The 112,087-nt window shown below is 71.1% G+C and carries 107 protein-coding genes (1 of these 107 cut by a window edge); 40 read left to right on the forward strand and 67 right to left on the reverse strand.

The window, feature by feature from the left end:
* Positions 1 to 535 precede the first annotated feature (535 nt).
* Positions 536 to 1,546 carry a tryptophan--tRNA ligase gene (trpS, locus tag AC068B_RS37090; protein WP_478675888.1) on the forward strand — a complete coding sequence of 337 codons (1,011 nt, stop codon included), beginning with the start codon at positions 536 to 538 and terminating at the stop codon, positions 1,544 to 1,546.
* A gap of 86 nt (positions 1,547 to 1,632) precedes the next feature.
* Here trpS and proC read toward each other — a convergent pair whose 3' ends face one another.
* From proC to AC068B_RS37115, 5 genes are all read right to left on the reverse strand, one after another.
* On the reverse strand, positions 1,633 to 2,457 hold the full coding sequence (proC, locus tag AC068B_RS37095) for a pyrroline-5-carboxylate reductase (protein ID WP_356266016.1): 825 nt from the start codon (positions 2,455 to 2,457) through the stop codon (positions 1,633 to 1,635).
* A gap of 127 nt (positions 2,458 to 2,584) precedes the next feature.
* A complete protein-coding gene (locus AC068B_RS37100) occupies positions 2,585 to 3,322 on the reverse strand; it encodes an ABC transporter permease (RefSeq protein WP_478675889.1) in 738 nt (245 codons plus the stop codon).
* On the reverse strand, positions 3,319 to 4,248 hold the full coding sequence (locus tag AC068B_RS37105) for an ABC transporter ATP-binding protein (protein ID WP_478675890.1): 930 nt from the start codon (positions 4,246 to 4,248) through the stop codon (positions 3,319 to 3,321). The genes AC068B_RS37100 and AC068B_RS37105 overlap by 4 nt, the downstream gene beginning before the upstream one ends.
* A 22-nt stretch (positions 4,249 to 4,270) precedes the next feature.
* Entirely contained in the window at positions 4,271 to 5,047 is a 777-nt protein-coding gene (locus AC068B_RS37110; RefSeq protein WP_478675891.1) for a class I SAM-dependent methyltransferase, read from the reverse strand.
* A gap of 86 nt (positions 5,048 to 5,133) precedes the next feature.
* The gene (locus tag AC068B_RS37115) at positions 5,134 to 5,658 is read right to left on the reverse strand and encodes an EamA/RhaT family transporter (RefSeq protein WP_478675892.1); all 525 of its coding nucleotides are present in this window, start codon (positions 5,656 to 5,658) and stop codon (positions 5,134 to 5,136) included.
* A gap of 173 nt (positions 5,659 to 5,831) precedes the next feature.
* Between AC068B_RS37115 and AC068B_RS37120 the strand changes: the two genes are divergently transcribed.
* Positions 5,832 to 8,087 (forward strand): serine/threonine-protein kinase, encoded by a 2,256-nt coding sequence (locus AC068B_RS37120; protein WP_478675893.1) that lies wholly within the window; start codon positions 5,832 to 5,834, stop codon positions 8,085 to 8,087.
* Positions 8,088 to 8,141: 54 nt separating this feature from the next.
* Here AC068B_RS37120 and AC068B_RS37125 read toward each other — a convergent pair whose 3' ends face one another.
* The 5 genes from AC068B_RS37125 to AC068B_RS37145 form a co-directional block, all read right to left on the reverse strand.
* Positions 8,142 to 8,441: an SH3 domain-containing protein gene (locus AC068B_RS37125; RefSeq protein ID WP_478675986.1), complete on the reverse strand. Its 300-nt coding sequence runs from the start codon at positions 8,439 to 8,441 to the stop codon at positions 8,142 to 8,144.
* A 118-nt stretch (positions 8,442 to 8,559) separates the two neighbouring features.
* Complete coding sequence (gene ilvD, locus AC068B_RS37130; RefSeq protein WP_478675894.1) at positions 8,560 to 10,413, reverse strand: dihydroxy-acid dehydratase; 1,854 nt, start codon at positions 10,411 to 10,413, stop codon at positions 8,560 to 8,562.
* Between the two features lie 216 nt (positions 10,414 to 10,629).
* Positions 10,630 to 11,274 carry a TetR/AcrR family transcriptional regulator gene (locus AC068B_RS37135; RefSeq protein WP_478675895.1) on the reverse strand — a complete coding sequence of 215 codons (645 nt, stop codon included), beginning with the start codon at positions 11,272 to 11,274 and terminating at the stop codon, positions 10,630 to 10,632.
* The gene (locus AC068B_RS37140; protein WP_478675896.1) at positions 11,271 to 12,095 is read right to left on the reverse strand and encodes a sugar phosphate isomerase/epimerase family protein; all 825 of its coding nucleotides are present in this window, start codon (positions 12,093 to 12,095) and stop codon (positions 11,271 to 11,273) included. The genes AC068B_RS37135 and AC068B_RS37140 overlap by 4 nt, the downstream gene beginning before the upstream one ends.
* 99 nt (positions 12,096 to 12,194) lie before the next feature.
* Entirely contained in the window at positions 12,195 to 13,127 is a 933-nt protein-coding gene (locus AC068B_RS37145; protein WP_478675897.1) for a Ppx/GppA family phosphatase, read from the reverse strand.
* Positions 13,128 to 13,198: 71 nt separating this feature from the next.
* On the opposite strand from AC068B_RS37145, the gene AC068B_RS37150 reads away from it, so the two are divergent.
* Positions 13,199 to 14,098 carry a DUF3109 family protein gene (locus AC068B_RS37150; protein ID WP_478675898.1) on the forward strand — a complete coding sequence of 300 codons (900 nt, stop codon included), beginning with the start codon at positions 13,199 to 13,201 and terminating at the stop codon, positions 14,096 to 14,098.
* A 214-nt stretch (positions 14,099 to 14,312) separates the two neighbouring features.
* Here the strand turns inward: AC068B_RS37150 and AC068B_RS37155 are convergent, their stop codons facing one another.
* Positions 14,313 to 16,136 carry a BACON domain-containing protein gene (locus AC068B_RS37155; protein ID WP_478675899.1) on the reverse strand — a complete coding sequence of 608 codons (1,824 nt, stop codon included), beginning with the start codon at positions 16,134 to 16,136 and terminating at the stop codon, positions 14,313 to 14,315.
* Between the two features lie 187 nt (positions 16,137 to 16,323).
* Here AC068B_RS37155 and radA point away from each other — a divergent pair, with 187 nt between their 5' ends.
* Positions 16,324 to 17,742 (forward strand): DNA repair protein RadA, encoded by a 1,419-nt coding sequence (radA, locus tag AC068B_RS37160; RefSeq protein WP_478675900.1) that lies wholly within the window; start codon positions 16,324 to 16,326, stop codon positions 17,740 to 17,742.
* A 78-nt stretch (positions 17,743 to 17,820) separates the two neighbouring features.
* Entirely contained in the window at positions 17,821 to 18,945 is a 1,125-nt protein-coding gene (disA, locus tag AC068B_RS37165; protein WP_055565640.1) for a DNA integrity scanning diadenylate cyclase DisA, read from the forward strand.
* Positions 18,946 to 18,999: 54 nt separating this feature from the next.
* Here disA and AC068B_RS37170 read toward each other — a convergent pair whose 3' ends face one another.
* A complete protein-coding gene (locus tag AC068B_RS37170; protein WP_478675901.1) occupies positions 19,000 to 19,806 on the reverse strand; it encodes a hypothetical protein in 807 nt (268 codons plus the stop codon).
* A gap of 173 nt (positions 19,807 to 19,979) precedes the next feature.
* Between AC068B_RS37170 and AC068B_RS37175 the strand changes: the two genes are divergently transcribed.
* Positions 19,980 to 20,717 (forward strand): phosphatase PAP2 family protein, encoded by a 738-nt coding sequence (locus AC068B_RS37175; protein ID WP_478675902.1) that lies wholly within the window; start codon positions 19,980 to 19,982, stop codon positions 20,715 to 20,717.
* Between the two features lie 16 nt (positions 20,718 to 20,733).
* Here the strand turns inward: AC068B_RS37175 and AC068B_RS37180 are convergent, their stop codons facing one another.
* Entirely contained in the window at positions 20,734 to 21,435 is a 702-nt protein-coding gene (locus AC068B_RS37180) for a response regulator (protein ID WP_478675903.1), read from the reverse strand.
* On the reverse strand, positions 21,432 to 23,099 hold the full coding sequence (locus tag AC068B_RS37185) for a sensor histidine kinase (protein ID WP_478675904.1): 1,668 nt from the start codon (positions 23,097 to 23,099) through the stop codon (positions 21,432 to 21,434). Before AC068B_RS37185 ends, AC068B_RS37180 begins: the two co-directional genes overlap by 4 nt.
* A gap of 182 nt (positions 23,100 to 23,281) precedes the next feature.
* On the opposite strand from AC068B_RS37185, the gene AC068B_RS37190 reads away from it, so the two are divergent.
* The 5 genes from AC068B_RS37190 (at position 23,282) to cseC (ending at position 27,957) form a co-directional block, all read left to right on the forward strand.
* Positions 23,282 to 24,217, forward strand: coding sequence for an HhH-GPD family protein (locus tag AC068B_RS37190; protein ID WP_478675905.1), 936 nt, complete (start codon positions 23,282 to 23,284; stop codon positions 24,215 to 24,217).
* A 269-nt stretch (positions 24,218 to 24,486) separates the two neighbouring features.
* Positions 24,487 to 25,026 carry a SigE family RNA polymerase sigma factor gene (locus AC068B_RS37195; RefSeq protein WP_055567865.1) on the forward strand — a complete coding sequence of 180 codons (540 nt, stop codon included), beginning with the start codon at positions 24,487 to 24,489 and terminating at the stop codon, positions 25,024 to 25,026.
* The gene (locus AC068B_RS37200) at positions 25,014 to 25,658 is read left to right on the forward strand and encodes a hypothetical protein (RefSeq protein WP_478675906.1); all 645 of its coding nucleotides are present in this window, start codon (positions 25,014 to 25,016) and stop codon (positions 25,656 to 25,658) included. The genes AC068B_RS37195 and AC068B_RS37200 overlap by 13 nt, the downstream gene beginning before the upstream one ends.
* Positions 25,659 to 25,783: 125 nt before the next feature.
* Positions 25,784 to 26,497 carry a two-component system response regulator CseB gene (gene cseB / locus AC068B_RS37205; protein WP_478675907.1) on the forward strand — a complete coding sequence of 238 codons (714 nt, stop codon included), beginning with the start codon at positions 25,784 to 25,786 and terminating at the stop codon, positions 26,495 to 26,497.
* 68 nt (positions 26,498 to 26,565) lie between these two features.
* The gene (gene cseC, locus AC068B_RS37210) at positions 26,566 to 27,957 is read left to right on the forward strand and encodes a two-component system sensor histidine kinase CseC (protein WP_478675908.1); all 1,392 of its coding nucleotides are present in this window, start codon (positions 26,566 to 26,568) and stop codon (positions 27,955 to 27,957) included.
* A gap of 89 nt (positions 27,958 to 28,046) precedes the next feature.
* On the opposite strand, the gene AC068B_RS37215 is transcribed toward cseC, so the two are convergent.
* Positions 28,047 to 29,678 carry an MDR family MFS transporter gene (locus tag AC068B_RS37215; RefSeq protein ID WP_478675909.1) on the reverse strand — a complete coding sequence of 544 codons (1,632 nt, stop codon included), beginning with the start codon at positions 29,676 to 29,678 and terminating at the stop codon, positions 28,047 to 28,049.
* 166 nt (positions 29,679 to 29,844) lie between these two features.
* On the opposite strand from AC068B_RS37215, the gene AC068B_RS37220 reads away from it, so the two are divergent.
* Entirely contained in the window at positions 29,845 to 30,438 is a 594-nt protein-coding gene (locus AC068B_RS37220; RefSeq protein ID WP_055567868.1) for a TetR/AcrR family transcriptional regulator, read from the forward strand.
* A gap of 37 nt (positions 30,439 to 30,475) precedes the next feature.
* On the opposite strand, the gene AC068B_RS37225 is transcribed toward AC068B_RS37220, so the two are convergent.
* Positions 30,476 to 31,132, reverse strand: coding sequence for a M23 family metallopeptidase (locus AC068B_RS37225; protein ID WP_478675910.1), 657 nt, complete (start codon positions 31,130 to 31,132; stop codon positions 30,476 to 30,478).
* A 513-nt stretch (positions 31,133 to 31,645) separates the two neighbouring features.
* On the opposite strand from AC068B_RS37225, the gene AC068B_RS37230 reads away from it, so the two are divergent.
* A complete protein-coding gene (locus AC068B_RS37230) occupies positions 31,646 to 34,780 on the forward strand; it encodes an NACHT domain-containing protein (protein WP_478675911.1) in 3,135 nt (1,044 codons plus the stop codon).
* Here the strand turns inward: AC068B_RS37230 and AC068B_RS37235 are convergent.
* Positions 34,770 to 35,165 (reverse strand): ATP-binding protein, encoded by a 396-nt coding sequence (locus AC068B_RS37235; RefSeq protein ID WP_478675912.1) that lies wholly within the window; start codon positions 35,163 to 35,165, stop codon positions 34,770 to 34,772. The genes AC068B_RS37230 and AC068B_RS37235 overlap by 11 nt on opposite strands.
* 314 nt (positions 35,166 to 35,479) lie before the next feature.
* Between AC068B_RS37235 and AC068B_RS37240 the strand changes: the two genes are divergently transcribed.
* Genes AC068B_RS37240 through AC068B_RS37260 form a run of 5 tightly spaced genes read left to right on the forward strand, consistent with a single transcriptional unit; the run spans position 35,480 to position 42,902 of the window.
* Positions 35,480 to 36,382 (forward strand): helix-turn-helix domain-containing protein, encoded by a 903-nt coding sequence (locus AC068B_RS37240; RefSeq protein WP_478675913.1) that lies wholly within the window; start codon positions 35,480 to 35,482, stop codon positions 36,380 to 36,382.
* The gene (locus AC068B_RS37245; protein WP_478675914.1) at positions 36,379 to 36,579 is read left to right on the forward strand and encodes a DUF397 domain-containing protein; all 201 of its coding nucleotides are present in this window, start codon (positions 36,379 to 36,381) and stop codon (positions 36,577 to 36,579) included. Before AC068B_RS37240 ends, AC068B_RS37245 begins: the two co-directional genes overlap by 4 nt.
* A 46-nt stretch (positions 36,580 to 36,625) precedes the next feature.
* Positions 36,626 to 37,714, forward strand: coding sequence for a PDDEXK nuclease domain-containing protein (locus AC068B_RS37250; RefSeq protein ID WP_478675915.1), 1,089 nt, complete (start codon positions 36,626 to 36,628; stop codon positions 37,712 to 37,714).
* Between the two features lie 39 nt (positions 37,715 to 37,753).
* Positions 37,754 to 40,294 carry an NACHT domain-containing protein gene (locus AC068B_RS37255; RefSeq protein WP_478675916.1) on the forward strand — a complete coding sequence of 847 codons (2,541 nt, stop codon included), beginning with the start codon at positions 37,754 to 37,756 and terminating at the stop codon, positions 40,292 to 40,294.
* 31 nt (positions 40,295 to 40,325) lie between these two features.
* The gene (locus tag AC068B_RS37260; protein ID WP_478675917.1) at positions 40,326 to 42,902 is read left to right on the forward strand and encodes an NACHT domain-containing protein; all 2,577 of its coding nucleotides are present in this window, start codon (positions 40,326 to 40,328) and stop codon (positions 42,900 to 42,902) included.
* 91 nt (positions 42,903 to 42,993) lie between these two features.
* On the opposite strand, the gene AC068B_RS37265 is transcribed toward AC068B_RS37260, so the two are convergent.
* A complete protein-coding gene (locus tag AC068B_RS37265) occupies positions 42,994 to 45,522 on the reverse strand; it encodes an ATP-dependent Clp protease ATP-binding subunit (RefSeq protein WP_478675918.1) in 2,529 nt (842 codons plus the stop codon).
* Between the two features lie 441 nt (positions 45,523 to 45,963).
* Between AC068B_RS37265 and AC068B_RS37270 the strand changes: the two genes are divergently transcribed.
* Complete coding sequence (locus AC068B_RS37270) at positions 45,964 to 46,554, forward strand: SCO3374 family protein (RefSeq protein WP_356266110.1); 591 nt, start codon at positions 45,964 to 45,966, stop codon at positions 46,552 to 46,554.
* Here the strand turns inward: AC068B_RS37270 and AC068B_RS37275 are convergent.
* The 11 genes from AC068B_RS37275 to AC068B_RS37325 form a co-directional block, all read right to left on the reverse strand.
* On the reverse strand, positions 46,533 to 46,871 hold the full coding sequence (locus tag AC068B_RS37275) for a histone-like nucleoid-structuring protein Lsr2 (protein WP_468566023.1): 339 nt from the start codon (positions 46,869 to 46,871) through the stop codon (positions 46,533 to 46,535). The genes AC068B_RS37270 and AC068B_RS37275 overlap by 22 nt on opposite strands.
* 233 nt (positions 46,872 to 47,104) lie before the next feature.
* Positions 47,105 to 47,656: an amino-acid N-acetyltransferase gene (locus AC068B_RS37280; RefSeq protein WP_356266116.1), complete on the reverse strand. Its 552-nt coding sequence runs from the start codon at positions 47,654 to 47,656 to the stop codon at positions 47,105 to 47,107.
* A gap of 10 nt (positions 47,657 to 47,666) precedes the next feature.
* A complete protein-coding gene (locus AC068B_RS37285; protein ID WP_356266119.1) occupies positions 47,667 to 48,065 on the reverse strand; it encodes a BlaI/MecI/CopY family transcriptional regulator in 399 nt (132 codons plus the stop codon).
* 197 nt (positions 48,066 to 48,262) lie between these two features.
* Positions 48,263 to 48,442 (reverse strand): hypothetical protein, encoded by a 180-nt coding sequence (locus AC068B_RS37290; protein ID WP_356266122.1) that lies wholly within the window; start codon positions 48,440 to 48,442, stop codon positions 48,263 to 48,265.
* 14 nt (positions 48,443 to 48,456) lie between these two features.
* Positions 48,457 to 49,089 (reverse strand): hypothetical protein, encoded by a 633-nt coding sequence (locus AC068B_RS37295; protein ID WP_478675987.1) that lies wholly within the window; start codon positions 49,087 to 49,089, stop codon positions 48,457 to 48,459.
* A 775-nt stretch (positions 49,090 to 49,864) separates the two neighbouring features.
* Complete coding sequence (locus tag AC068B_RS37300) at positions 49,865 to 50,074, reverse strand: hypothetical protein (protein WP_478675919.1); 210 nt, start codon at positions 50,072 to 50,074, stop codon at positions 49,865 to 49,867.
* Positions 50,075 to 50,170: 96 nt separating this feature from the next.
* A complete protein-coding gene (locus AC068B_RS37305; protein ID WP_478675920.1) occupies positions 50,171 to 50,977 on the reverse strand; it encodes a type III pantothenate kinase in 807 nt (268 codons plus the stop codon).
* Positions 50,977 to 51,975: a carboxylating nicotinate-nucleotide diphosphorylase gene (gene nadC, locus AC068B_RS37310; RefSeq protein ID WP_478675921.1), complete on the reverse strand. Its 999-nt coding sequence runs from the start codon at positions 51,973 to 51,975 to the stop codon at positions 50,977 to 50,979. Before nadC ends, AC068B_RS37305 begins: the two co-directional genes overlap by 1 nt.
* A 2-nt stretch (positions 51,976 to 51,977) precedes the next feature.
* Positions 51,978 to 53,693, reverse strand: a complete 1,716-nt coding sequence (locus tag AC068B_RS37315) for an L-aspartate oxidase (protein WP_478675922.1) — start codon at positions 53,691 to 53,693, stop codon at positions 51,978 to 51,980.
* 55 nt (positions 53,694 to 53,748) lie between these two features.
* Positions 53,749 to 54,762 carry a pantoate--beta-alanine ligase gene (gene panC, locus AC068B_RS37320; protein ID WP_478675923.1) on the reverse strand — a complete coding sequence of 338 codons (1,014 nt, stop codon included), beginning with the start codon at positions 54,760 to 54,762 and terminating at the stop codon, positions 53,749 to 53,751.
* Positions 54,759 to 55,706 (reverse strand): Rossmann-like and DUF2520 domain-containing protein, encoded by a 948-nt coding sequence (locus AC068B_RS37325; protein ID WP_478675924.1) that lies wholly within the window; start codon positions 55,704 to 55,706, stop codon positions 54,759 to 54,761. Before AC068B_RS37325 ends, panC begins: the two co-directional genes overlap by 4 nt.
* A gap of 147 nt (positions 55,707 to 55,853) precedes the next feature.
* On the opposite strand from AC068B_RS37325, the gene AC068B_RS37330 reads away from it, so the two are divergent.
* Complete coding sequence (locus AC068B_RS37330) at positions 55,854 to 57,035, forward strand: threonine aldolase family protein (RefSeq protein WP_478675925.1); 1,182 nt, start codon at positions 55,854 to 55,856, stop codon at positions 57,033 to 57,035.
* Here the strand turns inward: AC068B_RS37330 and AC068B_RS37335 are convergent.
* Complete coding sequence (locus AC068B_RS37335) at positions 56,992 to 57,219, reverse strand: hypothetical protein (RefSeq protein ID WP_478675926.1); 228 nt, start codon at positions 57,217 to 57,219, stop codon at positions 56,992 to 56,994. The genes AC068B_RS37330 and AC068B_RS37335 overlap by 44 nt on opposite strands.
* Positions 57,220 to 57,481: 262 nt before the next feature.
* On the opposite strand from AC068B_RS37335, the gene AC068B_RS37340 reads away from it, so the two are divergent.
* Positions 57,482 to 58,588, forward strand: coding sequence for a DUF5937 family protein (locus AC068B_RS37340; protein ID WP_478675927.1), 1,107 nt, complete (start codon positions 57,482 to 57,484; stop codon positions 58,586 to 58,588).
* Between the two features lie 8 nt (positions 58,589 to 58,596).
* Here AC068B_RS37340 and AC068B_RS37345 read toward each other — a convergent pair whose 3' ends face one another.
* Positions 58,597 to 59,271 (reverse strand): response regulator transcription factor, encoded by a 675-nt coding sequence (locus AC068B_RS37345; RefSeq protein WP_478675928.1) that lies wholly within the window; start codon positions 59,269 to 59,271, stop codon positions 58,597 to 58,599.
* A 51-nt stretch (positions 59,272 to 59,322) separates the two neighbouring features.
* On the reverse strand, positions 59,323 to 60,525 hold the full coding sequence (locus AC068B_RS37350) for a sensor histidine kinase (protein ID WP_468566047.1): 1,203 nt from the start codon (positions 60,523 to 60,525) through the stop codon (positions 59,323 to 59,325).
* A 106-nt stretch (positions 60,526 to 60,631) separates the two neighbouring features.
* Between AC068B_RS37350 and AC068B_RS37355 the strand changes: the two genes are divergently transcribed.
* Entirely contained in the window at positions 60,632 to 61,642 is a 1,011-nt protein-coding gene (locus AC068B_RS37355) for an SAM-dependent methyltransferase (RefSeq protein WP_478675929.1), read from the forward strand.
* A 4-nt stretch (positions 61,643 to 61,646) separates the two neighbouring features.
* Here the strand turns inward: AC068B_RS37355 and AC068B_RS37360 are convergent, their stop codons facing one another.
* Positions 61,647 to 62,810: an NADH-quinone oxidoreductase subunit D gene (locus tag AC068B_RS37360; protein WP_356266157.1), complete on the reverse strand. Its 1,164-nt coding sequence runs from the start codon at positions 62,808 to 62,810 to the stop codon at positions 61,647 to 61,649.
* Between the two features lie 73 nt (positions 62,811 to 62,883).
* Between AC068B_RS37360 and AC068B_RS37365 the strand changes: the two genes are divergently transcribed.
* Positions 62,884 to 63,393 carry a PH domain-containing protein gene (locus AC068B_RS37365; RefSeq protein WP_478675930.1) on the forward strand — a complete coding sequence of 170 codons (510 nt, stop codon included), beginning with the start codon at positions 62,884 to 62,886 and terminating at the stop codon, positions 63,391 to 63,393.
* 44 nt (positions 63,394 to 63,437) lie between these two features.
* The gene (locus tag AC068B_RS37370; RefSeq protein WP_478675988.1) at positions 63,438 to 64,727 is read left to right on the forward strand and encodes a PH domain-containing protein; all 1,290 of its coding nucleotides are present in this window, start codon (positions 63,438 to 63,440) and stop codon (positions 64,725 to 64,727) included.
* Between the two features lie 208 nt (positions 64,728 to 64,935).
* Here AC068B_RS37370 and AC068B_RS37375 read toward each other — a convergent pair whose 3' ends face one another.
* From AC068B_RS37375 to AC068B_RS37390, 4 genes are all read right to left on the reverse strand, one after another.
* Positions 64,936 to 66,084 (reverse strand): hypothetical protein, encoded by a 1,149-nt coding sequence (locus AC068B_RS37375; protein WP_478675931.1) that lies wholly within the window; start codon positions 66,082 to 66,084, stop codon positions 64,936 to 64,938.
* Between the two features lie 178 nt (positions 66,085 to 66,262).
* Positions 66,263 to 67,234, reverse strand: coding sequence for an ABC transporter substrate-binding protein (locus AC068B_RS37380; RefSeq protein ID WP_478675932.1), 972 nt, complete (start codon positions 67,232 to 67,234; stop codon positions 66,263 to 66,265).
* A 102-nt stretch (positions 67,235 to 67,336) separates the two neighbouring features.
* The gene (locus tag AC068B_RS37385) at positions 67,337 to 67,999 is read right to left on the reverse strand and encodes an ABC transporter permease (RefSeq protein WP_468566059.1); all 663 of its coding nucleotides are present in this window, start codon (positions 67,997 to 67,999) and stop codon (positions 67,337 to 67,339) included.
* Complete coding sequence (locus tag AC068B_RS37390) at positions 67,996 to 68,724, reverse strand: ABC transporter permease (RefSeq protein WP_478675933.1); 729 nt, start codon at positions 68,722 to 68,724, stop codon at positions 67,996 to 67,998. The genes AC068B_RS37385 and AC068B_RS37390 overlap by 4 nt, the downstream gene beginning before the upstream one ends.
* Positions 68,725 to 68,882: 158 nt before the next feature.
* Between AC068B_RS37390 and AC068B_RS37395 the strand changes: the two genes are divergently transcribed.
* Positions 68,883 to 70,040, forward strand: coding sequence for an ABC transporter ATP-binding protein (locus tag AC068B_RS37395; protein WP_478675934.1), 1,158 nt, complete (start codon positions 68,883 to 68,885; stop codon positions 70,038 to 70,040).
* A 35-nt stretch (positions 70,041 to 70,075) separates the two neighbouring features.
* On the opposite strand, the gene AC068B_RS37400 is transcribed toward AC068B_RS37395, so the two are convergent.
* Positions 70,076 to 71,194: an alpha/beta hydrolase gene (locus AC068B_RS37400; protein WP_478675935.1), complete on the reverse strand. Its 1,119-nt coding sequence runs from the start codon at positions 71,192 to 71,194 to the stop codon at positions 70,076 to 70,078.
* Positions 71,195 to 71,441: 247 nt separating this feature from the next.
* Between AC068B_RS37400 and AC068B_RS37405 the strand changes: the two genes are divergently transcribed.
* The 6 genes from AC068B_RS37405 (at position 71,442) to AC068B_RS37430 (ending at position 76,353) form a co-directional block, all read left to right on the forward strand.
* Positions 71,442 to 73,262, forward strand: coding sequence for a phosphatidylglycerol lysyltransferase domain-containing protein (locus tag AC068B_RS37405; protein ID WP_478675936.1), 1,821 nt, complete (start codon positions 71,442 to 71,444; stop codon positions 73,260 to 73,262).
* A 30-nt stretch (positions 73,263 to 73,292) separates the two neighbouring features.
* The gene (folP, locus tag AC068B_RS37410; RefSeq protein ID WP_478675937.1) at positions 73,293 to 74,165 is read left to right on the forward strand and encodes a dihydropteroate synthase; all 873 of its coding nucleotides are present in this window, start codon (positions 73,293 to 73,295) and stop codon (positions 74,163 to 74,165) included.
* Complete coding sequence (locus AC068B_RS37415) at positions 74,162 to 74,698, forward strand: nuclear transport factor 2 family protein (protein ID WP_478675938.1); 537 nt, start codon at positions 74,162 to 74,164, stop codon at positions 74,696 to 74,698. The genes folP and AC068B_RS37415 overlap by 4 nt, the downstream gene beginning before the upstream one ends.
* Positions 74,699 to 74,852: 154 nt before the next feature.
* Positions 74,853 to 75,212 (forward strand): dihydroneopterin aldolase, encoded by a 360-nt coding sequence (gene folB / locus AC068B_RS37420; RefSeq protein WP_478675939.1) that lies wholly within the window; start codon positions 74,853 to 74,855, stop codon positions 75,210 to 75,212.
* Positions 75,209 to 75,820 (forward strand): 2-amino-4-hydroxy-6-hydroxymethyldihydropteridine diphosphokinase, encoded by a 612-nt coding sequence (folK, locus tag AC068B_RS37425; protein ID WP_478675940.1) that lies wholly within the window; start codon positions 75,209 to 75,211, stop codon positions 75,818 to 75,820. The genes folB and folK overlap by 4 nt, the downstream gene beginning before the upstream one ends.
* Before the next feature lie 47 nt (positions 75,821 to 75,867).
* A complete protein-coding gene (locus AC068B_RS37430; protein WP_478675941.1) occupies positions 75,868 to 76,353 on the forward strand; it encodes a DUF3180 domain-containing protein in 486 nt (161 codons plus the stop codon).
* Positions 76,354 to 76,773: 420 nt separating this feature from the next.
* Here the strand turns inward: AC068B_RS37430 and AC068B_RS37435 are convergent, their stop codons facing one another.
* The 8 genes from AC068B_RS37435 to dacB all read right to left on the reverse strand — a co-directional run bounded on the left by AC068B_RS37435 (position 76,774) and on the right by dacB (position 87,056).
* On the reverse strand, positions 76,774 to 77,727 hold the full coding sequence (locus tag AC068B_RS37435) for a DUF389 domain-containing protein (RefSeq protein WP_478675942.1): 954 nt from the start codon (positions 77,725 to 77,727) through the stop codon (positions 76,774 to 76,776).
* A 304-nt stretch (positions 77,728 to 78,031) separates the two neighbouring features.
* Positions 78,032 to 78,958, reverse strand: coding sequence for an aldo/keto reductase (locus tag AC068B_RS37440; RefSeq protein ID WP_478675989.1), 927 nt, complete (start codon positions 78,956 to 78,958; stop codon positions 78,032 to 78,034).
* A gap of 174 nt (positions 78,959 to 79,132) precedes the next feature.
* Positions 79,133 to 79,738, reverse strand: coding sequence for a GTP cyclohydrolase I FolE (gene folE, locus AC068B_RS37445; protein ID WP_478675943.1), 606 nt, complete (start codon positions 79,736 to 79,738; stop codon positions 79,133 to 79,135).
* A 111-nt stretch (positions 79,739 to 79,849) separates the two neighbouring features.
* Entirely contained in the window at positions 79,850 to 81,874 is a 2,025-nt protein-coding gene (gene ftsH / locus AC068B_RS37450; protein ID WP_478675944.1) for an ATP-dependent zinc metalloprotease FtsH, read from the reverse strand.
* A gap of 185 nt (positions 81,875 to 82,059) precedes the next feature.
* Positions 82,060 to 82,620, reverse strand: coding sequence for a hypoxanthine phosphoribosyltransferase (gene hpt / locus AC068B_RS37455; protein WP_055565725.1), 561 nt, complete (start codon positions 82,618 to 82,620; stop codon positions 82,060 to 82,062).
* 54 nt (positions 82,621 to 82,674) lie between these two features.
* Positions 82,675 to 83,721 (reverse strand): tRNA lysidine(34) synthetase TilS, encoded by a 1,047-nt coding sequence (gene tilS, locus AC068B_RS37460; protein ID WP_478675945.1) that lies wholly within the window; start codon positions 83,719 to 83,721, stop codon positions 82,675 to 82,677.
* A 234-nt stretch (positions 83,722 to 83,955) separates the two neighbouring features.
* A complete protein-coding gene (locus tag AC068B_RS37465; protein WP_478675946.1) occupies positions 83,956 to 85,080 on the reverse strand; it encodes a zinc-dependent metalloprotease in 1,125 nt (374 codons plus the stop codon).
* Between the two features lie 473 nt (positions 85,081 to 85,553).
* Positions 85,554 to 87,056 carry a D-alanyl-D-alanine carboxypeptidase/D-alanyl-D-alanine endopeptidase gene (gene dacB / locus AC068B_RS37470; protein WP_478675990.1) on the reverse strand — a complete coding sequence of 501 codons (1,503 nt, stop codon included), beginning with the start codon at positions 87,054 to 87,056 and terminating at the stop codon, positions 85,554 to 85,556.
* A gap of 133 nt (positions 87,057 to 87,189) precedes the next feature.
* On the opposite strand from dacB, the gene AC068B_RS37475 reads away from it, so the two are divergent.
* On the forward strand, positions 87,190 to 87,681 hold the full coding sequence (locus tag AC068B_RS37475) for an inorganic diphosphatase (protein WP_055568469.1): 492 nt from the start codon (positions 87,190 to 87,192) through the stop codon (positions 87,679 to 87,681).
* Positions 87,682 to 87,799: 118 nt separating this feature from the next.
* On the forward strand, positions 87,800 to 89,473 hold the full coding sequence (locus AC068B_RS37480; protein ID WP_478675947.1) for a threonine/serine exporter family protein: 1,674 nt from the start codon (positions 87,800 to 87,802) through the stop codon (positions 89,471 to 89,473).
* Between the two features lie 24 nt (positions 89,474 to 89,497).
* Here AC068B_RS37480 and AC068B_RS37485 read toward each other — a convergent pair whose 3' ends face one another.
* The 8 genes from AC068B_RS37485 to AC068B_RS37520 all read right to left on the reverse strand — a co-directional run bounded on the left by AC068B_RS37485 (position 89,498) and on the right by AC068B_RS37520 (position 96,786).
* Positions 89,498 to 90,196 (reverse strand): DedA family protein, encoded by a 699-nt coding sequence (locus tag AC068B_RS37485; RefSeq protein ID WP_478675948.1) that lies wholly within the window; start codon positions 90,194 to 90,196, stop codon positions 89,498 to 89,500.
* Between the two features lie 146 nt (positions 90,197 to 90,342).
* Positions 90,343 to 91,101, reverse strand: a complete 759-nt coding sequence (locus AC068B_RS37490) for a MerR family transcriptional regulator (protein ID WP_478675949.1) — start codon at positions 91,099 to 91,101, stop codon at positions 90,343 to 90,345.
* Between the two features lie 101 nt (positions 91,102 to 91,202).
* Positions 91,203 to 91,982, reverse strand: a complete 780-nt coding sequence (locus AC068B_RS37495) for an ABC transporter permease (RefSeq protein WP_478675991.1) — start codon at positions 91,980 to 91,982, stop codon at positions 91,203 to 91,205.
* An 8-nt stretch (positions 91,983 to 91,990) separates the two neighbouring features.
* Positions 91,991 to 92,938 (reverse strand): ATP-binding cassette domain-containing protein, encoded by a 948-nt coding sequence (locus AC068B_RS37500; protein ID WP_478675950.1) that lies wholly within the window; start codon positions 92,936 to 92,938, stop codon positions 91,991 to 91,993.
* 102 nt (positions 92,939 to 93,040) lie between these two features.
* Complete coding sequence (locus AC068B_RS37505; protein WP_478675951.1) at positions 93,041 to 93,682, reverse strand: PadR family transcriptional regulator; 642 nt, start codon at positions 93,680 to 93,682, stop codon at positions 93,041 to 93,043.
* Positions 93,683 to 93,713: 31 nt separating this feature from the next.
* Positions 93,714 to 94,265 (reverse strand): DinB family protein, encoded by a 552-nt coding sequence (locus tag AC068B_RS37510; RefSeq protein ID WP_478675952.1) that lies wholly within the window; start codon positions 94,263 to 94,265, stop codon positions 93,714 to 93,716.
* Between the two features lie 125 nt (positions 94,266 to 94,390).
* Positions 94,391 to 95,848, reverse strand: coding sequence for an aldehyde dehydrogenase family protein (locus tag AC068B_RS37515; protein WP_468566097.1), 1,458 nt, complete (start codon positions 95,846 to 95,848; stop codon positions 94,391 to 94,393).
* A gap of 74 nt (positions 95,849 to 95,922) precedes the next feature.
* Positions 95,923 to 96,786, reverse strand: coding sequence for a helix-turn-helix domain-containing protein (locus AC068B_RS37520; RefSeq protein WP_468566098.1), 864 nt, complete (start codon positions 96,784 to 96,786; stop codon positions 95,923 to 95,925).
* A gap of 303 nt (positions 96,787 to 97,089) precedes the next feature.
* Between AC068B_RS37520 and AC068B_RS37525 the strand changes: the two genes are divergently transcribed.
* Positions 97,090 to 97,578 (forward strand): ATP-binding protein, encoded by a 489-nt coding sequence (locus AC068B_RS37525; RefSeq protein WP_356266225.1) that lies wholly within the window; start codon positions 97,090 to 97,092, stop codon positions 97,576 to 97,578.
* A 91-nt stretch (positions 97,579 to 97,669) separates the two neighbouring features.
* Here the strand turns inward: AC068B_RS37525 and AC068B_RS37530 are convergent, their stop codons facing one another.
* The 6 genes from AC068B_RS37530 to rpmG all read right to left on the reverse strand — a co-directional run bounded on the left by AC068B_RS37530 (position 97,670) and on the right by rpmG (position 100,543).
* Positions 97,670 to 97,909 carry a DUF397 domain-containing protein gene (locus AC068B_RS37530; protein ID WP_223775964.1) on the reverse strand — a complete coding sequence of 80 codons (240 nt, stop codon included), beginning with the start codon at positions 97,907 to 97,909 and terminating at the stop codon, positions 97,670 to 97,672.
* A 127-nt stretch (positions 97,910 to 98,036) separates the two neighbouring features.
* Positions 98,037 to 98,636, reverse strand: a complete 600-nt coding sequence (locus AC068B_RS37535; protein ID WP_478675953.1) for a metalloregulator ArsR/SmtB family transcription factor — start codon at positions 98,634 to 98,636, stop codon at positions 98,037 to 98,039.
* Between the two features lie 22 nt (positions 98,637 to 98,658).
* Positions 98,659 to 98,907, reverse strand: a complete 249-nt coding sequence (gene rpsR / locus AC068B_RS37540) for a 30S ribosomal protein S18 (protein ID WP_478675954.1) — start codon at positions 98,905 to 98,907, stop codon at positions 98,659 to 98,661.
* Positions 98,908 to 98,910: 3 nt separating this feature from the next.
* Entirely contained in the window at positions 98,911 to 100,116 is a 1,206-nt protein-coding gene (locus AC068B_RS37545) for a CobW family GTP-binding protein (protein ID WP_478675955.1), read from the reverse strand.
* A complete protein-coding gene (locus AC068B_RS37550) occupies positions 100,116 to 100,373 on the reverse strand; it encodes a type B 50S ribosomal protein L31 (protein ID WP_468566105.1) in 258 nt (85 codons plus the stop codon). The genes AC068B_RS37545 and AC068B_RS37550 overlap by 1 nt, the downstream gene beginning before the upstream one ends.
* Positions 100,374 to 100,378: 5 nt before the next feature.
* The gene (gene rpmG, locus AC068B_RS37555) at positions 100,379 to 100,543 is read right to left on the reverse strand and encodes a 50S ribosomal protein L33 (RefSeq protein WP_150217122.1); all 165 of its coding nucleotides are present in this window, start codon (positions 100,541 to 100,543) and stop codon (positions 100,379 to 100,381) included.
* 76 nt (positions 100,544 to 100,619) lie between these two features.
* On the opposite strand from rpmG, the gene rpmB reads away from it, so the two are divergent.
* The 3 genes from rpmB (at position 100,620) to AC068B_RS37570 (ending at position 101,780) form a co-directional block, all read left to right on the forward strand.
* Entirely contained in the window at positions 100,620 to 100,856 is a 237-nt protein-coding gene (gene rpmB, locus AC068B_RS37560) for a 50S ribosomal protein L28 (protein WP_478675956.1), read from the forward strand.
* Positions 100,856 to 101,161: a 30S ribosomal protein S14 gene (rpsN, locus tag AC068B_RS37565; protein WP_478675957.1), complete on the forward strand. Its 306-nt coding sequence runs from the start codon at positions 100,856 to 100,858 to the stop codon at positions 101,159 to 101,161. The genes rpmB and rpsN overlap by 1 nt, the downstream gene beginning before the upstream one ends.
* Before the next feature lie 100 nt (positions 101,162 to 101,261).
* Positions 101,262 to 101,780 carry a hypothetical protein gene (locus AC068B_RS37570; protein ID WP_478675958.1) on the forward strand — a complete coding sequence of 173 codons (519 nt, stop codon included), beginning with the start codon at positions 101,262 to 101,264 and terminating at the stop codon, positions 101,778 to 101,780.
* A gap of 49 nt (positions 101,781 to 101,829) precedes the next feature.
* Here the strand turns inward: AC068B_RS37570 and AC068B_RS37575 are convergent, their stop codons facing one another.
* The 5 genes from AC068B_RS37575 to AC068B_RS37595 are packed head-to-tail and all read right to left on the reverse strand — an operon-like array spanning position 101,830 to position 107,773.
* Positions 101,830 to 103,974, reverse strand: coding sequence for an FUSC family protein (locus AC068B_RS37575; RefSeq protein WP_478675959.1), 2,145 nt, complete (start codon positions 103,972 to 103,974; stop codon positions 101,830 to 101,832).
* Between the two features lie 55 nt (positions 103,975 to 104,029).
* A complete protein-coding gene (locus tag AC068B_RS37580) occupies positions 104,030 to 105,247 on the reverse strand; it encodes an ABC transporter permease (protein WP_478675960.1) in 1,218 nt (405 codons plus the stop codon).
* Positions 105,244 to 106,008, reverse strand: coding sequence for an ABC transporter ATP-binding protein (locus AC068B_RS37585; RefSeq protein ID WP_478675961.1), 765 nt, complete (start codon positions 106,006 to 106,008; stop codon positions 105,244 to 105,246). The genes AC068B_RS37580 and AC068B_RS37585 overlap by 4 nt, the downstream gene beginning before the upstream one ends.
* Positions 106,005 to 107,081 carry a peptidoglycan-binding protein gene (locus AC068B_RS37590; RefSeq protein WP_478675962.1) on the reverse strand — a complete coding sequence of 359 codons (1,077 nt, stop codon included), beginning with the start codon at positions 107,079 to 107,081 and terminating at the stop codon, positions 106,005 to 106,007. Before AC068B_RS37590 ends, AC068B_RS37585 begins: the two co-directional genes overlap by 4 nt.
* Entirely contained in the window at positions 107,081 to 107,773 is a 693-nt protein-coding gene (locus AC068B_RS37595) for a hypothetical protein (RefSeq protein WP_478675963.1), read from the reverse strand. Before AC068B_RS37595 ends, AC068B_RS37590 begins: the two co-directional genes overlap by 1 nt.
* A 154-nt stretch (positions 107,774 to 107,927) precedes the next feature.
* Here AC068B_RS37595 and AC068B_RS37600 point away from each other — a divergent pair, with 154 nt between their 5' ends.
* The 3 genes from AC068B_RS37600 to AC068B_RS37610 all read left to right on the forward strand — a co-directional run bounded on the left by AC068B_RS37600 (position 107,928) and on the right by AC068B_RS37610 (position 110,712).
* On the forward strand, positions 107,928 to 108,629 hold the full coding sequence (locus AC068B_RS37600; protein ID WP_468566120.1) for a response regulator: 702 nt from the start codon (positions 107,928 to 107,930) through the stop codon (positions 108,627 to 108,629).
* Complete coding sequence (locus AC068B_RS37605) at positions 108,626 to 110,128, forward strand: ATP-binding protein (RefSeq protein ID WP_478675964.1); 1,503 nt, start codon at positions 108,626 to 108,628, stop codon at positions 110,126 to 110,128. The genes AC068B_RS37600 and AC068B_RS37605 overlap by 4 nt, the downstream gene beginning before the upstream one ends.
* Positions 110,129 to 110,265: 137 nt before the next feature.
* Entirely contained in the window at positions 110,266 to 110,712 is a 447-nt protein-coding gene (locus tag AC068B_RS37610; protein ID WP_478675965.1) for a hypothetical protein, read from the forward strand.
* A 176-nt stretch (positions 110,713 to 110,888) separates the two neighbouring features.
* Here the strand turns inward: AC068B_RS37610 and AC068B_RS37615 are convergent, their stop codons facing one another.
* Positions 110,889 to 111,308, reverse strand: a complete 420-nt coding sequence (locus tag AC068B_RS37615; protein WP_478675966.1) for a hypothetical protein — start codon at positions 111,306 to 111,308, stop codon at positions 110,889 to 110,891.
* Positions 111,309 to 111,407: 99 nt separating this feature from the next.
* Positions 111,408 to 112,087, reverse strand: partial view of a DUF2786 domain-containing protein gene (locus tag AC068B_RS37620; RefSeq protein WP_478675967.1) — the 3' portion only. The gene runs 466 nt beyond the window's last position; 680 of the gene's 1,146 nt are visible here — the last part of the coding sequence; its start codon lies beyond the right edge, outside the window — the gene reads right to left on this strand; the stop codon is at positions 111,408 to 111,410.

Raw genomic sequence — 112,087 nt, forward strand, 5'->3', positions numbered from 1 at the left:
GCGTTTCCCTTTCCGGCGGTTCCGACTCTATCAGATCCTTTCGGGCCTGACTCCCAGTCGAAGTGGGTTTGTCTTTGCGGCTGTTGGGCCGTTCCAACGAGTGAGACTTTAGCGGAATCCCGGCTCCCGACCTAATCGGGGGCGTCCTTTCGAACGCCGATTCCTCATTTCGCAAACACACATGAAAACAAACCGAAGGCGAGACCCCGAAGGGCGCACGACGTCGATCGTTGTAATGGTTCTTGCGGAATGGCTGCCCGGGGACCGACCATGTGGTCGACGCTCACGTCGGGCAACTCGGAGAACACTACGTAGCCACGCCGGGGGTGTCAACTCCTGACGTCGGGCCCCCGGCGGGTCTACTCTGGGTGACGTGACTACACGTGCGTATGCCCAACTGTGGTGGGCCGCCTGACGGCGGCCGTACATACGCATGTACTCAACGGCCGCCGCCTCGGCGGCCGTTTCTCGTTCTCCCCCTGGGGGATCCGGAGCCCGGTCGCCGGGCCGGTGGTCCTGACCAGGAGGCGGAGAAATGACGAGGATCTTCAGCGGGATCAAGCCGACGGGGCACCTGACCCTGGGCAACTACCTGGGAGCCGTCCGGCAGTGGGCTGAGGTCGACCAGTACCGGGCCGACTCGCTGTTCAGCATCGTCGACCTGCACGCGCTGACCGTGGAGCACGATCCCGGACGGGTGCGCAGGCTCAGTCGGCAGGCGGCGACGCTGTTGCTCGCGTCGGGGATCGATCCCGAGCGGGCCACCGTCTTCATCCAGAGTCATGTGGACGAGCACGCCCGGCTCTCGTATCTGCTGGAGTGCGTCGCGACGGACGGCGAGATGCGGCGGATGATCCAGTACAAGGAGAAGTCCGTGCTCGAGCGGGCGCGGGGCGGGAGCGTGCGGCTGTCGCTCCTTACTTATCCCGTGCTGATGGCGGCGGACATCCTGGCGTACGACGCCGACGAGGTGCCGGTCGGCGAGGACCAGACCCAGCACGTCGAGCTGACGCGGGACCTGGCGGTGCGGTTCAACCAGCGGTACGGGCAGACCTTCGTCGTGCCGCGGGCCACGCCGCCCAAGGTGGCCGCGCGGGTCATGGACCTGCAGGACCCGACGTCGAAGATGGGCAAGTCCCACGGTGCCGGGGCCGGGATCGTCTTTCTGCTCGACGAGCCCGAGGTGGTGCGCAAGAAGATCATGCGGGCCGTCACGGACAGCGGCAGCGAGATCGTGTTCGACCGCGAGTCCCAGCCGGGGGTCTCGAACCTGCTGGAGATCCTCGCGGCTTGCCAGGGTGGGAACCCAGAAGCCTTGAGCGGTGTATACGAGTCGTATGGCGCACTGAAGAAGGACACCGCCGAGGCCGTGGTGGAACTGCTCAGGCCCGTACAGCAGCGGCACAAGGAGCTGGTGGCAGACCCCACGTATGTGGAGGAGGTGTTGCGGCGGGGAGCTGAGCAGGCGCGGGGCATGGCCAAGCCGACGGTGGACGGCGCCTATCGGGCGATCGGGCTGCTGCCGCCGGTGAGCGAGGAGCAGTGAGCGAGGCGCGGTAGGCGCGGGGCTGGTGGCGGGGCGCGATGCGACGTGGCGGCGCATCGCGACCTCGCTGCCGGGGCCCGCGTGGGTCAGCTGTTGTTGCCGGAGGCCAGTTCGCGGCTGCGGTCGCGGGCTGCTTCCAGGGCCGCGATGAGGGCCGCGCGCACTCCGTGGTTCTCGAGCTCGCGGATGGCGTTGATCGTGGTGCCAGCGGGGGAGGTGACGTTCTCGCGGAGTTTCACCGGGTGCTCGCCGCTGTCGCGGAGCATGACGGACGCGCCGATCGCCGCCTGGACGATCAGGTCGTGGGCCTTGTCGCGGGGCAGGCCGAGGAGGATGCCTGCGTCGGTCATGGCTTCGACGAGGAAGTAGAAGTAGGCCGGGCCCGAGCCGGAGAGTGCCGTGCAGGCGTCCTGCTGTGTCTCGGGGACGCGGAGGGTCTTGCCGACGGCGCCGAAGATCGCCTCCGCGTGGGCCAGTGCCGCGGTGGAGGCGTGGCTGCCCGCCGAGATGACCGACATGCCCTCGTCGACGAGGACGGGGGTGTTCGGCATGACGCGGACGACCGGGGTGGACTCGGTGAGGCGCTCTTCGATGAAGGCGGTGGTGATACCGGCGGCGGCGCTGATGACCAGGCGGTCGGGGGTGACGTGCGGGGCGAGTTCGTCGAGCAGCTTGGCCATGTCCTGCGGCTTGCAGGCGAGGATCAGGGTGTCGGCCTGCTTGGCGGCGTCGGCGTTGCTGACGGGGGTGACGCCGTAGCGGGTGCGGAGCTCGTCGGCGCGTTCCTGGCGGCGGGTGGTGACCAGCAGGTCGGTCGGCGCCCAGCCACCGCGGATCATGCCGCTGAGCAGGGCTTCACCGATCTTTCCGGTGCCGAGGACGGCGACTTTCTGGCTCGTGTTGCTGCTCATGAACGGTGGCCTCCGGGGTTGCTTCGTCCGGGGACCATCCTCGCATCGGTGTGCCGGGGGCAGTGGTGGTGTCCGGTGGGCGGGATGCCGCGCGCCGGGTCCGGCGGGGTGGGTCGGGCGAGGTGGGTCAGGCGGTGCGGCGGCGGAGGGTGGCCGCGCCGAGGGCGAGGACGAGGAGTGCGCTGCCCGCGACGATGACGACGTCCCGGATGAAGTCGCCGGTGATGTCCGAGTTGTGGAGGACTTGGTTCATGCCGTCGACGGCGTACGACATGGGGAGGACGTTGGAGGCCCACTCCAGGATCGGCTGCATGGTGTCGCGGCGGGCGAACAGGCCGCAGAGCAGGAGCTGGGGGAAGATCACGGCCGGCATGAACTGGACGGCCTGGAATTCGGAGGAGGCGAAGGCCGAGACGAAGAGGCCGAGTGCGGTGCCGAGGAGGGCGTCGAGCAGGGCGATCAGGAGCAGCAGCCAGGCGGAGCCGGTGACCTCGAGGCCGAGGGTCCACAGGGCGAGGCCCGTGGCGAGGAGGGACTGGACGACGGCGAGGGCGCCGAAGGCGAGGGCGTATCCGGCGATGAGGTCGCCTTTGCCGAGGGGCATGGCGAGGAGGCGTTCGAGGGTTCCCGAGGTGCGTTCGCGCAGGGTGGCGATGGAGGTCACCAGGAACATCGTGATGAGCGGGAAGATCCCGAGGAGCGAGGCGCCGATGGAGTCGAACGTCCGCGGGCTGCCGTCGAAGACGTAGCGCAGGAGGAGCAGCATCACGCAGGGGACCAGGATCATCAGCGCGATGGAGCGGGGGTCGTGGCGGAGCTGGCGCAGGACTCGCGCGGCGGTGGCGAGGGTGCGGTAGAGGTTCATGGGGTGCTCCTGGGCGGGGCCTGGTGGCGTGCGTCGGCCTCGTCCACGAGGTGGAGGAAGGCCTCTTCGACCGTGTCGGAGTGGGTACGGGCGCGCAGGGCGTCGGGGGTGTCGTCGGCGAGGAGTTCGCCGTCGCGCATGAGGAGGAGGCGGTGGCAGCGTTCGGCCTCGTCCATGACGTGTGAGGAGACGAGGAGCGTGGCGGCGCGGTCGGCGGCGATGGCGTGGAAGAGCTGCCACAGGTCGCGGCGGAGCACGGGGTCGAGGCCGACGGTCGGCTCGTCGAGCACGAGGAGTTCGGGGGCGCCGAGGAGGGCGACCCCCAGGGAGACGCGGCTGCGCTGGCCACCGGAGAGGTGGCCGGCGAGGGAGTCGGCGTGCGAGGTGAGGGCGACGTCGTCGAGTACGCGGGTGACGTGGTCGCGTCGGCGGTCGGCCGCGGTGCCCGTGCCGGGGTCGAGGACCGCCTCGAAGTAGTCGAGGTTCTGGCGGACGGTCAGGTCGTCGTAGACGGACGGGCTCTGGGTGACGTACCCGATGCGGGAGCGGAGGGCGGGGGCGCCCGCGGGGTGGTCGAGGACGTTCAGGGTGCCGGTGACCTTGGCCTGGGTGCCGACGATCGCGCGCATGAGGGTGGACTTGCCGCAGCCGGAGGGGCCGAGGAGTCCGGTGATCTGGCCTCGGGGGACGGTGAAGTCGAGGCCGCGCAGGACGGTGCGGGGGCCGCGGACGACGGTCAGGCCTTGGGCCAGGACGGCCGGGGACGGGGTGGGGGGTGGGGTGGGGGATGTGGCCGAGGGTGCGGCCAGGTGCGCGGCTGAGGGTGCGGTCGGGGCGGGGCTGGGGGCTGTCGCGTCCGGTTGGTTGTCGGCCGGGCGGGCCGCCGAAGCCTCGGGGCGGGCCGCCGGGCTCCTCTTATTCATCATGTGATGAATAATCCTCCCGGCACTACCCCTCGTCAACCCAGACCAGTAGTTCGACGGCGTAGCGCTCCTCGACCACGCCGTCCGGGAAGACCTTCAGCAGCTCCGCGCGCTCCTCCGCGACGAAGTCCGCCGTGCGGCGCTCACCGAGAACGAGGAACGCCGAGTGCGTGGCGAGGTTGGCGAGGTGGGTGTCGACGGGGACCCGGCGGCTCCAGCGGAGCCGGTCGCGGCGGAAGTCGAGGGCGGTCGTCAGGTCGCTCCCGCGGTTCGCCGCCCGGTCGGCCGCGCGGTGGGCGTCGTCGGGCGCGCCCAGGAAGCGGGCGATGCGGGCGGCCTGCTCGCCGAGCCACGGTGTCTCGGGGGCCGCGTCGCCCTGGCGGTTCCACCACAGGGCGAGGGCGCCGCCGGGGCGCAGCACGCGCAGGGCCTCGGGCACGGAGCGTTCCTGGTCCGTCCAGTGCCAGGCCTGGGCGTACGTGATGAGGTCGGCCGAGTCGTCGGCCAGCGGCAGGGCGTTGCCGTTGCCGCGTACGAGGGGGATGTGCGGCAGCGTGCGGCGGAGCTGTGCCGCCATGCCGTCGCCCGGCTCGACCGCGATGACCTCCGCGCCTCGCTCGGCGAGCAGCGCGGTGGCGATTCCGGTGCCCGCGCCCACGTCGACGACGCGGGCGCCCGCGAGGGGGCGGCCCGCCAGGCGTTCGACGGCGTCGAAGAGGGCGGGCGGATAGGAGGGGCGGTACGCCGCGTACTGGGCGGCGGCCGCGTTGAAGGAGTGGGCGCGGGAAGGGGCGGCAGTCATGGGGGAGATCGTGGCGCGCGGAGGGTCACATCCGCCAGGGCCACCCGCCTAAGCCCCCCGGACCCACAACGGTCCCGGCCCGTGTCTCAGCGCTTGCGCTTCTTGCGGGACGGGTTGCCCGTGCGGCGTTCCGTGCGCTTCGTGTACTGCTCGCGGGCCGCCTCGTACTCCTTGCGGTGCAGTTTCTCGCCCGGGGCCTCCGACAGGGAGCGGAGGAAGTAGGCGAGGAGGCTGCCGACGAAGCCGATCGCCATCAGGCCGCGCGTCGAGGACTGGGACTCCGCGTCGTGGCGCCGGGTGAACCCTTCCCAGGTGCGGCGGAAGGCGAGGGCGCTGCAGATCGCGAACATGACGACGACGAGGGCGTTCACGAGCGAGCCGACGGCCGCGATGGTCAGGCCCTCGTAGGCGAAGCGCAGCACGAAGCAGCCGGCGACCGCCCCCACCAGCGAGCCGGCGGCGACGCCGGCGCGGCGGGCGCCGTAGCCGCCGTCGTGGGCGACCCAGGTCGTCCCGAAGAAGCGGAGTGGCTCGGGCTGCGGTCCGGGCGCGGTGCCGGAGGAGGCGGCCGGGGTTCCTGTGGGTCCCTGGGGGGCGGGTTCTTCGCTCACCGTTTGATTATCGCCTGCCGCCCCGCGGGGCCGGGGCGTCGTGAGGAGAGGCACGCCCTGTTCGTCAGGACAGGCACGCCCTATTCGTCCCCCGCCTTGCCAGCCCGCACGTCCCGGCCGCTAGTTTGGGCAGCGAAACGTTGCATCGGTGAACGCGGGGGAGGTCGGTGAGCATGTCGCTCCGTGGAGGAGACCCGGAGGAGATCGGCGGGTACCCGCTCGAGGCGCGCCTCGGGTCGGGCGGCATGGGCACGGTCTTCCTGGCGCGCTCGGCGTCGGGCCGCCCCGTCGCGATCAAGCTGATCCACCAGCAGTTCGCGGACGACGAGGAGTTCCGGATCCGCTTCCGGCAGGAGGTCGCCGCGGCCCGCCGGGTCAGCGGCGCCTTCACCGCGGCCGTGATCGACGCCGACCCCGAGGCCGAGCACCCCTGGATGGCCACCTCGTTCATCGAGGGCCACACCCTCGCCCAGCGCATCGCCAAGCAGGGCCCGATCGGCGGTGCCGAGCTGCGCAGGCTGGCCATCGGGCTCACGGAGGCGCTCCGCGACATCCACCGCGCGGGCGTCGTGCACCGGGACCTCAAGCCGTCCAACGTGGTCCTCTCCCCCGAGGGCCCCCGGGTCATCGACTTCGGCATCTCGCGCGCCGCGGACCAGCAGACGCTGACGATGACGGGCCGGGTGATCGGCACACCGCCGTTCATGTCGCCCGAGCAGCTGCAGGCACCGCGCGGCGTCGGGCCGCGCTCCGACGTCTTCTCGCTGGCCACGCTGCTGGTGTACGCGGCGACCGGGCAGGGGCCCTTCGACGCGGACAGCCCGTACATGACGGCGTATCAAGTGGTGCACGAGCCGCCCTCGTTGGGCGAGGTGCCGGGCAAGCTGCGGCAGGTGGTCGAGCCGTGCCTCGCGAAGGATCCCGAGGACCGTCCTTCGGCGGACGAACTTCTCGTACGGCTGCGGGACCTGCCGTCCGATCTGGGCGGCGCGACGGGTCCGACGGGTCCTGCCGAGAGCCCGCGCTGCACGCGCGAGACGGACACGCAGCACCATCTGTCGGCCGACGACGACACTCCGGCGCCCGGCGCCACGCCCCCGTCGACCGCCACGCAGGACACGGGGACCTTCTTCGGGCGTCGGCTGCGCCGCCGCTGGCGTCCGGCGCTCGCGGCCGCCGTGGCCGTGGCCGCGATCGGCGGCGGGGTCGCGGTGGTGCGGGCGGGCGACTCGGGCGGGTCCGGCGGCCCGGGTGACGAGGGGCGTGACATCGCGGCGGCCGGGGCGCGGCTGCCGGGCGGCTTCGAGCCGTGGCGCAAGACCCTGCGGGGCGGCCGCCCCGACATTCCGGACGAGGTGCGCTGCGAGGCGCACGACGACGCGCTGTTCTGCGGGGGCGGCGGCGTCGTCGCGACGCGGATCAGGCTCTCCGACGGCTCCCGCGTCTGGACGGAGAAGAGCCCCGGCGTGCCCACGCAGGGCATGCACATGGTGGGCGTCACCGACGACACGGTGCTCGGCTACCGCCTCGCGGCCCAGGACGATCCGGTCCACCCCGCCACCGAAGTGGTCGCCATCGACGCGGACAGCGGCGACGAGCTGTGGTCGACGCCGTCCGGCGCCCAGTCGACGGCCGTGACGAACCGTACGCAGGACGCCGTGGTGATCAACTCGACCGTCGTGACGGTCGACGCGTCGAACAACCGCTTCGAGGCGCGGCAGGCCCACAGCGGGAAGGTCGCCTGGAAGCAGCCGTTCCCCGCGGGCAAGCAGTGCGCTCCGGTCACCGCGGGCACGCGGCTGTACGCGATGTGCGCGCCGCGCTCCGAGCTGGCCGCGACCGATGTGCGCCACCCCGACCTGCGCGTCGTCGACCTCGCGTCGGGCAGCCTCGGCAAGGCCGTCCCCGTCCGGGGTCCCGCCGTGCCGGTCGGTACCGCCGACGGCGACCTCGTGCTCCTGCACGAGCACCACGAGGGCCCCGAGCTGGTGGGCTACGACGGGGTGATGCGGGTGGACAGGGCCTCGCACAAGGTGACGTACTCGCGGCTGCCGAAGACGTACGACGGGACGCCCGGGATGGCGGACGGCAGCGTCTTCGTGACCGGGCAGACCGGGCTCGTCACGGCGCTCGACCCGGCGACCGGCAGGAAGAAGTGGTCCCGGCAGACGGGCGTGGAGGGTCTGTCGGGGCCGGTGTCCGGGGACGGTGACGGGACGCTCTACTTCAGCTCGGCCAGTGGCCGGGTCGCCGCGCTCACGTCGCGCAAGGGCGAGCCGCGGTGGACGACGAACCCGCGCGCCGAGGGTCTGGCGGGCGAGGTGAACGCCAGCCCGCGCGTGACCGTCAAGGGCAGCGTGGTGGTCGTGGCGGCCGCCAAGAACACGGTGTTCGCCTTCGACGCGACGAAGCCGCCGAAGTCCGGCTGAACTCACCGGACTCCGGTGGCTCGGGCCTTGGGCCTTGGGGCCTTGGGGCCTTGGTCAGCAGCGCGGTGCCACGTACCCACTGCTGCCCGTGCGGACGTACGTGTCCGACACGTACCGCCCGCTGCCGATGCGGTCCCATATCTTCGACGTGCCGGTCGGCCCCGTCACCGTCTCGCCGGGCTTCTGGCAGGCGATGGTGACGCGGGAACCCGCGCTGAGGCGGCCGACCTTGCGGTACGAAGTGCCAGGGCCCGATCGGACGTTGACGTCCGCGACGATCGGGTAGCTCCTTGCCGCCATCGCCTCGATGTCGGCACCTTCTGTGCTGTCGGCGCTGGCGACTTCCGGCGCCATGACGTTCTCGCTCACAGTGCTCTCCCCCGTACACGGCGGCGCGGGCCGCCCTCAGTGTGCATCCCACACCAAGGACGCGCCCGCGCCTCGAAAAGTTTCCGTGTGACGGCCCCGCGGCTCAGCCGAGCTTCGACACGTCCCGGACCGCGCCCTTGTCGGCGCTGGTCGCCATCGCCGCGTACGCGCGCAGGGCCGCGGAGACCTTGCGCTCGCGGGCCTTCGGCTCGTACACCCCGCCGAGCGCCGCGCGGCGGGTGGCCAGCTCCTCCTCGGGGACGAGGAGTTCGATCGAGCGGCCGGGGATGTCGATGCGGATCCGGTCGCCGTCCTCGACGAGCGCGATCGTGCCGCCGGACGCCGCCTCGGGCGAGGCGTGGCCGATGGACAGGCCCGAGGTGCCGCCGGAGAAGCGGCCGTCGGTGACCAGGGCGCAGGCCTTGCCGAGGCCGCGGCCCTTCAGGAAGGAGGTGGGGTAGAGCATCTCCTGCATGCCGGGGCCGCCCTTGGGGCCCTCGTAGCGGATGACGACGACGTCGCCTTCCTTGACGCCCTTGTTGAGGATCTTCTCGACGGCCTCTTCCTGCGAGTCGCAGACGACCGCGGGGCCCTCGAAGGTCCAGATCGACTCGTCGACGCCCGCGGTCTTCACGACGCAGCCGTCCACGGCGATGTTGCCCTTGAGGACGCCCAGGCCGCCGTCCTTGGAGTACGCGTGGGCGACGTCGCGGATGCAGCCGTTCGCGGCGTCCGTGTCGAGGGAGTCCCAGCGCTCGGACTGCGAGAAGGCCTCGGCGGAGCGTCGGCAGCCGGGCGCCGCGTGCCACAGCTCGACGGCCTCGGCGGAGGTGGCGCCGGAGCGGATGTCCCAGGCGTCCAGCCACTCCTTGATGGAGGGCGAGTGGACGGTGTGCACGTCCTCGTTCAGGAGACCGCCCCGGTACAGCTCGCCGAGCAGTGCGGGGATGCCGCCCGCGCGGTGCACGTCCTCCATGTAGTACGTCGTGGTGGGCGCGGCGTTCGGGGCGACCTTGGAGAGGCAGGGGACGCGGCGCGAGACGGCGTCGATGTCGCCCAGGTCGTAGTCGATCTCGGCCTCGCGGGCCGCGGCCAGCAGGTGCAGGATCGTGTTGGTCGAGCCGCCCATGGCGATGTCGAGGGCCATGGCGTTCTCGAAGGCCGCGTGGGTGGCGACGTTGCGCGGCAGGACGGAGGCGTCGTCGCCGTCGTAGTACCGCTTGGTGATGTCGACGACCGTCCGGCCCGCCCGCTCGTACAGCTCCTTGCGGGCCGTGTGCGTGGCGAGGACCGAGCCGTTGCCCGGCAGGGAGAGGCCGATGGCCTCGGTCAGGCAGTTCATCGAGTTGGCGGTGAACATGCCGGAACAGGAGCCGCAGGTCGGGCAGGCGTTCTCCTCGATGCGGAGGATGTCCTCGTCCGAGATGCTCTCGTCGACCGCGTCGCTGATCGCGTTGACCAGGTCGAGCTTGCGGACCGTGCCGTCGACGAGGGTGGCCTTGCCTGCCTCCATCGGGCCGCCGGAGACGAAGACCGTCGGGATGTTGAGGCGCAGGGCGGCCATCAGCATGCCGGGGGTGATCTTGTCGCAGTTGGAGATGCAGATCAGGGCGTCGGCGCAGTGGGCCTCGACCATGTACTCCACGGAGTCCGCGATCAGGTCGCGGGAGGGCAGGGAGTACAGCATTCCGCCGTGGCCCATCGCGATGCCGTCGTCCACGGCGATCGTGTTGAACTCGCGGGGGATGCCGCCCGCCTCGCGGATCGCGTCGGAGACGATGCGGCCGACCGGCTGCAGGTGCGTGTGGCCCGGCACGAACTCCGTGAAGGAGTTGGCCACGGCGATGATCGGCTTCCGCCCGATGTCGGCCCCGGGTACACCGGAGGCGCGCATAAGGGCGCGGGCGCCCGCCATGTTGCGGCCGTGGGTGACTGTGCGGGACCTGAGCTCGGGCATGGTCGCTCGCTCCTTCAGGGATTTCGACGATCTGGCTGTCTGGTCTGTCTACGAAGAGGCCGTCTACGAAGAGGCTGCCTACGGAGAAGCTGTCTACGGAGAAGCTGTCTACGGAGAGATATGACTGCTGTCGAGCGTACGCCGCGGCTCCAGGATCTGGACAGACTGTCCGAATTGCGGGACGCCGGTCTCACGGCCCCGGCTCGTGGCTCCGACTCACGGCCCCGTGAGATGCCCCTGCACCACCGGAGCCAGCCGCGCCACGAGCTGTTCCACGTCCGCCGACGCCAGCGGCTCCACCTGGATCACGTACCGCAGCATCGCGACGCCCACGAGCTGCGCGGCCGCGAGCTCGGCCCGCAGCTCCGCGTCCGGCACCTGGAGCCGCCCCGCGATACGCCCGAGGAGCTGGGTGGTGATGAGGCGGCGGAAGATCGCGGCGGCCGTTTCGTTGTCCACCGCGGAACGCACGATGGCGAGCAGCGGGGCGCGCGTCGCGGGGTTCTCCCAGACGCCGAGGACGAAGCGGGCCAGGCGCTCGCCGACCCCGTCCAGCGGGCCTTCGTCGATCGCGGCGGGCGCTTCCAGCGCGGGCGCGAAGGCGATGGTGATGGCCGCCTCGAAGACCTGTTCCTTCGTGCCGAAGTAGTGGTGCACGAGCGCCGGGTCCACCCCGGCGGCCTTGGCGATGCCCCGCACGGACGTCTTCTCGTATCCGCGTACGGAGAACTCCTCGCGGGCCGCCCGCAGGATCTCGTCGCGCGTCGCGGGCCCGGTCTCCGTCTGCGTACGGGACGGGCGTCCCCGGCGCCGCGGCGCGGTGGCCTCCGACGGTGCGCCGGGGGTCGTGCCGGGAGTCATGAGCGGGGCACCTTCACCGCGGACGCCAGGTGCAGCCGGGTGAAGGCGAGCGCCTCGGCGAGATCGGCCTCACGTTCGGCGCTGGACATCGCGCGCCGCGTGTTGACCTCGATGACGACGTGCCCGTCGAAGCCGCTGACCGCCAGGCGCTCCAGGAGCTCGGCGCAGGGCTGTGTGCCGCGGCCGGGGACGAGGTGTTCGTCCTTGGCCGAGCCGTTGCCGTCGGCGAGGTGGACGTGGCCGAGCCGGTCGCCCATGCGGTCGACCATGTCCATGGCGTCCGTGCGGGCGGTCGCGGTGTGCGAGAGGTCGACGGTGAAGTGGCGGTAGTCGTCCTTGGTGACGTCCCAGTCGGGGGCGTACGCGAGCATCTCGCGGTCGCGGTAGCGCCAGGGGTACATGTTCTCGACGGCGAACCGCACGTCCGTCTCGTCGGCCATGCGCCAGATTCCCTCGACGAAGTCGCGGGAGTACTGCCGCTGCCAGCGGAACGGTGGGTGCACGACGACGGTCGACGCGTCCAGCTTCTCCGCGGCGGCCTTCGCGCGCTGCAGCTTGATCCAGGGGTCCGTGGACCAGACGCGCTGCGTGATGAGCAGGCAGGGCGCGTGCACGGCCAGGATCGGGATCCGGTGGTAGTCGCTCAGCCTGCGCAGGGCCTCGATGTCCTGGCTGACGGGGTCGGTCCAGACCATGACCTCGACGCCGTCGTAGCCCAGGCGCGCGGCGATCTCGAAGGCCGTCGCCGTCGACTCCGGATAGACCGAGGCCGTCGACAGGGCGACCTTCGCATCCGGGATGCGCACCACTGGTTCTGCCACGAGGGACAGCGTACGGGCCCCGTCCGGGCGCCGGGGAGGTGGCCTCGTGCCTCCCTGGTCAGCGCCCGGAGGGTCCGGTTCAGGGGCCATGCCGCGCGCTCACAGCGCCGGAAGGTGGTCGAGCTTGCGCAGGATCACGCCCTCGCGCAGCGCCCACGGGCAGATCTCCAGGGCCTCGACCCCGAAGAGGTCCATCGCGCCCTCCGCCACGAGCGCCCCCGCGAGCAGCTGTCCGGCCCGGCCCTCGGAGACGCCGGGCAGCTCGGAGCGCTCCTGTGTGGTCATCGCGGCGAGCTGCGGCACCCAGTCCTCCAGGGACTTCCGCTTCAGTTCCCGCTGTACGTAGAGCCCCTCGGTCGAGCGTGCGGCGCCCGCGAGACGGGCGAGCTGCTTGAAGGTCTTCGAGGTCGCCACGATGTGGTCGGGGGCGCCGAACCTGCTGAACTCCCCGACCGTCCGGGCGATCTGCGCGCGCACGTGGCGACGGAGCGCCTTCACGTCGGAGGGGTCCGGCGGGTCCGTTGGCAGCCAGGCGCCGGTGAGGCGTCCGGCGCCGAGCGGCAGGCTGACGGCCGCGTCCGGCTCCTCGTCGAGGCCGTAGGCGATCTCCAGCGAGCCGCCGCCGATGTCGAGGACGAGGAGCTTGCCCGCGGACCAGCCGAACCAGCGCCGGGCGGCCAGGAAGGTCAGCCGGGCCTCCTCCTCGCCGGTCAGGACCTGCAGGTCGACGCCTGTCTCGTCCTTGACCCTGGCGAGCACCGCGTCGGCGTTGCTCGCCTCGCGCACCGCGGAGGTGGCGAAGGGCAGCACTTCTTCCACGCCCTTGTCCTCGGCCGCGATCATCGCTTCCCGGACGACGGTGACCAGCCGGTCGATGCCGTCGGGTCCGATCGCCCCCGCGGGGTCGAGGAGTTGGGCAAGGCGCAGGTCGGCCTTGTGCGAGTGCGCGGGCAGCGGCCGCGCGCCGGGGTGGGCGTCGACCACGAGCAGATGCACCGTGTTCGACCCCACGTCGAGGACACCGAGTCTCATATACGGAACGCTACGCCGCGTGGGGCGTTCGGCTGGCCTCGGACGGTCGGCCGCACGCATACCCTGGAGACGTGCCAAAGACGAAAAAGGCGAAGACCGACAAATCGAAGTCGGGGAAGCCGTCGACCAAGCAGGCCGCGTCGGAGAAGCCGACGAAGAAGGGGAAGCCGGAGAAGGTGGGAAAGCCGGTGAAGCCGGGAAAGGCAGCGAAGCCGGAGCCGGACGAGAAGGGGCTTGACTTCGCCCGCGCCTGGGTGGAGTTCCCTGATCCCGCGGACGACGAGCAGATCTTCCGCTGCGATCTGACATGGCTGACCTCTCGGTGGAACTGCATCTTCGGGAGCGGCTGCCAGGGCATCCAGCCGGGCCGCGCCGCCGACGGCTGCTGCACGCTGGGCGCCCACTTCTCGGACGATGACGACGAGAAGCGGGTCGCCGGGTACGTCGAGCGGCTGACGCCCGACATCTGGCAGCACCATGACGTGGGCCGGGAGAGCGGCTGGGTCGCCACGGACGAGGACGGCGACCGCCAGACCCGTCCGTACAACGGCTCGTGCATCTTCCAGAACCGCCCCGGTTTCGAGGGCGGCGCCGGTTGCTCGCTGCACATCCTGGCGCTGAAGGAGGGCCGCGAGCCGCTGGAGACGAAGCCGGACGTGTGCTGGCAGCTGCCGGTGCGCCGGACGTACGAGTGGATCGACCGGCCCGACGACACGCGCGTCCTCCAGGTGTCGATCGGTGAGTACGACCGGCGGGGCTGGGGCCCCGGTGGCCACGATCTGCACTGGTGGTGCACGTCGGCGACGTCGGCGCACGGCGCGGGCGACCCGGTGTACGTCTCCTACCGGCCCGAGCTGATCGAGCTGATGGGCAAGGAGGGGTACGACCGGCTCGTGGAGCTGTGCGAGGAGCGTCTTGCCTCCCAACTCCCGCTGCTGGCACCGCATCCGGCGGATCCCGGGAGCCACTAGAGCACCGGGCCTAGGGCCCTTCTGACGGATCTCCGCGGGAGGAGGAGCGGCGTCCGGTGCGTGCGATCGGCGTGCGGTGGAAAGGGTCATGTGGCGGAGCCACCTGTCCCTTTCCACCGTGCGGCATGGGGGTCCCCCCTGCTCGAGCGCAGCCGAGAGCTAGGGGGAGTGCGTGCCGGGCGCCGCGACCCCGCGGAGATCCATCAGAAGGGGCCTAGCTCGGGCTCGGCTCCCCGCTCCCGTCGCCGGGCGGCGGTGACGAGTCGCTCGGCCCCGGGTCCGACGGGGTGGGCGTCGGGTCCGACGGGCCCGGGTCCGAGGGCCCGGGATCGGACGGGCCCGGATCCGAGGGGCCTGGGTCCGAGGGTCCGGGGTCGGAGGGTCCTGGGTCGGACGGGCCCGGGTCCGAGGGGCCCGGGTCGGACGGGCCGGGGTCCGAGGGCCCCGGGCCCGGACCGGGATGGGTCGGCGGCCGCCCGTCCCCGTACCCGTCGATCGCGATGACCGCGCCCGAGGGCGCGACCGAGACCCGTGCGCTCCAGTGCCCCGCGGGCTCGCGGCTGTGGTCGACGTACACCTGGATGGTGATCGACTGCCCCGGCGCGAGCGTCCCCGAGGAGCGGCTCAGATAGAGCCAGGACGCGCTCTCGCTCGCCGACCAGTGCACCGGTGCGCCGCCGGACGCCGTCAGCGTGATGAGTGTCGTGTCGCCGCTGGGCTGGGCCTCGACGGTGAGGCGGCCCGGGCCCGTCGATGAGTGGGACGGGGACCCGCCGCTGATGACCTCCACGGAGACGTCGGGTGAGTGGCTGCCCTTGGTGAAGCGGGGTTCGGGGCCCTTGCGGGCGTTGCCCGCGTTCTCGTAGCCGTCCTGGGAGCGGTCGCTGCCGAGGCCTCCGGCGCCGCCGTCCTCGCTCGCGGTGACCGAACGGCCGTCCTGGCCCTCGCCGGTGAGCGGCGCTCCCCGGTAGGCGGCCCAGAGGGCGAGCACCGGGGCGGCCACCACGGTGGCGACGACGGTCGTCGTGACGGCACGCGCGCGGAAGCGGTCGCGGCGGGCTGCGTGGTCCTTGGGGTCCATCGGGAAACCACGTCTGTCGTAGCGGGGGCCGCCGCCACGCGCGCGTGGGATGTGCGCCATCGCGATGTGGAGGGCGGGGCGCGGGGCCTCGACGACGGGGAGCGCGGCCGGGCTGACGGCCGTGCCTGGCCAGGCGCCGGCACCGGCGCGCTCGGCGGTGCGGCGGCAGCGCGGGCAGTCGTCGACGTGCCGGACGAGCTCGCGGCGCAGGGCGGTGCCGAGCAGCAGCTGGTTGTCGCCGGTGAGGCGGGCCACGATGGGGCAGCTGCCGGTCTCCACGACGGCGAGGGCGGCGCGGGTGCGCTCCACCTCGCAGGCGGCGGAGGCGAGCAGGCCGCGGGCCTTGGTGAGGTCCATGCCGAGGACGGCGGCGACCTGGGCGGGGGTGAGCTGGTGGCGGACGGCCAGTTCGAGGGCCTCGCGCTGCTCGGGGGTCGTGCCCGCGGCTTCCGGCCAGGCGAGCTGCGCCAGCTCGCGGCGGCGCTGCCGCTCGGTCTCTTCGGAGGCTTCCCGCGATGCGTCCGCCGGGCTTTCCGAAGGCTGTTCGGACGGCCCGGCGGGCTTGGCGGGCTCGGCGGGCTTGGCGGGCTTGGAGGGGGTCTTGCCCGCGCCGTGCGCGTGCCGTCCGCCCTCCTTGCTGCGCTTGGCCTCGGCCAGTCGGCGCAGGCAGACCCAGCGGGCGAGGGCGTAGAGCCAGGTCTTCAGCTCGGTCCCGGTCTCGGGGCCGCGGGCGCCGCGGCGCTCGGCGTGGTGGAGCACGTCCCCCAGGGCCGCGGTCGCCGCGTCGTGATCGCAGAGCACGGACAGGCAGTACGTGAACAGGCCGTCCAGACACGGTTCGTAGCGCGCGGGAGGCATGGTCCGGGGCGCCGGGCGGGGCACCACGCGCTTGCGCGCATCACGGTGCGCCCGGTGTGCGCCGGTTGTGTTCGTGGGAGATTCCGGCCTGCTGCTCATCACCCGTGCGAAGTTAGGCGGATGATGCAGGCCACTTCCGCCCTCTTGAGCACATTTAATCCTTACGGGTGAACAGATCCCTCAAAAGGGGACAGGAATATCGGATTCCGCGGCCTTGGTTCGCACACGAGGCCCACGAGATGCGAACGGGACGGCGCTGTCAGTGGGCTCGGCTACGGTTTCGACCATGGCTGCCCGTACGAAATCCGGGAACACCGGGAAGCAACGCCCGTCCTACCGCTGCACCGAGTGCGGCTGGCAGACGGCCAAGTGGCTCGGCCGCTGCCCAGAGTGCCAGGCCTGGGGGACGGTCGAGGAGTACGGCGCGCCCGCGGTCCGCACGACCACCCCCGGCCGCGTCACCTCGTCCGCCGTCCCGATCGCCCAGGTCGACGTGCGCCAGGCCACCGCGCGCTCCACCGGCGTGCCCGAGCTGGACCGCGTGCTCGGCGGCGGTCTGGTCCCCGGCGCCGTTGCGCTGCTCGCGGGCGAGCCCGGCGTCGGCAAGTCCACCCTCCTCCTGGACGTCGCGGCGAAGGCGGCGAGCGACGAGCACCGCACGCTCTATGTGACGGGCGAGGAGTCGGCGAGCCAGGTGCGGCTGCGCGCCGACCGCATCGGCGCCATCAACGACCACCTGTATCTGGCGGCCGAGACCGATCTCGCCGCCGTCCTCGGCCACTTGGACGCGGTCAAGCCCTCCCTCCTGATCCTCGACTCGGTCCAGACGGTCGCCTCGCCCGAGATCGACGGGGCGCCCGGCGGCATGGCGCAGGTCCGCGAGGTCGCGGGCGCCCTGATCCGCGCCTCCAAGGAGCGCGGCATGGCCACGCTCCTCGTCGGACACGTCACCAAGGACGGCGCCATCGCGGGCCCCCGCCTCCTGGAGCACCTCGTCGACGTGGTCCTCCAGTTCGAGGGCGACCGGCACGCGCGCCTGCGCCTGGTCCGAGGCGTCAAGAACCGGTACGGCGCGACGGACGAGGTCGGCTGCTTCGAACTGCACGACGAGGGCATCACCGGACTCGCCGACCCCAGCGGCCTCTTCCTCACCCGCCGCGCCGAGCCCGTCCCCGGCACCTGTCTGACCGTCACCCTCGAAGGCCGCCGCCCCCTGGTGGCCGAGGTCCAGGCGCTCACCGTCGACTCGCAGATCCCGAGCCCCCGCCGCACCACATCCGGCCTGGAGACCTCCCGCGTCTCGATGATGCTGGCCGTTCTGGAGCAGCGCGGCCGGATCACCGCCCTCGGCAAGCGCGACATCTACAGCGCGACGGTCGGCGGCGTGAAGCTCTCCGAGCCCGCCGCGGACCTCGCCGTCGCCCTCGCCCTGGCCAGCGCCGCCAGTGACACTCCCCTGCCGAAGAATCTCGTCGCGATCGGCGAAGTGGGCCTGGCGGGCGAGGTCAGACGGGTCACCGGCGTCCAGCGCAGACTGTCCGAGGCCCACCGTCTGGGCTTCACCCACGCCCTCGTGCCGGCCGATCCGGGGAAGATCCCGGCCGGTATGAAGGTCATCGAAGTCGCCGACATGGGGGACGCCCTCCGTGTCCTTCCGAGGTCGCGTCGCCGAGAGGCCCCACGAGAGGAGGAAGAGCGCCGGTAGACTTTGCCCTGGTCTCGCCCATCCGTACGAAGCAGGGTGTCGGCGAAGACCTGGAGAACCTGCGACCGAGGGAGTGCAGTGGCAGCCAACGACCGGGCAGCGGTTCCCGGCAAGCCGGGTTCGGGCTCCGGTGCCGATGGGCTGATGCGCGCCTCCCTGAGCGCCGTCGCGCCCGGGATGGCACTGCGCGACGGCCTGGAGCGCATCCTCCGCGGCAACACCGGCGGACTGATCGTGCTCGGCTGGGACAAGACCGTCGAGTCGATGTGCACCGGCGGATTCATCCTGGACGTCGAGTTCACGGCGACGCGCCTGCGCGAGCTGTGCAAGCTCGACGGCGGCATCGTCCTGGACAAGGACATCACCAAGATCCTGCGGGCCGGTGTGCAGCTCGTGCCGGATCCGACGATCCCCACGGAGGAGACAGGCACCCGGCACCGCACGGCGGACCGGGTGAGCAAGCAGGTCGGCTTCCCCGTCGTCTCGGTGTCCCAGTCGATGCGGCTGATCGCGCTGTACGTGGACGGGCAGCGGCGCGTCCTGGAGGACTCGGCGGCGATCCTGTCCCGGGCCAACCAGGCACTCGCCACCCTGGAGCGGTACAAGCTCCGCCTCGACGAGGTCGCGGGCACGCTCTCCGCGCTGGAGATCGAGGACCTGGTGACCGTGCGGGACGTCACCGCCGTCGCCCAGCGCCTCGAAATGGTGCGCCGCATCGCCACGGAGATCGCCGAGTACGTGGTGGAGCTCGGCACGGACGGGCGCCTCCTCGCCCTCCAGCTGGACGAGCTGATCGCGGGCGTCGAGCCCGAGCGCGAGCTGGTCGTGCGGGACTACGTTCCCGAGCCCACGGCCAAGCGGTCGCGCACGGTCGACGAGGCGCTGGCCGAGCTGGACTCCCTCACGCACGCGGAGCTCCTCGAACTCCCCACGGTGGCGCGCGCCCTGGGTTACACGGGCTCCCCCGAGGCGCTGGACTCCGCGGTCTCCCCGCGGGGCTTCCGCCTCCTCGCCAAGGTCCCCCGGCTCCCCGGAGCGATCATCGACCGCCTCGTCGAGCACTTCGGCGGCCTGCAGAAGCTGCTCGCCGCCAGCGTGGACGACCTGCAGACGGTGGACGGCGTCGGCGAGGCACGGGCCCGCAGCGTCCGCGAGGGCCTGTCACGGCTGGCGGAGTCCTCGATCCTCGAACGGTACGTCTGACCCCTGGAGCCATGCCCGGGCGCTACGCCCGGGCGCGGCGCCCGGCCCTGAGCGTCAGTCCTTCTCCAGGACGAAGGATGCCTGGGCCGTGCCGAGGCCGGGGGCCTTGGCCTCGACCAGGTACGTGCCCGGGGCGGCCGATCCCGCCGAAGGCGTCGCGCACTGGGGCTCGCTGGCCCGCCGGTCCCACTGCACCGAGTGCGTGATCCGCCCCTCCGCAGGCACCCGCAGCAGCAGGCTTCCGCTGCCGTCGGGGCAGTCCGCCGAGGACCAGAACTCGTCGTCACCCTCGGCCTGAGTGATCGTCAGCACCGTGCCCTTGCCGCCGAGGTCGAGCTTGCAGGCCTTGCCGCCGCTGTTCTCGGCGATCAGCTCGAACTTCGGCTTCTCGTCGATCGCGTACCGGTTCTCGATGCTGCGGATCTTCAACTTCACGTCGCCACTGGTGCAGTTGGGCAGTCGCGTACCGGCCGGAAGACGGTCACCCGAGCCACCGCCGCCCTTCGCGCCGTCCTCGGAGCCGCCGCTCCCGGAGCCTCCGGCGCCGCCCGAACCGCCCGAACCGCCGGAGCCCGACCCGCCTGAACCGCCCGAGCCGGAGCCCGAGCCCTCGCTCGACTCGTCCCGGCCGCCCGGGTGTTGGCTGATCGCGGGGCCGGACCCGGAGGGTCCTGGCGTGATGGACGTCGCCGGGCCGTTGCCGCCGGGCCCGTCCGCGTTGTTGCCGCCGCCTCCGCCACCAGAGGTGACGACCCAGACGACCAGGAGCACCAGTAGGCCGAGTAGGGACAGCAGAACGGCCCTCCGACGCCAGTAAATGGTGGAGGGAAGCGGCCCGACCGGATTGCGCAGAGATCCCACGCCCAAACCTTACGAGAGATCCGGTGCTTCTCCCGCCCCACCCGCCGCCTTGAGCGACAAAGTTTCCGGATCATCATCCCGGGACGCCCCTCCGCCCCCTGTCCATCGACAGGTGCGTGACCGGACGATCGCCAGATGTGACGATTCGGTCGTACTCCGTACCGTCCGTAATCATGGACACCATGACCGACGATCTCTACCGCGATATCACCGACTTCGCCCACGACACGCCATCGTGGTTCCAGCACCTGGCCGAGGTGTGGACGGAGCTCGGACTGCTGCTCTTCGGGGTGCTCTTCATCGTCGCCTGGTGGCGGGCCAGGCGCGGTGACCCGCGCGCCCTGGCGGTCGCGGTGCTCGCTCCCCTCGCCACGGCGGTGGCCTATGTGTGCAGCGAGTTGCTCAAGTCCGTGATCGACGAGGAGCGGCCCTGCCGGGCGGTGTCCGGCGCGCTGACGCCGCTCGTCGAGTGCCCGCCGCACGGCGACTGGTCCTTCCCCAGCAACCACTCGGCGATCGCGGGCGCCGCCGCCGTCGGCCTCGCGCTTGCCTGGCCGCGCATCGCGGCGCTGACCGTGCCGATGGCCGTGCTCATGGCCTTCTCGCGGGTCTTCGTCGGCGTGCACTACCCGCACGACGTGGCGGTGGGTCTCGTCTTCGGCGCGGTGATCGTGTTCCTGCTCGTACGGGTCACCACGCGTCCGGTGGCACGGATCACGCTGGCGATGCGCGGGTCTTCGACGGGCGTCGTGAAGTGGTTCGCGGGCCCGGGTCCCGGCCGGGGACGGGGCCGCGCCCAGGTCCCCGCGCCCGCCCAGGCTCCGGCACCTCAGCCCCCGGCGTACGACCCCGCCGCGTACGACCCGCCGACCATGACGATCCGCCGGGACGACACGCAGCGGCCCTACTGATCGTTCCGCAGCCGGGTCAGTCCGTTTCTGGTTCCGGGACGAGCCCCGCCTCGTACGCGACGATCGCCGCCTGAACGCGGTTCTTGACCCCGAGCCGGTCGAGGACCGCGCTCACATACGCCTTGACCGTGCCTTCCACGAGGTGCAGGCGCGCGGCGATCTCCGGGTTGGACAGGCCCGCGCCGACCAGGCCGAGCACCTCGCGTTCGCGCGGGGTGAGGGCCCCGACGCGGGTGCGGGCGGTGGCGGCGCGGTCCATGCGCAGGGCGCCGAAGCCGTCGATGACGTGCCGGGCGACCTTGGGCGAGAGGAAGGCGGCGCCGCCCGCCACCGCCCGTACGCCCGCGATGAGTTCGTGCGGGTCGCCGGACTTCAGCAGGAAGCCGGTGGCTCCGCCGCTCAGGGCCCGCGCGATGTACGCGTCCTCGGAGAACGTCGTCAGCATCGCCACCGCGGTGCCGGGCACCGTCCGCGCGATCTCCTCCCCCGCGGCGAGGCCGTCCAGGAGGGGCATGCGGATGTCGAGCAGCGCCACGTCAGGACGGTGGGCCCGCGCCAGGGACACGGCCTCGCGTCCGTCACCGGCCTCCGCGACCACCTCGATGTCCCGCCCCGCGCCGAGGATGGCCCGCACCCCGGCCCGGATCATGGCCTCGTCGTCGGCCAGCAGCACGCGGATGGCGGGGGCGGCGCCGTCCCTCGATCGCGGCTCGTTCATCGCATGTGCTCCGTGTTCTGTTGGTCGTTCTGTTGGTCGTTCTGTTGGTCGTTCCGTTCGTTGTTCCGCTTTTCGTCGGCCTCGCTCGCCGTGGGGATGACCGCCTTGTCCACGAGGCGGCCCTTCTCGGCGCCGCCGAAGCAGAGCCTGAAGTGCGCGACGGCGGTGAAGAGCTCGCCGCTCGCCCGGTAGTACGCACAGTCGGCGCCCGGTGGCGGCGGAGTCGGCGCGCGTTCGAGCGGTGGGTCGGCGACGGTCCGGTCCGGCAGGACGCGCTCGACCTCGGCGCGTGGCTCGCCGATGCGCAGGCGCGCGTAGTCGGCGGGGGCGAGGACGGAGTGCGTCCGTGAGTACGCGTACCAGGCGAAGGTGCCGCCGACGAGCAGCACTCCCGTGGTGACGGCGGCGCCGAAGGCCAGGGCGGTGCGGCGGCGGGCGTGGGCGAGGCGGGCTCCGGCGGGCGCGGGCGGCAGGGGGGCGACGCCCCGGTGCGGGAGGCGGGCGGTGACGCGGAAGCCGTGGCCGTACGGTCCCGCTTCGAGCGTGCCGCCGAGGTCGGTGAGGCGGGCGTGCAGAGTGCGCAGGCCGGAGCCGCCGTGGGACGGGGGCGCGGGCCCGGCGCCTGCCTCGTCGGTGCGGCCGTCGGTATGGCTGTCGGTGCGGCCGTTGGTGACGGTCACCGTCGTCGCGGAGCCGTCCCGCGCGACCGTGACGGTGACGTGGGCGCCCGGCGCGTGCTTCGCGGCGTTGGTGAGGGCCTCCTGGACGACACGGTGGACGGTCCCCTCGGTCAATTCGGTCGACTCGCGGCGCGCCGGATCACTCCGCGCCTCGGGGCGGGTCCCCTCATCCGCGTACGTGATGTGGAGCCCCGACTCCGTGGCGCGTGCGACGAGTGCCGCGACGCTCTCGCCCGCCGGGGCCAGCGGCGCCTGTTCGTCGCCCTCCTCGCGGAGCAGGCCGATGATCGCGTGCAGCCGGTCCGTGGCCTGCGACGCGGCCTCGCGGAGGTCGGCGGCGGCCTCGCGGTGCGGATCCGGCAGGTCGGGGGCGACCTGGAGGGCCCCTGCCCGTACGGCGATCAGGCTCAGCTCGTGCCCCAGGGAGTCGTGCATGTCCTGGGCGATGCGGGCCCGTTCGCGCAGCCTGGCGCGGTCGGCGACGATGCGCTGCTCGCGCTCCAGCTGGTCGGCGCGGGCCCAGCCCGCGGCGGCCAGTTCGCGGCCCTGGCGCCAGTAGCGGCCCGCGAGCCAGGGGAAGACCGCCCCGAACACGAGCGTCGCCATGAGGACGGCCCACTCGACGGTCGGGTCGACGTCGCGCACGGCGATCTTGACCGTGCCGACGACGGCGGTGCCCCCGAAGCCGAGGAGGGCGGTCCTCGCGCGGTCCGCGCGGCGGCCTAGGAGCAGCGCGAAGACGGCGAACGCCGGGCCGTACGCGAGGGTGAAGAGGGAGGGGGCGGTGGCGAGGCCGAGGGCGGCGGCGAGGAGGAAGGCGGGGAGGGGGCGGGCCCGGCAGAGGGCCACGGCGACGGCGAGGACCGTCAGGCCGGTGAGCTGCTGCGCCGCGGAGAGGGGTTCGTTCAGGCCCAGCCGGTCCACGGCCACGACAGGCAGGGCAAGCGCCCCCCACAGCAGCGCACTCTCCTTACGCCTCCCCACCCTCTGATCCACTCCCCGTTCTCTGCTCCACTCCCCCGACGCTACTGTCCCCCCACCACCCCCCACCCCTGCCGATCGTCAGGTCATCGCCCACCCTCGGGCCCCCGGGCCGGGGAAACCGGTGAAGCGAGCCGCGCGGTTGGCCCGTGGCCCGGCGACGTCGTGGCAGGATCGGATGTGCCATGACTGCGCCCACGAAGCCCCTGCCGAACAGCCCCGTCCCCGGGGACGCCCCCGAGCCCGCAGGCGAGTCCCTGCACCGTCCCGTCATCGCGTGGTTCGACACGCATGCCCGTGATCTGCCGTGGCGTCATGAGGACGCCGGGCCGTGGGGCGTGATGGTCAGCGAGTTCATGCTCCAGCAGACGCCCGTCAGCCGCGTGCTGCCCGTGTACGAGCAGTGGCTGGCCCGCTGGCCCCGTCCCGCCGACCTCGCCAAGGAGGCGCCCGGTGAGGCCGTGCGCGCCTGGGGGCGGCTCGGCTATCCGCGCCGCGCCCTGCGGCTGCACGGCGCGGCCGTCGCCATAACGGAGCGGCACGGCGGCGACGTACCGAGGCAGCACGCCCAGCTGCTCGCGCTGCCCGGCATCGGGGAGTACACGGCCGCCGCCGTGGCCTCGTTCGCGTACGGACAGCGGCACGCCGTGCTCGACACGAACGTGCGCCGGGTCTTCGCGCGGGCGGTGACCGGCGTGCAGTACCCGCCGAACGCCACGACCGCCGCCGAGCGCAAGCTCGCCCGCGCCCTGCTGCCCGAGGACGAGGAGACCGCGTCCCGCTGGGCGGCCGCCTCCATGGAGCTCGGCGCCCTGGTCTGCACGGCGAAGAGCGAGAACTGCACGAAGTGCCCGATCGCCGGGCAGTGCGCCTGGCGCGCGGCGGGGAAGCCCGCGCACGAGGGTCCGGCCCGCCGCGGGCAGACGTACGCGGGGACGGACCGGCAGGTGCGGGGCAAGCTGCTCGCGGTGCTCCGGGAGGCCGTGGCGCCCGTGCCGCAGGCCGCGCTCGACCGGGTGTGGGACGAGCCCGTGCAGCGGGCCCGTGCGCTGGACGGGCTGGTCGCCGACGGGCTCGTGGAGCCGCTGCCGGACGGTTTGTACCGGCTGCCCCTGACGTGACCGGCTTTCTCTGGACCTGACCGGCTTTCTTTGGACCTGACCGGCTTTCCCTGACCTGCCCGCCTTCGACCCGATGGCAGGGGCCCCTGGGGCCCTGGTAAACGCAGGGATTTACGCGGGGCCTACTTCTGTTACACAACCTACGTACAGCCGTGCGTCCGCCGCTGGCTGCTCCGCACAACCCCGTGACAAGCCCTCCGTAGCTTCATACCTGTACCGCACAGCAAGGACGGCGGTCGGTGATGGGGACGGAACGGAGGCGGTTTGATATGGCGCACGGCGAGGTGCTCGAGTTCGAAGAGTACGTCCGCACTCGGCAGGATGCTCTGCTGCGCAGTGCCCGGCGCCTGGTCCCGGACCCCGTCGACGCCCAGGACCTGCTGCAGACCGCGCTCGTGCGGACGTACGGCCGCTGGGACGGCATAGCCGACAAGCGGCTCGCGGACGCCTACCTGCGCCGCGTCATGATCAACACCCGTACGGAGTGGTGGCGCGCCCGCAAGCTCGAAGAAGTGCCCACCGAGCAGCTGCCCGACGCGAGCGTGGAAGACTCCACCGAGCAGCACGCGGACCGCGCGCTGCTGATGGACATCATGAAGGTGCTCGCACCCAAGCAGCGCAGCGTGGTCGTGCTGCGACACTGGGAGCAGATGTCCACAGAGGAGACGGCCGCCGCCCTCGGCATGTCGGCCGGAACGGTCAAGAGCACGCTGCACCGGGCGCTCGCCAGGCTCCGCCAGGAGCTGGAGAGCCGTGACCTGGACGCCCGCGCGCTCGAACGTGAGGAGCGGGAGAGTTGCGCGGCCTAGGCCCTCGGGTCACACACGGCGTGAAGGCGGCGAGCGCGGCGGTGGCCACGTTCGCCGCCCTCGGCCTTTTGCTCTCCTCCTGCTCGACGGGCGGTTCCGGCGCGCGCGACGAGGGCCCTGCCAGCAGTGAGCCCGTGGCGTCCACGGCCCCGTCCCCTTCACCCTCGGCCTCCGTGCCGACGAAGAAGATCGACGCGGTGCGGCTCGTCAAGGAGGACCCGAAGGTCAGCACGGCGATCAAGCGGGATCTGAAGCCGTGCGTGGGGAAGGCCTACCCGGTGGACGTCTCGTACGGGAACCTGACCGGCGGATCGGCATCGGATGTTGTGGTGAATGTGCTGACGTGCGGTGATGCCGTGGGGATCGGCAGTTACGTCTATCGCGCTCAGGGCGATAAGTACGAGAATGTCTTCAAGGCCGAGGAGCCCGCCTCCGTCTACGCCGAGATCGACCGCGGCGCCCTGGTCGTGACGAAGCAGCTGTACGAGTCGGGCGACTCGGTGGCCTATCCCTCCGGCGAGGAAGTGATCACGTACCGCTGGTCGACGAACCGCTTCACGGAGTCGGGGCGCACGCGCAACGACTTCGGCAACGCGGTGGGCGCAGAGCCGTCCGAGCCGTCCGCGGACTGACCTGTTCCGCGCAACACGCGCGGGACTCCCACGGGACGCCCAGGGGACGCCCACGGGACACCGACACTCCGACGCCACTCCGACGCCCGAACCCCCGACGCACCGAAAAGGACTGAGAGCACCCGATGGCAGAGCAGACCCACGTCCTGTTCGTCGAGGACGACGACGTCATCCGTGAGGCCACCCAGCTCGCCCTGGAGCGCGACGGTTTCGCCGTGACCGCCATGCCGGACGGTCTCGCGGGCCTGGAGGCGTTCCGCGCCGACCGGCCGGACATCGCCCTGCTCGACGTGATGGTGCCGGGCCTGGACGGCGTCTCGCTGTGCCGCCGCATCCGTGACGAGTCGACCGTCCCGGTGATCATGCTGTCGGCCCGTGCCGACTCCATCGACGTCGTGCTCGGCCTGGAGGCGGGCGCCGACGACTACGTGACGAAGCCGTTCGACGGCGCCGTCCTCGTCGCCCGCATCCGTGCCGTCCTTCGCCGCTTCGGACACGCGAGCGGTCCCGGCTCGGCCGGGTCAGGACACGACGAGAGCGGCGCGGAGGACGGCGGGGTGCTGAACTTCGGCGACCTGGAGATCGACACGGTCGGCATGGAGGTGCGCAGGGGCGACGCTCCGGTGGCGCTGACACCGACCGAGATGCGCCTGCTGCTGGAATTCTCCTCCGCCCCCGGCACGGTCCTCTCCCGCGACAAGCTCCTGGAGCGGGTGTGGGACTACGGCTGGGGCGGTGACACCCGCGTCGTCGACGTCCATGTGCAGCGGCTGCGCACGAAGGTGGGCCAGGACCGCATCGAGACGGTCCGCGGCTTCGGTTACAAGCTCAAGGCGTGAGCGGGACTCGTGCCGAGAAGAGAACAGAGCGGACGCCGGGCGACCGGGGGATTCAGGGGACGACGCATATGAACGGGGGGCGCAGGGCGGTCGAGCGTGTCCGCGAGGTGTTCCGGTCCGGCGGGCGCCTGCGCGCGGGCCTGCACGTGCGCACGGGCGTGCGCTGGAAGATCGCCGCGGCGATCGCCCTGGTCGGGGCGCTGGTCGCGATCGCCCTGAGCCTGGTCGTGCACAACGCCGCGCGGGTCTCGATGCTCGACAACGCACGCGACGTGCAGGACGAGCGCATCCAGTTCGCGCTGCGCCTGTACTCCTCCGCGTCCCAGCGGCAGACGCTGCAGTTCGGCACGAAGGTCGACGACCCCGAGCTGCCGCAGGAGCTGCGGCAGAAGGTCCTCACCGGCCGCCGCGCCACGTACGTCGAGGAGAAGCCCGACGGCGTGCCCGACATCTGGGCCGCCGTGCCGCTCGCGGACGGACACGTCCTGTCGCTGCACTCCCGTTTCACCGACCGCAGCGCCACCGTCATGAAGGACCTCGACCAGGCCCTCGTCATCGGTTCGATCGCGGTCGTCTTCGGCGGCTGCGCGCTGGGCGTGCTGATCGGCGGGCAGCTGTCGCGGCGGCTGCGCAAGGCGGCGACGGCGGCGAGCGAGGTCGCCCAGGGCCAGACGGACGTCAGCGTCCGCGAGGCGATCGGCGGTGTCGTGCGGGACGAGACCGACGACGTGGCGAGCGCCGTGGACGCCATGGCCGACGCGCTCAAGCAGCGCCTGGAGGCCGAGCGCCGGGTGACCGCGGACATCGCGCACGAGCTGCGCACGCCGGTGACCGGACTGCTCACGGCGGCCGAGCTGCTGCCGCCCGGACGGCCGACCGAGCTGGTCAGGGACCGCGCGCAGGCGATGCGCACGCTCGTCGAGGACGTACTCGAAGTGGCGCGCCTCGACTCCGCCGCCGAGCGCGCGGAGCTGCAGGACATCACCCTCGGCGAGTTCGTGTCCCGGCGCATGGCCGTCCTGAGCACGGACGTGCGGGTGACGGTGGTGCACGAGTCGGAGGTCACCACCGACCCGCGCCGTCTGGAGCGCATCCTCGGCAATCTCGTCGCCAACGCGGCCAAGCACGGCAAGCCGCCCATCGAGGTCAGCGTCGAGGGCCGGGTGGTCCGGGTGCGCGACCACGGGCCCGGCTTCCCCGAGGCGCTCCTCGACGAGGGTCCGAGCCGCTTCCGCACGGGCAGCACCGACCGCGCGGGGCACGGGCACGGCCTCGGTCTGACGATCGCGGCGGGCCAGGCGCGGGTGCTCGGCGCGCGGCTCACCTTCCGCAACGTACGCCCCGCGGGTGCGGCTCCCGACGAGCCTTCCGAGGGTGCGGTCGCGGTGCTGTGGCTGCCGGAGCACGCGCCCACGAACACGGGCAGCTATCCGGTGCTCAAGCTGCCGGACAACCTCTGACACCTCCGTACGCGGATGTGGACAGGGAACGGCCCCCGGCGCACTGCGCGCCGGGGGCCGTTGTCCGCCGAGGGGCGGGGCGGTGGAGATCAGACGGGTTCCGCCACCGTCTGCCCGGCCGCCCGCGCGGAGTCCCCTTCCGCGTCCCCGGCAGGCTTGTCCGCGGGGCCCGAGCCGCGCAGCGGGACCTCCTTCACGAAGAAGGAGGCGAGCAGGGCCACCACGCTGATGGCGGCGCCGAGCAGGAAGGCCGAGTGCGTACCGGCCGACACCGCGTGCTGGTAGGCGTCCCGGATGGCCTCCGGCAGCTGCTTGAGGCTCTCGGCGTCCAGCTGTGCCGAGGTCTCGGTGACCTTGCCGCCCATCGATCCGGCGCGCTCGGCCATCACGTCGTGGACGCGGTTGTTGAAGAGCGCGCCCATGATCGCGACACCGAAGGAGGAGCCGAGCGTGCGGAAGAGCGTGGCCGAGGACGAGGCGACGCCCATGTCCTTCATCTCGACGCTGTTCTGCGCGACCAGCATGGTGATCTGCATCAGGAAGCCCATGCCCGCGCCGAGCACCGCCATGTACAGGCCCGAGGTGAGGCGCGAGGTGCCGGTGTCCATCTGCGACAGCAGGTAGAAGCCGGTGACCATCAGTACGGTGCCGACGATCGGGAAGAGGCGGTACTTGCCGGTGGAGGTGGTGACGCGGCCCGCGACCATCGAGACGGCCATCATCGAGAGCAGCATCGGAAGCAGCAGCAGACCGGAGTTGGTCGCGGACGCGCCCTGCACCGACTGCTGGAAGAGCGGCAGGAAGAGCATCGCGCCGAACATCACGAAGCCGGTGATGAAGCCGATCACGGCCATCAGCGAGAAGTTGAGGTTGCTGAAGATGTGCAGCGGCAGAATCGGTTCGGCGGCCTTCTTCTGTACGAAGAGGAAGCCGATGAGCGAGGCGACGCCGATGCCGATGAGCTCCATGATCACGGCCGAGCCCCAGGCGTACTCCGAACCGCCCCAGGTGGTGACGAGCACGAGCGCGCTGATGCCCACGGTGAGCAGGACCGCGCCGAGGTAGTCGATGCGCCCCTTCGCCTTCTTCTTGGGCAGGTGCAGGACGGAGGTCACCATGGCGAGGGCGACGGCGCCCAGCGGCAGGTTGATGTAGAAGGCCCAGCGCCAGCCCAGGTGGTCGGTGATGGAGCCGCCGACCAGCGGGCCGCCGATCATCGCGACCGCCATGACGCCGGTCATCATGCCCATGTACTTGCCGCGGTCCCGCGGGGGCACCAGGTCACCGATGATCGCCATGACGCCGACCATCAGCCCGCCCGCGCCGAGGCCCTGGATGGCCCGGAAGCCGATGAGCTGTCCCATGTCCTGCGCCATGCCGCTCAGCGCGGAACCGGCGAGGAAGATGACTATGGCGGTGAGGAAGGAGCCCTTGCGCCCGTACATGTCGCCGAGCTTGCCCCAGATGGGGGTGGAGGCGGCGGTCGCCAGGGTGTAGGCGGTCACCACCCACGACAGGTGCTCCATGCCGCCGAGGTCGCCGACGATCGTCGGCATCGCGGGGCCCACGATCATGTTGTCGAGCATCGCGAGCAGCATCGCGATCATCAGGGCCATCAGCACGACACGCACGCTGCGCGGCTGCGGCTCGCCCTTCTCGAGCTGCGCGGTCGCACCGGTCGCCCCGGCCCCCGCGACCGCCCCGGTCGATTTCTCTGGCATGTGTCCCACTCCCCGTACTCCGCGCACTCTGCCGGGCACCCCGATACTTACTTGCCGCCCGGCTAGCTGATTACACTGGGGAAGGTAGACCCCTAACTAGCCGGGCGTCAAGTAAGTTCATTCGAAGTTCAGTGGAGCCAGTTCAGTGGAGCCGAGGAGTACCCCGATGGGCACGGGCACAGGCACGAGCAAGCAGCAGCGCCGCGGGAACACGCGCCAGCGGATCCAGGACGTAGCCCTCGAACTCTTCGCCGAGCAGGGGTACGAGAAGACGTCACTGCGGGAGATCTCCGAGCGCCTGGAGGTCACGAAGGCAGCGCTCTACTACCACTTCAAGACCAAGGAAGACATCCTGACCAGCATCTTCGATGACCTCACGAGGCCCATCGACGAGCTGATCGCCTGGGGTCACGAACAGCCGCGGCCGGTCTCCCTGGAGACCAAGCAGCTCACCCTGACCCGGTACAGCGAGATCCTCATCCACGCGGCGCCGCTCTTCCGCTTCATGCAGGAGAACCAGGCGACGATGCGCGACCTGAAGACCGGCGAGAGCTTCAAGGACCGCATGCTCGGGATCTACGAGATCCTCAAGGATCCGGACGCGCCGATGTCCGACCAGGTGCGCTGCTTCAGCGCGCTGTTCACCATGCACGGCGGGATGTTCGTGCTCAAGGACGTCGAAGGCGACCCCGAGGAGAAGCGCAAGGCCATCCTGGAGGTCGCCATCGATCTGGTGACACGGGCGCACACGGGCGCCTGACCGTCACAGGGGTCGGACGGTCACAGCGGTCGGAGCGTCAGACCTTCACGCCCACCGAGGCGAGGAAGGCGACGGGGTCGACGGCCGTGCCGTAGTTCGGCGTCGTACGGATCTCGAAGTGCAGGTGCGGACCGCTGGAGTTCCCGGTGTTGCCGGAGAGGGCGATGCGCTGGCCGGTGCCCACGGCCTGGCCCACCCGGACGTCGACCTGCGAGAGGTGCGCGTACTGGGAGAACGTGCCGTTGCTGTGCTTGATCACGACGGCGTTGCCGTACGCGGGACCGTCACCGGCGCCGTTCGGTCCCGCCTTGACGACGGTGCCGCCGTGCACGGCACCGACCGAGGTGCCGACCGGCACGGCGAAGTCCTGGCCCGAGTGCTTGTGGGACCACATGTTGCCGCCGAGGCCGAAGCTCGCGGAGAGCGTGTAGTTCTTGACCGGGTCGACCCAGGCGGCGACCTTCGCGGCGGCGGCCTTCTTGACGTCCGCGGCCTTCTTCGCCTGCGCGGCGGCCTGCGCCTGGACGGAGTTCACGGCGACGCCGGGCAGCGCCCCACCGCTCTTGGCGTCCCCCGCGGCGACCGAGACCCCCGCGCCGAGGACCGTCGACACTCCGACGCCCGCGGCGACGACGGCCACGCGGGTACGGAAGAACGACGGGCCGGGACGGTGGGACTTGGTGCGCTTCGACATGGGGATGTCCTCCGGGGTGGTGACGACTGCGATGACGACTGCGGCGACGCCTGACGCGTGCGACCGAGGGGGGCATGAACGGACCCGGCAGGCGGGGCGGGCGGATCACCCGCCGACCGCGCTTCGCCGGGTCGGTCATCCCTTGGTAACCCCCACCCCTGCCGCCGCCCAAAACGCCCATCTACTACCCAAAGCCGTAGCCGGAGGCGGGGATTTAGTCCGCTTGACACCACCAAATCCGGACAATTACCCCACGGTCCGGTAACGAGGTTTCCTCTCCTCACGCGCGTTTAGCCGCACGTCGGAGCCGCTCCCGACCCGCACCCCCACCAGGGCCGCACCCGTCGCGGCCCGACGCGACCAAGGTCCCGGAGGTTGAGGGCCGAAGGTCCCGACCGCCGATCCCGTCGCATCCACTATTCCGCCTAGTACCGGACAAAAGGCCTGTGCGGCATGTCACCGGCCCCCTAGATCCACCCCGCCGCGAATGTGACCCCCACTACGCTCACGCCCATGGATCCCGCGGTCATGGGCACCCGCCTGGCGTCGAGTGCCGTCGCCCCCCTGGTCAAAAGACTGTTCGTACGGGAGGGCCCCGGCGCGGGCCTGGTGGCGAAGCCGATGCGGCTGTCCTCCCTCGTGTCGTTCCGGGGCGAGCAGCGCACGCTGAGCAGGCGGGACGTGCGGCGCCTCGCGGAGCGGCTGGTGGCGGCGTCCCTGGCCGCTCCCGGCGAGCGCACCTTCCCGCCGGACGAGGCCCTGGCCGTCACCAACGCCCTGGCCCGGGTGCTGCTCTCGCTCGGGGACCTCGACATGGACGACGTCCAGGCCGTCCGCCTCGGCCACCGGGAGCTGGCCCGCGAGCTCCTGCGCGGCGCGGCGGGCAGCGGGCCGCCCCTCGCCGCCGAGCTGTCCCAGGACGCCGCCCTCTACCTCGACTCGGTCACCGAGTGGGCGTGCCTGCACATCCTGCAGTTCTTCACGCAGCGCTCCACGTTCGTCGCGGCGACGCTGGTCGCGCAGAGCCGGGGCCAGGACGAGCTGATCGCGAAGGTCGACGAGCTGATCGCCCGCAGGCCGGTCGCCGGGGCGCAGGACCTCGCCTTCGAGCGGCGCTATCTCGCGTACGTCGCGAAGAAGCACCGCAAGCTGACGATCTTCGGCATCGACCTGACGGGGTCGCCGGGGAAGTGGCCGCTGGACGCGGCGTACATGTCGCTGGAGGCGGAGCCGCCCGGACGCGTCGGGACGGTCCGCTACCCGTCGGGGGCGGAGCACCACGCGGAAGAGGTGGAGGTCGTCGAGCACACGCCCCCGCTCCCCGCGGACCAGGCCCTCGCCACCCACGACCGGGTCCTCCTCCGGGGCGAGGCGGGCTCCGGCAAGACCACGCTCGTGCAGTGGCTGGCGGTGAGCGCGACCCGCCGGGACGTTGCAGGACCGGACCGCGCCGAGACCCACCGCCCCATGGCGTACTTGGACGACCGCGTCCCCTACGTGCTCCCCCTGCGCACCCTCACCCGCCACGGCGAGCGGCTGCCCGCTCCCCCGGACTTCCTCGCCTCGATCGGCTGTCCGCTCGCGGGCACGCAGCCGCACGGGTGGGAGGCGCGCGTCCTGACGGCGGGCCGCGCCCTGGTCCTGATCGACGGCATCGACGAGATCCCGGACGCCGAGCGCGACCGGACCCGGGCCTGGCTGAGCGACCTGATCGACGCGTTTCCCGGCAACCGCTGGCTGGTGACGTCCCGCCCGTCGGCCGTACGCGAGGACTGGCTCACCGAGGAGGGCTTCACCGAGCTGACGCTCTCCCCGATGGGGAAGGCGGAGGTGGCGGCGTTCATCGAGCGCTGGCACACCGCGGCGGCCACGGGGGTTCCGGAGGAGGACGCGGAACTCGTCGCGTACGAGGGTCAGCTCCTGGAGGCGGTGCGGTCGAAGCCGGATCTGGGCCGCCTCGCCACCAACCCGCTCATGTGCGGCCTGATCTGCGCCCTGCACCGGGACCGGCGGGGTTTCCTGCCGATGGGCCGCAAGGACCTGTACACGGCGGCCCTCTCCATGCTGCTGGTCCGCAGGGACCGCGAACGCCACATGGCCGTCCCGGAGTTGCGGGAGGAGCCGCAGGTGCAGCTCCTGCAGCGGCTCGCGTACTGGCTGATCCGCAACGGCCGTACGGTCATGGACCGTTCGCGGGCGGAGTCCATCGTCGCGGACGCGCTCCCGGCGGTGCCGGAGCTGGCCGGGCTCGGCGACGCAGGGGCCGTCTACACCCACTTCCTGCACCGCAGCGGCCTCCTGCGCGAGCCGGGCCCCGACACCGTCGACTTCGTCCACCGCACGTTCCAGGACTTCCTGGGCGCGCGGGCCGCGGTCGACGCGGGCGACTTCGGGGTCCTGGTGGAGCATGCGGCGGACGACCAGTGGGAGGACGTCATCCGCATGGCGGTGGCGCAGGCGCGGCCGCGTGAACGGGCGGAGATCCTCGGCGACCTGCTCACGCACGGGGACCGCCACCCGCAGGACCGGGCCCGCAAGCGGATCCACCTCCTGGCGGCCGCCTGCCTGGAACACGCGGCGGAGCTGGCCCCGGCGGTGCGGGAGGAGGTGGAGCGGCGCACGGCGGCGCTGATTCCGCCGCGGAGCGCGGCGGACGCGCGGGCGCTGGCGACGGTCGGGGCCATGGTGCTCGACCTGCTGCCGGGGCCCGACGGCCTCTCCGACGACGAGGCCCAGCAGGTGGCCGTCACCGCGACGCACGTGGACTCGGACGCCACGATCCCCTTCCTCGCCCGGTTCGCCGGGCACAGCGGTCTCGGCGTACGCAGCCAGCTGATGTGGGGGTGGCACCGACACGCCTGCCGTCCGTACGCGGAGCAGGTCATCGCCCGGCTCGACGGGCACGACATCCACTTCACCCTCCGCACCGACGAACAGGTGACCGAGCTCGAACGGCTCGGTCTGCGCCCGCGGCGGCTGGACATCAGACCGGGGCTCAGCCCCGACGTCGCCGCCCGCTTCATAGCGGCCTGCGAACCCACCTTCCTGCTGCTCAACAGGTTCCCGCCGGGCCTCCTGACGGCCGAGGCGCTGGCCGCCCTGAGCCGCCTGGACGGGCTCAGTGTCTTCGGCGCGCAGGAGCCGTGGAGCCTGGCGCCGTTCCCCGCCGAGGCTCCCCTGACGTTCCTCGGCCTGGTGGACTCCCGCGCCGCGCTGACCGACCTGCCGAGCCTGGCCCGTTGGCCGAAGCTGGCACGGGTGACCTTCAGCCACGACCATCCGCTGACGTCGAGGGACTGGGAGGTGTTCGCGGCCCTGCCGGGGCTCACCGCGCTGAACCTGCCGTCGCGCTCCCTCATGACCGCCCCGCCGGGGCTGACCCTGCCCGGTCTGCTCGACCTGCAGCTCACTCCCGACGACTCCTGGGGGGACCTGGCCTCCCGCCTCTGCACGGTCGCACCCGGACTCAAGCGCCTGTTCCTTCAGGACCATCCCGAGAGCAGCCCGGACCGGCACGCCCCCATCGACGTCTCCGCCCTGGCCCACCACCCGAGCCTGACGGAGCTGACGGTCCCCGCCGTGGCCACCGGCCTGGACGCCCTGCCCGCCCACATCGACGTACACGTCTACGGCCCGCTCATCGATTGAGCTGAAACCACACTCCTTTGCCCGCGCTCGCGGGCGTCACCCCGCACACGTCCGACAGCGCGGTCACGAGGAAGAGCCCCCGCCCACTCTCCTGGCCCGCATCGGGCCTGCGGGGCGTGGGCAGTTGGTCGCCGCCGTCGTACACGGCGATGCGTACGTGGGTGGTGGCGATGGCCGCTCTCAGGTGGACGTCGCTCTTCGTGTGCTGGTGCACGTTGGTCACCAGCTCGGAGGTGCACAGGGCGGCGGCGTCCCCGAGGTGACCGAGGCCGAGGGTTTCCAGGGTGCGTTGCACGAAGTCGCGGCAGATCTTGGCGGAGTAGGCGTTGCCGGGGGTGAACAGGGTGTAGGTGTCCGACGTGAGGTCATGCGGGGGTACGCCCATGAGACGCCTCCATGGCGTTGGGGTCGCTGTTTCGACTGTTGGATGACCGGCCCCACGTGGCCCGACCGCAGTGGCCTACCGCCCCTCGCGAACAATCCCCCGTCCGGCACGGGGAGTTGGATCGGGCGGTGCGCTTCTGCGGGCGGGCGGGGCGGGGGAATGCGTCGACAGCGAGGCTTCCGGCATGGTTGCGTGAGCGTCGCCTCACTCAAAGTAGGGAGTGGGTGCTACTAGTGCAACCTTCTTGCCTCAATCGGTGGAACCTTCACCCTTGGAGGCGGCAAACTGAGCCCGAACTCCCGGGAGGCCCACCCTTGGCACTACGGCTGCACACCACCGAGCGCCAGCGACGACTCGGCGTCGAGCTCCGAAAGCTGCGCGAGAAGGCGGGGCTCAACCTCATCGAGGCGGCGGCGTTGATCGGTGTGGGACGTCCCCACATGACGCACATCGAGGCGGCCAGGACCGGCATCTCAACGGAACGTCTCCACACCCTTGCGGCCAGGTACGGTTGCACTAGTGGGACCTATATCGACGAACTGGTGCGCCTGTCGGAAAGCAACGGCAAGGGCTGGTGGTCCGAGTACCGCAAGGAGCTGCCCCAGCAGCTGCTTGACCTTGCCGAGTTGGAGAACCGGGCGACCAGCATCGCGAGTTACGAAACGCTGCTCATCCCAGGTCTGCTCCAGACCGAGCCGTACATGCGCACGCTGTTCCAGAACGCTCGGCCGAGCGCCAGACCCGCCGAGATCGACACGCTCGTGCGCTTCCGCCTCGCGCGCCAGCACATCCTCACCGGTGAACACCCGCCCCAGGTGCACGTCGTCATCCATGAGGCCGCCCTGCGCATGGTCGTCGGCAACCCTCAGATCATGCGCAACCAATTGGCGCACCTGATCCATAGCTCCACCAACCCGCATGTCACCATCCAGGTCCTGTCGTTCGACCAGGGGACACAGGCCTGGCGCAGCGCCCCGTTCCTACTCCTCTCCCCGGGAGTGCCGGGGATGGAAACGGTCTTCGTCGAGCACCCCGCCGCCGGGATGACCCTGCACGACAGCGAGGCGATCTCCCAGTACCAAGCAACCATCGCCGCCCTGGGCGCCAGCGCCCTGGCGCCCATCGTGAACGAGAACACACCGGACCGCCTCGAAGACCGAGACTCCCTGGGTCTCGTCCAGCACATCCACTACGCACACAGCGGAGCCCGACGATGACTGAACTCACCTGGCAGAAGTCCTCCTTCAGCGAGGGAGCCGGAGCCAACTGCGTCTACGTGGCCGCCCACCCCACCGGCCAGATCCACCTCCAAGAGAGCGACGCCCCGGCCACCACGCTCACCACCAGCCCCACCGCCTTCGCCGCCCTCATACGCACCCTCACCCCGTCCAACCGCACCGTTCGGGTGAAGTGACCCCAATCGCGCCCCCGATAAGGCGCCCTGCGCAATCGTCGGCGCCATGAGCAAGAACACCGAGGCCAGAGCCGAGATCCCTGCCCAGCGGAACGACCTGCCCTCCTGGTACGGCGACCTCCTGAGCGAGATCAAGGGGGCCGTGTCCTGCGCACGGACCCGTGCCCAACGGGCCGTCAACACCGAACTGGTGCGGCTGCACTGGGAGATCGGACATCTCATTCTCGATCGGCAGGCACAGGAGGGCTGGGGCACAAAGGTCGTCACCCGCCTGGCGGCTGACCTGAAGGCGGCCTTCCCGAACCAGCGCGGCTTCTCTCGACGCAACCTGATGTACATGCAGAAGATGGCCCGCACGTGGCCGGGACCAATTGTGCAACAGCCCGTTGCACAATTGCCCTGGGGACACATCACCGTCCTCATGACCAAGCTGGACACCCCGTCGGAGCTGGACTTCTACGCCGCCCAAGCCGTCCGCAACGGCTGGTCCCGCGCGATCCTGGACCGCTTCATCCACCAGGGGCTGCACCTCACCCAAGGCGCCGCCGCCAACAACTTCGCGGCGACCGTGCCGGACGGCTCCGACGCACTCAAGGAGCTGGTCCGGGACCCGTATCGCCTCGACTTCCTCGGACTCGACAAGCATCACGCCGAGCGTGAACTGGAGACCGCCATCGTCGACGGGATGATCCGGTTCCTTACGGAGCTCGGTGTCGGCTTCGCCTTCGTGGGGCGCCAGTACCCCGTAGTCATCGGGGGCGACGAGTTCCGTATCGACCTGCTCTTCTACCACCTCAAGCTCCACCGCTACTTCGTCTTCGAGCTCAAGACGAAGGACGTGCGCCCCGAGCACGTCGGCAAGCTCAACTTCTATGTGAGCGTGGTCGATCAGATGGTGCGCGAGCCGGAACGGGACGACGCGACCATCGGCTTCCTCATCGGGGCTCGCCACAACAAGGCAGCCGTTCAGCTGGCCCTCGACGCCAGCAACAACCCCATGGCAGTCGCCTCCTACTCCACGCTCGCCCCGGCGGAGCGTGAGCTGATCCCCACCGAAGAGGACCTGTCCCGGGTCGTCCAGGAAGCCATCGACGGCGTCGAGCAGGCGGAGGCCGGTCGACTCGGCGGCTCTTAAACCCCTGTCCGGGTGGGCCCGTTGACCTAACCTCGAACCATGGTCGACCCCGGAGCCCTCGGCGCCCGTCTCGCGTCCAGCGCGGTCGCGCCCCTCGTGAAGAAGCTCTTCGTCAAGGATCAGCCGGGCGCCGCGCTGGTCACCAAACCCGTGCGGATCTCCGGGCTCGTGTCGTTCAAGGGCGAGAAGCGGGACGTCACCCCGAAGGACGTCGAGAAGATCGCAGACGAGCTCGTCCGCAGGGCGCTGAAGGCGGCGGGGCCCGGCGAACTCCCCGTGGACGCCGCCGAAGCCGTCGCCGTCAGGGCCGCCCTCGCCCGCTGCCTCGCCGCCCTCGGCGCCCTCACCATCGAGGACTACGAAGCCGTCGCGCTCGGCCCCGAGGAGTTCGCGCGCACCCTGCGGTCCCAGTCCGCCGTGGCCGTCGCGACCTTCGCGCTCAGCCGCGACGCCGAGGTGTTCCTCGAACGGCTGCTGCACACCGCCTCCCTGCACATCCTGAACTTCTTCACGCAGCGCTCCACCTACATCGCCCGGCAGCAGACCCGGCAGAGCCAGCAGCTCGCGCAGGTGGTCAGAGCCGTCGACGTACTCCTCGAACGGCTGCCGTCACAGTCGGCCGAGGACGCCGCGTTCGAGGCGCGGTACGCGTCGTACATCACCGCGCGGCACGGCACCCTCACCATCTACGGCCTCGACGTCTACGCGGGGACCAGCGAGTGGCCGCTCGACACGGCCTACCTCAGCCTGGAGGCGACCAGGGACCGGCCCGGGGAGGGCGCGGCCCAGGTCGCCGCCGAGCAGGTGCTCGCCCAGCACGACCACGTGCTGCTGCGCGGCGTCGCCGGGTCCGGCAAGACGACGCTGGTGCAGTGGCTCGCCGTGACGGCGGCCGACCTGACGTACGAGCACGGGCTGACCCACCTCATGGGGCGCGTGCCGTTCGTGCTGCCGATGCGGCGGATCGTCCGTTCTGACACCGAACTGCCCCTTCCCGCGGAGTTCCTGACGTCCGTCGGCTGTCTCGTCACCGGGGAGCAGCCCGCGGGCTGGGTGGAACGGGTGCTGCGGGCGGGGCGCGGCGTGCTCCTCGTCGACGGCATCGACGAGATCTCCGAGGAGCGGCGCAAGGACGCCAAGCGGTGGCTGCGCGATCTGACGCGCACCTTCCCCGGCAACCTGTGGCTCGTCACGACCCGCCCCTCCGCCGTCCCGGACAAGTGGCTGGACACCACGGACTTCGCGGAGCTCTCGCTGTCGCCGATGACCCGCGACGACGTCGAGACGTTCGTGCGGCGCTGGCATCGCGCCGCGGACGCCGACGACGGCGTCGGAACCGCTCTGCTGGAGTCCGTGCGGGCCGCGTCCGAGCTGAACCGGCTCGCCACCAACCCGCTGATGTGCGGCATGCTCTGCGCCCTCCACCGCGAGCGGCGCGGCTTCCTGCCGCAGGACAGGAAGTCCTTGTACGAGGCCGCTCTGACGATGCTCCTTGAGCGCAGGGACGTCGAGCGGGACGTCAGGGCCGCAATACGGCTGCCGTTCGCCACCCAGGTGCAGCTCCTGCAGAAGCTCGCCTGGTGGCTGATCCGCAACAGCCGTGTGGAGATGGACCGTTCGGAGGCCGTGCACATCCTCGGCGAAGCCGCACCCGCGATGAACCTGGACGGCAGCGGCGAGGACGTCTACACCTGGCTGCTGCTGAGGGCGGGGCTGCTGCGGGAACCCGCGCACGGACGCGTGGACTTCCTGCACCGCACGTTTCAGGACTACCTGGGCGCCCGTCTCGCCGTACAGGAGCTGGACTTCGACCTGCTCCTGAACCACGCGGACCGGACCGAATGGGAGGACGTCATCCTGCTGGCGGTCGCGCACGCGCGGCCCAAGGAGGCGGAACGGATGCTTCAGCGGCTGGTGGCGGGCGGGACGGCGCGGGGGAAGCTGCTCGCGGCGGCGGCGGCCTCGTACGCGGCCGAGCTGGCGCCGACCGTGCGGCAGCTGGTGGAGGAGGGGGTGCGGTCGCTGATTCCGCCGCGAACGGAGCGCGAGGCGTACGACCTCGCGGAAGCGGGCCGCGATCTGGTGCTCCACCTGCTGCCCGGCCCCGACGAGGTCGAGGGGGAGCTCGCCTACCTGGTGCCCCTGGTGGCCGCCAAGATCGGCAGTGACCCGGCGCTGCACTTCCTGACGCGCTTCCGCGATCACCCCGAGCGCCACGTCCAGCTGGTCCTCACCGCGTCCTGGAGCATCTTCGACCGCGAGCTCTACGTGGCGGAGATCCTCGCCCGCCTGTCCCAACGGCCCATGGTCCCCGTGCACGGCACCGAGGACCTCCGCGCCCTGCGCTCCATCGGAGGCTGGCCGAACATCAAGGTCATCGGCGCCTACCGCGTCGAGGACCTCGTGGAACTCATCGTGCCCGAGCAGCTCGCCGCTCTCTCACTGGACGCACCCCACCCCGTCGAGGGCCTCGCCTGGCTCTCGGCCTTCCCGCACCTCACCGACGTGCACGTGGACACGGAGGTGGACGCGAACACGGCCCTGCAGATCCCGTCCGGTGTACGCCTCAACGCACCTTAGTCATAGGCCACTTGACATATCCTCTATGCCCATGGAGTCCGTAGTACGCACCCCCTCGGCCCACGCCATGCCCCTCGTACAACGGTTCTTCCGCATCCCGTCCCGGCCCCCCACCACCCCCGACCTCATCGCCGCCCTCACCACCTGGCGGGGCCCCGACGCCCCCGCCGACCCGGACCACGTCCACCGCACCGCCGCCGACTTCATCCAGCTCGCCGCCGAGCGGCACACCACGCCGACCGCCGAACTCCCCGCCGTCGCCGACGTCCTGACCCGCACCCTGCTCGCCATCGGCGAGCTCGACCTCACCGACGCCGACGCCGTGCGCCTCGGCCCGCAGGACTACGCGCGGCGGCTGCGCGGCGCCGTGCAGGGCGCGGACCGCGGCCTGAGCCCCGACGCCGCCTGGTTCCACGACGAGCTGCTCGTCGCCGTCTGTCTGCACGTGCTGCACCACTTCGTGCGCCGCTCGCCGTACATCCAGCGCCACATGCCCGAGCGCGCCAGCCGCGTCCGCCAGCTCGTCGACCTCAACGACGCCGAAGCCGCGGCCACCGCCCGGCGTACGGAACCCTCCCAGGAGGACGCCGAGTTCGAGGCCGCGTACGCCCAAGAGGTCGTGCGCCAGCACGGCTGGCTGACCATCGTGGGCGTCGATCTCGCGAACGCGCCCGACCGGTGGCCCCTGGAGGACACCTATCTCAGCCTCCAGGCGGAGGAGAGCAGCAGCGGCCCTGCCACCGGGTCGGACGGGCCGCAGCGCACCGTGCTCCTCGCCGACCGGGCCCTGGAGGGGCACGAGAGGGTCCTGCTGCGCGGTGTCGCGGGCTCCGGCAAGACGACGCTCGTGCAGTGGCTCGCCGTGGGCGCGGCCCGGGAGGGCGCCCGGGTGCCGTTCGTCCTTCCCGTACGCCGCTTCGCCCGTGAGGGCTTTCCCGCGCCCGATGACTTCCTGCACGCCGTACGTCACCCGTTGGCCGACCAGGCGCCCGAGGGATGGGTCGTACGGACCCTCCTGGCCGGTCGCGCCCTGCTCCTGGTCGACGGCATCGACGAGGCCCCCGAGGAGACCCGCGGCGCCCTGCGCGATCAGCTCCGCCGCCTCCTGCGCATCTTCTCCGGCACCGCCTGCCTGGTCACCTCGCGGCCCTCCGCCGTGGAGGACGGCTGGCTCTCCCAGGAACGCCTCGCCGAGGAGGGGTTCACCGAGCTGTCGCTGGCCCCCATGTCCCGCGACCAGATCACCCGCTTCATCCGCGACTGGCACACCGCGGCGATGGGCGACGACCAGTGCAGGGAGCCGCGGGACAGGGACGCCATCAAGGAGTACGAGCAGCGCCTGCTGCACTCCGTACGGATCTACCGCGAGCTGCGCCGCCTCGCCACCAACCCCCTGATGTGCGGCCTGATCTGCGCCCTCAACCGGGACCGCTCCGGCTCCCTGCCCAAGGGCCGCAAGGAGCTCTACGACGCCGCCCTGGAGATGCTCCTGCAGCGCCGCGACCCGGAGAGGGACGTGCTGTACGCCGATGACGTACGGCTCCAGCAGGGCGCCCGCGAGCTGCTGCTGCGCAAGCTCGCCCACGCCATGCTCGACGAGGGGCTCTCGGAGCTGCCGCGCTCCCGCGTCATCGACGTCCTGAACGACGCGCTGCCCGCCATCCCCTCCGCCCGTGCCGCGGGCGACGGCGAGAAGATCTTCCGCCACCTGCTGCACCGCACCGGGCTGCTGCGCGAGCAGGCGGGCGTCTCGGTCGACTTCATCCACCGCACGTTCCAGGACTATCTGGCCGCCAAGGAGATCGTGGCCCGCGGCCGTCTCGACAGCCTGGTCGACCACGCCCACCAGCCGGAGTGGGAGGAGGTCATCCGCATGTCCGCCGCCCATGCCCGCCCCGAGGAGTGCGCCGACTTCCTGGAGCGTCTGCTTGCCGCCGCCCCCGGCCTGCGCAGGCCGCACGTCAACCACCGGCGCCTGATGGCCGCCGCCTGCCTGGAACACGTCAGCGAGCTCGACCCCGCCGTCCAGGAACTCGTCCACCGGCGTACGAAGAACCTCCTGCGCCCCACGACCGAGCAGGGCGCCCGCAGCCTCGGCTGGGTCGGCCCCATCGTCCTGGAGCAGCTCCCCGACCCCGAGCAGGTGCCCGGCGACCAGCAGGCGCTGCTCCTGGCCATCACGGCGACCCGGGTCCAGGAGGACGCGGCGATCGACTACCTCGCCCGGCTGCGCACCCGCTCCTCGCTGGCCATCCGCACCGAGCTGGCCCGCCCCTGGCGGCACTTCGACACCGAGCGGTACGCGCGCGAGATCATCGCCCACCTCGATCCGGCGGGCCTGTACTTCCCGGTGTCCGACGCGGCCGAGCTCGCGGCCCTGCGCGGCCTCGGCGGGCGGCCCCGCATCCAGGTGGCCGGTGTCATGCGCCCCGACGAGCTCCTGGCGGGCCTGGTCCCCGAACGGCTCACCCACCTGTGGGTCAACGCGGAGCTGCCCGACCCGGACATGGCGTGGCTGGCCCGCTTCCCCGGCCTTCAGGTGCTGCGCGTCAACCCGCGGCTGCCGCGCGTGCGGAACGTACCGGAGGGCGTGACGATCACGGCGTGAGCCTTCAACAAGCCATACGGAAAAGGGGCTGCCCCGGACCGTACGAAACGGTCCGGGGCAGCCCCTTCGAGCGTTCAGCCCTGAGTGGGCGTCACGCGTCCTTGCTCAGGTTCGGGCCCGCGCCACCCGCGGCGGCGTCCTCGATCGGCGGCACGTCGGGCAGTGCCGCCTTCTCCTCGCCACGGAAGGTGAACGTGGCGGTCTCGCCCTCGCCCTCCGTGTCGACGACCACGATGTGGCCGGGACGCAGCTCGCCGAAGAGGATCTTCTCGGAGAGGGTGTCCTCGACCTCGCGCTGGATCGTGCGTCGCAGCGGACGCGCGCCGAGCACCGGGTCGTAGCCCTTCTTCGAGAGGAGCTCCTTCGCGGACTGGGAGAGCTCGATGCCCATGTCCCGGTCCTTCAGGCGCTCGTCCACCTTGGTGATCATCAGGTCGACGATCTGGAGGATGTCGGCCTGGCTGAGCTGCGGGAAGACGACGACGTCGTCCACGCGGTTCAGGAACTCCGGGCGGAAGTGCTGCTTCAGCTCGTCGCTGACCTTGTTCTTCATCCGCTCATAGTTGGACTTCGTGTCGCCCTGGGCCGCGAAGCCCAGGTTGAAGCCCTTCGAGATGTCACGGGTTCCAAGGTTGGTCGTCATGATGATGACCGTGTTCTTGAAGTCCACGACGCGGCCCTGGGAGTCGGTCAGGCGACCGTCCTCCAGGATCTGCAGGAGCGAGTTGAAGATGTCCGGGTGGGCCTTCTCGACCTCGTCGAAGAGCACGACGGAGAACGGCTTGCGGCGGACCTTCTCGGTCAGCTGGCCGCCCTCTTCGTACCCCACGTAGCCGGGAGGCGAACCGAAGAGACGCGAGACCGTGTGCTTCTCGCTGAACTCCGACATGTCGAGGGAGATCAGCGCGTCCTCGTCGCCGAAGAGGAACTCGGCGAGCGCCTTGGACAGCTCGGTCTTACCGACACCGGACGGACCCGCGAAGATGAACGAACCGCCGGGACGCTTCGGGTCCTTCAGACCCGCACGCGTACGCCGGATCGCCTTCGAGAGCGCCTTGACGGCGTCCTTCTGGCCGATGACGCGCTTGTGGAGCTCGTCCTCCATGCGCAGCAGGCGGCTCGACTCCTCCTCGGTCAGCTTGAAGACCGGGATGCCGGTGGCGGTCGCGAGGACCTCGGCGATCAGCTCGCCGTCGACCTCGGCGACGACGTCCATGTCGCCGGCCTTCCACTCCTTCTCCCGCTTGGCCTTGGCGGCCAGGAGCTGCTTCTCCTTGTCGCGGAGAGAGGCGGCCTTCTCGAAGTCCTGCGAGTCGATCGCGGACTCCTTGTCGCGGCGGACGCCCGCGATCTTCTCGTCGAACTCGCGGAGGTCCGGCGGCGCGGTCATCCGGCGGATGCGCATCCGGGAACCGGCCTCGTCGATCAGGTCGATCGCCTTGTCCGGCAGGAAGCGGTCCGAGATGTACCGGTCGGCCAGGGTGGCGGCCTGGACCAGGGCCTCGTCCGTGATGGAGACGCGGTGGTGCGCCTCGTACCGGTCGCGGAGGCCCTTGAGGATCTCGATGGTGTGCGGCAGCGACGGCTCCGCGACCTGGATGGGCTGGAAGCGGCGCTCCAGCGCGGCGTCCTTCTCCAGGTGCTTGCGGTACTCGTCGAGCGTGGTCGCACCGATGGTCTGCAGCTCACCACGGGCCAGCATCGGCTTGAGGATGCTCGCGGCGTCGATCGCGCCCTCGGCGGCGCCCGCACCCACCAGGGTGTGGAGCTCGTCGATGAACAGGATGATGTCGCCGCGGGTGCGGATCTCCTTGAGGACCTTCTTCAGGCGCTCCTCGAAGTCACCGCGGTACCGGGAGCCTGCGACCAGCGCGCCGAGGTCCAGGGTGTAGAGGTGCTTGTCCTTGAGGGTCTCGGGCACCTCGCCCTTGACGATGGCCTGGGCGAGGCCCTCGACGACGGCGGTCTTGCCGACGCCGGGCTCACCGATCAGGACCGGGTTGTTCTTCGTACGGCGGGACAGCACCTGCATGACCCGCTCGATCTCCTTCTCGCGCCCGATGACCGGGTCGAGCTTGGACTCACGAGCGGCCTGGGTGAGGTTCCGGCCGAACTGGTCGAGGACCAGGGACGTGGAGGGCGTGCCCTCGGCAGGACCGCCGGCGGTGGCGGTCTCCTTGCCCTGGTAGCCGGAGAGCAGCTGGATGACCTGCTGCCGCACCCGGTTGAGATCGGCACCCAGCTTGACCAGGACCTGGGCGGCGACGCCCTCGCCCTCGCGGATCAGGCCGAGCAGGATGTGCTCCGTGCCGATGTAGTTGTGGCCCAGCTGAAGGGCCTCGCGGAGCGAAAGCTCCAGGACCTTCTTGGCACGGGGGGTGAAGGGAATGTGCCCGGACGGAGCCTGCTGGCCCTGCCCGATGATCTCCTCCACCTGCTGGCGGACCGCCTCGAGCGAAATCCCGAGGCTCTCCAGGGCCTTAGCGGCGACACCCTCGCCCTCGTGGATCAAGCCCAGGAGGATGTGCTCGGTGCCGATGTAGTTGTGGTTGAGCATCCGGGCTTCTTCCTGAGCCAGGACGACAACCCGCCGCGCGCGGTCGGTGAACCTCTCGAACATCGTTAATCGCTCCTCAGAGCGGTCAGGCAGTAAAGGGGTCGGTCCCCTCCCTGTCCTTCCGCAGCTTAGTCCCGCAAGCGGGGACCGCTCATTCCAACTGCCGACACCCGGACCCCAACTCGGAGGATCTCCTGACCCCGAACGCCGACAACTGCTCCAACCCGATGGTGCGAGACGATGTTCCCGCAGGCCAGGCAGTTACCCCCACCATCACTACGCCGATGGCGAACGTGAGGTGCCCGAGACTGCGTGTCGCCCCTCCCCACTAGGGATGTCTTACCCGTAAGGACTGACACTCCATGCGGCGCGCCCCGGTTCCCTCAGCTACGGGCGAACACCCTTGCGCCGCCGAACACGCCCTTACGCCCTCTTTTTGGACACACACCGCAGTCATGCCGCCACCCTGCGTAACCCGGGCGCCGTTCCGGCTGTTGCTCGGACATGGCCCCCACAGTTCCTCAGCCCCGGGTACCGGTCGAGCAGAGCGACCCGGTGCGGCAGTGGTACGAGAACGAGCTCGGCTGGGCGACCGCCCCGGAACCAGGCCCGGTGCGACTCCTGACGGGGCTGCGCTTCGACGTCCTGGAGCTTCCGGCGGAGGCGGGCTTCGCGGCACTGCGCCACCTCGGGCCGAAGGCTCCGGTGGCACTGCGCGGGGAGACGATGCGGCTCCTGGTGAGCGCGGGCAGCGCGGACGAGCTGCCAGGGCTGCTCGACTGGCTGGAGTGGGGACACATCCCCCTCGGCCTCACCGCGGTCGGGGCGGGCGGGCGGATCGTCGCACCGACGCCCCCGGGGTGGTCCGGCTCGCGGGGGGCCGCCGTCTGGCTGCGACCCCCGGAGCCCGGCTGTGAGGTGGAGCCGACGCTGCCTGCGCTCCCGTCCCTGCCCGGGGTGGGGGGAGCAGGGACTGCGCACCACAGCGACCCCGCCGTGGGCTCCGGTCTCGTACGACTCGTGGACACGGCGGCAACACAGTGCCACCGGGTCCGGCTGCGGCGTCGCAGCCGTCAGCCGTTGGCCTTCTCGTAGGCCTCGCGAATGGACGCGGGAACGCGGCCGCGGTCATTGACCTCGAAACCGTTCTCCTTTGCCCAGGCACGGATCGCGGCCGTGTCCTGACCGCCGCCCGTCGCCGCGGCGCGCGCCTTGCCACGGCCGCCCGAACCACGGCCACCGGTACGCCGACCAGCCTTGACGAAGTCCTCAAGGGCGCCACGGAGCTTGTCCGCGTTGCCCGTGGTGAGGTCGATCTCGTACGACTTGCCGTCCAGCGCAAACGTCACGGTCTCGTCTGCCTCGCCACCGTCGAGGTCATCGACAAGAAGGACCTGAACCTTCTGTGCCACCGGATTTCCTTTCATCGATAACTGTGAGACCGGGCCGCAAGCCGCACGACACGCGCCGTCGATTCACCGGCCCCTGTTATATGCAGTACTGCAGTACGTCGGAAAGCAAACCGCTTTTGCTGGAAAAACACAAACCCCTGGGAGAGACCGGGCACCCCTAGAACCCTGGAAACGTGCGCGTTTCGGACATAGCCCACCTGGGCAGGAGACGGTCTGGAATACCGTCGTGACGATCACAGATGCAGAAGCATCCGGCTGTTGCCCAAGGTGTTCGGTTTCACTCGTTCGAGGCCGAGGAACTCGGCGACACCCTCGTCATAGGAACGCAGGAGCTCGCTGTAGACATCTCCGTCGACCGGAGTCTCGCCGATCTCCACGAAGCCGTGCTTCGCGAAGAAGTCGACTTCGAAGGTGAGACAGAAAACCTTGCGGACGCCGAGCCACCCGGCGGTCTGCAGCAACTTGCCCAACAGCTGATGCCCCACTCCGGCACCCTTGACCTCGGGATTCACCGCAAGGGTGCGTACTTCCGCGAGGTCTTCCCACATCACGTGCAGAGCGCCACAGCCGACCAACTCCGCGTTGTCGTCGCGTTCCGCCACCCAGAACTCCTGGATGTCCTCGTAAAGCGTCACCGTCGCTTTGTCCAGGAGGATGCGCTCGCGGACGTAGGAGTCGAGGAGGCTGCGGACGCCCGGCACATCGGAGGTTCGCGCCCTGCGGACGGAGACCGCTTTTGTGCTGAGTTCGCTGAGTTCGCTGCGTTCGGGGACCTCTGCTGGCATGAACCGGACGCTATCGCTCTGCGCCGCGCTCCGCGGAGGCGGGGTTCTCGGGGCCTTGGACGATACGCATCGCGTCGCTCAGCGCTTCCCGCTGTTCCGCCGACATCATGCCGAAGAAGGCGACGAGAGCGGCGGCGGGGTTGTCGCTCCGCGACCAGGCTTCGTTCATCAGTGCGGCTGCGTAGGCGGCACGAGTGGAGACCGCCTCATATCGATAGGCGCGGCCTTCCGCTTCGCGGCGCACCCAGCCCTTCTGATGGAGATTGTCCAAAACGGTCATCACGGTCGTGTACGCGATGGACCGTTCCTCCTGAAGGTCTTCCAGGACTTCTCGAACGGTCACGGGGCGGTTCCACTTCCACACCCGCGTCATGACTGAGTCTTCGAGTTCTCCCAATGGACGAGGCACAGCAGAACAATAGTGGGAGACGTCACTATTGGCGTGATGCGTGAGGGACGTGGCGTACCTCTAATTTCTGCTCAACTGCAACAAAAAGGGCGTACGACTCGAAAGACACGCGAGTCGCACGCCGCGGGGCCTCGCGGGGGCGGGCGGGGCCGGGGTGCTGGGGGTACTGCGGAGGTGGTGGGGCGGGGCGGGGCGGGTCAGGCGCCGCCCGCCTCCGGGGTCTGGCGGATGGCTTCGGCGCGGGAGATCGCGGCGTCTACGGCCGCGTCTTCCTTGGCCTTGTTGGCACCGCCCTGGGTCTTCACGATCGTCACGATGAGCCCCGTGAAGAACACGGCCATCACTACGGGGGGCACGAGCGCGGAAACGTAGTCCATGCCCCCCAGAGTAGCTAGCCCGCGGCGAGCTGGTGCGGCGGGTCCGCGGGTGCGGCGGGCGCGGCGGGCGCCGCGGGCCTCTCCGGTGTCTCGGGCCTGCGCTTCGGCGGGAACACCTCGGCCGGGGTGGGAACGGGGCGGGGCGGGGCCGCCGGGCGTTCGGAGGGGGGCTTGGAGCCCGGCGCGGCGTCCAAGCCGCCAGGGAGGGCGAGGAGGCGCGCGCGGGAGGCGGGGATGGGGAGAGGTGCGGGGAGGGGTGCGGAGACGGGGACGGCGCGGCCTGCGAGGCGGGCGCGTACGGCTCGTTCCGCGAGGGTGCGGCAGCGGTCGAGCAGGGCGGCCGCGGTGGGGTTGCCGCGCAGGGCCCGCAGGGCGGCGAGGTCGTCGGCGGTCGGCTGGTAGCCGCCGCTCAGGACGTCGTCGAGCAGGGCGAGGTAGCCGGAGGCGGTGCCGGGCAGGGCGGCCCGGTAGCGGGCGAGGTCGGCCACCAGGAAGGCGCGCAGCCTGGCGCCCTCACGCGCCGCTTCGTCGACCGATTCGGCGAGCCGGAGGCAGTCCTGGACATCCTCGTCGCGGACGGGGCTGGGGTGCAGGGCGAGGGCCAGGGCGCGACGGAGCACACGCAGCTCCTCAGCGCTGAAGGCCATGCCGCCCCGGGATCCGTATGGCGTGGGCATGGGCTGACGATACGCGCCAAACGGACAAAATCCGCTTAACGCCAGTTCTGGCGGGTCGCCTTGGGTGGGGGGGGGTGGGGGGGTGGGGGGTGGGGGGGGCTGCGCTTGGGGTTCGGTTGTGGGGGCGTCTCACTCGCGGCTGCGGGTCGGTGGGTGCTTGCGCCTGGGGTGCGGTTGTTTGGGCGTCTCGCGTGCGGCTGCGGGTCAGTGGGTGCTTGCGCCTGGGGTTCGGTTGTGGGTGCGGGGCCGCGGGGGTATGTACGTACTCGCTATCCCTGCGCCACGCCTGAAGACCATCTGTGCGTCAGGGTGTGCGCGGTGCTCCGTGCGCACATACCCCCGCGTCCCCTCCGGCGCGCTCGCGGCTGCGGCCCGGTGGGGGATTCCCGCGACACCTGCCGCCTCGCGTACGCCTGCGGCCCGGCCAGGGGGCCACCGCACCATTAACGCGCCCCCGCCCCACCGCCCACTGCCGGACAAGGCCCCCAACCCGCCCGATCACCTACTGGCAGGGGAAAGCCCACCCGCCTACCGCCGAGCGAGGCCCCCAACCCGCCCCAGCGCCTGCTGCGGGGCAAGAACCCACCCACCCGCCCCACCGCCCGCCGCCGGGCAACGGCCCGCCCCTACTCCCGCAGGACGTCGCGGGGCAAACGGGTGGGTGGGTGGGGAACATCCGCCGCGGAGCGGCGGGCTTGAGGTTCCTACCCCCGCCGGACGGCGCAGGGCACCCCGGATCGCGGGGTCAGTCCGTGCGGCGGCGGGCCAGGGCGTAGGCCACTGCGCCTATGCCGAGGGCGGCTACCGCTGCTACCGCGAGCCAGGGGAGGATGCCTGCCCCGGCCCCCGCCAGGGGGGTGGAGGAGGGGGCGGCCGCGCGGGCCGTCGTCGCGGGGGCGACCTGCACCGCCATCAGCGCCGTCGCAACAGCCCACAGTCGTCTCTTGTGCCTCATCCGCCCCAGCCCGCCCCACACCCGCTCAAGTCCCCGTCCCTGCGCAGACTCTTGCAGAAGGCGGGGGGTTGTGCACACAGCGCGGTCGGCAATCGGTCAGGAACGGGAGACGTTCCGCTCGTAGACCAGCCGGAGACCGATCAGCGTCAGCCACGGTTCGTGCTCGTCGATGACGGAGGCCTCGCCGAGGACCATGGGAGCCAGGCCACCCGTGGCGATCACGGTCACGTCGTCCGGATCACCGCCCGCGCCCGCCAGCTCGCGGGCCATGCGGTTCACGACTCCGTCGACCTGGCCCGCGAAGCCGTACAGGATGCCCGCCTGCATGGCCTCCACCGTGTTCTTGCCGATGACGCTGCGGGGCCGGGCGAGCTCGATCTTGCGGAGCTGTGCGCCGCGTACCCCGAGGGCCTCCACGGAGATCTCGATGCCGGGGGCGATGACCCCGCCCGCGTACTCCCCGCGCGCGGAGACCGCGTCGAAGGTCGTGGCGGTGCCGAAGTCGACGACGATCGCCGGGCCGCCGTAGAGCTCGACCGCCGCGACCGCGTTGATGATGCGGTCGGCGCCGACCTCCTTGGGGTTGTCCATGAGGATCGGGACGCCGGTCTTGATGCCGGGTTCGACGAGGACGGCGGGGACGTCCCCGTAGTACCGGCGGGTGACCTCGCGCAGTTCGTGCAGGACCGAGGGGACGGTCGAGCAGATGGCGATGCCGTCGATGCCGTCGCCGAGCTCGTCGCCGAGCAGGGGGTGCATCCCCATCAGGCCGTTGAGGAGCACGGCGAGTTCGTCGGCGGTGCGGCGCGCGTCGGTGGAGATGCGCCAGTGCTCGACGATGTCCTCGCCGTCGAAGAGGCCGAGGACGGTGTGGGTGTTGCCCACGTCGATGGTGAGCAGCATCAGTCACGCACCGCTTCTCGCAGGTCGAGGCCGATGTCGAGGATCGGGGACGAGTGGGTGAGCGCGCCCACCGCGAGGTAGTCGACGCCCGTCTCCGCATACGCCCTGGCGTTGTCCACGGTGAGGCGGCCCGAGGACTCCAGGAAGGCGCGGCCGTCGACGATGGCGACGGCCTCCGCCGTCTCGCCGGGCGTGAAGTTGTCCAGAAGGATCAGGTCGGCGCCCGCGTCGACGACCTCGCGCAACTGGTGGAGCGTGTCGACCTCGACCTCGATGGCCAGCCCCGGGAACTGCTCGCGCACGGCCTTGAAGGCCTGCGCGACGCCGCCCGCCGCGACCACGTGGTTGTCCTTGACCAGGGCCGCGTCGGCGAGCGACATGCGGTGGTTGACGCCGCCGCCCATGCGTACCGCGTACTTCTCCAGGGCGCGGTAGCCCGGCGTCGTCTTGCGGGTGTCGCGGACCTTCGTCTTCGTGCCGTCGAGAACGTCGGCCCACGCGCGCGTGGTGGTCGCGATGCCGGAGAGGCGGCACAGGATGTTCAGCGCGCTGCGCTCGGCGGTGAGCAGGTCGCGGGTGCGGGTGGTGACGCTCAGGAGCACCTCACCGGCCGCGACGCGGTCGCCGTCCTCGACGTGCCGCTCGACCTCGAACTCGTCCTCGCACACCACGGAGATGATGGCTTCGGCGACGCGAAGACCCGCGACGGTGCCCGGCTCGCGCGCCGCGAAGTCCGCGGTGGCGACGGCGTCCTCGGGGATCGTGGCGACCGTGGTGACGTCCACGCCACCGGCCAGGTCCTCCTCGATGGCCATGTGCGCGATGTCCTCGATCTGCACGGGATCGAGACCGGCCTCGGCCAGGAGCTCTACGAGCGCGGGGTCGAGGCCGCACTCCATCGGGTCGTAGGAGTCGTCCCCGCCGCAGCCGCAGGCGTCGCCGCAGCCACCGCCTGCGGCTGAGGGGTCGGCGAGGGGGAGGTCGTCGGGGGTGCTCACGGTCACTGCTCCTGGGGACTGGGACGGGTCGGAGGGAAGTCGTGGGTCTCGGTCGTGTGCGCCGCCAGCGTCCTGTCCGGATTCAGGCGTACGACGATGTGGCGCCGCCAGGCCGCGTCGTCGCGGTCGGCGTGGTCCTCGCGCCAGTGGCAGCCGCGGGTCTCCGCGCGGCGCTGGGCTGCGGCGACCAGGACCCGGGCGACGCACAGGAGGTTGGTGGCCTCCCAGGTGTCGACGCCGGGCTCGGCCGTCTTGCCGTGCTCGGCGAGTGCGCCTGCGGCCTCGGCGTGGATGCGGGCCAGCCGGGCGGCGGCTTCGGTGAGGGACGAGGCGGAGCGTACGACTCCGGCGCCTTCGGTCATGACCCTCTGGATGGCGAAGCGGGCCTCGGCCGGGAGGAGGGGGTGCGTCGGCGTGCCGGACGGGGTGACGGGGGCGGGCACGCGCGCGTGGAGGGTGTTCTCCGCGTGGCTGGCCACGATGTCGTCGGCGATGCGCTCGGCGTAGACCAGGCCTTCCAGCAGGGAGTTGGAGGCCAGGCGGTTGGCGCCGTGCACGCCGGTGCAGGCGACCTCCCCACAGGCGTAGAGCCCCGGGATGGTGGTGCGGCCGTGCGGGTCGGTGCGGACGCCCCCGGAGGCGTAGTGCGCGGCCGGGGCGATGGGGATGGGCTCGGTCACCGGGTCGATGCCGTGCGCCCGGCAGGCGGCGAGGATCGTCGGGAAGCGGTTCTCCCACATGTCGGCGCCGAAGTGCCTGGCGTCCAGGAACATGTGGTCAGTGCCCTTTTCCTGCATGCGGCGCGTGATGCCCTTGGCGACGACGTCGCGGGGCGCCAGCTCGGCCAGCTCGTGCTGGCCGACCATGAAGCGCACGCCGTCGGCGTCCACGAGGTGCGCGCCCTCGCCCCGGACGGCCTCGGAGACCAGCGGCTGCTGGCCCTCGGCGTCGGTGCCGAGGAAGAGCACCGTCGGGTGGAACTGCACGAATTCGAGGTCGGAGACCTCGGCGCCCGCGCGCAAGGCGAGTGCGACGCCGTCGCCCGTGGAGACGGACGGGTTCGTGGTCGCCGAGAAGACCTGACCCATGCCGCCGGTGGCGAGGACGACCGCGGGGGCGTGGACGGCGCCCACGCCGTCGTGCTGGCCCGCCCCCATGACGTGCAGGGAGACACCGGCGGTGTGGCCTTCGGCGTCGGTGAGGAGGTCGAGGACCAGCGCGTTCTCCACTGTCGGTATGCCGCGCGCGCGGACCGCTTCGACGAGGGCGCGGGAGATCTCCGCGCCGGTCGCGTCGCCGCCCGCGTGCACGATGCGGCGGCGGTGGTGGCCGCCCTCGCGGGCCAGCTCGATGACGCCTTCGGAGTCCTTGTCGAAGAGCGCGCCGGTCTCGATGAGGCGGCGCACGGCGCCGGGGCCCTCGGTGACAAGGGTGCGCACGGCCTCCTCGTCGCAGAGGCCCACGCCCGCCACGAGCGTGTCGTCCAGGTGCTGTTCGGGGGTGTCGCCCTCGCCGAGCGCCGCGGCGACGCCGCCCTGCGCCCAGCGGGTGGAGCCCGCGTCGAGGCGGGCCTTGGTCACCACGACCGTCCTGAGGCCTGCGGCCGCGCCCCGCAGGGCGGCCGTCAGTCCGGCCACTCCGGAGCCGACGACCACGATGTCGGCGTCGAGGGACCAGCCGGGGGCTGGCGCATGCAGTCGTATGCCGGTGGCGCTCATGCAAGGACTCCGTTCGCGTGGACGGCTGCTGCGGTCGGGCCTGTGCGGTGCGTGCTCACAGGGACGCTCCGAACGTCAGCGGGATGTTGTCGATGAGCCGCGTCGAGCCGACCCTGGCGGCCACGGCGAGCACGGCCTCACCGCGGTGGCCGGGGCGGACCTCGGTGAAGTCGGCCGGGTCGACCAACGTCACGTAGTCCAGCTCCAGCGGGGGGCTCAGGCGGGCCGCCTCGTCGAGGACCAGCCGGGCCGCGGCGACGACGGCGGCGGGACCGCCGGTCGCGGAGGGCTCCGCGGACTCCGCCACGGCGTGGGCGTCGGCCGCCGCGCGGGACTCGCCGAGCTCGCTCAGGGCGACGGCACGCGCGCGTGAGGCGGGGGCGCTGGCGGCCCGCGCGCGCAGCGCCTCCTGCGCGGCGTGCCGGTCGCTGCCCGCGAAGAGGGCCTGGGAGAGGGCGAGGGCGGTGCGCCGCTCGTCCGGGGCGAGGAAGCGGTTGCGGCTGGAGAGGGCCAGGCCGTCGTCCTCGCGGACGGTGGGGACGCCGACGATCTCCATGGGGAAGTTGAGGTCGCGGACCATGCGGCGGATCAGGGCGAGCTGCTGGGCGTCCTTCTGCCCGAACAGCGCCACGTCGGGCGCGGTGAGGTGCAGCAGCTTGGCGACGACGGTGAGCATGCCGTCGAAGTGGCCGGGGCGCGTGGCGCCTTCGAGGACGGTGCCCATGGGGCCCGCGCCGATGCGGACCTGGGGCTCGCCGCCCGGATAGACCTCGTCCACTGCGGGGGCGAAGACGACGTCGGCGCCCGCCTGCTCGGCGACCTTGACGTCGGCTTCCAGGGCGCGGGGGTAGCGGTCCAGGTCCTCGCCCGCCCCGAACTGCAGGGGGTTCACGAAGACCGTGACGACCACCTCGCCCTTGGGGCCCGCAACCTCGCGGGCGGCGCGGATCAGGGAGGCGTGCCCGTCGTGCAGGGCACCCATGGTCATGACGACGGCCCGGCGCCCCGCACGCGCGCGCGTGCGCAGCGACTCGGCGGTGTGCAGGAGCGTGCTGCCCGTGCTGGTCATCGGGGGCCTCCTTCGGCGCCGCCGACGCCGTTGGCACCCTGGGCGCCGTTGGCGAGCACCCCTAGGAGGTCCTCGGCGAGCTCCGGCTTGAGCAGGCCGTGGGCGAGGGCGCGGTCGGCGGTGGCGCGGGCCATCGCGAGATAGCCCGCGACGGTCTGCGGCGCGTGCTTGCGCAACTCGGCGACGTGCGCGGCGACGGTGCCCGCGTCCCCGCGCGCGACGGGTCCTGTGAGCGCCGCGTCACCCGAACGCAGGGCGTTGTCCAGGGCGGCGCCGAGCAGTGGGCCGAGCATCCGGTCGGGGGCCTCGACGCCCGCGTCGCGCAGCAGGTCCATGGACTCGGCTACGAGCGTGACCAGGTGGTTCGCGCCCAGGGCGAGGGCCGCGTGGTAGAGCGGGCGGTTCTCCTCGGCGATCCACTCGGGCTCGCCGCCCATCTCGATGACGAGGGCCTCGGCGGCGAGCCGGAGCTCCTCGGGGGCGGTCACGCCGAAGGAGCATCCGGCGAGGCGCTGCACGTCGACGGCGGTGCCGGTGAACGTCATGGCGGGGTGCAGCGCGAGCGGCAGGGCACCGGCGCGCAGGGCGGGCTCCAGGACCTTGGTGCCGTACCTCCCGGAGGTGTGCACGAGCAGCTGGCCGGGGCGCACGGCCCCGGTCTCGGCGAGGCCCTCGACGAGGCCGGGCAGGGCGTCGTCGGGGACGGTCAGGAGCACCAGGTCGGCGCGGTCAAGGACCTCGGCGGGCGGCACGAGGGGGACGTCGGGGAGCATCGCGGCGGCCCGTCGCACCGAGGTGTCGGAGACGCCGGAGGCGGCCACCGGACGGTGCCCTGCGAGCTGCAACGACGCGGCGAGCGCGGGGCCGACCCGGCCCGCTCCCACCACGCCCACGGTGAGTCTCGCGGGGCGGTCCCGCGGGTCTGGCTGATGCGATGCGTTCACGCGGCGGCGCCTTCCGTTCCAGTCCGCTCGGGGTACCGGACGATTTCTCGTCATGTTAACGCGATCGGTTGGCGCCGCGTCTTTCACTGTCCACAGGCTGTGGTTATTCATATGACCGGTGGACGGTGAACGGGCCATGCTCGGAGGATGCCCTCTGAAAGCGCAGTACAAGACCAGCCGGAACCACAGGGTGCGGATGCGTACGAGATCCAGTCGGCCCGCCGTCGCGCCGCCGCCCGGAGCGCGGCCCGCACCCTGCACCGTTCCGTCCTGCACGTCCCCCTGACCGAGCGCCTCTCGGCCCTGGCGGCCGCGGCTCCCGAGGTGGCCGACCCGGAGGACCCCACCGACATCTACGGCAATGCCGTCGTCGCCACCCTGGAGGGCGAGGTCGCGCGGCTGCTCGGCAAGGAGGACGCGGCGTTCTTCCCGACCGGGACCATGGCGCAGCAGGTCGCGTTGCGCTGCTGGGCGGGCCGGACGGGGAACGCGACCGTCGCGCTGCATCCGAAGGCGCACCCCGAAATGCACGAAGGGGGCGCCTTCTCCGCGGTCAGCGGGTTGCGGACGGTGCATCCGACGGATGAGCCGCGGCTGCCCACGGCGGACGAAGTGCGGGACTTCGAGGAGCCTTTCGGGGCGCTGATGCTCGAACTGCCTCTCCGGGACGCCGGTTTCGTCCTGCCGGAGTGGGAGGAGCTGGAGGCGGTCGTGGCGGCGGCCCGCGAGCGGGACGCGGTCGTGCACTTCGACGGCGCCCGCCTGTGGGAGTGCACGCCGCACTTCGGCCGCGGCCTCGCGGAGATCGCCGGTCTGGCCGACTCCGTGTACGTGTCGTTCTACAAGTCCCTCGAAGGGTTGAGCGGCGCCGCGCTGGCCGGTCCGCGCACGCTCGTGGAGGAGGCGAGGGTGTGGCGCCACCGCTACGGCGGGCAGCTGTTCCAGCAGTTCCCGACCGCGGTGTCGGCCCTTCTTGGTCTGAAGCACACGCTGCCCCGGCTGCCGGAGTACGTCTCCCACGCGCGCGTGGTCGCCGAGGCGCTGCGCGAGGGGTTCGCGGCGGCGGGGGTGCCCTGGTCGCGCGTGCACCCCGAGCGCCCGCACACCCATCAGTTCCAGGTGTGGCTGCCGTACGCACCGGACGTACTGGACGAGGCGGGCGTCGGGCAGGCGGAGGAGACCGGCACCCTGCTCTTCGGGCGCTGGTTCCCGGACGGGCCGCCCGGCCTCTCGGTCACGGAGGTCACCGTGACCGAGGAGGGCCTGAAGTGGACGGCCCACGACGTCAAGGAAGCGGTCGCGGAGTTCGTGCGACGGATCCCCGCATGAAGCGGGCCAGGGCGGCGCGGACCCTGCCGCGTGCGGGGCGTTCCGCAAGGACCGCGCGGAAGCGGCCGTAGTCGCGGACTTCGCGGACCGCCTGCCAGTCGTGCTGTCCGGGCGCGGGCGGCGTCGGGCCGCCGTGCTGCGCGGCGCGGTAGGAGTCGAGGAGGAACTGCTGGGTGACGCTCATGACGGATACCCTCTCGGTATAAATGGTACTTAACGGACATCGGTGGGCCGGTCTTGCCTCGGCTCGGCCGTCGACAGTGACGTCGGCTCGGCCGTCGACAGTGACGGGTGGGTGGGGTCGGGGGGTGGGTGTCGGTCACGGCGCCTCTGCCGTGCTCCCGATGACCACAAGCCTGCTCCCGCCGCCCCGCCCCCGTCGCGTCGATTGACGGCGCTCGTCAATCGACGGCCGCGCTGTCGGTGGTGAGGTGCACCATGGGGTCATGAGCGTGAGCATCGACATCAGCGGGCTGCCCCAGGAGCGGATCCACATCGCGCCGTCGCCCCTGTCCGAACTCGGCATGTCGCTGCACGCGCTGTCCGAGCCGGGCCACCACCCGGGGCTGCAGGGCTGGGCGACGGCCGTGTCCACCCGTCTCGACCCGTGCCTCGCGGACCGCCTCTGCGAGGCCGACTTCCTGTGGCGCACGACGTTCTCGGACGTCTTCGCGCCCTTCGCGGGACTGCCCGGACGGAGGTCGCTGCCGGGCGCCACCCTCGCCGAGGAGCTCGACCAGCTGGACAAGCTGACCGACGAACAGTTCGTGGACGCGGCCCTGGAGTTCACCTGCCAGTCGACGTACGAGGAGCCGGACCGCGACCTCCTGGGCGACCCCGTCGTCCAGCGCCGCGCGCTGGACCTGGCCGCCGCGCGCGGCCCGCACCAGGTGCGCTTCACCCGGCGGCTCCTCGACGACCCGCCGGTCGTCCGCGCCTGGTTCCGCACGCTGCTCGAGGACTGCGACGAGGCCTTCTTCGCCGACACCTGGGCCCGGGTGAACCATCAACTGGCGGCGGACGCCCGGCACAAGACCGAGCTGCTGCGGCGCAAGGGGCTGTCGGAGGCCCTGAAGGCCATCTCCGGAGCGGTGTCCCTGGACGAGAGCGGACAGCTCATCACCGTGGACAAGATCTCCGTGGGCCGGAGCGCCACCGGCTCGGGGGGCCTGGTGATCGTCCCGACCAGCCTCGGCTGGCCGCACCTCTGGGTGCTGCACCGCAGGGGCTGGCAGGCGTCGATCACGTACCCGATCAGCGCCCCCGGCCTCACCTCACCGCCCACCGTGGAGCAGCTGACCCGCCGCATGTCCGCGCTCGCGCACCCGGTGCGGATGCGCCTGTGCAGGCACCTCGCGCGCGGGGCGTACACGACGAGCGAGCTGGCCGACGCGCACGGCATGACGGCGCCGGAGATATCCCGGCACCTGAGCGTCCTGAAGAAGGCCGACCTGATCACCACGCGCCGCCGCGGGCGCTACGTCCAGCACCAGCTGGACATCGGCGTCGTGTCCCGCCTGGGCAGCGACTTCATCGAGGGCGTGCTGCGCTAGGGCTCCGGCTAGGAGGAGGCGCCCCCGGCCCGCACGAGCCCCGTCTCATACGCGAGGACGACCACCTGCACCCGGTCGCGCAGGTCCAGCTTGGTCAGGATGCGCCCGACGTGCGTCTTCACGGTCGCCTCCGAAAGGACGAGCCGCGCCGCGATCTCGCCGTTCGACAGGCCCTGGGCGACCAGCACCATGACCTCGCGCTCCCGGTCGGTGAGGCGCTCCAGGTGCTTGTGCTGCGGCTGGCCGCCGGCGTTCGGCAGCATCGGGGCGAAGCGGTCCAGGAGCCGCCGCGTGGTGGACGGCGCGACCACCGCGTCACCGCTGTGCACGGAGCGGATCGCGGCGAGCAGCTCCCCCGGAGGCACGTCCTTGAGCATGAAGCCGGACGCCCCGGCCTTCAGCCCCGAGAAGGCGTACTCGTCGAGGTCGAACGTCGTCAGGATCAGCACCTTCGGCGGGTCCTCGTCCTGGCAGATGCGCCGGGTCGTCTCCACGCCGTCCAGCTTCGGCATGCGGACGTCCATCAGGACCACGTCGACCTCGGCCCCGCGCAGCACCTCCAGGGCCTCCACGCCGTCGCCCGCCTCCGCGACGACCTCCATGTCCGGCTGGGCGGCGAGCACCATCCGGAACCCGGTGCGCAGCAGCACCTGGTCGTCGACGAGCATCACGCGGATCGACATCAAGGAGATCCCTTCGGGGAGGTTCGGTGGGTCGGGTTCGGTGGGTCGGGTTCAGTGTGCGGGTTTCAGCGGCAGCAGTGCACTGATCCGGAAGCCGCCGCCCGGCCGCGGCCCCGCGTCCAGCGTGCCGCCGACCATGCCGACCCGCTCGCGCATGCCGATCAGACCGTGCCCGCTGCCGTCGGCCCCGCCGTCCTCGTACAGCTCGTGCGGGGCGCCCTTGCCGTCGTCCTCGACCAGCAGCCCGAGGCCGTCGTCGAAGTAGACCAGGCGCACGCTCGCCCCCGCGTTCTCCCCGCCGTGCTTGCGGGTGTTGGTGAGGGCCTCCTGCACGATGCGGTACGCGGTGAGCTCCACGCCGCTGGGCAGGGGGCGCGGGGTGCCCTCCACCTTGTAGTCGACGGGCAGACCTGCCGTGCGCACCTGCTCGATGAGTTCGTCGAGCTGCTCGACGTCGGGCTGCGGGACGTACTCCCCGCTCTCCTCGGGCTCTCCGGTGCGCAGCACGCCGAGCAGTCTGCGCATCTCGGCCAGGGCCTGGCGGCCGGTGCCCGAGATGGTCTCCAGGGCCTTCCTTGCCTGGTCGGGCGCGGCGTCCAGGACGTACGCGGCGCCGTCGGCCTGGACCACCATCACCGAGACGTTGTGCGCCACGACGTCGTGCAGCTCGCGGGCGATCCGGGCCCGCTCGGCCGCGACCGCGACCTTCGACTGCGCCTCGCGCTCCCTCTCCAGGCGGTCGGCGCGCTCCTCCAGCTGTGCGAGGTAGGCGCGGCGGGTGCGGATGGAGTCGCCGAGGACCCAGGCGAGCGCGAAGGGCACGATCTGGAACATCGTGAAGAAGACGAGCCCGAAGACGCTGGTGTCGTTCGTGGGCCAGCGCATCATCGCAAGCGGAGCCGCACACAACCCGCCGACCAGCGCGAAGCGCGAGGCCCAGCGCGGTCCGTCGGCCGCAGCGGTGTAGACGATCACCAGCATCGCGAAGTTCGCGGGCAGCGTCTGCACGTCGAAGACGAGCTGCAGGAAACCGAGGACCGCGGCGAGCACCAGCATCTTCTCGGGGACGCGTCGGCGCAGCGCCACCACCAGGGAGAGGCCGATCGCGATGGGGATCGAGAGAATCCGCGGACCACGTCCTCCCCCCTCGGACATGGACAGCAGACCGATCCCGGAGATCCCGAGCAGGACGAAGGCCCAGAAGCCGTCGACCCATGTCGGGTGTCTGCGGAGGAAGTCATAGAGGCGCTGCACGTAACCCAGCGTAGGCAGCCCATTGGCGCCCTTGGGTCAACCGAAGGTCCGATCCGGAGCAGGTACATGTACTCCCCAAGGTGGAGGCCCGCATAACCTGCGGGCTGTGACGAACGACAAGGACGCGCCGCGAACGGCCGCCCCGCGCGGCTGGCGCGAGGCCACGGAGGCCGCCCTGTACGGCCCGCAGGGCTTCTATCGCCGCCCCGAAGGACCCGCCGCCCACTTCCGCACTTCCGTGCACGCCTCGCCCCTGTACGCGGGCGCCGTGGCGCGCCTGCTGTGCCGCCTGGACGAGGAGCTCGGTCACCCGCACGAGGTGGCGTTCGTGGACATGGGGGCGGGCCGCGGCGAACTCACCACGGCTGTCCTTGCCGCGCTCCCCGCCGATGTGGCGGCACGCGTGCGTGCGTACTCCGTGGAGCTCGCGGAGCGCCCCGCGGGCCTCGACCCGCGCATCGAGTGGTGTGCCGCGCCGCCGTCCGGCGTGACGGGCCTGCTGTTCGCCAACGAGTGGCTGGACAACGTCCCCGTGGACGTCGCCGAGGTGGCCGCCGACGGAACGCCGTACCGGATGCTCGTACGTGACGACGGCACCGAGTCGCCGGGCGGCCCCGTCGAGGGTCCCGACGCCGACTGGCTGGCCCGCTGGTGGCCGCTGGACCCCGAGCCCGGCCTGCGCGCGGAGATCGGGCGCCCCAGGGACGAGGCGTGGGCGGCCGCCGTGGCGACGCTGACGCGCGGCCTCGCGGTCGCCGTCGACTACGCCCACACCCGGGACACCCGCCCGCCGTTCGGGACGCTGACGGGCTTCAGAGAGGGCCGGGAGACGGCACCCGTACCCGACGGCGGCTGCGACATCACCGCTCACGTGGCGCTGGACGCCTGCGCGCGGGACGGCGCCGCGCTGCTCACCCAGCGGGCCGCGCTCGGCGCGCTGGGCGTGCGCGGCGGCCGTCCGCCGCTGGCGCTCGCCTCCAGCGACCCGACGGCGTACGTACGCGCCCTCTCACGCGCGGGAGAGGCCGCCGAGCTGACCGCGCCCGGCGGCCTCGGCGACTTCGGGTGGCTGCTGCAGCCCGTCGACGTCGCGCTGGACGCGCTACTTGCCGATTGACGCCCTACTTGTCGATGTCCCCGACCACGAAGAACAGTGACCCGAGGATCGCCACCATGTCCGCGACCAGCTGCCCCGGGAGCAGCTCTGTCAGCGCCTGGATGTTGTTGTACGAGGCCGAGCGCAGCTTGAGGCGGTACGGCGTCTTCTCGCCCTTGCTGACGAGGTAGTAGCCGTTGATGCCCAGGGGGTTCTCGGTCCACGCGTACGTATGGCCCTCCGGGGCCTTGAGGACCTTCGGCAGCCGCTGGTTGACCGGCCCCTGCGGGAGCTCGGCGATCCGGTCCAGGCAGGCGTCGGCGAGGTCCAGGGCGACGTGGGTCTGCTCCAGGAGGCACTCGAAGCGGGCCAGGCAGTCGCCCTCCTCGCGCGTGACGACCTTCAGGGTGTCCTGGAGCTCGCCGTACGCCAGATACGGCTCGTCGCGGCGCAGATCGAAGTCGACTCCGGAGGCACGGGCGATGGGACCGCTCACTCCGAAGCCGTGCACCGCCTCCGGAGTGAGGACGCCGACACCGCGCGTACGGCCCCGGAAGATCTCGTTGCCGAGCACCAGACGGTCGTACACGTCCATGCGCGACCGCACCGAAGCGACCGCCTCCCGCGCGCGGGAGGTCCATCCGGCGGGCAGGTCCTCCTTGAGGCCGCCCACGCGGTTGAACATGTAGTGCATGCGGCCGCCGGAGATCTCCTCCATCACGTTCTGGAGCTCCTCGCGCTCACGGAACGCGTGGAACACCGGGGTGATCCCGCCCAGTTCCAGGGGGTAGGACCCGAGGAACATCAGGTGGTTCAGTACGCGGTTCAGCTCGGCGAGCAGCGTGCGCAGCCAGACGGCGCGCTCCGGGACCTCCATGCCGAGCATCCGCTCCACGGCCAGCACGACGCCCAGCTCGTTCGAGAACGCCGACAGCCAGTCGTGGCGGTTGGCCAGCATCACGATCTGCCGGTAGTCCCGCGCCTCGAAGAGCTTCTCCGCACCGCGGTGCATATAGCCGATGACCGGCTCCGCGTGCTGGATGCGCTCACCGTCCAGGACCAGGCGGAGGCGGAGCACGCCGTGCGTGGACGGGTGCTGAGGGCCGATGTTGAGCACCATGTCGGTGCTCTCGGCCGCTCCGCCGATGCCGAGCGTGGTCTCCGTGGTGGTCTCCGTCGTGGGACTCATGGCGACAGTCTCTCGCACGCGTCGCCGTGTCAGCCGTGTCGGCCGTGTCAGGGGTCCTACGTACGCTTGAGGCATGGACACGGGGACAGCGGGGCCCGCAGGACCGGCACGGGAGCAGACCGAGCCGGTGTGGATCGGGCTGCCGCGGGGGCTGCTGTCGCTGCGGCGGCTCCTGCTGGTGGTCTGGCTGGTGCCGCTCGCGGCGGCCGTCGGCATCCTGCTGGGCCTGTTCGTGGGCCCTGCCTGGGCCGCCTTCGCGCTGCTGCCGCTCGCCCTCGTGGCCTGGGGCTGGCCGGTGCTCGGCCGGAACTGGCGCTCTTGGCGGTACGCGGAGCGGGCCGACGACCTGCTCATCAGCCGGGGCGTGCTCTGGCACGAGGAGACCGTCGTGCCGTACGGCCGGATGCAGCTCGTCGAGGTGACGTCGGGCCCCGTGGAGCGGCGCTTCGGGCTCGCGAGCGTCCAACTGCACACCGCCGCGGCGGCCACCGACGCGTGCATCCCGGGGCTGCTCCCCGAGGAGGCCGAGCGGCTGCGCGACCGCCTGACCGAGCTGGGCGAGGCCCGATCGGCGGGGCTGTGAAGGACGTACGGGAATCGGCGGACGGCACGATCTCGGCAGACACCATGCCCGAGCGGCGGCTGCACCCCGTCACGCCGCTGCGCCGCGCGTGGGCGCCCTTCGCGGTCCTGGTGGGCTGGGCCGTCCACGACCCGAACGGCGCACAGCAGCGCCTCTCCGCGCTGACCGCCACCACCCTGCTCCTGGGCAGCGCGGCAGTGGTCATCGGCGGCTCCCTGTACGGCTTCCTGAGCTGGTGGTTCACCCACTTCTCGGTCACCGACACCGAGCTGCGCATCCGCACCGGGCTGTTCTTCCGGCGAACCGCCCACATCCGGCTCGACCGGCTCCAGGCCGTCGACGTGACGCGGCCGCTGCTCGCCCGCATCGCGGGGGTCGCCAAGCTCAAACTGGACGTCGTCGGGGCGGAGAAGAAGGACGAGCTGGCCTACCTCGGCGAGCGCGAGGCCGCCGAGCTGCGGGCCGAACTGCTCGCGCGGGCGGCCGGTTTCGCCCCCGAGGAGGCGCGCGGGGTCGGCGAGGCGCCGGTGCGGGGCCTGCTGCACGTCCAGCCGCGCACGCTCGCCTTCTCCCTGCTGCTGACCGGCGCGCCCTGGGCGATGCTCATCGCCGCGACGGTGGTGCCCGCCTTCCTCTGGTTCGCCACGCACAACGTGTGGACGGTCGCCGCGACCGCCCTCCCCATGCTGGGCGGCGCGTTCGCGAGCAGCGGCGGCCGCTTCATCAAGGAGTACGACTGGACGGTGGGCGAGTCCCCCGACGGCATCCGCATCGACCACGGGCTGCTCGACAAGGCCCACGAGACCGTGCCGCCTGGCCGGGTGCAGACCGTGCACGTGGTGCAGCCGTTGCTGTGGCGGCGGCGCGGCTGGGTGCGGGTCGAGCTGGACGTGGCGGGCTCGGCCAACAGCGTGCTGGTGCCGGTCGCGCCGCGCGAGCTCGCCGGGGAGGTGATCGGGCGGGTGCTGCCCGGCGTGCGGGTGCCGGAGGCGGCGGACCTCGTGCGGCCGCCCGCGCGCGCGGCGTGGTGCGTGCCGTTCTGGTGGAAGGGGTACGGCCTGGCGGTCACCGACGAGGTCTTCGCGGCCCGCCACGGCCTGTTCAAGCGCCGCCTCTCCTTGGTGCCGCACGCCAAGGTGCAGAGCGTGCGGCTCTCCCAGGGGCCGTGGGAACGGTACAAGGGCGTCGCCGACGTACACCTGGACACCGGCGCCAACAAGACGGTGACGGCCCGCCTGCGCCCCGCCGAGGAGGCGTCAGCCCTGCTCGACTCCCAGGCGGACCGCTCCCGAACGAGCCGCAGAGAGGCCCTCCCGGACCGCTGGATGTCCTGAACGGCTCCGGTCGGCTGGTCAGGGGGCACTCCGGTGGGCTGGTCAGGGGGCGCGGGGAACTGCGCGACCAGCCACAGCCGCCCCGCAGCCGCCCTTCGACACCGCCCCCGCGCTTCCGGGGACGCCCCGCACTCGGGGACGCCCCACACTCGGGGACGCCCCGCACTCGGGGGGAGCGCCCAGAGCACGGCCCAACCACAGCGGAGCGTTACGCCCGCAGGGCCGTCCGCAGCTCCGCCACGTCGATCTGTTCCGTCTCGTCATGGGCCGTCAGGTCGATGACCTGGCCGACGCCACGCGCCGCGTCGCCCTCGGGAGCGTCCTTGAACTCTCCCTCGGTCTCCGCCTTGTGGACCGCGAGGGCCTCCTCGCCCACCACGTCGGCGAGATCCTCGTTCTGCACGGACTCCAGCGCGGCCGGGGTCACGCTCTTCGTACCGAAGAAGTCGAATCCGCCCTGGGGGGCCTGGCGTCGTGCCTGCGCGGGCGGCGCGACGGCGACCGCGCGCTCGTGCCCGGCGTATCCATCGGCCGCCCCGGGCTTCCCCCGCGACTCGTCCTCCGCTTCCGGCGCGGCTCCTGGCGCCGCTTCCGGTGGTGCGGGGGACGATGGGGCCGGGACCATGCGGTCGAGCGCCGCGTTGGCCCGCAGGAACAGCGAAGGCGTGGGGCTCGTGCCCGGCCTGGCGGCGGCCTTCGAAGGCACCGCGGAGTTCTCGGTACGGGCAGAGCTCTCCGTACGGGCTGAAGTCTCCGTACGGGCGGAGGCCTCCGTACGCGGAGCAGGCTCCGTACGCGCGGACGGCACCGGCGCCCCCGCCCGCACCGCGGGTACGAGGTCCTCGGCGCCGGAACCGGAAGTGGCCGCCGCACCGGCCGCGGGCAGCGCGGGGGCCGGTGACGTCGCCTCTATGGCGAGCAGCCGCCGCCCCTCCAGGGCGCTGGCCCGCTCCGTCTCGGCGGTGGCGTACCGCCTCAGGAGCGCGGCGTGTTCGTTGCGCAGGGCCGCGAGCTCGGCGCGCTTGGCGCGCAGCCTCGTCTCCAGCCTGCCCCGCAGCTCGCGGGACTCCTCGAGGTCGGACTCGGCCTCGGCTATCCGTTCCTCGTAGCGCCACTCGTCGCTCGCGCGGGCCCGGCCGAGCTCGGCGACGCGCTTGCCCGCCGCCTGGTCCCAGCGGCGCATGACGACGGAGCCGACGACGGCGGCGGCCGCCGCGGCCGCGACGAGCCCGCGGAGCACGATCGGTTCCGCGAACATCCAGGCGCCGCCGGCGCTGAGAATCGAAACGCCTGCGACCGTCGAGGGGGGAAGCAGCCTGTGCAGGGGTGGGGAATGGCGGTGACGTCCACGTGGCATGGCCAGAAACTTACCGCGCGTAGGCGAAGTCTGGTGCCCCACCCGGCAAAAAGCAGGCACCACGGCCGTAACTCGCCGCAACTCCCCTCCCCTCTTCCACTTTGTTTCAGCGCTCAACTTCCGCTTCGGCCCCGGAACTTCCCGCGCCTTTCTTGATCAACTTCGATCCCGGGCGACTTCAGATGAGACCCTTCGACTTCAGATACTCCTGCGCGACGTCCGCTTCCTTCTGACGCTCCTCGTCGACCTTCCGGTTGAGTTCGATGAGGTCGTCCGTCGTGAGCGTCTTCGTCAGCTTGCCGAGCGCGGCGGCTATCTCCTTGCTGCCGGCCTCCTTCGCGTTCACCACGGGAAGGATGTTGTCCGCGTTCTGCAGCTTCTTGTCGTCCTCGAGGATCACGAGGTCGTAGTTCTTCAGTGTCGCGTCGGTCGTCGTGGTCAGCACCAACTGGTCCGTGCCGTTCTTGACGGCCTGCTTGGACTGCGTGGTACCGACGCCCTTGGGGTCGATTCCGGCGACGTCGATGCCGTACTTCTTCTTCAGACCGGGCGCGCAGAACGGGCGGGACTCGCATTCGTCGCCCGCCGCGATCTTGACCTTCTCACCCGACTTGCCGAGCTCCGACAAGGTCTTGAGCTTGTGCTTCTCCGCGTATTCCTTGGAGACCGCGAACGCGTTCTGGTCGACCGCCTCACCGGCCGGGAGCACCTTCAGGCCCTGCGGCTTCGCGAGCTTCTCCAGCGCGCTCACCGTGGCGTCCAGATCGCTGGAGGCGACGGTCTCCGCCTTCGGACCGTTCTTCTCCAGGTTGAGGAATTCCGCGAGCGTCGCCGCGTATTCGGGCGCGACGTCGATGGAGCCCTTCTTCAGTTCCGGCTTGTAGATCTCGCGGTTCTGCACCGTCTTGACCTCGGCGTCATAACCGGCCTTCTCCAGGACGCCCACGTAGAGCTCGGCGAGCACCTTCTGTTCGGTGAACCGCGCGGAACCCACCACGAGCGAGCCCTTCTTGTCACCGCCCGCCGTGTCCGACCCCTTGCCGTCGTCCTCCAGGCTGTCCCCGCCGCACGCGGCGAGACCCGCGGTCAGCGCCACGACGACTGCGGCCGCCCCTGCCATCCGTCGCGCGCGACGCGTTGTGCTGTTCATCGGTGAACCACCATTTCGAAAGGAAGGAATTCAGAACTCACTGGACCGGCCCGCCGGACCGCACGCACCGGACCGCACACACACCGGGACTTCCCCGCCGCGCTAGCGCCGCATCGGGTCGAAGAGCCGCCCGGCAACCACCAGGACCCCCTCCACGAGGAGCGCGAGCAGCGCCACGAGAATGGCGCCCGCGACCACTTGCGGGGTGTTCTGCAGGTTGAACCCGGCCGTGATGATCCGGCCGAGACCGCCCTCGCCCGCCATCGCGGCGAGCGTGGCCGTCGCGACGACCTGCACTCCGGCGGAGCGTATGCCCGTCATGATCAAGGGGTACGCCAGCGGCAGCTCGACCCGCGCGAACAACTGGCCGCCGCTCATCCCCATCCCTCGGGCGGCCTCCACCACCGCGCGGTCCACCTCGCGCATCCCCAGATAGGCGTTGGTCAGCAGGGGCGGCACGGCGAAGAGCACCAGCGCGATCAGCGTCGGCGCGTCACCGTGCTCGCCGAGCGGGGTGAGCGTGAGCAGGATCAGCAGGGCCAGCGTGGGCACCGCGCGGCCGACGTTCGAGATGTTGACCGCGAGGGCGCCGCCCTTGCCTATGTGGCCGAGATACAGCGCGAGGGGCAGCGCGATGAGGCAGGCGACGACGAGGCAGACCCCGCTGAAGTACAGGTGCTCGGCGAGGCGGTGCCACACGCCCTTCTCGCCCTGCCAGTTGGCTCCCGTGGTCAGCCAGTCGTACGCACCGGTGATCGCGTTCATGCGGACTCAGCCACCTTGGCCACGGCCGCCTTGCGCGACGCCCGGTTCGGACGGATGCGATGGGCCCTCGTCCACGGTGTCAGCCACCGCTGGAGTCCGAGCAGCAGCAGGTCGGCGGTGACGGCGAGGAGCACGCAGAGCACCGAGGCCGTCAGGACCTGGGCCTTGAAGGTCGTGTCGAGGCCGTCGAGGATGAGCGTGCCCAGGCCTCCGTAGTCCACGATGGCGCCGACGGTGGTCAGCGCGACCGTGGAGACCGTGGTGATGCGCACACCGGCCAGCAGCGCGGGCAGCGCGAGCGGCAGCTCCACCTCCCACAGCAGCCTCAACGGGCCGTACCCCATGCCCTTGGCGGCGTCCCGCGCCTCCTCGGGGACGGCCTGGAGCCCGGCCAGGATGTTCCGCACGAGGACCGTCAGGGAGTACAGCACCAGGCCCGTGACGACCAGCGAGACGGAGAGCCCGAAGATGGGCAGGAGCAGCGAGAACATCGCCAGCGAAGGCACGGAGTAGAGCACGGTCGTGACGCCGAGGATCGGTCCCGCGAGGAAGCGCACGCGCCGTGCGAGCAGCGCGAGCGGCAGGGCCACGGCGACTCCGATCGCCACGGACACGAGCGTGATCCCGACGTGCTCAAGGGTCGCGTCGATCAACTCCTGGCTGCGAGTGCGGAGATATTCCCCGCAGATCCAGTCGTTCGTCACCAGACAGTTCTGCTCGGCCACGCGCCCCACCTCCCCCGAAATCCTGGACGTATGCCGTACACACGTCCCCCCGTGTCTGGCGACCCTAACGTGAGGCACTGACAATCGCAGTGAGTCGTTGTACGGCCGCAACACTGCCTTTACGCAAAGCCCCTCGCCGCCCTCCACAATGGGGAACCATGATCCGGTTCGAGCACGTCACCAAGCGCTACGCGGACGGCACCAAGGCCGTCGACGATCTGTCCTTCGAGGTCGCCGAGGGTGAACTGGTCACGCTCGTGGGCCCCTCGGGCTGCGGCAAGACGACGACGATGAAAATGGTGAACCGGCTCATAGAGCCGAGCGAGGGCCGGATATTCGTCGACGGCGACGACATATCCGGAATCGATCCCGTCCAACTGCGGCGCCGTATCGGCTATGTGATCCAGCAGGTCGGCCTCTTCCCGCACAAGACGGTGCTGGACAACACGGCGACCGTCCCGCATCTCCTCGGCGTCAAGCGCGGCAAGGCCCGCGAGCGCGCCGCCGAACTCCTGGACCTGGTCGGCCTCGACCCCGCCGTCTTCGGCGACCGCTATCCCGAACAGCTCTCGGGCGGCCAGCGCCAACGCGTCGGCGTGGCCCGCGCCCTGGCCGCCGACCCGCCTGTGCTCCTGATGGACGAGCCCTTCGGCGCGGTCGACCCCGTCGTCCGCGAGCATCTGCAGAACGAGTTCCTCCGCCTCCAGCAGGCCGTGCGCAAGACCGTGCTCTTCGTCACGCACGACATCGAGGAGGCGGTCCGCCTCGGCGACCGCATCGCGGTCTACGGCCGGGGCAGCATCGAGCAGTTCGACACCCCTTCGACAGTCCTCGGCGCCCCCGCGAACGACTACGTGGCCGACTTCGTCGGCGCGGACCGCGGCCTGAAGCGGCTCTCCGTGACGCCGATCGAGGAGGGGGATCTGGAACAGCCGCCCGTCGTGCACCTCGACGACCCGCTGCCCAAGGAGCTCGACGCCCGCTGGGCCGTCGTCCTGGACGGCGAGAACAACCTGCACGGCTGGCTCTCGGCCGAGCACGCGCGCGGGGAGAGCGGCACGGTCCGCGAGCACGCGCGCCGCATGGAGGCGTGGCTGCCGGTCGGCGCGAGCCTGAAGCAGGCGTTCGCGACGATGCTGCAGCACGACGCGGGCTGGATCGCGGTCATCGACAAGGACAGCGAGGGCCGGTTCCTGGGGGTGCTGACACCGGCCCGGCTGCACGAGGCGCTGCGGCGCTCGACGGCGGCGGACGCGCGCGACATCGCGCGCGCGGAGGTCGAGTTGGAGACGGTGACGGCGATCAAGGGGGCCTGAGCTTTAGGTGTATTGCCCTGTCCGCCTGACAGGCCCTAGTCGTCGCTCAGGCGCCCGCTGATCCACTTCAGCGTCGCGGGGATCTCCCGGCGCCAGGTGTTGAAGTTGTGCCCGCCGCTTTCGAGCGTGATCGACGAGACGCGCGTGGGCGCCTTCACCTTGTCGATGAACTTCTTGGTGGCGTCGTAGTTGTCCTCGCCCTTCTTGCTGGTGGTCACGAGGAGGGACGTCTTGGGCGGCGGCATGTGGTCGAGGTACCAGTCCAGGTCGGCGCGCTGCTGCAGCTCCTTGTCACCGTGGAAGAGGTCTCCGGTGGTGACGTCGATGGGCGCCTTGTAGTACGCGGAAAGACCCGCTCCCGCGCCATACGCGCCGGGGTGGTGCATGGCGAGCTTCAGCGCGCAGTAGCCACCGGTGGAGTCGCCGATGACGCCCCAGTTCTGCGCCTTGCGGCCCACCCTGTAGTGGTCCGATATCGCTCCGGGCAGGTCCTTGGCGAAGAACGTCTCGGTCTGCGGCCCGCCCGGCACGTCCACGCACTCGGTGTCGCGCGGCGGCGCCACGGTCGGCCGCATCATGATGAGGATCATCGGCTGCATCGTGCCGTCGGCGGCCTGCTTGTGGGCGGTCTGCGGGTAGTGGAGCCCTTTGGTGAGCGCCTCGGCGGTGCCCGGGTAGCCGGTGAGCACCACGGCCGCGGGGAACTTGCGGTTCTTGTACTGCGGCTGGAAGTACTCGGGCGGCAGGTAGACGTAGGCGGGGCTGGCTATGTCCGACGCCTTCCCGCTCACCTCGATCTTCTGGATCTGGCCCCCGATGGCGGGTCGGCCGCCGCCGGGTACGTTCACGGGCTTGGTGTCGACGACCTTGACGGGCCCTGCTCCTTTGGCCGGATCGTGGTCGACCACCACTCCGGGAGCGGTCTCCTGGCCGAAGAGGTCGGCCCATGTGGCGTAGAAGCCGAAGGCCTGGTTGGCCGACAGGCCCACCGACGCGAAGACCGCGACCTGGGTGGCGAGGAGCAGCCCGACGCGGCCGGTGATCGCCTTCCAGCTGCGGCGGGCGAGCCGCGGCCAGAGCCAGATCGTGCCGACGAAGAGCAGTACCGCCAGCAAGACCGCAAGGGCGAGGACCTTGTTGCTCGTGAGACCCATGGGGTGTTCTGCCTGCGCTTTCTACCTGTGCCGGGCACATGCCTCGGCTTGACCGGACCCGGGACGGCACCGATGGCGTCTGCCGGGGGCCTGCCAGAGCTTTTCCAGCGGTTTCCGGTCGGGAATGAACCCGTCTCCCTGAAGGACCGTCCTAGAGGTCGCAATGTAGCCGGATGCGCTTTTGGCACCGGATTAAAGCTCTCTCGCAGAACTACGGGATGCGATGTCTGTCAGGATAGATGGGGAAATGTCGGGCGGGGTTCCGGACAGTGAGGTGCGCCACCGCGACGGTCGGCTGCACAAGATACTGCGCGGTCCACGCCCCGAGGTGGTGCCGACCCTGGTCGCCAGAGCCTGCGCCCTCGTCGGAGTTCTGAACGTCGCGGCAGGCGTCTTCCCCCGGTTCCGGCACAGCCGCATGCATGCCATCGCGGAGGTCCTGCCCGGCGCACTCGGACCCTTCGCCGCCGCCCTCGCGCTCAGCTCCGGCATCCTGCTGCTCCTGCTCGCGCACGGCCTGCGGCGCCACAAGCGCAGGGCCTGGCGGGCCGCTGTGGTGCTGCTGCCCGCGGGCGCCGTGGCGCAGTTCGCGTACCGGCACTCGATCATCGGCGTCGTGATCTCGCTCGCGCTGCTCGCGCTCCTGTTGCGCCATCGGAGTGAGTTCACCGCCCTGCCCGACCCACGCAGTCGCTGGCGGGCGCTTGCCAACTTCGTCCTCCTCGGTGCCGGATCGATTCTGCTTGGCCTGGTGATCGTCAGCGTCCATCCCGGGAAGGTCATCGGGGACCCGAGCATCACGGAGCGCCTGGAGCACGTCCTCTACGGGCTCTTCGGCTTCGAAGGCCCCGTCGACTACTACGGACGCACATCCTGGACCGTCGGTTTCAGTCTCGGCGCCCTCGGTATGCTCACCGCCCTCACCACCATCTACCTGGCCTTCCGCCCCGAGCACCCGGCCGCACGCCTCACCGAGGACGACGAGACGAAGCTGCGCGCGCTGCTCGACAAGCACGGCAGCCGCGACTCCCTCGGCCACTTCGCGCTCCGCCGCGACAAGGGCGTCGTCTTCTCCCCCAGCGGCAAGGCCGCCGTCACCTACCGCGTGGTCTCCGGAGTGATGCTCGCCAGCGGCGACCCGATCGGCGACGTCGAGGCCTGGCCCGGCGCGATCGAGCGCTTCATGGACGAGGCGAAGGCCCACTCCTGGACGCCCGCCGTCATGGGCTGCTCCGAGACGGGCGGCGAGGTCTGGACCCGCGAGACCGGCCTGGACGCCCTGGAACTGGGCGACGAGGCGGTGGTGGACGTCGCGGATTTCTCCCTGTCCGGGCGTGCGATGCGCAACGTACGCCAGATGGTCAAGCGGATCGAGCGCAATGGCTACGAGACGCGCGTACGGCGCATCCGTGACCTCGGCGAGAACGAGCTCGCCAGGATCCAGCGCGCCGCCGACGACTGGCGCGGCACCGACACCGAGCGCGGCTTCTCCATGGCGCTCGGCCGCATCGGCGACCCGGACGACGGCGACTGTCTGATCGCCACCGCCCACAAGGCGGACGAGGAGCCGGGCCCCTACGGCGACCTGAAGGCTGTCCTCCACTTCGTCCCGTGGGGCAAGGACGGCGTCTCCCTCGACCTCATGCGGCGCGACCGCTCGGCCGACCCCGGCATGAACGAGCTCCTCATCGTGGCCTCCCTGCAGGCCGCGCCGAAGCTCGGCATCGCGCGCGTGTCCCTCAACTTCGCGATGTTCCGCGCGGCCCTCGCCCGCGGCGAGAAGATCGGCGCGGGCCCGGTCCTGCGCGCCTGGCGGGGCCTGCTGGTCTTCCTGTCCCGCTGGTTCCAGATCGAGTCCCTGTACAAGTTCAACGCGAAGTTCCGCCCCCGCTGGGAGCCCCGCTTCGTCGTCTACCGCTCCAGCAAGGACCTCCCCCGCATCGGCTTCGCCGCCATGCAGGCCGAGGGCTTCGTCACGCTCGCCCTGCCCCGCTTCCTGCGCAGGGGCGCTGCCCAGCGCCGCCCCTGCCCGCACCAGGCCGCGGAGCGGGAGGTCCAGGCGGCGTAATCGCGCCGGTTCCGGGCCTAGGCTGGAGGTATGAGTACGTTGCGCGGGCGGGGATCGGTCCAGGGGCTGCCGGAGTGGGACCGCTGTGCGGTCATGGGCGTCGTGAACGTGACGCCGGACTCCTTCTCCGACGGCGGCCGCTGGTTCGACACGACGACCGCCGTCAAGCACGGCATCGACCTGGTCGCGCAGGGTGCCGACCTCGTCGACGTCGGCGGCGAGTCCACCCGTCCCGGCGCCCCCCGCGTGGACGAGGCCGAGGAGCTCAGGCGCGTCGTGCCCGTCGTGCGGGGCCTGGCCGCCGAGGGCGTCACGGTCTCCGTGGACACGATGCGCGCCACCGTCGCCGAGCAGGCGCTCGCCGCGGGCGCCGTCCTCGTCAACGACGTCAGCGGCGGCCTCGCCGACCCGCGCATGGTCCCGGCGGTCGCCGCCGCGCAGGCCCCCTTCGTGGTCATGCACTGGCGCGGCTTCCTCACCGACATCCACGCCGAACCGGCGTACGAAGACGTGGTCTCCGAAGTCGTCGACGAGCTGCACGCGCGCATAGCGGCCGCCATCGAGGGCGGCATCGCCCCCGAGCGCATCGTCGTCGACCCCGGCCTCGGCTTCTCCAAGGACGCCGAGCACGACCTGTCGCTCCTCGCCCGCCTGGACCGGCTGCGCGAGCTCGGCCACCCGATCCTCGTCGCCGCCTCCCGCAAGCGCTTCCTCGGGCGGGTCCTCGCGGGCCCGGAGGGCGCCCCGCCGCCCGCCCGCGAGCGGGACGCCGCCACCGCCGCCGTCTCCGCCATCGCCGCCCACCAGGGCGCCTGGGCGGTCCGCGTGCACGAGGTGCGGGCCACCGCCGACGCGGTCCGTGTCGCCCGTGCCGTGACCGGCGCGGCGGGCGGCCCTCAGTGACCGCGGCCAGGACCGACATCGAGCAGGTAGAGCTCGCCAACACAGCCTTCTACGAAGCACTGGAACGCGGCGACTTCGACGAGGTGTCCGACCTCTGGATGGACGCCGAGGACGCTGTGGACGCCGTGGAGGGCTCGGGCGCCGGGGACGGCGCCGAGGGCACGGAGGACGGCGACGCGGCCGGTGACGCCGTCTCCTGCGTCCACCCCGGCTGGCCGGTCCTCACGGGCCGCGGCGAGGTCCTCAGGTCGTACGCGCTGATCATGGCGAACACCGAGTACATCCAGTTCTTCCTCACCGACCTGAAGGTCGGCGTGGCCGGTGACACCGCCCTCGTGACGTGCACGGAGAACATCCTGAGCGGCGGACCGCCCCCGGAGGGCGGCGGTGAGCTCGGCCCGCTCGTGGGGCAGCTCGTGGTCGCCACCAATGTGTTTCGCCGCACACCGGACGGCTGGAAACTCTGGTCGCATCACGCGTCACCCGTCCTCGCGGAAACCGATGACGAAGAGGGCGAGGAGACACCCACCTGAGTGGGTAGACGCGCTTCGACCAGTGTGTGCCGTGGGGCCCGACGGCCCCGCGGGCGAGTGCTGTCAGTGCTCGCAGGTAGATTCGATCGAGGCTGGTGTGCCGACCGCACTCGGTGCAGGCCTGCCGATACCGACGATTGCAGGAGTGATTCGCGTGGATCGTGTCGCGCTGCGCGGCCTCAAGGCCCGCGGGCACCACGGTGTCTATCCGCGGGAGCGCGAAGAGGGCCAGACCTTCATCGTGGACCTGGTGCTTGGTCTGGACACGCGAGCGGCCGCGGCCGACGACGACCTGGCGAAGACCGTGCACTACGGAATCGTGGCCGAGGAGGTCGTCGCCGTCGTGGAGGGCGAGCCCGTCGACCTCATCGAGACGCTCGCGGAGCGCATCGCCCAGGCGTGTCTGAAGCACGGCGGAGTTCTGGAGGTCGAGGTCTGCGTGCACAAGCCGGACGCCCCGATCACCGTCCCGTTCGACGACGTGACCGTCACCATCACCCGGAGCCGAGTATGAGTGCGCCCTTCAAGGCGGGTCAGAGCGACCCCACCGTCCAGCCGGTGCCCACCTCCGTGGTCGAGCAGGTGGACGCCGCGGACACCACCCTGTCCAACCCCAAACGCGCCGTGATCTCCCTCGGCAGCAATCTCGGCAACCGCCTGGAGACGCTGCAGGGCGCCATCGACGCCCTGGAGGACACCCCCGGCCTGCGGGTCAAAGCGGTCTCTCCGGTGTACGAGACCGAGCCGTGGGGCGTCGACCCCGGCAGCCAGCCCTCGTACTTCAACGCGGTCGTCGTGGTGAAGACGACCCTGCCGCCCGCCTCGCTCCTGGAGCGCGCGCAGGCGGTCGAGGAGGCCTTCCACCGCGTGCGGGACGAGCGCTGGGGCCCGCGCACGATCGACGTGGACATCGTGGCGTACGCGGACGTGGTCTCCGACGACCCGACGCTCACCCTGCCCCACCCGCGCGCCCACGAGCGCGCCTTCGTCCTCGCCCCCTGGCACGACGTGGAGCCGGAGGCCCGGCTCACCGGCCGGGGCCCGGTGGCGGAGCTGCTGGCCGCGGTCACCCGTGACGGCGTGGCTCCCCGCGCCGACCTGGAACTCCGGCTGCCGGAGTAGTCGTTGGAAGAGGCGGTCGAGGTAAGCAAGCCGATGAAGGGTCACCCGTGAAGGAACTGCGCATCAGGACACTGGTCGGCCTCTTCCTCGCGGCCGGGGTGCTGTCCTGGTCGGGCGCCCGCCTCTGGGACTCCGTCGGCACGCTGCCTCGCGTGCCGCTGGCCGCGCCCATCGTGCTCGCGGTCATCGCCGTCACCCTCCTGGCGACGGCGCTCTCCCTGCGCTCGCGCCTGCGGGCCCAGCGCGAGCGGCGCCCCGGCGCGAAGGGCGTCGAGCCGATGATGGCGGCCCGCGCCGTCGTCTTCGGCCAGGCCAGCGCCCTGGTCGCGGCGCTCATCGCGGGGATGTACGGCGGGACGGGAGCGTTCATGCTGGAGTTCCTCGACATCCCGCCCCGCCGTGACCAGGCGGTCTATGCCGGGCTCTCGGTCCTGATGGGCATCGCGGTGATAGCGGCCGCCTTCTTCATGGAGCGGGTCTGCAAGCTCCCCGAGGACGACGACGAGAACGGCGAGACGACCGCGGCGGCATAAGTGCCTGTTTCTGATCCCGGGTTTCGCTCTCCAGCTTGCCCGGCCCTCTCGGACACCCCGCCAGCCTAGACCCCAAAGCTACTCAAGGCAGTGGCGTCGGACCCGTCGGCTGCGCAAACGGGTGGCCGCGGAGTTGAGTGGTGTGGGGGTGGCCAAGCGCCCTGCATGAGGGCCTGGCGGACCCGGAAAGAAACGTTCGGCGAACGGTCACAGTGACCGCATCGCGAACGCATCCAAACCGCATCTATGACCAGATTCTGGCCTGATTCGGTCATGCATTGTGCTCATAGGATTTACGGTCTGGCTCTCGTTCTCAGATGCGGGCCGGGTCTTGTCACGGCCGCGGGGCCGTGCCTCGGCCCCGCGGACCTCCAGCGAGGGACAACGCGACTGATCATCTTGGCGCTGACGATGGGAAATTCACTGTCCTCCAGACCGGGGGACAGACGTGATGCGCAGGCCGAAGCGCGCCCACAACACGCGTTGGATCAGGAGTGTGAGAACGCCGGCGATGACCATGCCTGCGAGGTTCACTCCGAGCTGCTTGAGCGACGCGCCGACCTCAGTCCAGTGCGCGAGTGGGACAGCCACAGCGATGTTCCCCGCCGCCGGAACCGTGGTGACGGAGATGAAGACCCCCACCAGCGAAGACGACTTCCCTGCCGTCAGCGACAGGATGCCGGCGATGCCGGCCAGAAGCGCCACGATGAACGACCAGCGGTCGGGGTGCGCAATGAATTCCGTCATGGGCCGGTTGTCCAGCATGTCGGGCGTGATCCAACCCAGAAGGCGGCTGACACCGGCACAGGCCGCGGTCACCGCGATCGCTACCGCGAAACCTACGACGAGCGTGCGCAGGGCCGTACCGAGCAGAGCGTGCTGGTTACGCAGGATTCCGAAGCAGAACGCGGCCACCGGGCCGAACTCCGGTCCCAGCACCATGGCACCGACGATCAGGATCGGCTGGTCCAGGAGCACGCCAATGGCTGCGATCTGCGTGGCCAGTGCCAGGAACGCCAGAAACGACCAGCTCAACCGGGTATCCGCTGTGACCCGGGCAGCCAACTCATCCCAGACGACGGCGTCCTCAGGATCGCCGGGTGCAGCTTGCTCCGCCACCTCGGCCGCCGTCGAGATCGATAGGTCGATCTGCTCGACCGTGATGGCGCCGCTGTCCTTCAGGCCCAGCTCGCGCAGCTCATCGAGCACTGCATTGGCAGCCTCCCTGGCCAGGTTGAACTCGATCACGTCGCCCTGAGGCGAACACGCTGCCCCAGGGAACTTGACCGTGTTCACGGCCCCTGGACAGTCCAGGACGATTCGCAGTACCTCGTTCGTCTGGTCAGCCGGGCTGATCACTCGTACATGCAGCACGCCCGCATTCTGCCCTGCCCGGCGCTGTTCGAGGAATCGCTGACCGGTGCCCTCGCAGCATCCTGGCTCTGCACCTGTTCAGTGAGCCGCGTCGATGCACCGCCCTGAACGAGGATCGTCGTCGGCGCGACTGCGCCGAGATGCGGCTGTTCGCATCTCGCCCGGCCAGAGAGACTCAGACACAGGCTCTCAGCGGCACGAGAACGCGGCGGCGTAAGGCGGCATCAGAACGCCGGGACTGACTTCCCCAGCCCCGCGGGGTCGGGGAAGCCCTCCGAAAGGCCCTGATGGGGCCCTGCGGCCCTTACAGCAGCGTGCCGCCCTCGACCTCCGTCTCGCCCAGGATCCGCTCCAGCCGCCCGAGGACGTCCGCGTCCAGCTGCACGTGCGCCGCCGCGAGGTTCTCCTCGATGTGCTTCGGCGTACGGCTGCCGGGGATCGGCACCACGTTCGGGTCCTGGTGCAGCAGCCAGGCGAGCGCAAGCTGCGCCGGGGTGATGCCCAGCTCCTCCGCGATGCCCCGCACGGGCGCGAAGCGGTCGTTGTTGGCCTTCAGGTTCGCCGCGTCGAAGCGCGGCGCGTTCTGCCGGAAGTCGCCGTCCTTGACCTGGCCGACCGTGCCGGTCAGGAACCCGGCGCCCAGCGGCGACCACGGCACCAGCCCGACGCCCAGCTCACGCGCCGCCGCCAGCATCTCCGGCTCGGCGGGCCGCCACATCGACCACTCGATCTGCACCGCCGCCACCGGGTGCACGACGTGCGCGGCCCGCAGCTGGTCCGCCGTCACGTTCGAGAGCCCCAGGTGCCGCACGAGCCCCGCCCCGATCAGCTCGGCGACCGCCCCGACGGTCTCCTCCAGCGGGATCTGCGGGTCGGGGAAGTGCGGGTAGTACAGGTCGATGTAGTCCGTCGCCAAGGCCCGCAGGCTCGCCTCGGCATAGCCGCGTACGTGCTTGGGGTCGCCGTTGACCGCCAGCTCCCCGAAGGCGTATCCGATGGGGAAGGGGTGCGGCTCCACGCCCTCCGGCAGCCGGAAGCCGAATTTGGTGGCTATCGCGACCTGCTCGCGACGCCCCTTCAGGGCCCTGCCGATGAGCTGTTCGTTGTGGCCGTCGGCCCCGTACCCGTCGGAGGTGTCGATGATCGTTGCGCCCGCGTCGACCGCCGCGAGGAGTGCCCGCTCACCGCGCTCGTCGTCGACCTCGCCGTAGACCCCCGGGGAGAGCACCATCGCGCCGTAGCCGAGGGCGGAGACCTCCAGGCCGCCGAGCCTGCGGGTGGGCAGGGGCTGCGTATGTGTATTCGTCACCCACGCAGTCTTTCGGCCAGCACTCGCACCGTCCACCGCCTTGGGCCACAACACCCGCCCACGGACGGCGAGTTGAGCGGAACGAGATAATCCGCCTCAGCGAGCCATGATCAGGCTCATCGCCTCATTGCGCGTCGCGGGGTCACGCAACTGGCCGCGCACCGCGGAAGTGATCGTCTTGGCGCCGGGCTTGCGCACCCCGCGCATCGTCATGCACATGTGCTCGCACTCCACGACCACGATGACGCCGCGCGGCTCCAGGATCTCCATCAGGGAGTCGGCGATCTGCGTGGTCAGCCGCTCCTGCACCTGCGGTCGGCGCGCGAACACGTCGACGAGGCGGGCCAGCTTCGACAGGCCGGTGATCTTGCCGTCGGTGGACGGGATGTACCCGACGTGCGCCACGCCCACGAACGGCACCAGGTGGTGCTCGCAGGAGCTCATCACCTCGATGTCCTTCACCAGGACCATCTCGTCGTGCCCCAGGTCGAACGTCGTCGTCAGGACGTCCTCGGGCTTCTGCCACAGGCCGGAGAATATCTCCCGGTACGCACGCGCCACCCGCGCCGGAGTCTCCAGGAGGCCCTCGCGGTCGGGGTCCTCCCCCACGGCGATCAACAGTTCCCGCACGGCGTTCTCGGCCCGCTTCTCGTCGAACTCGCCGATCAAGCCGTCGCCGTCCAGCGTCACCGGGTCGGTCATGTTGTGCCTCGTTCCTGTGCGTCTCACGCGGGCGTACGAAATAAGCCGCGCCCCCCAGGCTAGAACCAGGGGGGCGCGGCTTCCATTCCGGGCCTGTTGAGGCGCGCGGGATCAGCTCTCGGGACGGTCCTCCGGGACCACCTCGATGGGCTGGTCCGTGCTGCCCGACGTGACCGCGGGGGTCGCGCCGTTCGCACCGTTCGTCAGCGACAGCTCCTTGGGGGAGAGCACCGGCGGGCGGGTGGAGGGCGTGCGCCGCGAGGAACCGGTCCACGCCGGGCGGGCCGGGCGCTTCACGATCGTCGCGAAGATCTCGGCGATCTGCTCCTTGCCGAGGGTCTCCTTCTCCAGGAGCTGGAGAACCAGGTTGTCGAGAACGTCGCGGTTCTCGACGAGGATCTCCCACGCTTCGTTGTGCGCGGTCTCGATGAGCTTCTTGACCTCTTCGTCGACCAGCGCCGCGACCTCTTCGGAGTAATCGCGCTGGTGGCCCATCTCACGGCCCAGGAAGGGCTCGGAGTTGTCACCACCGAACTTGATCGCGCCGAGCCGCTCGGTCATGCCGTACTGCGTGACCATCGCGCGGGCCGTGCCCGTGGCCTTCTCGATGTCGTTCGCCGCGCCCGTCGTCGGGTCGTGGAAGACGAGCTCCTCGGCCGCGCGCCCACCCAGCATGTACGCCAGCTGGTCGAGCATTTCGTTGCGCGTGGTCGAGTACTTGTCCTCTTCGGGCAGGACCATGGTGTAACCCAGGGCCCGGCCGCGGGACAGAATCGTGATCTTGTGGACCGGGTCCGAGTTCGGCGAGGCCGCCGCGACCAGGGCGTGTCCGCCCTCGTGATACGCGGTGATCTTCTTTTCCTTGTCGGACATGATCCGGGTCCGCTTCTGCGGGCCCGCCACGACGCGGTCGATCGCCTCGTCGAGCATGCTGTTGTCGATCAGCTTCAGGTCGCTGCGGGCGGTGAGCAGGGCGGCCTCGTTGAGGACGTTGCTCAGGTCCGCGCCGGTGAAGCCCGGCGTGCGACGGGCGACCGCGGAGAGGTCGACGTCCGGAGCGACCGGCTTGCCCTTCTGGTGAACCTTGAGGATCTCCAGACGGCCCTGCATGTCCGGGCGGTCGACGGCGATCTGCCGGTCGAAACGGCCGGGGCGCAGCAGCGCCGGGTCGAGGATGTCGGGCCGGTTCGTGGCGGCGATCAGGATGACGCCGCCCTTCACGTCGAAGCCGTCCATCTCGACGAGCAGCTGGTTCAGCGTCTGCTCGCGCTCGTCGTGGCCACCGCCGAGACCGGCGCCGCGGTGACGGCCGACCGCGTCGATCTCGTCGACGAAGACGATCGCCGGGGCGTTCGCCTTGGCCTGCTCGAAGAGGTCGCGCACTCGGGAGGCACCGACACCGACGAACATCTCGACGAAGTCGGAACCGGAGATCGAGTAGAACGGAACTCCGGCCTCACCGGCGACGGCACGCGCGAGGAGCGTCTTGCCCGTACCGGGCGGGCCGTAGAGCAGGACGCCCTTGGGGATCTTGGCGCCGACGGCCTGGAACTTCGCCGGCTCCTGGAGGAACTCCTTGATCTCGTGGAGCTCCTCGACCGCCTCGTCGGACCCCGCCACATCGGCGAACGTCGTCTTCGGGGTGTCCTTGGTGATGAGCTTCGCCTTGGACTTCCCGAACTGCATGACCCGGGAGCCGCCGCCCTGCATCTGATTCATCAGGAACAGGAAAACGACGACGATGAGAACGAAGGGGAGCAGGGAGAGCAGGATGCCGACGAAGGGGTTCTGCTTCGACGGCGAGACGGTATAACCGTCCGGGATGTCCTTGGTCTGGTACTTGGACTGCAGGGACTTGGCGAGGTCGACGCCCTGGTCGCCGATGTAGCTCGCCTGGATCTTGCTGCTGTCCTTGACCTTCTGGCCGTCCTTGAGCTCGACCTTGATGATCTGCTCATCACCGGTGGTGATCTTGGCGGATTCGACCTTGTTGTCGTTGATCGCCTGGACGACCTGGCCGGTGTCCACCGTCTTGTAGCCACCGGACGAGCCGACGACCTGCATCAACACGACCACGGCAAGGACGGCCAGCACGATCCACATGACTGGCCCACGGAAGTATCGCTTCACGTCCATCCATACGGAGCGATGACGCCCCGTCCCTCCTGCCATAGTGAGTTTGATAAAGACTGTTCTTCGGACGGTACCCCAGCATTGTGACCCGAAGCTGCCCGGGACTGCTGGCAATCCGGCCTTCGCATGCTCCAACGGCGGGAAACGGGTGAGGGTTCCCCGGGCGTCGTACGCAGTGCTACGAGACGTCAGCCGCCGTAGACGTGCGGGGCGAGCGTTCCGACGAACGGGAGGTTGCGGTACTTCTCGGCGAAGTCGAGGCCGTACCCCACGACGAACTCGTTCGGGATGTCGAAGCCGATCCACTTCACGTCGATCGCGACCTTGGCCGCCTCCGGCTTGCGCAGCAGCGTGCACACCTCGAGGGAGGCGGGCTCGCGCGAGCCGAGGTTGGACAGCAGCCAGGACAGCGTCAGACCGGAGTCGATGATGTCCTCGACGATCAGGACGTGCTTGCCCTTGATGTCGGTGTCCAGGTCCTTGAGGATCCGCACGACACCGGAGGACTGGGTCCCCGCGCCGTACGACGACACGGCCATCCAGTCCATCGTGACGGGGGTGGACAGCGCACGCGCCAGGTCCGCCATGACCATCACGGCGCCCTTGAGGACACCGACGATGAGCAGGTCCTTGCCCGCGTACTCCGCGTCGACCTTCGCTGCCAGCTCGGCCAGCTTCGCGTCGATCTCTTCCTTGGTGATGAGCACCGACTTGAGGTCGGTGCCCATGTCTTTCGCGTCCACCCGCATCACTTTCGGTCGTCCCACCGGCCGACTCGGCCCGTCAGTCACACGGGCCTCTCGTCAGCCTTGCCGGATCACCAGTCTGCCACCCTGGCGCTGAGCCATGACTTTGCCCGGGAGGTTGATGGCTCCTTGGCCGCGCCAGCCGGTGATCAGGCGGTCGACCTCTTCGATGTGCCGGGCGAACAGCGAACCGGCGGGGGCCCCCGCGTCGATGGCCGCCCTGCGCACGATGCGGCGGCGCACCGCGGGCGGCAGCGCGTAGAGCTTCGCGCACTCCAGGAGGCCGGTGGCGTCGCGCACGGCCGTCTCGGCCTGGGCGGCCCAGGTGTCGAGGGCGTCGGCATCGTCCCGGGACAGTTGGGCCGTGCGGGCGAGCGCCTCGACGACGCCCTTGCCGAGTGCCTTCTCCAGCGCGGGCAGGCCCTCGTGGCGCAGCCGGGAGCGGGTGTAGGCCGGGTCGGCGTTGTGCGGGTCGTCCCAGACGGGCAGCGACTGGACCATGCAGGCCTTGCGTGCGGTCTGCCGGTCGAGGTGCAGGAAGGGGCGGCGGTAACGGCCGGCGACCCCCGAGGTCGCCGCCATTCCGGACAGCGAGCGGATCCCGGAGCCGCGGGCCAGGCCCAGCAGGACGGTCTCCGCCTGGTCGTCGCGGGTGTGGCCGAGCAGGACGGCGGCTGCTGAATGCCGTTCGGCGGCGGCATCCAGGGCTGCGTAGCGAGCATCGCGGGCGGCGGCCTCGGGGCCTCCGTCCCGGCCCACGGCCACGGCCACGGACTCGACCGGGGCCAGACCGAGCGCGGTGAGACGCACGAGGACCTCGGCGGCGCGCAGGTCGGAGCCGGGCTGCAGGCCGTGGTCGACGGTGATGCCGCCCGCCCGCATGCCGAGCTTGGGGGCTTCGAAGGCGAGCGCGGAGGCCAGCGCCATGGAGTCGGCACCGCCCGAGCACGCGACGAGCACGAGCGGCGAAGCGGCCTGCTCGTGCCGGGGGTGCGGGGGGTGCGGGGGGTCGTTCTCGGAGCTGCGCTGTACGTCGGTCAGTACGTCGTGGAGTACGCGGCGGACCGCCAGGCGTATCGCCGCGACCGCAGGATGGGGACCCATGTCCGGTTCCCTTCGTGAAAGTTCGGGGGGTGAGCTCGGACCAGTCACTCAGGACCCACTCGGGATGTCCGGACCCTCAGGGGGCCTTGCTTCCCTCGCGTTCGGTCACTCAGAGTGTGTCGATGGTGACAGAGCCGAGCCGTTCCCCGAGCATTGCACGCCTACCCATTGCCTACGGTCCCTCGGACGGGTGATTGCGGGGGCGTTCTCCTGCCGTCGGCCGCATCCGGTCTCTCAGTCTCCCTTACGGTGCACCCGCGCGACCCAGTCCGCCGGTTTGGCGATCTCCGCCTTCGTGGGCAGGGTGTTCGGCGAGGTCCACACGCGGTTGAAGCCGTCCATGCCGACCTCGTCCACGACCGCGCGCACGAAGCGCTCGCCGTCGCGATATTGGCGCAATTTCGCGTCGAGCCCGAGGAGCTTGCGCAGGGCCTGGTCGAGGCGGCTCGCGCCGCGTGCCCGCCGCTGCTGGAACTTCTCGCGGATCTCGCCCACGGACGGCACCACGTCCGGGCCCACGCCGTCCATCACGAAGTCCGCGTGGCCCTCCAGCAGGGACATCACGGCCGTCAGACGGGCGAGGATCTCGCGCTGGGCGGGGGTCTGCACGATCTCGACGAGGGAGCGGCTCTCCTCGGCCTCCGCGCCCTCCGCGTCGGTGCGGTTGCCCGAGAGCGACTGGGCGGCCTCCCTGACGCGCTCCAGGACCGTCATCGGATCGACCTCGGTCTCGCCGAGGAACGACTGGATCTCGGCCTCCAGGTGGTCGCGCAGCCAGGGCACGGCGGTGAACTGGGTGCGGTGCGTCTCCTCGTGGAGGCAGACCCAGAGGCGGAAGTCGTGGGGGTCCACGTCCAGCTCGCGCTCGACGTGCACGATGTTCGGTGCGACCAGGAGGAGCCTGCCGCCGCCGTTCGCCCCTGCGGGGAGGTCTCGGGTGGGCGGGGCGAACGTCTCGTACTGCCCGAGGACGCGGGAGGCGAGGAACGACAGGAGCATGCCGAGCTCCACGCCCGTCACCTTGCCGCCGACCGCGCCGAGGACGGCGCCGCCGGGGCCGGTGCGGCGGTCCTGCATCTTGTCGAGGAGGGGCTTGAGGATCTCCCGGAAGCCCGCGACGTTCGCCCGGATCCAGCCTGCGCGGTCCACCACGAGGACCGGGGTGTCGTGGGTGTCCTCCGTGCCCATCCTCGTGAAGGAACGGACGTGTTCCTCCGAGGACTTGGCGTGCCTGCGGAGCTCCGCGACGACTGCTCGCGCCTCGTCCCGGCTCACCTCTGGGCCCGGCCTCACGAGCCGGGTCGCGGTCGCCACCGCGAGATTCCAGTCGACCATCTCGGCACCACCGATGCTCGTCATGCGTCAACGGTACGTGCTGGCTCCCTCCCGTGGAGGGGCTTGCACCCCTGACATTGCCCCGGAGCTCGCCCCTAGGGACCCCGCGTGCGGGTGAGTGGGTGCTTCTGGTTCGGCTGCCGGTGGGTGGGATGTGTCCGGTTCGGCTGCGGGTGGGTGGGATGTGTCCGGTTCGGCTGCGGGTGGGTGGGATGTGTCCGGTTCGGCTGCGGGTGGGTGGGATGTGTCTGGTTCGGCTGCGGGTGGGTGGGGGCCTGGCGCGCAGTTCCCCGCGCCCCTGACGGCGAGTCCCCGGGGTCGGCCGTGTCGTGGGCGGCGGCTCCGGGGGCGCGGGCCGTTTCGTTCGGCTGCCGGTCGGTGGGGGCCTGGCGCGCAGTTCCCCGCGCCCCTGGCGGCGAACCCCCGGCGTCGGACGTGTCGTGAGCGGCGACTCCGGGGGGGCGGGCAGGGGATGGTTCGGCTGCCTTTGGGGGGCTTCAGCGGCAGCCGCAGTTCGCCACTGTTGAGGCCATGTGGTCCAGGGCCTTCTGGGCCGATTGGGGGTCCGTTGTTCCTGTCGTCATGAAGGCGAAGAGCAGGAGGCGGCCGTCCGCGTCCACCACCGTTCCCGCGAGGCTGTTCACGCCCGTCAGGGTGCCCGTCTTGGCGCGGACCAGGCCCGTGCCCGGCGAGTCCTTGGGGTAGCGGTCGACGAGCGTGCCGGTGAAGCCCGCCACGGGCAGGCCCGTCACGACGGAGCGCAGTTCGGGGCGGCCCGGGTCCGCCGCGTGGTCCAGGAGCGCGGCGAGCAGCTCCGCGGAGACGCGGTCGGCCCGGTCCAGTCCGCTGCCGTCGGCGAACTTCGCCCCGGAGAGCGGCAGCTTCTGCTTGTCCAGCGCGTCGCGTACCGCCTTGCCCGCGCCGTCGAAGCTCACCGGCTCCTTCGCGGCGACGGCCGTCTGCCGGGCGAGCGCCTCGGCGATGTCGTTGTCGCTGTGCGTCAGCATCCGCTCGACCAGGGCCGACAGGGGCGGCGACTCGACCTTCGCGAGCGACTCGGCCCGTTCCGATGCCTTGGAGGGGGTGGGGTCTGACTTGGGGGCTGACTTCGAGGGGGGGTTCGTCTTGATGCCCTTGTCTGCCAAGAAGCCTGCGAACTTCTTTGCCGCCTCGGCCGCCGGGTCCGCCGCGCGTGGGGCGGGTCCGCTGGAGGAGTCGTCCAGGCGGCCCTCGTCGGCCATCAGGGCGCTGACCGGCGTGATGTTCTCGTTGGGGCCGATCGGGTGCTGCGCGGGGCCGGAGTACAGCGACGTGTCGTACGAGAGCTTGACCTCGTCGATGTCGCGGCTCTTCAGGGCGCGCGCCGTGTCCTCGGCGAGCGTGCGCAGGCTTGCCGCGGTGTCGGTGTAGCGGCCGTCCTTGCGGGCGGTGAGGGTGGGGTCGCCGCCGCCGACGAGGATGACGTCGGAGGAGTCGGGTTCGATCAGCGTCTTCGTGGCGATGCGGTGGTCGGGGCCCACCGAGGACAGCGCAGCGACGGCCGTGGCGATCTTGATCGTCGACGCGGGCGTCAGGCCCTTGCCGCCGCCCTTGCCGTAGAGCTGCTTCCCGGAGACCGCGTCGAGCACGACGGCCGAGCGCTCCGGGCCGAGCGCCGGATCCTTCAGAAGCGGATCGAGCACCTCCGCGAGGGCGCTGTCCGTCGGCGCGGGCGCCACACCCGCGGGCGCGCCGAGACCGGCGAGCACGGAAGGGGCGCTGGGGGCGGCATCGGGCGCGCTCCCCGGCGTACGACCAGCGTGATCTGCGCCACCCCAGGCCTCCTGGGAAGCGGCCCGGTCCCGCTCCGCCGTACGCTGACCGGAGGAGTCCCAAGGGCCGGCCGCGGCCACCGCCCCGGCCGCGATGACCAGGCCGAAGGCGGCGGAACCTGCTGTGAGCTGCCAGGTCGTGAGCTTCCCGGAGAACCCGGAAAGCTTGCTGGCGGAAGGCTTTGGCAGCTGTCTCAAAAGCTGTCGAGGCCGCTGCCAAGGCTTGAGCTCCGGCACGACGACCAGCCCCTTTCGCGATCACACATCTGCGTGAGGGACACTTAATCACCCGAAGTATGTGCTGATCATGGAGGAGCCACCCGTGGAGTTCGACGTCACCATCGAGATTCCGAAGGGTTCGCGGAACAAGTACGAGGTGGACCACGAGACCGGCCGGATCCGTCTGGACCGTCGCCTCTTCACGTCGACCAGCTACCCCGCGGACTACGGATTCGTCGAGAACACCCTCGGTGAGGACGGTGACCCGCTGGACGCCCTGGTCATCCTGGACGAGCCGACCTTCCCGGGCTGCCTCATCAAGTGCCGCGCGATCGGCATGTTCCGCATGACCGACGAGGCGGGCGGCGACGACAAGCTGCTCTGCGTCCCGGCCTCCGACCCGCGCGTGGAGCACCTTCGGGACATCCACCACGTCTCCGAGTTCGACCGCCTGGAGATCCAGCACTTCTTCGAGGTCTACAAGGACCTGGAGCCCGGCAAGTCCGTCGAGGGTGCCGACTGGGTCGGCCGCACGGACGCCGAGGCCGAGATCGAGCGTTCCTACAAGCGCTTCAAGGACGAGGGCGGCCACTGAGCCACTCGCCCCGGACGGGCCGCGTGACCCAAGGGGGTCACGCGGCCCGTTCGTGTATCTGTGCCCATACTGGCCATACGGAGGGTGCGTACGTGTCGTATGAAAAGTGAGGGCATCAGTGGCCGAGCAGGAGGCCGAGGACCGAAAGCCTCAGTCGGACGAGGCCCGCAGCGCGTTCGTGCAGCCCAGTGGCGTGGTGGCGCAGCAACCGGCTCCTGAGGACGAGTCGCAGACAACATCCGAGTTCGCCCTCCCCACGGGCTTCGCGACGCCGTCGTCGACGACCCAGGAGACCGAGAAGTCGGCGTTCACCACGCCGCACACCTACAACTCCCGCGACGCCGCGCAAGGCTTCACGCCCGCGCAGGGCATACCTCTGGTGAGGCTCACCAAGGAGGTGCCCTGGCAGGACCAGATGCGCACGATGCTGCGCATGCCGGTCGCCGAGCGGCCCGCTCCGGAGGCCGCGCAGAAGCAGGAGGACGAGACCGGGCCCGCCGTGCCGCGCGTGCTCGACCTGACGCTGCGCATCGGCGAGCTGCTGCTCGCGGGCGGCGAGGGCGCCGAGGACGTGGAGGCGGCGATGTTCGCCGTCTGCCGCTCCTACGGCCTCGACCGCTGCGAGCCGAACGTGACGTTCACGCTCCTGTCGATCTCGCACCAGCCCTCCCTGGTGGACGACCCCGTCACGGCCTCCAGGACGGTGCGTCGGCGCGGCACCGACTACACGCGTCTCGCGGCGGTCTTCCACCTGGTGGACGACATCAGCGACCCGGAGCTGGAGATCTCCCTGGAGGAGGCCTACCGCCGTCTGGCGGGCATTCGGCGTAACCGTCACCCCTACCCAGGCTGGGCTCTCACGGCGGCCAGCGGGCTGCTCGCGGGCTCCGCGTCCGTCCTGGTGGGCGGTGGCGCGCTGGTCTTCGTGGTGGCCGCGGTCGGCGCGATGCTCGGCGACCGGCTCGCCTGGCTGTGCGCGGGGCGCGGGCTGCCGGAGTTCTACCAGTTCGTGGGCGCCGCGATGCCGCCCGCCCTGATGGGTGTGGCGCTCAGCTTCGTGCACACCGAGGCGTCCATGGCCTCTGCGGTGATCACGGGTGGGCTCTTCGCGCTGATCCCCGGGCGGGCCCTGGTGGCGGGCGTGCAGGACGGTCTCACCGGCTACTACATCACCGCGGCCGCACGCCTCCTGGAGGTCATGTACCTCATCGTGGGCATCGTCTGCGGGGTGCTGCTGGTGCTGTCGCTGGGCGTCATGCTCGACGCGACGAACCTGACCCCGGAGACGAAGTTCGGCGTGACGTCGTCGCGGCCGATCATCCAGATCCTGGCGTCGATGGCGCTGAGCCTGGCCTTCGCGATCCTGCTCCAGCAGGAACGTCACACCGTGCTGATCGTGACCCTCAACGGCGGAATCGCCTGGGTGATGTTCGGTGCGCTGGCGCAGACGCCGCTGGAGCTCTCGCCCGTCGCCGCGACGGCCGTCGCGGCCGGTCTGGTGGGCCTCTTCGGGCAGCTCTTCTCGCGGTACCGGTTCGCGTCCTCACTGCCCTACGTGACAGCGGCGATCGGACCGTTGCTGCCCGGTAGCGCGACGTACTTCGGGCTGCTCGCCCTGGCGCAGAACGACCTGAACACGGGCATCAACTCGCTCACCAAGGCCGTCGCGACGGCCCTGGCCATCGCGATCGGCGTGAACCTGGGGAGCGAGGTCTCCCGGCTGATCCTGAAGGTGCCGGGCGCGACTTCTGCGGTGAACCGCCGCGCGGCCAAGCGGACGCGCGGCTTCTAGGGCCGTTCCGGCGGGTGCCGGGTGTCAGCGCTTGGCGTGGCGGCCGCGCGGCTGCGCCGGGGGCGTGCCCGGGGCGCCTGCGCCCTCGGCGGACGCGGCCTTCTTGGACTTGCTGCGCGCCCGCAGGAACTCGATGGCGATCGGCACCACCGAGATCAGGACGATCAGGATGAGCATCGACTCGATGTTCTTGTGCACGAACTCGATGTTGCCGAGCCAGGCGCCGAGCAGCGTGACGCCCGCGCCCCACATGATGCCGCCGATGATGTTGAACGTGAGGAACGAGCGGTACCGCATGCCGGAGACGCCCGCGATGATCGGCGTGAAGGTGCGCACGATCGGCACGAAGCGGGCCAGGACCAGGGACTTCGGCCCGTACTTCTCGAAGAATTCGTGGGCCTTGACCACGTTCTCCTGCTTGAAGAGCTTGGAGTCCGGGCGGTTGAAGAGCGAGGGCCCGACCTTCTTGCCGAAGAGATAGCCCGCCTGGTCACCGAGGATCGCGGCGAGGCAGATCAGCACGCAGGCCAGCCACAGCGGGGTGTCCAGCTTGTTCGTGGTGATCAGCAGGCCGGTGGTGAACAGGAGCGAGTCACCCGGCAGGAAGAAGCCGATGAGCAGGCCCGACTCGGCGAAGACGATCAGCAGCAGGCCCCAGAGACCGAACTGGTTGAGCAGGTAATCCGGATCCAGCCAGCTTGGTCCGAGCGCAAGCGTCGTCACGGTTCCGGGCTCCTGAGGGTGAGAGGGCGGGGCAGTGGCAGGTGTAGTCGCCCAAATTTATCAACGCCGGGCGGCCCGGCCAGGTTCCAGTGCCCCTCTCCCGCTGCACTGTGCGACAACTGGGACAAAGCCGAGCCGCAGGCGCCTCACCCGTTGCGTGCCGCGTTCGCGAGGATGGCGTCCCGCAGATAGACCGCCAGGCCCGGCCTGATGGCTTCGTAGAAGGCCGTGAACCGTTCGTCGGAGACGTACATCTCGCCGAGACAGGTGTGCATCTCGTACGCGCACTCGTAGTGGTTCGCCGTGATGAAGCGGCGGTGGTCCTCCGCGGCGTCCATGGCCTCCTCGGTGTCGGCGGGGACACCCTGGGCGAGCAGATCGCCCACGCGCGCGTGGATCGCGTTGAACTCGTCGTTGATCCGCTTCCAGTCGTCCTTGGTGTACGAGGCGGACTTGCGCTGCGACTCCCGGTAGGCCTCCGTGTCGCCCCAGCGCTGCTCGACCTCCTCCGCGTACTGGTCGGGGTCGTGGTCTCCGAAGACCTCGAACTTCTCCTCGGGCGTGAGGTTGATGCCCATCTTCTTCGCCTCCATGGCGGTCTCGACGGCGGCGGCCATCTCCTGGAGCTTGTGGATCCGCGCGGTCAGCAGCTCGTGCTGGCGGCGCAGGTGGTCCCACGGGTCCGTCTCCGGGTCGTCCAGGAGGGCCGCCACCTCGTCGAGGGGGAAGCCGAGCTCTCTGTAGAACAGGATCTGCTGCAGCCGGTCGAGGTCGCCGTCGCTGTAGCGCCGGTGCCCCGCGTGGCTGCGCCCGCCGGGCACGAGCAGGCCGATCTCGTCGTAGTGGTGCAGCGTGCGCACCGTCACTCCGGCGAAACCGGCGACCTGTCCCACGGAGTGGCTCATGGCTTCCGCCCTTCTTCTCTCGGTACGCGGACCAGCCTCTGTCCTCACGTCGCGTGAGGTGCAAGCCCACCGGGTCGGAAGGGCCTGGGGCCTGCCCGGCCCTAGGTACGCAGCGCCGTGAACCTGCGGACCGCCAACGGCAGGAACACCCCCACCAGCACCACGGGCCACAGCACCGCCAGGAGCTCCGCGTGTTCGGCGGCCCAGGACGTGCCGGCCACTCCCGGTTCGTTGCCGAACAGGTCACGGACGGCCGTGGCCGTCGCCGACAGCGGGTTCCACTCGACCAGGGCGCCCAGCCAGCCCGGCATGTTCTCCGGGACCGTGAAGGCGTTGGAGAGGAAGCCGACCGGCCAGACCAGGACCTGCACGGCCGCCACCAGCTCCGGCCTGCCCGCGATCATCGCCAGGTAGATGCCGAGCCACAGCATCGCGAACCGCAGCATCATCAACAGCCCGAAGGCCCCGACGACCTCCCCGAACGAGCCGTGCCAGCGCCACCCGATCGCGAGCCCGACACCCATCATGACGAGCAGCGAGACGAACGACTGGAGCATGTCGGCGACCGAACGCCCCACCAGCACTGCCCCGTTGGCCATCGGCATGGAACGGAACCGGTCGATCACGCCCTTGTTCAGGTCCTGGGTGACCGCGACCATCGTCGCGTCGAGCCCGAAGACCATGGTCAGAGCGAACATGCCGGGCACGAGGAACTCGGCGTACTCCCCCGCGATGCCCTTCCCGCCGCCCATCAGGTAGGTGAACATCAGCAGCAGCATCACCGGGAAGACAAGGCCCACAAGGACCTGCACCGGCTGCCGTGCCCAGTGGGCGAGTTCGCGCCGCGTCATGGTCCAGGAGTCGGTCACGGCCCAGCTCATCGGCGTACTCACACGGTCTCCTTCGTACGTTCCGTCAGGCTGAGGAAGACCTCGTCCAGCGTGGGCCTGCGCAGCGCCACGTCCTCGGCGTCGATACCGGCGTCCCGCAGGGCCCGCACGACGCCCGTGAGGGCCTCCATGCGGTCCGTGACGGGCGCGGAGGCCATCCGGCGGTCCGCGTCCACCGTGGCGCCCTCGGGCAGCAGCGCGGCCGCCCTCGCCAGTTCAGCCGCGTCCCGCACCACCACGTCGATCCGGTCGCCGCCCAGCTTCGCCTTGAGGTCGTCCGCCGTGCCCTCCGCGATGACGCGCCCCCCGTCGATCACCGACATGCGGTCGGCCAGCTGGTCGGCCTCCTCCAGGTACTGCGTGGTCAGGAGCACGGTGGTGCCGCCGCCGACCAGCGAGCGCACCGAGTCCCACACCTCGGAGCGGCCGCGCGGGTCCAGGCCCGTGGTGGGCTCGTCCAGGAAGAGCACCTCGGGGTCGGTGACCAGGGAGGCCGCGAGGTCCAGACGGCGCCGCATGCCGCCGCTGTAGTGCTTGACCGCCTTGCGCCCGGTGTCCGCGAGGCCGAACCTCTCCAGGAGCTCGTCGGCCCGCACGCGCGCGTGGCGGGCGCCCAGGTGGTGGAGCCTCCCGAACATGTCCAGGTTCTGCCGACCGCTCAGCTCCTCGTCCACCGCGGCGTGCTGACCGAGCAGCCCGATGCGCCTGCGCACCTCGTCGGGCCTGCGCCGCACGTCGTGCCCCGCGACCTCCACGCGCCCCTCGTCGGGTCGCAGGAGGGTGGCGAGCATCCGCACCGCCGTGGTCTTGCCCGCGCCATTCGGCCCGAGCACTCCGTGCACCGTGCCGCGCTCCACCCAGAGGTCGAGGCCGTTCAGTGCCTTCTTGGGTGCCTTCTTCTGCCCGTACGCCTTGTGCGCGCCCTCGACGACGATCACGTCCGTCATCCGGCTCCCTTCTCATCCCGTAGTCAAACTTGACTAGGTGGAGGAAGGTAACCGAAGCGACCTCATTCGTCAAACTTGATTAGCGGCCGCGTCCAGCCGCGATCAGTGGTCGTCCTCCGCGTGCCGGTCCCCCGTCGCGTACGGGTTCTCCTCGCCGTCGACGAGCACGCCCACGAACGGGTCGCCCTCGCCCGAGAAGGTGTACGAGCCACCCTCCACGCGCGCGATGAGGCTCCGGGTCCAGTCCGCGCCCGTGTCGGCCGAGTGCACCCAGTAGTTCATGATCTCGCCGATGTGGCCCAGCTGTTCGGGCCCGTCCTCGGGCGTGTAGTACTCGGTGACGGAGGTCCGCCACTCCTCGATGCGCCGCACCCGCTCCTTGAGGAGGCCCACGACCTCCTCGCGCGGCAGGTCCACCATGAGGCCGAGCGCCGCCGTGAGGATGTCGGGCCGCTGGTCGTACATCGTCAGGGACTCACGGAGGAGGGAGAGATACTCCTCCGTGCCCTGCTCCGTCATCTCGTACTCCGTGCGCGGCGGGCCGCCGGCCGTGGAGGGCGCGATCTCGTGCGCGCGCAGCAGTCCTTGCTTCGCCAGCTGCTTCAGGGCGTGGTAGATCGACCCGGGCTTGGCGTTGGACCACTCGTGGGCGCCCCAGTACTCCAGGTCGTTGCGGACCTGATAGCCGTGAGCGCGGCCGTGCTGACGCACGGCCCCCATAACCAGCAACCGGATCGCCGACATGTACCGCGCCCTTTCCCTCAACCCCCGGTCATCAATTTTGACTAGGGTAGCCCTGCTCCAGTGCCACCAGCTCGAAGGCGGTCTTCCCGTCCAGGGACTCGCGGACGATGTCGGCATGGCCCGCGTGCCGTCCGATCTCCTCGACCAGGTGCAGCATCAGCCAGCGCATCGACACGGCGCCGCCCTTCGGGAACCAGGGCGCCTCGGGCAGCGGGAAGGTGTCGTCGAGGCTCGGCACCGTGCGGATGAACTCCTCGGTCTCCCGGGCGACCTCGTCCCAGAAGACCAGCATCTCGGCGAGCGTCTCGTCCTCCACGAGCCGGAAGCTGTCGCCCCAGGTCTCCTGCGTGCGGACCTTCTCGTTGGGCTTCTGCTGGGCCATGCGCAGCCAGTTGAGCTCCGTCTCGGCGACGTGCTTCACGAGGCCGCCGAGGGTCAGCTCGCTGGCGCTCGGGCGGGCCTTCGCCTGCTCCTCGGTCAGGCCGATGACCGAACGGCGGATACCGCCCCGCTGAGCCTCCACGAAGGCGATCAGGGCGCCGCGCTCGTCTCCGTGGGCTTCCGCGCTGACGTGGGTGACCATGGTGTCCGCCTCTACTTCCGTTCCGCCGGGCTTTCCGACACCACAGACGCTACGGAGCCTTGCGGTCAGTTTCTGTCCGCAAGGCTCCGTGGAATGTCGACGGTCGAGAACAACCCTCAGAAAACTCAGAACGGGAAGCGCGACCTGCCGTGCTGCACCGAGATCCACTTCTGCGTGGTGAAGGCGTCCACCGTCGACTCGCCGTTCAGCCGCCCCACACCGGAATTCTTCTCGCCGCCGAACGGCACGATCGCCTCGTCGTGCACGGTGCCGTCGTTCACGTGGATCATGCCGGTCCTGACGCGCTTGGCGACCCGCACACCGCGCTCCGTGTCGGCGGTGTGCACCGCGCCGCTCAGGCCGTACGGAGTGTCGTTGGCGATGCGGACCGCGTCGTCCTCGCCGTCGAAGGGCAGCAGCAGCGCGACGGGGCCGAAGATCTCCTGGCCCAGGATCGGGGAGTCGTGCGGGAAGTCCGTGAGGATCGTGGGGGCGACCACGTTGCCCTGGGTGTCCCCGTGCAGCAGGGCCTTCGCGCCGGAGGCGACGGCCTGTTCGATGACGGCCGTGACGGCGTCCGCCTGCGAGGAGTTGATGAGCGGGCCGATGTGGGTGGTGGGGTCGGCCGGGTCGCCGACCTTCAGGCCCGCGACCTTGGCGACGAACTTCTCGGTGAACTCCGCCAGCACGGAACGGTCCACGAGGATGCGGTTGGCGGCCATGCAGACCTGGCCCTGGTGCACGAAACGGCTGAAGACCGCCGCGTCCACCGCGTAGTCGATGTCGGCGTCGTCCAGGACGATCAGCGCGCTGTTGCCGCCCATCTCCAGGATCGAGCGCTTGAAGTGCGAGGCGCAGACCGTGGCGACATGGCGGCCCACGCGGTCCGATCCGGTGAAGGAGATGACGCTCGGCACGGGGTGCTCGATGAGAGCGTCGCCTATCTCGGCTATGTCCGTGATCACGACGTTGAGCAGGCCGGGCGGGAGGCCCGCGTCCTCGAAGACCTTCGCGAGCAGGCTGCCGCCCATCACGGGGGCGTTCTGGTGCGGCTTGAGCACCACGGCGTTGCCGAGGGCGAGCGCGGGGGCGACGGTCTTGGTGGAGAGGAACAGCGGGAAGTTGAAGGGGCTGATGACGCCCACGACGCCGACCGGGTTGCGGTAGAGGCGGTTCTCCTTGCCGTCCTCCGGCGAAGGCAGGACACGGCCCTCGGGGCGCAGCGCGAAGTGGACGGACTCGCGCAGGAACTCCTTGGTGAGGTGGATCTCGAAGGCCGCCTTGAGCCGGGTGCCGCCCAGCTCGGCGATGATCGCCTCGGTGATCTCTTCCTCGCGGTCCTCGATGATCCGCAGGGCGCGCTCGAAAACGGCACGGCGCGCGTACGGATTCGTCTCCGCCCATTCCTGCTGCGCACGCTCGGCGGCGCGATAGGCCTGGTCGACCTCGTCCGCGGTGGCGACCGTGATGGACGCCAGCTTCTCCCCGTTGTACGGATTGAAGTCGATGATGTCCCAGGAGCCCGACCCGGCCTTCCACTCCCCGTCGATGTACTGATGAGCCAGGTCGGTGAAGAAGGACATGAGCGGACCCCTTGCCGCGGCAGACGGCCGCAAACGGAAGCAGACACCTGATCTCACGTCATAGTACTTATGTTTCAGGTGAGTTGAAGGAGACCACGCAGAAGATCCCGGCTGCCGACCGGATCGGGGCTGTCCTTCTGCAACTGCGCCACTACTCGCTCGTACTGGGCGACTTCCTCCGCCTTGTCGAGATAGAGCGCGCCGGTGAGCTGCTCCACGTACACGACGTCGGAGAGATCGGACTCCGGGAAGCTCAGCATCGTGAAGGCGCCGCTCTCCCCCGCGTGCCCGCCGAAGCTGAACGGCATCACCTGGAGGGTGACGTTCGGACGCTCGGAGATCTCGATGAGGTGCTGGATCTGACCCCTCATCACTTCCCGGTCGCCGTACGGACGTCGGAGCGCGGCCTCGTCCAGCACGCAGTGGAAGCGGGGCGCGTGCTCGGAGGTGAGGAGCTTCTGGCGCTCGAGGCGCAGGGCGACGCGGCGGTCGATCTCGGCCTTGCTCGCACCCTTCATGCCGCGGGCGACGACCGCGTGGGCGTACGCCTCGGTCTGCAACAGGCCGTTGACGAACTGGACTTCGTAGACGCGGATGAGCGACGCGGCGCCTTCGAGGCCGATGTACGTCTGGAACCAGCCGGGCAGAACGTCCGAGTAACTGTGCCACCAGCCGGTGAGGTTGGCTTCCTTGGCGAGTGAGAGGAGCGCGCCGCGCTCGGCCTCGTCGGTGACGCCGTAGAGCGTCAGGAGGTCCTCGACATCCCTGGACTTGAAGCTCACCCGTCCCAACTCCATGCGGCTGATCTTCGATTCGGAAGCGCGGATCGAGTACCCGGCAGCTTCGCGGGTGATGCCGCGGGACTCCCTGAGCCGCCTCAGCTGCGAGCCCAGCAGGATGCGCCGTACCACCGAGCCGCTCGACTCGCCTGCGGTCACTTCGCTCAATCCTCCCGATCGACTGGAAGCCAGCAGTCTGCCATTAAACGCTCCGGGCCGTACACGTCCGGTTACAGAAACAGAAAGGGTCCGAAAGCTCCCCTCAAGAAGTCGTGGGAAGAAATGGGCAAGAAGTGGCACGGTATCGACCAAGTCCGGCGCGTGCACGTGCATCTGCCCTTGCATCTGCTGTACGCATTCGGAACCATGGTCCGCGCGCCACCGCTGTACCGACCGCACCATCGGCGACCGACCGCGCCACCGCTCCATCGCTACGTACCGCGAAACCGGGGAGTGCCTCGCATGGGGACGAATGGATCGACCATGCTCGAGCCGTTAAGGCAGGGGCTACCTCCGATCGACCCCTCCGCCGTCTCGGACGCGGCCTCCGTCGCCCTCCCCGCCCGCTACGAAGCCGTGGGCAGCGCCCGGCAGTTCACCCGCAAGACGCTGGGCCAGTGGGACCTCGAGGAGAAGTTCGACGACATCGCGCTGGTGGTCTCCGAACTCGTCACCAACGCACTGCGCCACGCGCTGCCCGCCGACACCCCGCGCGATCAGCAGGAGCCGCCCGTGCGGCTGCACCTGATGCACTGGGCGACGCGACTGGTGTGCGCGGTGCGCGACCCCAGCGACGAGAGCCCGGTCGCGCGCGACACCGACGACGACTTCTCCGCGGAGTCGGGACGGGGCCTGTTCCTCGTGGACTCGTTCAGCGACAGCTGGGGCTGGCACCCGCTCGCGGGCGCGCTGCGCGGCAAGGTTGTCTGGGCGCTGTTCCGGCTGACCTGAGCGGGTCGTCCGGGCCGGGCCAGCCGCCAGTGCCGGGCCAGCCACCCAAGCCAGGTCAGCCACCCATGCCAGGCCAGCTGCCTGTGCCGGGTCAGCCGCCTATCAGGTGGTCGAACTCCCCGTCCTTCATCCCCAGCAGCATCGCCTCGATCTCGGCGCGCGTATAGACGAGCGCCGGGCCGTCCGGGAACCGCGAGTTGCGCACGGCGACATCGCCGCCCGGCAACTTCGCGAACTCCACGCACGAACCCTGCGAGTTGCTGTGCCTGCTCTTCTGCCAGACGACCCCGTGAAGCTCCGTGGCCGCCATGCCGTTAAACGCGTGGTGCACAGATCGCTCCCCGGGTAATGCGGTGCCGTGAGTGGCTCTAGATGCAGTGGTCAACTGTCCCGGATCATAGCTGTGTTCACATGCCGATGCATGGGCAGATGCACGTGCACGCGCGGTGTTCCCTTGGTTACAGGCTTGTCAGCACCTGCTCCAGAGCCCGCATGCCGTGCGAACGCCAGCCCCCGTCCATGATCTTCCGCGCCATCAGCTGCGCCGGGCCGTCCGGATCGAATCCCTCGTGCACTAGGAAGAGACGCGTTCCGCGCCCTTCGTGTTCCAGGGTCCACGTAATGGTCCAGTCGGCGAAGTTGGCCGGATCCGGATCCATCCAGCGGACGCTGAGCGTCCGTTCGCTCTCGTAGGCGAGAACCTGCACGTGAACGGTGCCGGAAAAATCGTCGGGCATCCGGTCGAGAACGGCCCCGAGGCCCTTCAGCCTGTCGCGCCAGAACCGCTCGTACGGGCTGAGCCAGTCCTGCACCTCGGCGAGCGGCACCGCTTCCAGACGGTAGATCCGCTGCCGCCCGGACCGCTCCTCCGCCACGAGACCGGCCTCCCTGAGCACCTTGAGGTGCTCAGGGAGGCTGGGCCTGCGCATGTCGGAGTGGTCGGCGAGTGCCTGGACCGGCTGCGGGCCCTCGTCGCGCAGGAGGCGCAGGGCCTCGCGCCGGGTGCCGTTGGCGAGCGCGGCGAAGAGCCGGTCCTCGCGTTCGCCGGTCGCGACCATGGCCGTGGGGCCTTGGATCAGCTCAGCGGGACGGCCCCGACGACCCGTACGGCAGGAGAGCCATCTCGCGGGCGTTCTTGACCGCCGCGGCGATCCGCCGCTGCTGCCGCGCCGACACGCGCGTGACGCGACGGCTGCGGATCTTGCCGCGGTCCGAGATGAACTTCCGGAGCAGGTCGGTGTCCTTGTAGTCGATGTACGTGATGCCTGCGGCGTCCAGAGGGTTGGGCTTCGGCTTGTGCGGGCGAGCGGCGGACTTGCGCGGGGACAAGGGTCAGACCTCCAGGAGGGCGTCGAAGGCAGGGGGCAGGTGTTTCCATGCGTCGCGCCCGGCGGCGTACTCCTCGTCCGTCAACAGGCAGGACTCCAGGACCTGTTCGAGCCCGTCGCGGTCCAGTCCCGGCGAGGTGAAGACCAGGTGGTTGCAGCGGTCGCCGTGTTCCGGATGCCAGTCCAGGGCGGCGGCCGCGCGGCGCATCGCGGGCACCATCTCCCACGCGGCATCCGGCAGCGAGGCCAGCCACGGCCCGGCGCTCTCGACGCAGAGCGCGCCGCCCGCCGCGTCCCACCCGAGCAGCGTGTCCGGGTGGTCGGCCAGCCAGAACCGCCCCCGGCTGCGGGCGGCGGCGCAGGTCAGATCCTCCAGGGCGTCGTAGAGGCGCTCCGGGTGGAACGGCCGCTCCCTGCGCCATACGAAGGTGGCGACCCCGCACGCGTCGGCCTCGGCGGGCAACAGCGCGCAGGCGGGATGCTGCGCCGCAGCGGCGGCCTCGACGTCGAACCCGGCGAACCCGGCGAACCCGGCGAGCACGACCCCCGCCAGCTCCCCTCGCCCGACCGGCACCTGACGGGCCGTCGGGTGGAGCTGGGCCAGCAGAGCCCGGTCCTCGTCGTCGGCCTCCGCGGAGTCGGCGACGGCGAGCACCGGCGCGTACTCCAGCTGGCGCGCCCAGGTGTCCGCGACGGTGCGCTGGTCACTGGGCGCGGCGGCGAGCCCCGCCGCCATGAGGTCGTCGCCGTTGCCGAGGCAGGGCAGGAGCAGCGCCGGGTCGACCGCCGTGACGACACCGCTGAGCACGAGGGTGTCACCGGCGTGCGCGGCGACCACCTCGGCCATCGCCTTGGGCTCGACCGAGTCCCACAGCTCGACGACCGCGAGCCGGGTGAGGCCCGCGTCCGCGAGGTGGTCGAGCTCGGGCACCAGGTCCTCGCGGAGCGCGCAGCACGCACAGTCGTTGACCAGGGGCGCGTCGCCGGTGGAGAGCACGCCCGTGGTGTCGCGGACGGTGCGGACCACGGTGCCGCGCACGGCGGTCGACAGGTCGTGGTGGAGGGCCACGCTGTCGGGGACGGTGGCCAGGAGGTCGTCGACGGCCGCCCTGCGGGCGACCGCATGGAGGCCGCCGACAATCACGACGTCCATGCGGTGCCGCGCGGGCTGCCCGTCGTCGCTGCGGTGCGGCCGGTCCGGGCGCGCCATCAGCGCTTGCCGAACCGGCGCTCGAAGCGCTCGACGCGGCCCGCCGTGTCCATCACACGGGACGTGCCCGTGTAGAAGGGATGGCTCGCGGACGAGACCTCGACGTCGACGACGGGGTAGGTACGGCCGTCCTCCCACTCGATCGTCCTGCCGCCGGTCGCGTTCGCCACCGCCGTCGAGCGGGTGAGGAAGGCGAATCCTGCGGCCTTGTCGCGGAAGACGACGGGGCCGTACGGGGGGTGGATGTCCTTGCGCATGGCGGTCAGCGCTCCTCTCGGAAGTCGACGTGACGTCGGGCCATCGGGTCGTACTTGCGGATGGTGAGGCGGTCGGGGTCGTTACGGCGGTTCTTGCGGGTGACGTAGGTGTAGCCGGTTCCCGCCGTCGAGCGGAGCTTGATGACGGGGCGGAGTTCGTTGCGGGCCATGGGGCTAGTATATGAAAATGACTCCCGTTTTCAATAGGGGGTCTCGCCCCATCGATCGACAGAGAGGTACGTCACCTTGTCCGCCCACTGCCAGCTGACCGGCGCGGAACCCCGCTTCGGCAACAACATCTCCCACTCCCACCGGCGGACACCCCGCCGCTTCGACCCCAACGTCCAGCGCAAGCGGTACTGGCTGCCGAGCGAGGGCCGGTACGTGCGGCTGCGGCTCAGCACGAAGGGGATCAAGACCGTCGACACCATCGGGATCGAGGCGGCCGTCGCCAGGATCCGTGCGCGCGGGGTGAGGATCTGATGGCCAAGAAGAGCAAGATCGCCATGAACGAGCGGCGGCGCGTGATCGTCGCCCGGTACGCCGCGAGGCGTGCCGAGCTCAAGGAGCTCATCCGCAAGCCCGGCACCGGGGACGCCGAACGGCTCGCCGCACAACGGGAGTTGGCGCGTCAGCCGCGTGACGCGAGCGCGACGCGGGTGCGGAACCGGGACAGCGTCGACGGGCGCCCGCGCGGTTATGTGGGGGCGTTCGGGCTGTCGAGGGTGAAGCTGCGTGAGCAAGCGCACGCCGGATATCTGCCTGGGGTGCGCAAGTCCTCCTGGTAGCTTGGCGCGCGATTTCGCCGGGTCGTGACCACCGGCAGCGTCGCTGACATCTCTGACATCGCTCATGCCGCTGATGTCGCTTTGGCTAGGGGGAGTTCACGTGCGTACGTACGTCCGCAGTGTCCGTGTCGGTACCGCGGTGGCGGGTCTTGCCGCCGCGCTCGTGCTGAGCGGGTGCGGGAGCGATGGGGACGGGGATGGGGATGGGGGCGGGGGCGGCGGCAAGAAGGACCGCGGGGCCTCCGGGTCCTCCGGGTCCTCCGATTCGGGCTCGTCCGGTGGTTCGGACGGTGGTTCGGGTGCCAAGGGCGGCAGCCTGGAAGGTACGTGGGTCACCACGGCCGACGGGAAGCCGCTCGCCCTCGCCGTCACCGGGAAGACCGCGACGCTGCTGGGCGAGGACGTGCTGTGCAACGGCACCGCGGGTGACGCGACGGGCTCGCAGGTGATCAGCCTCAAGTGCCCGAAGGGCAGTGCGGACCGCACGACGGGCCGGGTCGAGTCCGTGAACGGCAAGTCGCTGAAGGTCTCCTGGGAAGGCGGGGACAAGGACGAGTTCCTGAAGACGGAGGGCACCAAGCTGCCCGAGGGACTGCCGACGGCGGCGCCTCAGTCCTAACGGGGCCGGGGTGGCTCCGACCCACCGCGCACCACTGCCCGGCCGGGCTTCAACGGGCCGTGGGACCCTCCGGGTTCCGCGGCCCGTCGGCGTCCTGCCGCTTCGCGGCCGAGCCGTCCACCAGCATCGGCGGAGGCGCGGTGTCCAGGGCGTCGGACAGTTCGTCGAGGGTCTCCAGGAGCAGGCCCGCTCCCCTGCGGACCACGCGATCGGGCACGCCCTCGCCGTCCCACTCGTCCAGAGCCGTGCGGACCGCCTCCCACTTGGGCACCCGGCGTTCGCGCAGCGCCTTCGCGCCCTGCTCCGTCGACTTGCGCAGCGCCTCGGCGAGGCGGGCCGCCGCGGGCACGGGGGTGTCGCCCCGCTCGGGCAGATGCGCCTCCATCAGCATGGCGACGCGGCCCAGTTGGGCGAGCGCCTCCTCCGCGTCGGCGGCCGCGGCGCGGGAGAGGCCGCGGTGGCGTACCGGCTCGTCCTTGGCCCGGTTCAGGGCGTCCTGCCAGGCGACGCGGGCGTCGCGGGCGGCGAGCAGGGCCTCGCGCACGTCGGGGCAGGCCTTGCCCGCGGGGTGGGCGTAGCGGTCGACGACCGCGGCGGCGTAACGGCCGTCGGCGACCAGCCAGTCGGCGAGGCGGGTGCGCAGGCGCGGGGTCTCCCAGGCGGGGTAGAGCGCGTACGCGATCATCGCGAGGACGCCGCCGAGCAGGGTCAGGACCACGCGCTCCGGGACGGTCTGCGTCCACTGCTGGCCGCCCATGCCGAGCAGGAACACGACGTACGCGGCCACACAGGCCTGGGCCGCCACCTGGCCCGTGCGCATCAGCAGGTACATCATCCCGGCGCAGAGCACGGCGAGCGCGGCGGACAGCCCCGTGCCGGGGTGGGCCAGCTGGACGAGGCCCGTGGCGAGCGCGACGCCGACGAGGGTGCCGCCGAAACGGGCGACCGCGCGGGAGTACGTCTGGGAGAAGTCCGGGCGCATCACCATGACCGAGGCCATGGGGGCCCAGTAGCCGTGGCCCAGGGGCAGCCAGTGCCCGAGCAGGTACCCCGCGGCGGCCACCGCGGTGACGCGGATCGCGTGCCGGGTGACCGGCGAGTCATGCCGGAAGTCGGCCCGGACGGCCCGGAGAGCGGCAGGAGCCAGCGCGAAGAGGGTGGGCCGGAGGAGGGGGGCGGGCTGGGTGTCGGAGTGGGTGTTGTTGGTGCTGGTGTTGCCTGCTGTCTCCAAGACGTCCTTCAGGAGTGCGACCAGGCGGGTCGCCGCCCGGTACGCCGGGCCCGTGAGGATCGCCCCCGTGTCCGGGGTCTTCAGCGCGCCCAGCGCCGCCGGGGGGATCCTGACCGGCTCGCCGTGCCGGATCGCCCGGGCCGCCGCGTCCAGGACCGCGCCCGCCGCGCCCAGGAGTTCCCGGACCCTGTCCCGCTCCCTGCCCTCCTCCGGGACGCCGACCGCCGGGTCCGCCAGCGAGGCCAGCACCGGGCGGATCCGTTCGGCGACGCCCCGCGCCCCGTGCAGCTCCGCGGGCCGGGTCCGGGCCTGGCGCGCGGTGATCGTCGCCGCGTCGCGCGCCGCCATCAGGGGTTCGGGATCGAAGGCGGCCACCGGGTCGTGGCGGAGCCGCCGCGCGTAGTCCGCCTCGGCCGCCAACGCGTCGGCCAGGGCATCCCTGTGGGCGCCCCATCTGCGTACCGGAAAGAGGACCACCAGCGCCGCCTGCACGCAGCCGCCGACGATCATCATCGCCGCGTGGCCCGCCGCCGCCGCGACCGACGTGGGGATCGTGACCGTCACCAGCATGATCGCCACGTTGGACGACGCGATGATGCCGACCGTGGGGCCCGCCGCCCAGCTCAGGCCCGCCAGGAAGGTCCACAGGCAGAGCAGTGCGAGGAAGAGGAGCAGGTGGGAACCGGTGAGGTAGCCGAGGAAGGTGGAGACGGCGAGGCTGGTGCCGGAGGCCAGGGCCAGCTCCGGACGGGGCCGCCAGCTCCGCTGGAACGTGGCGATGGCCGCCTGGAACGCGCCGAACGCGGAGCTCGCCGCCACCGCGGGGCCGAACAGCGTGAGGCTGACGCCGATGATGACGGCGAGGCCGGCGGCGCCGCGCAGGGCCACCAGGGGTTCCAGACGTTTGCGCTCGACGGTCAGGCCCGAGCGAGCTGTCTCTTTCAGCGCGCGGAGCCAGGTCACTCTGTGATGATACGGGGCATATAGGGCAACACGGAGTGTGGGGCGGGCGTCGGGGTCACGTCACGTTCAGTGCCACCGTCGGATGGAGACGCGCCGCCCTGACGGCGGGGTAGAGCCCCGCCACCATGCCGATGACCAGCGTCGCCGCGAAGCCCGCCGTCAGGGACCAGGGCGGGACCACCGGGGTCCAGTGCCGGGCCAGGGCGAAGGCGTACGTCGCCACCGCGCCCAGCAGCGCGCCCGTCGCGCCGCCCAGCGCCGACAGCAGGAGGGACTCCGTCAGGAACTGCAGCCGTATCGCTCCCTTCGTGGCGCCCAGCGCGCGGCGCAGGCCGATCTCCGCGCGGCGCTCCAGGACCGAGATCACCATCGTGTTGGCGACCCCGACCCCGCCGACCAGGAGCGCCACCGCGCCGAGACCCAGCATCAGGGCGGTCAGGCCCTCGTCCGTCGCCGCCTTCGCGGCCAGCGCGTCCGAGGGACGGGAGACCTTGACCGAGCCCTCGTCGCCGGGGCTGACCGTGCGGGCCAGCACCTCCCGTACGTCCTGGACCGTGTGGTCGGGCGACCGCTCGAAGATCATGGACGGATGCCCGTCGAAGCCGAAGTACTTCTCGGCCGCGGGGAAGCCGACCATCGCGACGCGGTCCAGGGTCGGGACCAGCTCGACGGGCTCCAGGATGCCGATGACGACCACGTACGCGTCGCCCATCATGATCTTCTCACCGGGGGCCGTGACGCCCAGCCGGTCCGCCGCCACCGAGCCGAGAACGGTGACGGGGAGCCTTTCGGATGCGCCGTCCAGCCATCTGCCCGTGCCCACTCGTGCGTTGAGCGCCGTCAGGAGGTCGGTGCGGGCCGCCTGCGTCGTCACGCCCGCGGTCCGTTCCTCGGGGACCACGTCGCTGCGGCGGATGCGGGCGTCGACGTTCCCCGTCGCCGTGGCGTGCCGGACCGGGCCGATGCGCTCCACCATCGCCACCGCGGACTTGGGGAGCGGTACGTCGTTGCCCGTCGCGTCCTTGCCCGCCTCCGCGGTGAGGAGGTTCGTGCCGAGCCGGTCGAGCTTCGCCATCAGGTCCGACTTGCTGGACTGGGAGAGGCCGACGACCGCGACCATCGTGGCGATGCCGATGGCGATGCCGAGCGCGGAGAGGACGACCCGGGTGCGGCGGGCGCGCAAGCTTGCCGCACCGACGCGCAGGATGTCTCCGGGGGAGAGGCGGGCGGGCTTCAAGGGGGTGGTCGTGCGAACGGTGTACTTCTTCGTCATCGGCGCGCCTCTGGTGCTCGGGAGGCCGGGTTCGGGCTCGGGTCCGGGCTCGGGTCCGGACTCGGGCTCGGGCTCGGGTCCGGGATGATCTCGCCGTCCCTGAAGCGGACGCGGCGCGGGAAGGCGTCGGCGATGTCGTGGTCGTGCGTGATCACGCAGATCGTCGTGCCGGTCGCGTTGAGCTCGTGGAGCAGCTCCAGGACGATCGCGCCGGACGCGGTGTCCAGGGCGCCCGTCGGCTCATCCGCAAGGAGGAGGGACGGCTCGCCCACGAGCGCGCGGGCGATCGCCACGCGCTGCTTCTCGCCGCCGGACAGTTCGCCGGGCCGGTGGCCGAGGCGGTGCCCCAGGCGGACGCGTTCGAGCGCCGCGCGGGCGCGGATACGCCTCTCCTTGAGGGGCACTCCCGCGTACAGGAGTCCGTCCGCGACGTTGTCGACCGCGTCGCGCCCTGCCGCGAGGTGGAAGTGCTGGAAGACGAAGCCGATGTGGCGGGCGCGCAGGGCCGAGAGCCGGGCGTCGGTGAGCGCGCCCACGTCGTGGCCCGCGACGCGGACGGTGCCGGACGTGGGCTTGTCGAGCGTGCCGATGACGTTCAGCATCGTCGACTTGCCGGAGCCGGAGGGACCGACGATCGCGAGGAGCTCGCCCGAGTGGACGGTGAGGCTCACACCGCGCAGGGCGTGCACGTCACCGGCGTACGACTTGGTGACGTCCCGGAGTTCGATGAGGGGGGTTCTGGAGGTCGGGTGCCCGGTCATGGCTTCGCCACCCCGACCTTCGTGCCCTCCGCGATGCCGGAACCGCTGACCTCGATCCTGCCGTCGGCAGTCATGCCCGTCGTCACCCGCACCATGCGCGACGTGCCGTCGCGGACCGTCTGGAGGCCGTAGCCACCGTTCGCGCCGCGCAGGGCCACCACCGCCTCGACCGGGACCGTGAGCACGTTCTCGCGGGACTCGCTCACGAACTTCACGTTCGCCGTGGCCTTGCCGTCCTCGCCCGCCGCCACCGACCGGCCGCCGTCCAGCGTCACCTCGACCGTGATGCCCTCGGCGGACCCGCCGCCCTCGGCCCCCTCCCGCTCCTCCGGTCTCGCCGTGCCCGTGACCCGGCCCGGTTCCGTCCTGCCGCTGGGCAGCGTGACCTCGACCTTCGTGCCCCGCGCGGTCAGCGACGCGTCGGACTCGTCGAGCACGGCCCGGACGACGGGCTTCGTCGACGCGACGGTGAGGACAGGACCGTCCGGGCCGACCGGGTCCGCAAGCGCCGCGTCCGCCGAGACCACCTTCACCTGGTCGGGCTGGAAGACCACGTCTCCCTTGCCCACCCGGCCCGTCGGCGTGCGGTTGAGGGACTTCTGCCACCGCTTGACGGCGGCCTCGGTCGCCGCGTCGAAACGCGGGTCTACGTAGAGGCCTGCTCCGAGACCGAGGGCGACCAGATTGCGCTCCAGTTGGAGCACGTCGCTGCCGCGGTCCCCCGCCTTCATCTCGCGGAACGCCGGGACGGGCCCGTACAGAAGGGTCACCGGTTTGTCGTCCCGTTCGTAGAGGGCCTGGCCGCGCGCGACCGTGGCGCCCTCCCGCGCGGCGACCGTGACCGTCCCCTCGACCGGCGACTTCACGGCACGCCGCCCCGCGAAGTCGATCTTCCCGTCGACGGTCTCGGACTTCACGAGGTCGGTGCGGGTCACCGTGGCGGTGGCGGACGGCAGTCCGGCCCGCCCGCGCCCAGCGCCCGACTCCTCCCCCGCGATGACGAGGACACCCGCCCCGACCGCCGCGGCGGCCAGCACGGCCACACCGGCCAGGAATCCCGTACGGCGTCGCATCACTGCATGCCGTCCAGGCCTTCGAGGAGCTTGCCCTTGCAGGCCTCGCGGGCCGCCTTGTACGCGGGCGAGTCGCGGTCCATCGACGGGTCCGTGGGGTTCGCCTCGCCGCCGGGCATGACGTTGCCGCCGGACATCGTGGGGTTGGCGAACTTCGACATGCCGTTCTCCCGCATGCACTTGGCGTGCGCGAGCATCGACTCGTAGTCCTTCTGGGCGTCGCGCTCGGGCTCCAGGTTCATGGCGGCCCTCAGCTCCGGGACGCAGACGCCGTTCTTGCCGCCCTTGTACTCCTCGCCGTTCCCGTCCGGGTCGACGACCTTGTCGACCTCGGGCCAGTCGAGGTAGCCGCTCAGTTTCGGGTCCGGGAAGTCCTTCACGCCTGCCTTGGCGCGCATGCACTGGACGTACTTCAGCTGGGCGTCGTAGAAGGCGCTCTTGCCCTCGGTCTTGTTGCTGTCGCCTTCTCCCCCGTTGCTCTTGCCCGTCCCCTTGGACTCGTCCGGGACCGAGGCGACACCGGCATCCTTCGCCCCGCCGCCGTCACCTCCCCCGCAGGCCGCCGAGAACACCAGGACGGGGAGGGCGACGAGGCCCGCGATGCGAAGGCGATGGAGGCGGTGGAGGCGGTGGAGGCGGTGGAGGCGGCGGCGGGCGGTCGCATCGGCCGGGGTGTGTGTGCGCATGGTCATGGCGGCAATGTGCCGCCGCCACATGGTGGTCGTTCCACGGGCGCATGGTGGACGCGTAACGCCACATGATGAACACGTAACAATGCCCCGCGGCGCCGAGATCTCCGCCCCAACCCGTCCTGAACTGGGCAAACCCTCGCCCATAATCGTCGGCATGCCCCGAGTCCCCCATGTGTTGCTGATCGAGGACGACGCGTCCGTACGCGACGGAATGGAGCTCGTGCTGCGCCGCCACGGGTACGCCGTCGACACCGCCGCCACCGGTGAGGACGCCCTCGCGCTGCTCGCCAGGCCCGCCGGCCACGACGTCGAACTCGCCGTGCTCGACCTGATGCTGCCCGGCATGGACGGCTTCGAGGTCTGCCGCCGGATCCGCGCCACCGGGTCGACGATCCCCGTCGTCATGCTCACCGCGCGCGGCGACGACAGCGACATCGTGCGGGGACTGGAGGCGGGCGCCGACGACTACGTGGTCAAACCCGTGACCGCACCCGTCCTGGAGGCGCGGATCCGGGCGGCACTGCGGCGGGCGGAGCCGGTGCGGGTGCGGCCCGGCGAGGACACGTACGCCGGACTCGTCATCGACCGCGCCGGGCTCACCGTCACCAAGCGCGGCGCGCCCATCGCCCTGCCGCCGACCGAACTGCGGGTCCTGCTGGAGCTCTCCGCCTCACCGGGGCAGGTGTTCAGCCGCGAACAGCTGCTGCGTTCGGTCTGGGAGCACGACTTCCTCGGGGACTCGCGGCTCGTGGACGCGGCGGTCGGGCGGCTGCGGGCCAAGATCGAGGACCTGCCCGCCAAGCCGGTGTTCGTGCAGACGGTACGGGGCTTCGGGTATCGGTTCGGGCCGGTATGAGGGCGAAGTGGAAGGCGTGGGGCGGGCTGCGGGGGCGGCTCGTCGTCGCGTTCGTGCTGGTCGCGGTCGTCAGCGCGGTCACCGCCACCGGGCTCGCCTACCGCGAGTCCCGCAACGCCGTCCTGGAACGCAAGCAGGACGCGGTGCGCACCGACTTCAAGAACCGCGTCGACCAGGCCTCCGCCGACCTCGCCATGCCGCCCGACGAGGTCTCCCTCACCCGCTTCGCGGTCGGCGTCGCCGAGGGGCTCGGGGACACGGTGGTCGTCGCCGAGTACCGCACGCTGACGGCGTCCTCCGACGCGTCGGCCGACCGGACGCGGATCTCGGGCTCGCTGCGCGACGCCGTACGCACCCGGAACCGGATGAGCCTCCAGCGGGTCGACCGGCACGGCAGCCCCTACCTGGTGGTCGGCACGCCCGTCACCTTCGACTCCGGTTCGCCGTCCGGGCTCGACATCTACGCCATCAGCTCGCTGCGTGCCGAACAGGACGACACCGCGGGGATCCTCGACGCCGTGCGGGACGGGCTGCTGCCGGTCCTGCTGCTCACCGTCGCGCTCGCGCTGCTCGCCGCGCGTACGGTGCTGCGGCCCGTACGGGAACTGGGCCACGCGACGCGGCGGCACGCGGCCGGTGACCTCGCCTCACGTGTCGTGGTGCCGCGGGGGCGGGACGAACTCGCGGATCTGGCACGGGACTTCAACCGCACGGCGGAGGCCCTCGAAACGTCCGTCGCCGAGCTGCGGGAGCAGGAGGCGAAGGCGCGGCGGTTCGTCGCCGACGTCTCGCACGAACTGCGCACGCCGCTCGCCGCGATGACGATGGTCGCCACGGTCCTCGACGAGGACGCCGGACAGCTGCCGCCCGACGCGGCACACGCCGCCCGCACGGTCAGCGCGGAGACGGCACGGCTCGCGCGGCTCGTCGACGACCTGATGGAGATGTCCCGCTTCGACTCCGGCGCGGCACGCCTCAACCTCGGCGAGGTCGACCTCGCCGAGACGGTGCGGAACACGTTGGCGCTGCGCGGCTGGACGGGGCGGGTGCGGGTACGGGCCGAACTCCCGGACGGTGTACGGGCGGTGGTCGACCCGCGCCGCGTGGACGTGGCCGTCGCCAACCTCGTGGGGAACGCGCTGCGGCATGGGGGCGAGCCGGTGACGCTGACGCTGGCCGCGGGGTCGGGGGGCGTGGGTTCGGCGGACGTTGGCTCGGGGGACATTGGCTCGGGGGGCCTGGGCGATCGCGACTGGGTGACCGTCGAGGTCGCCGACCGTGGGCCCGGCCTCGCCCCGGACGTCCTCCCCCACGTCTTCGACCGCTTCTACAAGGCGGACAGCGCGCGGACGCGGTCGGAGGGCAGCGGCCTCGGCACGGCCATCGCGCTGGAGAACGCGCGGCTGCACGGGGGCACGATCGAAGTGGCCAACAGGCCGGACGGCGGCGCGGTGTTCACGCTGCGGCTGCCGTGGCGGCGCGGCGAAGGGGCCGAGTGATGACTCTCGTACGTCCATATCCACGTCCGCGTCCACATCTGCGTCTGCGTCCACATCTGCGTCTGCGTCCACGTCTGCGCAGAAGAAGTGCGGGGGTTGCTCTGGCCGCGGTCGCGCTGGGCCTCGCGGGGTGCGGGGTGCAGCCCACCGGGGTGGTGGACGCGGGCGAGGCGGCGGGCGGGCTCACCAAGGGCCTGCGGATCTACTTCGTATCCGAGACGGGTCGGCTCGAAGGAGTGACCCGCGCCTTGCCGATCCGCGAACCGGCGGCAGTCATCAAGCTGTTGATGTCGGGCCCCTCGAAGGCGGAACAGCAGGCGGGACTCACCACGCTGATCGACAGCGGCCGGTTCGACGTCACGGGGAAGGACAACCGGATCACGGTGCGGACCCCCGACCTCGTCCTCGACCCCGCCGCCGTCGACGACCGCAACCGCACCGGCCAGCTGGTGTGCAGCCTGGCACGGGCGCGGGCCGTCCTCGACGAACGGGGGCGAACGCGGCCGGACGACGTGCGGGTGACGGTGATTCCGGAGGGGGGCGGGGAGTTGGGACCGTACGTCTGCTCGGACTTCTTGAAGTAGGGCCCGGAGACGCCGGACGCCCGGGGCTCAGAGGGGTCCCAGATACTCCGCGACGGCGCGGCCGAACGACGGCGGGCGGCGGGCGGCGGGCGCGAGACGTACATCGCGTGGAGCGCCGATCCCGCGACCTCCAGCGGAAGACCGGACAGCGCCATCCGGTGGTTCCTCGCGCTGTGTCACCGCTCGGTGATGTGCTGGTCGCGCGCCGCCTGGTAGATGCGGCCGTTACCGGTGGCGCGGGCCTGCATGTGGATGCCCCCGTCGACCTGCTGAGTGCCGCTCTCCCTGGCCAGGCGGGCCAGGAGGGCCTCCAACTCCGCCGCGGCCTGCGGGTGTTCACTCAGGAGCGTCATCGCCCTGGCGCACCAGTGGCCCTCCAGGCGTGCGGTCATTCCGCGGCCGTCGCCCTCCGCCGCCTCCAACGCCGTGCGGCGCGACGCCTCCAGCTCGCGGTCCACGTCGTCGGCCGCCTCCGGCTGGAAGCGGCGCCAGAGCGCCACCACGCCGTCCTTGGCCTGCTGCCAGCCGTCGGTCACCAGGAGGGTGACGACGGACGTACCGGCGGTGCCCGCCAGAGTGAGCAGATACGGATCCATACGGTGGCCCCCGAGGTCCCGGCCCAGCAACAGGGCGTGCGCACCAGGGTAGTTGAACTGCCCTTCCGTAGAAGCGTGTTGGCCGGTGCTCGTTTTCGTTCAGGGCAGTGCGGGGCCCCGGCCGCGCGGGGTCACGTGGGCGCGGTCGGCGGCGGCCGTGCCGTGGTTCCAGCCCTCGGCGTCCGTCACTCCCCGCACCCGCGTCGTGGTCGTCTCGGGGAACATCTGCTCGGCGCGATCGGTGACGGCGACGTCGCGCGCGGCCAGCACGGGGAGCAGCGCGGCCGCGCCCTGCGCCTCCCCTGCCGCTTCCCTCACCGCGTGCTCGCCCGCCTCGGCCAGGCGTGTGCCGATGCGGTTCGCGTACGCCATCAGGAACGCCTGCCGGAACGTCTTCGTGCGCTTGCGACCCCCGGCACGCTGGCCCGCCTCCGCCTTGGTCATCGCCGCGGTGCCCTGCACCAGGAGGGAGGTGTGGAGGAGTTCGACCGACTCCAGGTCGGATTCGAAGCCGACGACGGTCGAGAAGCCGTACGCCTCGTTCCACACCGCGCGGCAGTGGTTCGCGGCGGCGACCGCGTCGAGCAGGATCGCCTTCGCCGTCTCGTACGGGGCGTCCACGCCGATGCGGCAGGCGCCAGGGACGTCCTTCGCGTGGGTGCGGGCCGCGAGGAGCGCCTCGTCGAGCGAGTGCCGCGCCATCAGCTCCTGCGCCTTGGCGGTGAGCGCCTCGGCCTCCTCCGGGTAGCCGGTCGCCTCGGCCTTGGCGAGGAGGGCGC

This window comes from Streptomyces sp. NPDC042371 (genome assembly GCF_056437465.1).

Bases quoted from the DNA above. Each gene is read 5' to 3' on its own strand.
- AC068B_RS37340 (WP_478675927.1), top strand. From the start codon at position 57,482: ATGAGCGTGAGCATCGACATCAGCGGGCTGCCCCAGGAGCGGATCCAC.
- AC068B_RS37400 (WP_478675935.1), bottom strand. From the start codon at position 71,194: ATGGGTCTCACGAGCAACAAGGTCCTCGCCCTTGCGGTCTTGCTGGCG.
- AC068B_RS37295 (WP_478675987.1), bottom strand. From the start codon at position 49,089: ATGGCCTTCAGCGCTGAGGAGCTGCGTGTGCTCCGTCGCGCCCTGGCC.
- AC068B_RS37595 (WP_478675963.1), bottom strand. From the start codon at position 107,773: ATGACCATGCGCACACACACCCCGGCCGATGCGACCGCCCGCCGCCGC.
- AC068B_RS37385 (WP_468566059.1), bottom strand. From the start codon at position 67,999: ATGAACGCGATCACCGGTGCGTACGACTGGCTGACCACGGGAGCCAAC.
- AC068B_RS37235 (WP_478675912.1), bottom strand. From the start codon at position 35,165: ATGGGCGTACCCCCGCATGACCTCACGTCGGACACCTACACCCTGTTC.
- AC068B_RS37515 (WP_468566097.1), bottom strand. From the start codon at position 95,848: ATGTCCTTCTTCACCGACCTGGCTCATCAGTACATCGACGGGGAGTGG.
- cseB (WP_478675907.1), top strand. From the start codon at position 25,784: ATGGCAGAGCAGACCCACGTCCTGTTCGTCGAGGACGACGACGTCATC.
- rpsN (WP_478675957.1), top strand. From the start codon at position 100,856: ATGGCCAAGAAGAGCAAGATCGCCATGAACGAGCGGCGGCGCGTGATC.
- AC068B_RS37365 (WP_478675930.1), top strand. From the start codon at position 62,884: ATGGACACGGGGACAGCGGGGCCCGCAGGACCGGCACGGGAGCAGACC.
- AC068B_RS37215 (WP_478675909.1), bottom strand. From the start codon at position 29,678: ATGCCAGAGAAATCGACCGGGGCGGTCGCGGGGGCCGGGGCGACCGGT.
- AC068B_RS37330 (WP_478675925.1), top strand. From the start codon at position 55,854: ATGCCCTCTGAAAGCGCAGTACAAGACCAGCCGGAACCACAGGGTGCG.
- AC068B_RS37225 (WP_478675910.1), bottom strand. From the start codon at position 31,132: ATGTCGAAGCGCACCAAGTCCCACCGTCCCGGCCCGTCGTTCTTCCGT.
- AC068B_RS37125 (WP_478675986.1), bottom strand. From the start codon at position 8,441: ATGGCGCCGGAAGTCGCCAGCGCCGACAGCACAGAAGGTGCCGACATC.
- tilS (WP_478675945.1), bottom strand. From the start codon at position 83,721: ATGGGTCCCCATCCTGCGGTCGCGGCGATACGCCTGGCGGTCCGCCGC.
- trpS (WP_478675888.1), top strand. From the start codon at position 536: ATGACGAGGATCTTCAGCGGGATCAAGCCGACGGGGCACCTGACCCTG.
- AC068B_RS37105 (WP_478675890.1), bottom strand. From the start codon at position 4,248: ATGATGAATAAGAGGAGCCCGGCGGCCCGCCCCGAGGCTTCGGCGGCC.
- AC068B_RS37490 (WP_478675949.1), bottom strand. From the start codon at position 91,101: ATGAGCCACTCCGTGGGACAGGTCGCCGGTTTCGCCGGAGTGACGGTG.
- AC068B_RS37590 (WP_478675962.1), bottom strand. From the start codon at position 107,081: ATGCGACGCCGTACGGGATTCCTGGCCGGTGTGGCCGTGCTGGCCGCC.
- AC068B_RS37500 (WP_478675950.1), bottom strand. From the start codon at position 92,938: ATGACGGACGTGATCGTCGTCGAGGGCGCGCACAAGGCGTACGGGCAG.
- panC (WP_478675923.1), bottom strand. From the start codon at position 54,762: ATGACCAGCACGGGCAGCACGCTCCTGCACACCGCCGAGTCGCTGCGC.
- AC068B_RS37305 (WP_478675920.1), bottom strand. From the start codon at position 50,977: ATGCTGCTCACCATCGACGTGGGCAACACCCACACCGTCCTCGGCCTC.
- AC068B_RS37550 (WP_468566105.1), bottom strand. From the start codon at position 100,373: ATGCGCAAGGACATCCACCCCCCGTACGGCCCCGTCGTCTTCCGCGAC.
- AC068B_RS37465 (WP_478675946.1), bottom strand. From the start codon at position 85,080: ATGACGAGCATCGGTGGTGCCGAGATGGTCGACTGGAATCTCGCGGTG.
- AC068B_RS37395 (WP_478675934.1), top strand. From the start codon at position 68,883: ATGATCCGGTTCGAGCACGTCACCAAGCGCTACGCGGACGGCACCAAG.
- AC068B_RS37505 (WP_478675951.1), bottom strand. From the start codon at position 93,682: ATGTCGGCGATCCGGTTGCTGGTTATGGGGGCCGTGCGTCAGCACGGC.
- AC068B_RS37345 (WP_478675928.1), bottom strand. From the start codon at position 59,271: ATGTCGATCCGCGTGATGCTCGTCGACGACCAGGTGCTGCTGCGCACC.
- AC068B_RS37535 (WP_478675953.1), bottom strand. From the start codon at position 98,636: ATGGTCGCGACCGGCGAACGCGAGGACCGGCTCTTCGCCGCGCTCGCC.
- AC068B_RS37545 (WP_478675955.1), bottom strand. From the start codon at position 100,116: ATGGCGCGCCCGGACCGGCCGCACCGCAGCGACGACGGGCAGCCCGCG.
- AC068B_RS37110 (WP_478675891.1), bottom strand. From the start codon at position 5,047: ATGACTGCCGCCCCTTCCCGCGCCCACTCCTTCAACGCGGCCGCCGCC.
- AC068B_RS37265 (WP_478675918.1), bottom strand. From the start codon at position 45,522: ATGTTCGAGAGGTTCACCGACCGCGCGCGGCGGGTTGTCGTCCTGGCT.
- AC068B_RS37290 (WP_356266122.1), bottom strand. From the start codon at position 48,442: ATGGACTACGTTTCCGCGCTCGTGCCCCCCGTAGTGATGGCCGTGTTC.
- AC068B_RS37180 (WP_478675903.1), bottom strand. From the start codon at position 21,435: ATGAACGAGCCGCGATCGAGGGACGGCGCCGCCCCCGCCATCCGCGTG.
- AC068B_RS37605 (WP_478675964.1), top strand. From the start codon at position 108,626: ATGAGGGCGAAGTGGAAGGCGTGGGGCGGGCTGCGGGGGCGGCTCGTC.
- AC068B_RS37155 (WP_478675899.1), bottom strand. From the start codon at position 16,136: ATGAGCAGCAGGCCGGAATCTCCCACGAACACAACCGGCGCACACCGG.
- AC068B_RS37525 (WP_356266225.1), top strand. From the start codon at position 97,090: ATGGGGACGAATGGATCGACCATGCTCGAGCCGTTAAGGCAGGGGCTA.
- ilvD (WP_478675894.1), bottom strand. From the start codon at position 10,413: ATGCCCGAGCTCAGGTCCCGCACAGTCACCCACGGCCGCAACATGGCG.
- folK (WP_478675940.1), top strand. From the start codon at position 75,209: ATGAGTGCGCCCTTCAAGGCGGGTCAGAGCGACCCCACCGTCCAGCCG.
- AC068B_RS37145 (WP_478675897.1), bottom strand. From the start codon at position 13,127: ATGAGACTCGGTGTCCTCGACGTGGGGTCGAACACGGTGCATCTGCTC.
- AC068B_RS37510 (WP_478675952.1), bottom strand. From the start codon at position 94,265: ATGGTCACCCACGTCAGCGCGGAAGCCCACGGAGACGAGCGCGGCGCC.
- ftsH (WP_478675944.1), bottom strand. From the start codon at position 81,874: ATGGACGTGAAGCGATACTTCCGTGGGCCAGTCATGTGGATCGTGCTG.
- AC068B_RS37195 (WP_055567865.1), top strand. From the start codon at position 24,487: ATGGCGCACGGCGAGGTGCTCGAGTTCGAAGAGTACGTCCGCACTCGG.
- AC068B_RS37280 (WP_356266116.1), bottom strand. From the start codon at position 47,656: ATGCCAGCAGAGGTCCCCGAACGCAGCGAACTCAGCGAACTCAGCACA.
- AC068B_RS37300 (WP_478675919.1), bottom strand. From the start codon at position 50,074: ATGAGGCACAAGAGACGACTGTGGGCTGTTGCGACGGCGCTGATGGCG.
- folP (WP_478675937.1), top strand. From the start codon at position 73,293: ATGAGTACGTTGCGCGGGCGGGGATCGGTCCAGGGGCTGCCGGAGTGG.
- AC068B_RS37120 (WP_478675893.1), top strand. From the start codon at position 5,832: ATGTCGCTCCGTGGAGGAGACCCGGAGGAGATCGGCGGGTACCCGCTC.
- AC068B_RS37245 (WP_478675914.1), top strand. From the start codon at position 36,379: ATGACTGAACTCACCTGGCAGAAGTCCTCCTTCAGCGAGGGAGCCGGA.
- AC068B_RS37230 (WP_478675911.1), top strand. From the start codon at position 31,646: ATGGATCCCGCGGTCATGGGCACCCGCCTGGCGTCGAGTGCCGTCGCC.
- AC068B_RS37370 (WP_478675988.1), top strand. From the start codon at position 63,438: ATGCCCGAGCGGCGGCTGCACCCCGTCACGCCGCTGCGCCGCGCGTGG.
- AC068B_RS37405 (WP_478675936.1), top strand. From the start codon at position 71,442: ATGTCGGGCGGGGTTCCGGACAGTGAGGTGCGCCACCGCGACGGTCGG.
- AC068B_RS37380 (WP_478675932.1), bottom strand. From the start codon at position 67,234: ATGAACAGCACAACGCGTCGCGCGCGACGGATGGCAGGGGCGGCCGCA.
- AC068B_RS37135 (WP_478675895.1), bottom strand. From the start codon at position 11,274: ATGACTCCCGGCACGACCCCCGGCGCACCGTCGGAGGCCACCGCGCCG.
- AC068B_RS37615 (WP_478675966.1), bottom strand. From the start codon at position 111,308: ATGGATCCGTATCTGCTCACTCTGGCGGGCACCGCCGGTACGTCCGTC.
- AC068B_RS37580 (WP_478675960.1), bottom strand. From the start codon at position 105,247: ATGACGAAGAAGTACACCGTTCGCACGACCACCCCCTTGAAGCCCGCC.
- AC068B_RS37255 (WP_478675916.1), top strand. From the start codon at position 37,754: ATGGTCGACCCCGGAGCCCTCGGCGCCCGTCTCGCGTCCAGCGCGGTC.
- AC068B_RS37375 (WP_478675931.1), bottom strand. From the start codon at position 66,084: ATGCCACGTGGACGTCACCGCCATTCCCCACCCCTGCACAGGCTGCTT.
- AC068B_RS37335 (WP_478675926.1), bottom strand. From the start codon at position 57,219: ATGAGCGTCACCCAGCAGTTCCTCCTCGACTCCTACCGCGCCGCGCAG.
- AC068B_RS37495 (WP_478675991.1), bottom strand. From the start codon at position 91,982: ATGAGCTGGGCCGTGACCGACTCCTGGACCATGACGCGGCGCGAACTC.
- AC068B_RS37175 (WP_478675902.1), top strand. From the start codon at position 19,980: ATGGACACCATGACCGACGATCTCTACCGCGATATCACCGACTTCGCC.
- AC068B_RS37250 (WP_478675915.1), top strand. From the start codon at position 36,626: ATGAGCAAGAACACCGAGGCCAGAGCCGAGATCCCTGCCCAGCGGAAC.
- hpt (WP_055565725.1), bottom strand. From the start codon at position 82,620: ATGCGGGTGGACGCGAAAGACATGGGCACCGACCTCAAGTCGGTGCTC.
- AC068B_RS37585 (WP_478675961.1), bottom strand. From the start codon at position 106,008: ATGACCGGGCACCCGACCTCCAGAACCCCCCTCATCGAACTCCGGGAC.
- AC068B_RS37220 (WP_055567868.1), top strand. From the start codon at position 29,845: ATGGGCACGGGCACAGGCACGAGCAAGCAGCAGCGCCGCGGGAACACG.
- AC068B_RS37600 (WP_468566120.1), top strand. From the start codon at position 107,928: ATGCCCCGAGTCCCCCATGTGTTGCTGATCGAGGACGACGCGTCCGTA.
- AC068B_RS37440 (WP_478675989.1), bottom strand. From the start codon at position 78,958: ATGGTGCTCTCCCCGGGGGTCTACGGCGAGGTCGACGACGAGCGCGGT.
- AC068B_RS37260 (WP_478675917.1), top strand. From the start codon at position 40,326: ATGGAGTCCGTAGTACGCACCCCCTCGGCCCACGCCATGCCCCTCGTA.
- AC068B_RS37270 (WP_356266110.1), top strand. From the start codon at position 45,964: ATGGCCCCCACAGTTCCTCAGCCCCGGGTACCGGTCGAGCAGAGCGAC.
- cseC (WP_478675908.1), top strand. From the start codon at position 26,566: ATGAACGGGGGGCGCAGGGCGGTCGAGCGTGTCCGCGAGGTGTTCCGG.
- AC068B_RS37315 (WP_478675922.1), bottom strand. From the start codon at position 53,693: ATGAGCGCCACCGGCATACGACTGCATGCGCCAGCCCCCGGCTGGTCC.
- AC068B_RS37190 (WP_478675905.1), top strand. From the start codon at position 23,282: ATGACTGCGCCCACGAAGCCCCTGCCGAACAGCCCCGTCCCCGGGGAC.
- AC068B_RS37100 (WP_478675889.1), bottom strand. From the start codon at position 3,322: ATGAACCTCTACCGCACCCTCGCCACCGCCGCGCGAGTCCTGCGCCAG.
- radA (WP_478675900.1), top strand. From the start codon at position 16,324: ATGGCTGCCCGTACGAAATCCGGGAACACCGGGAAGCAACGCCCGTCC.
- AC068B_RS37360 (WP_356266157.1), bottom strand. From the start codon at position 62,810: ATGAGTCCCACGACGGAGACCACCACGGAGACCACGCTCGGCATCGGC.
- folE (WP_478675943.1), bottom strand. From the start codon at position 79,738: ATGACCGACCCGGTGACGCTGGACGGCGACGGCTTGATCGGCGAGTTC.
- proC (WP_356266016.1), bottom strand. From the start codon at position 2,457: ATGAGCAGCAACACGAGCCAGAAAGTCGCCGTCCTCGGCACCGGAAAG.
- rpmG (WP_150217122.1), bottom strand. From the start codon at position 100,543: ATGGCCCGCAACGAACTCCGCCCCGTCATCAAGCTCCGCTCGACGGCG.